The sequence below is a fragment of the Roseateles terrae genome (genome assembly GCF_014192155.1).
Taxonomy (GTDB): domain Bacteria; phylum Pseudomonadota; class Gammaproteobacteria; order Burkholderiales; family Burkholderiaceae_C; genus Roseateles; species Roseateles terrae.
Genome location: NZ_JACHXO010000004.1, coordinates 230,687 through 344,376, shown reverse-complemented (window position 1 = coordinate 344,376; position 113,690 = coordinate 230,687). Strand labels below are relative to the sequence as shown.

Annotated in this window: 98 protein-coding genes and 1 tRNA gene (2 of these 99 running past the window's edge); 57 read left to right on the top strand and 42 right to left on the bottom strand. The window is 66.2% G+C overall.

Translation table 11 applies throughout. The features are described 5' to 3' along the window. Positions 1–480, bottom strand: the 5' portion of a protein-coding gene (locus tag FHS28_RS13425) for an adenosylcobinamide-GDP ribazoletransferase (RefSeq protein ID WP_088451221.1). The gene continues 306 nt to the left of window position 1, outside the view; the window shows 480 of its 786 coding nt (coding positions 1–480); its start codon is at positions 478–480; its stop codon lies beyond the left edge, outside the window. A gap of 68 nt (positions 481–548) precedes the next feature. Further along, positions 549–1,538, bottom strand: coding sequence for a DUF3369 domain-containing protein (locus FHS28_RS13420; protein WP_088451219.1), 990 nt, complete (start codon positions 1,536–1,538; stop codon positions 549–551). 231 nt (positions 1,539–1,769) lie between these two features. Between FHS28_RS13420 and FHS28_RS13415 the strand changes: the two genes are divergently transcribed. Beyond that, entirely contained in the window at positions 1,770–3,113 is a 1,344-nt protein-coding gene (locus FHS28_RS13415; protein ID WP_088451217.1) for an MFS transporter, read from the top strand. Between the two features lie 33 nt (positions 3,114–3,146). Next, positions 3,147–4,715 carry a galactarate dehydratase gene (gene garD, locus FHS28_RS13410; RefSeq protein WP_088451215.1) on the top strand — a complete coding sequence of 523 codons (1,569 nt, stop codon included), beginning with the start codon at positions 3,147–3,149 and terminating at the stop codon, positions 4,713–4,715. 39 nt (positions 4,716–4,754) lie between these two features. On the opposite strand, the gene FHS28_RS13405 is transcribed toward garD, so the two are convergent. From FHS28_RS13405 to FHS28_RS13395, 3 genes are all read right to left on the bottom strand, one after another. Beyond that, positions 4,755–5,384, bottom strand: a complete 630-nt coding sequence (locus tag FHS28_RS13405; RefSeq protein WP_088451213.1) for a DNA-3-methyladenine glycosylase — start codon at positions 5,382–5,384, stop codon at positions 4,755–4,757. Then, a complete protein-coding gene (locus tag FHS28_RS13400) occupies positions 5,324–6,097 on the bottom strand; it encodes an alpha/beta fold hydrolase (protein ID WP_184294760.1) in 774 nt (257 codons plus the stop codon). The genes FHS28_RS13405 and FHS28_RS13400 overlap by 61 nt, the downstream gene beginning before the upstream one ends. A 73-nt stretch (positions 6,098–6,170) precedes the next feature. Then, positions 6,171–7,178, bottom strand: a complete 1,008-nt coding sequence (locus FHS28_RS13395; protein ID WP_246410039.1) for an NADP-dependent oxidoreductase — start codon at positions 7,176–7,178, stop codon at positions 6,171–6,173. 119 nt (positions 7,179–7,297) lie between these two features. On the opposite strand from FHS28_RS13395, the gene FHS28_RS13390 reads away from it, so the two are divergent. Next, positions 7,298–8,215 carry a LysR family transcriptional regulator gene (locus tag FHS28_RS13390; RefSeq protein ID WP_184294757.1) on the top strand — a complete coding sequence of 306 codons (918 nt, stop codon included), beginning with the start codon at positions 7,298–7,300 and terminating at the stop codon, positions 8,213–8,215. Between the two features lie 553 nt (positions 8,216–8,768). Here the strand turns inward: FHS28_RS13390 and FHS28_RS13385 are convergent. Next, positions 8,769–8,845 (bottom strand) — tRNA-Met (locus FHS28_RS13385). A 484-nt stretch (positions 8,846–9,329) separates the two neighbouring features. Here FHS28_RS13385 and ftsY point away from each other — a divergent pair. Beyond that, positions 9,330–10,475 carry a signal recognition particle-docking protein FtsY gene (ftsY, locus tag FHS28_RS13380; RefSeq protein WP_246410037.1) on the top strand — a complete coding sequence of 382 codons (1,146 nt, stop codon included), beginning with the start codon at positions 9,330–9,332 and terminating at the stop codon, positions 10,473–10,475. A 282-nt stretch (positions 10,476–10,757) separates the two neighbouring features. Here the strand turns inward: ftsY and ffh are convergent, their stop codons facing one another. Further along, positions 10,758–12,158 carry a signal recognition particle protein gene (gene ffh, locus FHS28_RS13375; protein WP_088451205.1) on the bottom strand — a complete coding sequence of 467 codons (1,401 nt, stop codon included), beginning with the start codon at positions 12,156–12,158 and terminating at the stop codon, positions 10,758–10,760. Positions 12,159–12,253: 95 nt separating this feature from the next. On the opposite strand from ffh, the gene FHS28_RS13370 reads away from it, so the two are divergent. From FHS28_RS13370 to FHS28_RS13335, 7 genes are all read left to right on the top strand, one after another. Then, positions 12,254–13,042: a cytochrome C assembly family protein gene (locus FHS28_RS13370; RefSeq protein WP_310736782.1), complete on the top strand. Its 789-nt coding sequence runs from the start codon at positions 12,254–12,256 to the stop codon at positions 13,040–13,042. Positions 13,043–13,190: 148 nt separating this feature from the next. Then, positions 13,191–13,457: a PP0621 family protein gene (locus FHS28_RS13365; protein WP_088451201.1), complete on the top strand. Its 267-nt coding sequence runs from the start codon at positions 13,191–13,193 to the stop codon at positions 13,455–13,457. Between the two features lie 18 nt (positions 13,458–13,475). Next, a complete protein-coding gene (locus FHS28_RS13360) occupies positions 13,476–15,173 on the top strand; it encodes an ATP-binding protein (RefSeq protein ID WP_088451199.1) in 1,698 nt (565 codons plus the stop codon). Then, entirely contained in the window at positions 15,163–16,995 is a 1,833-nt protein-coding gene (locus FHS28_RS24175) for a sigma-54-dependent transcriptional regulator (RefSeq protein WP_246410032.1), read from the top strand. The genes FHS28_RS13360 and FHS28_RS24175 overlap by 11 nt, the downstream gene beginning before the upstream one ends. A 623-nt stretch (positions 16,996–17,618) precedes the next feature. Next, positions 17,619–20,555 (top strand): ribonucleoside-diphosphate reductase subunit alpha, encoded by a 2,937-nt coding sequence (locus FHS28_RS13345; protein ID WP_088451197.1) that lies wholly within the window; start codon positions 17,619–17,621, stop codon positions 20,553–20,555. 337 nt (positions 20,556–20,892) lie between these two features. After that, positions 20,893–22,107 carry a ribonucleotide-diphosphate reductase subunit beta gene (locus tag FHS28_RS13340; RefSeq protein WP_088451195.1) on the top strand — a complete coding sequence of 405 codons (1,215 nt, stop codon included), beginning with the start codon at positions 20,893–20,895 and terminating at the stop codon, positions 22,105–22,107. A 230-nt stretch (positions 22,108–22,337) separates the two neighbouring features. Next, positions 22,338–23,009, top strand: a complete 672-nt coding sequence (locus FHS28_RS13335) for a histone (protein ID WP_088451193.1) — start codon at positions 22,338–22,340, stop codon at positions 23,007–23,009. Positions 23,010–23,413: 404 nt separating this feature from the next. On the opposite strand, the gene FHS28_RS13330 is transcribed toward FHS28_RS13335, so the two are convergent. The 11 genes from FHS28_RS13330 to FHS28_RS13280 all read right to left on the bottom strand — a co-directional run bounded on the left by FHS28_RS13330 (position 23,414) and on the right by FHS28_RS13280 (position 34,470). Further along, complete coding sequence (locus tag FHS28_RS13330; protein WP_088451191.1) at positions 23,414–25,153, bottom strand: zinc-ribbon and DUF3426 domain-containing protein; 1,740 nt, start codon at positions 25,151–25,153, stop codon at positions 23,414–23,416. 93 nt (positions 25,154–25,246) lie between these two features. Then, on the bottom strand, positions 25,247–26,140 hold the full coding sequence (prmA, locus tag FHS28_RS13325) for a 50S ribosomal protein L11 methyltransferase (protein WP_088451530.1): 894 nt from the start codon (positions 26,138–26,140) through the stop codon (positions 25,247–25,249). A gap of 144 nt (positions 26,141–26,284) precedes the next feature. Beyond that, complete coding sequence (accC, locus tag FHS28_RS13320) at positions 26,285–27,634, bottom strand: acetyl-CoA carboxylase biotin carboxylase subunit (protein ID WP_088451189.1); 1,350 nt, start codon at positions 27,632–27,634, stop codon at positions 26,285–26,287. Positions 27,635–27,643: 9 nt separating this feature from the next. Next, positions 27,644–28,117, bottom strand: a complete 474-nt coding sequence (accB, locus tag FHS28_RS13315) for an acetyl-CoA carboxylase biotin carboxyl carrier protein (RefSeq protein ID WP_088451187.1) — start codon at positions 28,115–28,117, stop codon at positions 27,644–27,646. A gap of 62 nt (positions 28,118–28,179) precedes the next feature. Beyond that, positions 28,180–28,617 (bottom strand): type II 3-dehydroquinate dehydratase, encoded by a 438-nt coding sequence (gene aroQ, locus FHS28_RS13310; protein WP_088451185.1) that lies wholly within the window; start codon positions 28,615–28,617, stop codon positions 28,180–28,182. A gap of 178 nt (positions 28,618–28,795) precedes the next feature. Then, positions 28,796–29,365, bottom strand: a complete 570-nt coding sequence (locus FHS28_RS13305; RefSeq protein WP_246410030.1) for a TlpA family protein disulfide reductase — start codon at positions 29,363–29,365, stop codon at positions 28,796–28,798. Then, positions 29,365–29,955: a hypothetical protein gene (locus FHS28_RS13300; protein ID WP_088451181.1), complete on the bottom strand. Its 591-nt coding sequence runs from the start codon at positions 29,953–29,955 to the stop codon at positions 29,365–29,367. The genes FHS28_RS13305 and FHS28_RS13300 overlap by 1 nt, the downstream gene beginning before the upstream one ends. After that, complete coding sequence (gene mtgA, locus FHS28_RS13295) at positions 29,952–30,701, bottom strand: monofunctional biosynthetic peptidoglycan transglycosylase (protein WP_375140745.1); 750 nt, start codon at positions 30,699–30,701, stop codon at positions 29,952–29,954. Before mtgA ends, FHS28_RS13300 begins: the two co-directional genes overlap by 4 nt. Further along, on the bottom strand, positions 30,695–31,561 hold the full coding sequence (gene aroE / locus FHS28_RS13290; protein ID WP_184294754.1) for a shikimate dehydrogenase: 867 nt from the start codon (positions 31,559–31,561) through the stop codon (positions 30,695–30,697). Before aroE ends, mtgA begins: the two co-directional genes overlap by 7 nt. Further along, the gene (locus tag FHS28_RS13285; RefSeq protein ID WP_088451179.1) at positions 31,558–32,418 is read right to left on the bottom strand and encodes an energy transducer TonB; all 861 of its coding nucleotides are present in this window, start codon (positions 32,416–32,418) and stop codon (positions 31,558–31,560) included. Before FHS28_RS13285 ends, aroE begins: the two co-directional genes overlap by 4 nt. A 9-nt stretch (positions 32,419–32,427) precedes the next feature. Next, positions 32,428–34,470, bottom strand: coding sequence for a ribonuclease catalytic domain-containing protein (locus FHS28_RS13280; RefSeq protein WP_088451177.1), 2,043 nt, complete (start codon positions 34,468–34,470; stop codon positions 32,428–32,430). A 459-nt stretch (positions 34,471–34,929) separates the two neighbouring features. On the opposite strand from FHS28_RS13280, the gene lplT reads away from it, so the two are divergent. Continuing rightward, positions 34,930–36,219: a lysophospholipid transporter LplT gene (gene lplT / locus FHS28_RS13275; protein ID WP_088451524.1), complete on the top strand. Its 1,290-nt coding sequence runs from the start codon at positions 34,930–34,932 to the stop codon at positions 36,217–36,219. 131 nt (positions 36,220–36,350) lie between these two features. Here lplT and FHS28_RS13270 read toward each other — a convergent pair whose 3' ends face one another. Next, positions 36,351–37,589 (bottom strand): glycosyltransferase family 4 protein, encoded by a 1,239-nt coding sequence (locus FHS28_RS13270; protein ID WP_088451522.1) that lies wholly within the window; start codon positions 37,587–37,589, stop codon positions 36,351–36,353. Between the two features lie 224 nt (positions 37,590–37,813). On the opposite strand from FHS28_RS13270, the gene FHS28_RS13265 reads away from it, so the two are divergent. After that, a complete protein-coding gene (locus FHS28_RS13265) occupies positions 37,814–38,455 on the top strand; it encodes a hypothetical protein (protein ID WP_088451174.1) in 642 nt (213 codons plus the stop codon). 63 nt (positions 38,456–38,518) lie between these two features. Further along, positions 38,519–39,742 (top strand): alpha/beta fold hydrolase, encoded by a 1,224-nt coding sequence (locus FHS28_RS13260; protein WP_088451172.1) that lies wholly within the window; start codon positions 38,519–38,521, stop codon positions 39,740–39,742. Here the strand turns inward: FHS28_RS13260 and FHS28_RS13255 are convergent. After that, positions 39,699–41,357 (bottom strand): aminotransferase class III-fold pyridoxal phosphate-dependent enzyme, encoded by a 1,659-nt coding sequence (locus FHS28_RS13255; protein WP_088451170.1) that lies wholly within the window; start codon positions 41,355–41,357, stop codon positions 39,699–39,701. The two genes, FHS28_RS13260 and FHS28_RS13255, sit on opposite strands and share 44 nt — an antisense overlap. Before the next feature lie 72 nt (positions 41,358–41,429). Between FHS28_RS13255 and asd the strand changes: the two genes are divergently transcribed. Next, positions 41,430–42,317, top strand: a complete 888-nt coding sequence (asd, locus tag FHS28_RS13250) for an archaetidylserine decarboxylase (protein WP_184294748.1) — start codon at positions 41,430–41,432, stop codon at positions 42,315–42,317. Further along, positions 42,310–43,428 (top strand): transporter, encoded by a 1,119-nt coding sequence (locus FHS28_RS13245; protein ID WP_088451166.1) that lies wholly within the window; start codon positions 42,310–42,312, stop codon positions 43,426–43,428. Before asd ends, FHS28_RS13245 begins: the two co-directional genes overlap by 8 nt. 9 nt (positions 43,429–43,437) lie before the next feature. Here FHS28_RS13245 and FHS28_RS13240 read toward each other — a convergent pair whose 3' ends face one another. Continuing rightward, positions 43,438–44,037, bottom strand: coding sequence for a YqiA/YcfP family alpha/beta fold hydrolase (locus FHS28_RS13240; RefSeq protein WP_088451164.1), 600 nt, complete (start codon positions 44,035–44,037; stop codon positions 43,438–43,440). A 197-nt stretch (positions 44,038–44,234) separates the two neighbouring features. Here FHS28_RS13240 and FHS28_RS13235 point away from each other — a divergent pair, with 197 nt between their 5' ends. Continuing rightward, the gene (locus FHS28_RS13235; RefSeq protein ID WP_088451162.1) at positions 44,235–46,967 is read left to right on the top strand and encodes a zinc-dependent metalloprotease; all 2,733 of its coding nucleotides are present in this window, start codon (positions 44,235–44,237) and stop codon (positions 46,965–46,967) included. A gap of 146 nt (positions 46,968–47,113) precedes the next feature. Here FHS28_RS13235 and FHS28_RS13230 read toward each other — a convergent pair whose 3' ends face one another. From FHS28_RS13230 to thiD, 5 genes are all read right to left on the bottom strand, one after another. Beyond that, entirely contained in the window at positions 47,114–47,599 is a 486-nt protein-coding gene (locus tag FHS28_RS13230) for a type II toxin-antitoxin system PemK/MazF family toxin (RefSeq protein WP_088451160.1), read from the bottom strand. A 127-nt stretch (positions 47,600–47,726) separates the two neighbouring features. Then, the gene (locus FHS28_RS13225; protein WP_088451158.1) at positions 47,727–48,806 is read right to left on the bottom strand and encodes an AI-2E family transporter; all 1,080 of its coding nucleotides are present in this window, start codon (positions 48,804–48,806) and stop codon (positions 47,727–47,729) included. A 103-nt stretch (positions 48,807–48,909) separates the two neighbouring features. Next, positions 48,910–50,280 (bottom strand): UDP-N-acetylmuramate:L-alanyl-gamma-D-glutamyl-meso-diaminopimelate ligase, encoded by a 1,371-nt coding sequence (mpl, locus tag FHS28_RS13220; protein ID WP_088451156.1) that lies wholly within the window; start codon positions 50,278–50,280, stop codon positions 48,910–48,912. A 105-nt stretch (positions 50,281–50,385) separates the two neighbouring features. Then, positions 50,386–51,672: a glutamate-1-semialdehyde 2,1-aminomutase gene (gene hemL / locus FHS28_RS13215; RefSeq protein WP_088451154.1), complete on the bottom strand. Its 1,287-nt coding sequence runs from the start codon at positions 51,670–51,672 to the stop codon at positions 50,386–50,388. A gap of 11 nt (positions 51,673–51,683) precedes the next feature. Next, entirely contained in the window at positions 51,684–52,655 is a 972-nt protein-coding gene (thiD, locus tag FHS28_RS13210) for a bifunctional hydroxymethylpyrimidine kinase/phosphomethylpyrimidine kinase (protein WP_246410029.1), read from the bottom strand. Between the two features lie 133 nt (positions 52,656–52,788). On the opposite strand from thiD, the gene FHS28_RS13205 reads away from it, so the two are divergent. The 10 genes from FHS28_RS13205 to FHS28_RS13160 all read left to right on the top strand — a co-directional run bounded on the left by FHS28_RS13205 (position 52,789) and on the right by FHS28_RS13160 (position 68,188). Next, positions 52,789–52,980: a rubredoxin gene (locus FHS28_RS13205; protein WP_221193946.1), complete on the top strand. Its 192-nt coding sequence runs from the start codon at positions 52,789–52,791 to the stop codon at positions 52,978–52,980. Between the two features lie 157 nt (positions 52,981–53,137). Next, the gene (locus FHS28_RS13200) at positions 53,138–53,518 is read left to right on the top strand and encodes a response regulator (RefSeq protein ID WP_088451150.1); all 381 of its coding nucleotides are present in this window, start codon (positions 53,138–53,140) and stop codon (positions 53,516–53,518) included. Positions 53,519–53,643: 125 nt separating this feature from the next. Further along, entirely contained in the window at positions 53,644–54,009 is a 366-nt protein-coding gene (locus FHS28_RS13195; protein WP_058936517.1) for a response regulator, read from the top strand. Positions 54,010–54,013: 4 nt separating this feature from the next. Continuing rightward, entirely contained in the window at positions 54,014–54,532 is a 519-nt protein-coding gene (locus tag FHS28_RS13190) for a chemotaxis protein CheW (RefSeq protein WP_058936516.1), read from the top strand. Positions 54,533–54,590: 58 nt separating this feature from the next. Then, positions 54,591–56,861: a methyl-accepting chemotaxis protein gene (locus tag FHS28_RS13185; RefSeq protein WP_088451518.1), complete on the top strand. Its 2,271-nt coding sequence runs from the start codon at positions 54,591–54,593 to the stop codon at positions 56,859–56,861. Positions 56,862–56,985: 124 nt separating this feature from the next. Further along, positions 56,986–63,633 carry a hybrid sensor histidine kinase/response regulator gene (locus FHS28_RS13180; protein ID WP_088451147.1) on the top strand — a complete coding sequence of 2,216 codons (6,648 nt, stop codon included), beginning with the start codon at positions 56,986–56,988 and terminating at the stop codon, positions 63,631–63,633. Between the two features lie 34 nt (positions 63,634–63,667). Continuing rightward, a complete protein-coding gene (locus tag FHS28_RS13175) occupies positions 63,668–64,702 on the top strand; it encodes a GGDEF domain-containing protein (RefSeq protein ID WP_088451145.1) in 1,035 nt (344 codons plus the stop codon). A 306-nt stretch (positions 64,703–65,008) separates the two neighbouring features. Continuing rightward, a complete protein-coding gene (locus FHS28_RS13170; protein WP_184294745.1) occupies positions 65,009–66,466 on the top strand; it encodes a CHASE3 domain-containing protein in 1,458 nt (485 codons plus the stop codon). Beyond that, entirely contained in the window at positions 66,447–67,085 is a 639-nt protein-coding gene (locus tag FHS28_RS13165) for a response regulator (RefSeq protein ID WP_088451141.1), read from the top strand. The genes FHS28_RS13170 and FHS28_RS13165 overlap by 20 nt, the downstream gene beginning before the upstream one ends. Positions 67,086–67,303: 218 nt before the next feature. Continuing rightward, entirely contained in the window at positions 67,304–68,188 is an 885-nt protein-coding gene (locus FHS28_RS13160) for a diguanylate cyclase domain-containing protein (RefSeq protein ID WP_088451139.1), read from the top strand. Between the two features lie 108 nt (positions 68,189–68,296). Here the strand turns inward: FHS28_RS13160 and FHS28_RS13155 are convergent, their stop codons facing one another. Next, positions 68,297–69,874 carry a cryptochrome/photolyase family protein gene (locus FHS28_RS13155; RefSeq protein ID WP_088451516.1) on the bottom strand — a complete coding sequence of 526 codons (1,578 nt, stop codon included), beginning with the start codon at positions 69,872–69,874 and terminating at the stop codon, positions 68,297–68,299. A gap of 36 nt (positions 69,875–69,910) precedes the next feature. Between FHS28_RS13155 and FHS28_RS13150 the strand changes: the two genes are divergently transcribed. From FHS28_RS13150 to FHS28_RS13120, 7 genes are all read left to right on the top strand, one after another. Then, positions 69,911–70,489, top strand: a complete 579-nt coding sequence (locus FHS28_RS13150; protein WP_088451137.1) for a YqgE/AlgH family protein — start codon at positions 69,911–69,913, stop codon at positions 70,487–70,489. Positions 70,490–70,666: 177 nt separating this feature from the next. Then, a complete protein-coding gene (gene ruvX, locus FHS28_RS13145) occupies positions 70,667–71,071 on the top strand; it encodes a Holliday junction resolvase RuvX (protein ID WP_088451135.1) in 405 nt (134 codons plus the stop codon). Further along, a complete protein-coding gene (pyrR, locus tag FHS28_RS13140) occupies positions 71,068–71,562 on the top strand; it encodes a bifunctional pyr operon transcriptional regulator/uracil phosphoribosyltransferase PyrR (RefSeq protein ID WP_088451133.1) in 495 nt (164 codons plus the stop codon). Before ruvX ends, pyrR begins: the two co-directional genes overlap by 4 nt. 2 nt (positions 71,563–71,564) lie before the next feature. Beyond that, positions 71,565–72,527, top strand: a complete 963-nt coding sequence (locus FHS28_RS13135) for an aspartate carbamoyltransferase catalytic subunit (protein ID WP_088451514.1) — start codon at positions 71,565–71,567, stop codon at positions 72,525–72,527. A 19-nt stretch (positions 72,528–72,546) separates the two neighbouring features. Beyond that, on the top strand, positions 72,547–73,866 hold the full coding sequence (locus FHS28_RS13130) for a dihydroorotase (protein ID WP_088451131.1): 1,320 nt from the start codon (positions 72,547–72,549) through the stop codon (positions 73,864–73,866). Continuing rightward, the gene (locus FHS28_RS13125; RefSeq protein WP_088451129.1) at positions 73,866–74,630 is read left to right on the top strand and encodes a lysophospholipid acyltransferase family protein; all 765 of its coding nucleotides are present in this window, start codon (positions 73,866–73,868) and stop codon (positions 74,628–74,630) included. Before FHS28_RS13130 ends, FHS28_RS13125 begins: the two co-directional genes overlap by 1 nt. A 63-nt stretch (positions 74,631–74,693) precedes the next feature. Next, entirely contained in the window at positions 74,694–75,566 is an 873-nt protein-coding gene (locus FHS28_RS13120; RefSeq protein ID WP_088451127.1) for a ribose-phosphate diphosphokinase, read from the top strand. Between the two features lie 183 nt (positions 75,567–75,749). Here the strand turns inward: FHS28_RS13120 and gpmA are convergent, their stop codons facing one another. Further along, positions 75,750–76,493: a 2,3-diphosphoglycerate-dependent phosphoglycerate mutase gene (gene gpmA, locus FHS28_RS13115; RefSeq protein WP_088451125.1), complete on the bottom strand. Its 744-nt coding sequence runs from the start codon at positions 76,491–76,493 to the stop codon at positions 75,750–75,752. A 208-nt stretch (positions 76,494–76,701) separates the two neighbouring features. Between gpmA and FHS28_RS13110 the strand changes: the two genes are divergently transcribed. The 7 genes from FHS28_RS13110 to FHS28_RS13080 all read left to right on the top strand — a co-directional run bounded on the left by FHS28_RS13110 (position 76,702) and on the right by FHS28_RS13080 (position 82,621). Continuing rightward, positions 76,702–77,907 (top strand): porin, encoded by a 1,206-nt coding sequence (locus FHS28_RS13110; RefSeq protein ID WP_088451123.1) that lies wholly within the window; start codon positions 76,702–76,704, stop codon positions 77,905–77,907. A 14-nt stretch (positions 77,908–77,921) separates the two neighbouring features. Then, positions 77,922–78,350, top strand: coding sequence for a type 2 periplasmic-binding domain-containing protein (locus FHS28_RS13105; protein ID WP_246410028.1), 429 nt, complete (start codon positions 77,922–77,924; stop codon positions 78,348–78,350). 89 nt (positions 78,351–78,439) lie between these two features. Continuing rightward, positions 78,440–79,951 (top strand): methyl-accepting chemotaxis protein, encoded by a 1,512-nt coding sequence (locus FHS28_RS24620; RefSeq protein ID WP_088451121.1) that lies wholly within the window; start codon positions 78,440–78,442, stop codon positions 79,949–79,951. A gap of 169 nt (positions 79,952–80,120) precedes the next feature. Continuing rightward, positions 80,121–80,537, top strand: coding sequence for a rhodanese-like domain-containing protein (locus tag FHS28_RS13095; protein WP_088451510.1), 417 nt, complete (start codon positions 80,121–80,123; stop codon positions 80,535–80,537). A 72-nt stretch (positions 80,538–80,609) separates the two neighbouring features. Further along, the gene (grxC, locus tag FHS28_RS13090) at positions 80,610–80,867 is read left to right on the top strand and encodes a glutaredoxin 3 (RefSeq protein WP_088451119.1); all 258 of its coding nucleotides are present in this window, start codon (positions 80,610–80,612) and stop codon (positions 80,865–80,867) included. 133 nt (positions 80,868–81,000) lie between these two features. After that, positions 81,001–81,462, top strand: coding sequence for a protein-export chaperone SecB (gene secB, locus FHS28_RS13085; RefSeq protein ID WP_088451117.1), 462 nt, complete (start codon positions 81,001–81,003; stop codon positions 81,460–81,462). A 148-nt stretch (positions 81,463–81,610) separates the two neighbouring features. Further along, complete coding sequence (locus tag FHS28_RS13080; RefSeq protein ID WP_088451115.1) at positions 81,611–82,621, top strand: NAD(P)H-dependent glycerol-3-phosphate dehydrogenase; 1,011 nt, start codon at positions 81,611–81,613, stop codon at positions 82,619–82,621. An 18-nt stretch (positions 82,622–82,639) separates the two neighbouring features. On the opposite strand, the gene FHS28_RS13075 is transcribed toward FHS28_RS13080, so the two are convergent. Both FHS28_RS13075 and FHS28_RS13070 read right to left on the bottom strand, forming a co-directional pair. Continuing rightward, the gene (locus FHS28_RS13075) at positions 82,640–83,110 is read right to left on the bottom strand and encodes a tRNA (cytidine(34)-2'-O)-methyltransferase (RefSeq protein ID WP_088451113.1); all 471 of its coding nucleotides are present in this window, start codon (positions 83,108–83,110) and stop codon (positions 82,640–82,642) included. Between the two features lie 124 nt (positions 83,111–83,234). Then, positions 83,235–83,792: a ComF family protein gene (locus tag FHS28_RS13070; protein ID WP_184294742.1), complete on the bottom strand. Its 558-nt coding sequence runs from the start codon at positions 83,790–83,792 to the stop codon at positions 83,235–83,237. Between the two features lie 366 nt (positions 83,793–84,158). On the opposite strand from FHS28_RS13070, the gene FHS28_RS13065 reads away from it, so the two are divergent. The 7 genes from FHS28_RS13065 (at position 84,159) to FHS28_RS13040 (ending at position 90,232) form a co-directional block, all read left to right on the top strand. Further along, complete coding sequence (locus tag FHS28_RS13065; RefSeq protein WP_246410027.1) at positions 84,159–85,076, top strand: biotin synthase; 918 nt, start codon at positions 84,159–84,161, stop codon at positions 85,074–85,076. A gap of 305 nt (positions 85,077–85,381) precedes the next feature. After that, a complete protein-coding gene (gene coxB, locus FHS28_RS13060) occupies positions 85,382–86,569 on the top strand; it encodes a cytochrome c oxidase subunit II (protein ID WP_088451109.1) in 1,188 nt (395 codons plus the stop codon). Between the two features lie 29 nt (positions 86,570–86,598). Continuing rightward, on the top strand, positions 86,599–88,224 hold the full coding sequence (gene ctaD, locus FHS28_RS13055; RefSeq protein WP_088451107.1) for a cytochrome c oxidase subunit I: 1,626 nt from the start codon (positions 86,599–86,601) through the stop codon (positions 88,222–88,224). 7 nt (positions 88,225–88,231) lie between these two features. After that, positions 88,232–88,348, top strand: coding sequence for a cytochrome oxidase small assembly protein (locus FHS28_RS23880; protein WP_221193945.1), 117 nt, complete (start codon positions 88,232–88,234; stop codon positions 88,346–88,348). 11 nt (positions 88,349–88,359) lie between these two features. Next, positions 88,360–89,013: a cytochrome c oxidase assembly protein gene (locus FHS28_RS13050; RefSeq protein WP_088451105.1), complete on the top strand. Its 654-nt coding sequence runs from the start codon at positions 88,360–88,362 to the stop codon at positions 89,011–89,013. Then, a complete protein-coding gene (locus FHS28_RS13045) occupies positions 89,010–89,258 on the top strand; it encodes a DUF2970 domain-containing protein (protein WP_088451103.1) in 249 nt (82 codons plus the stop codon). Before FHS28_RS13050 ends, FHS28_RS13045 begins: the two co-directional genes overlap by 4 nt. A gap of 92 nt (positions 89,259–89,350) precedes the next feature. Further along, the gene (locus FHS28_RS13040) at positions 89,351–90,232 is read left to right on the top strand and encodes a cytochrome c oxidase subunit 3 (protein ID WP_088451101.1); all 882 of its coding nucleotides are present in this window, start codon (positions 89,351–89,353) and stop codon (positions 90,230–90,232) included. 232 nt (positions 90,233–90,464) lie between these two features. Here FHS28_RS13040 and FHS28_RS13035 read toward each other — a convergent pair whose 3' ends face one another. Further along, positions 90,465–90,674 carry a DUF2909 domain-containing protein gene (locus tag FHS28_RS13035; protein WP_088451099.1) on the bottom strand — a complete coding sequence of 70 codons (210 nt, stop codon included), beginning with the start codon at positions 90,672–90,674 and terminating at the stop codon, positions 90,465–90,467. A gap of 120 nt (positions 90,675–90,794) precedes the next feature. Between FHS28_RS13035 and FHS28_RS13030 the strand changes: the two genes are divergently transcribed. Genes FHS28_RS13030 through FHS28_RS13005 form a run of 6 tightly spaced genes read left to right on the top strand, consistent with a single transcriptional unit; the run spans position 90,795 to position 95,409 of the window. Next, positions 90,795–91,571 carry an SURF1 family protein gene (locus FHS28_RS13030; protein ID WP_310736781.1) on the top strand — a complete coding sequence of 259 codons (777 nt, stop codon included), beginning with the start codon at positions 90,795–90,797 and terminating at the stop codon, positions 91,569–91,571. Further along, positions 91,561–92,226, top strand: a complete 666-nt coding sequence (locus FHS28_RS13025) for an SCO family protein (RefSeq protein ID WP_088451097.1) — start codon at positions 91,561–91,563, stop codon at positions 92,224–92,226. The genes FHS28_RS13030 and FHS28_RS13025 overlap by 11 nt, the downstream gene beginning before the upstream one ends. Positions 92,227–92,283: 57 nt before the next feature. Then, a complete protein-coding gene (locus FHS28_RS13020; protein ID WP_088451095.1) occupies positions 92,284–93,417 on the top strand; it encodes a COX15/CtaA family protein in 1,134 nt (377 codons plus the stop codon). Further along, complete coding sequence (cyoE, locus tag FHS28_RS13015) at positions 93,414–94,322, top strand: heme o synthase (protein WP_088451093.1); 909 nt, start codon at positions 93,414–93,416, stop codon at positions 94,320–94,322. Before FHS28_RS13020 ends, cyoE begins: the two co-directional genes overlap by 4 nt. Before the next feature lie 40 nt (positions 94,323–94,362). Then, complete coding sequence (locus tag FHS28_RS13010; RefSeq protein ID WP_088451091.1) at positions 94,363–94,986, top strand: SCO family protein; 624 nt, start codon at positions 94,363–94,365, stop codon at positions 94,984–94,986. Positions 94,987–95,013: 27 nt separating this feature from the next. Then, a complete protein-coding gene (locus tag FHS28_RS13005) occupies positions 95,014–95,409 on the top strand; it encodes a GFA family protein (RefSeq protein WP_088451089.1) in 396 nt (131 codons plus the stop codon). A gap of 51 nt (positions 95,410–95,460) precedes the next feature. On the opposite strand, the gene FHS28_RS13000 is transcribed toward FHS28_RS13005, so the two are convergent. Then, positions 95,461–96,396: a M14 family metallopeptidase gene (locus FHS28_RS13000; protein ID WP_088451087.1), complete on the bottom strand. Its 936-nt coding sequence runs from the start codon at positions 96,394–96,396 to the stop codon at positions 95,461–95,463. A gap of 51 nt (positions 96,397–96,447) precedes the next feature. Beyond that, the gene (locus tag FHS28_RS12995) at positions 96,448–99,621 is read right to left on the bottom strand and encodes a sensor histidine kinase (RefSeq protein ID WP_184294739.1); all 3,174 of its coding nucleotides are present in this window, start codon (positions 99,619–99,621) and stop codon (positions 96,448–96,450) included. A gap of 183 nt (positions 99,622–99,804) precedes the next feature. On the opposite strand from FHS28_RS12995, the gene FHS28_RS12990 reads away from it, so the two are divergent. After that, a complete protein-coding gene (locus tag FHS28_RS12990) occupies positions 99,805–100,146 on the top strand; it encodes a YciI family protein (protein ID WP_088451083.1) in 342 nt (113 codons plus the stop codon). A 146-nt stretch (positions 100,147–100,292) separates the two neighbouring features. Here the strand turns inward: FHS28_RS12990 and FHS28_RS12985 are convergent, their stop codons facing one another. The 5 genes from FHS28_RS12985 to FHS28_RS12965 form a co-directional block, all read right to left on the bottom strand. Then, entirely contained in the window at positions 100,293–100,682 is a 390-nt protein-coding gene (locus FHS28_RS12985; RefSeq protein ID WP_088451081.1) for a tautomerase family protein, read from the bottom strand. 111 nt (positions 100,683–100,793) lie between these two features. Continuing rightward, entirely contained in the window at positions 100,794–101,765 is a 972-nt protein-coding gene (gene rpoH, locus FHS28_RS12980) for an RNA polymerase sigma factor RpoH (protein ID WP_088451079.1), read from the bottom strand. Between the two features lie 286 nt (positions 101,766–102,051). Continuing rightward, entirely contained in the window at positions 102,052–104,862 is a 2,811-nt protein-coding gene (locus tag FHS28_RS12975) for an ATP-binding protein (protein ID WP_088451077.1), read from the bottom strand. 133 nt (positions 104,863–104,995) lie between these two features. After that, complete coding sequence (locus tag FHS28_RS12970; RefSeq protein WP_088451075.1) at positions 104,996–106,651, bottom strand: mechanosensitive ion channel family protein; 1,656 nt, start codon at positions 106,649–106,651, stop codon at positions 104,996–104,998. A 35-nt stretch (positions 106,652–106,686) separates the two neighbouring features. Next, entirely contained in the window at positions 106,687–107,643 is a 957-nt protein-coding gene (locus FHS28_RS12965; protein WP_088451073.1) for a LysR family transcriptional regulator, read from the bottom strand. A gap of 90 nt (positions 107,644–107,733) precedes the next feature. Here FHS28_RS12965 and FHS28_RS12960 point away from each other — a divergent pair, with 90 nt between their 5' ends. Next, positions 107,734–109,056, top strand: a complete 1,323-nt coding sequence (locus tag FHS28_RS12960; RefSeq protein WP_088451071.1) for an MFS transporter — start codon at positions 107,734–107,736, stop codon at positions 109,054–109,056. A gap of 95 nt (positions 109,057–109,151) precedes the next feature. Here FHS28_RS12960 and FHS28_RS12955 read toward each other — a convergent pair whose 3' ends face one another. The 4 genes from FHS28_RS12955 to ychF all read right to left on the bottom strand — a co-directional run bounded on the left by FHS28_RS12955 (position 109,152) and on the right by ychF (position 113,179). Next, complete coding sequence (locus tag FHS28_RS12955) at positions 109,152–109,970, bottom strand: substrate-binding domain-containing protein (RefSeq protein ID WP_246410026.1); 819 nt, start codon at positions 109,968–109,970, stop codon at positions 109,152–109,154. A 241-nt stretch (positions 109,971–110,211) separates the two neighbouring features. Then, complete coding sequence (locus FHS28_RS12950) at positions 110,212–111,204, bottom strand: Abi family protein (RefSeq protein ID WP_088451067.1); 993 nt, start codon at positions 111,202–111,204, stop codon at positions 110,212–110,214. 359 nt (positions 111,205–111,563) lie between these two features. Then, positions 111,564–111,875, bottom strand: coding sequence for a hypothetical protein (locus FHS28_RS12945; protein WP_184294736.1), 312 nt, complete (start codon positions 111,873–111,875; stop codon positions 111,564–111,566). A 209-nt stretch (positions 111,876–112,084) separates the two neighbouring features. After that, positions 112,085–113,179, bottom strand: a complete 1,095-nt coding sequence (ychF, locus tag FHS28_RS12940; protein WP_088451065.1) for a redox-regulated ATPase YchF — start codon at positions 113,177–113,179, stop codon at positions 112,085–112,087. Positions 113,180–113,338: 159 nt separating this feature from the next. Between ychF and FHS28_RS12935 the strand changes: the two genes are divergently transcribed. After that, positions 113,339–113,690 carry the 5' portion of an FAD-dependent monooxygenase gene (locus FHS28_RS12935; RefSeq protein ID WP_088451063.1) on the top strand. The gene runs 827 nt beyond the window's last position, so 352 of the gene's 1,179 nt are visible here — the first part of the coding sequence; the start codon lies at positions 113,339–113,341; the stop codon falls past the right edge of the window.

Sequence of the window (113,690 nt, the reverse complement as noted above, 5' to 3'; positions counted from 1 at the left end):
CGCATGCATCAGCCAGACCGGCGCGGCGCGCGACGCCAGATGGGCCCAGAGCAGGGCAGTGACCGCGAGGGTCGGGTCCGCATCGGCCAGGCCGACCAGCGTGGCGGCCTTCAGGCCCAGCATCAGAAAGAGGCCCAGCGCGCCGTAGCTGCCCAGGCGCGAGTCCTTCATGATCTCCAGGGCGCGCTCGCGGCTGACCGCGCCGCCCAGGCCGTCGCAGGTATCGGCCAGACCGTCTTCATGGAAGCCGCCTGTCAGCCAGATGCTGGCCGCCATGGCGAGCACCACCGACACGCTGTTCGGAAACACCAGCATGGCCAGCCACAGCACCGCCGCCGACCACAGCCCCACAACCGCACCGACCAGCGGGAAGTAGCGGGCGGACTGATGCAGCCATTCCGGCTGAAACCCGGTCCACCGGGGAATGGGAATGCGGGTGAAGAACTGCAGGGCGATGAAGAACAGGCGGACTTGATGCATGGTGCCGGCCGCAGGCGCGGCCGAGGTCAGACGGGACGGCCGGGATGATACGGCGGGCGAGTCCGGCGTCAGGCTCCGGTCCCGGCCGAATCGGCGGAGGAACGCATCTGCCCCATCAGCAGTCGTTCATAGGCAATCGCCACATTGGCACAGAAGATCTGCAGCAGCTCCTGCCCGTCGGCATCCACCGGCTCCGAGAAGCGCATGTAGAGCAGGCTCTCATTGCCGGTGTGCGTCCGGTAGTAGCCGATGAAGCAGTCGCCGTCCGCATGGCTCTGCTGGGTCTGCAGTGCCTGTTCCAGCGCGCCCTTCACATCGGCGGGCAGGTCGCGCACGGCGGACTCATCCAGCAGGCCCTGGAACTCCGCCGTGGCCGCCAGCACGCGCAGTGCGCCTTCTCCCTGGGAGGCCGCATAGGCGGCCATGCGGCTGGCACACAGGCCCTGCACCTCGTGCCCCAGCAGATGCGCCAACTGGTCCAGCAGCGCCGAGGCCAGATGCCGCAGGCTGCCCGCATCGTGGATCTGGGTGATGGCTTCGATGGACCGGCGCAGCGCTTGGCGCGCATGGTCCAGGGTGACGATGTCCCGGTAGGAGCGCAGCGACGAATAAAAGACGGTGATCAGCTTGCGCTTGGTCAGCTCGGTCTTTTCCTTGTAGTCGTTGATGTCATAGGCCTTGATCACCTCTTCTTCCGGCGCCTGACCGGGCTGGCCGGTCCGCAGGACGATGCGCACATGACGGTTGCCAAGCTCCTCGCGGATGTAGCGCGCCACGTCGAGGCCGGCATGGTCCGATTCCATCACCACGTCCAGCAGCACCAGCGCCACATCCTGCCGGCTCTGCAGCAGATCGCGAGCTTCGCTGCCGGTGTAGGCATTGAGAAACTGCAGCTTGCGACCGGCGAATTCGAAGTCGTCCATGACCAGCTGCGTCACCTGATGCACCGCCGGATCGTCGTCCACGATCATCACCACCCAGGGCGGCAGCAGGCGTGTGCGGTGACCGTCGCTCACCTCTTCAGGCAGTTCGTCTGCAAAGACGAAATCGCTGTTCATGGGGCCTCCCTGCGGACGTCTTTCGGGGGTGTGGTCGCTTGTGTGTGTCCGCCTTGTCGCGACTTTGATTATGCGGAGGGAGGCGTCGTTTCAAAAGCGAACTTCCTCAAATTTGCGCGACTCATGGTTTACCCGTGAGCGCGTTGACGCACGAGTTGGTACCGGTATCATCAATTCATGGTAACGGTACCAACCGACAACAGATCGGACGACCGGACCCCAGGAGACAACATGCAGATTTCACTTTCGGCGGCCTCGGGCGCCACCAGCAGCCGCGCGCGGTTCGGCATCCTTGCGATGCTGTTCGTGGTGACCGTGCTCAACTATGCGGACCGTGCCACCGTCGGCGTGGCCGGGCCGGTGCTGTCCAAGGAACTGGGCATCAGCTCGGTCCAGATGGGCTACATCTTCTCGGCGTTCAGCTGGGCCTATGTGGCGGGGCAGTTGCCCGGCGGCTGGCTGCTGGACCGGTTCGGTGCCAAGAAGGTCTATGCCTGGAGCATCCTGCTCTGGTCGGTCTTCACGATGCTGCAGGGCGCCGTTCACTTCTTCGACGCGGCCACCGCCATCGTGGTGCTGTTTGCGCTGCGCTTCATGGTGGGCCTGGCGGAGTCACCGTCCTTCCCGGCTAACGGACGCATGGTGGCCGCGTGGTTCCCGGTCGCGGAGCGCGGCACGGCCTCCGCCATCTTCAATTCAGCGCAGTACTTCGCCACCGTGCTGTTCGCGCCGATCATGGCGTGGATCGTGTCCTCGCTGGGCTGGCAGGACGTTTTCTATTTCATGGGCGCGCTGGGTGTGGTGCTGTCGCTGGTCTGGCTCAAGACAATGCACAACAGCCCGCTGGAGCATCCCGGCGTGAGTGCGGCGGAACGGCAGCACATCGAGGCGGGCGGCGCGCTGCTGTCGGCCCAGGAGGCGAAGGCAGGCGGTGCCCGCGCACCGGCCGGCCCGAAGCTTGCCTACCTCAAGCAGTTGCTGGGCAACCGGATGCTGCTGGGCGTCTACATCGCGCAGTACTGCGTGAACACGCTGACCTACTTCTTCCTCACCTGGTTCCCGGTCTATCTGGTGAAGGAGCGCGGCATGACGGTGCTGAATGCCGGCATCGTCGCCGCGGTGCCGGCCATCTGCGGTTTCGCGGGTGGAGTGCTGGGCGGGGTGGTGTCGGACTGGCTGCTGCGTCGCGGCCATTCGCTGACCGTCGCCCGCAAGGTACCGATCGTGATCGGCATGTTGCTGTCCACCTCGATGATTGCCTGCAACTATGTGGAGCTGCATTGGCTGGTGGTCGCCATCATGGCGCTGGCGTTCTTCGGCAAGGGCCTGGGTGCGCTGGGCTGGGCGGTGGTGTCAGATACGTCGCCGAAGGAAATCGCCGGCCTGAGCGGCGCGATGTTCAACACCTTCGGCAACATTGCCGGCATCACGACGCCCATCGTCATCGGCTACATCGTGCAGGAGACCCACTCGTTCAATGGCGCGCTGGTCTTTGTCGGTGCGCATGCGGTGATTGCGGTGGTCAGCTATCTGCTGGTCGTGGGCGAGATCAAGCGGGTGCAGCTCAAGGCCTGAGGCTCTGAGGTCACTGCTGAGAGGAACGAGATCATGAATACTGTCGTTGCCAACGCGCCGCTCATCATCCAGATTCACGAAGCCGACAACGTGGCCATCGTGGCCAATGACGGCGGTCTGCCCGCCGGCACGGTGCTACCCAATGGGCTGACGCTCAAGGACAAGGTGCCGCAGGGCCACAAGGTGGCGCTGGTGGACTTGCCGGCCGGCGCGCCGGTGCTGCGCTACAACGTGCCCATCGGCTATGCGGTCGAGACCATCGAGGCGGGTCGCTGGGTGCATGAGCGCCTGCTGCAGATGCCCGAGGCGCGGGAGCTGGAGGGACTGCCCAAGGCGACCGTCGCCGCGCCGGCACTGCCGCCGCTGGAGGGCTACACCTTCGAGGGCTACCGGAATGCGGACGGCACGGTCGGCACTCGCAACATTCTGGCCATCACCACCACCGTGCAGTGTGTGGCCGGGGTGGTGGACTTCGCAGTTCAGCGCATCAAGTCGGAACTGCTGCCGCTGTATCCGCATGTGGATGATGTCGTGGGGCTGGAGCACACCTATGGCTGCGGCGTGGCGATTGACGCGCCGGACGCGATCATTCCCATCCGCACGCTGCGTCACATCAGCATGAATCCGAACTTCGGCGGTGAGGTGATGGTGGTGAGCCTGGGCTGCGAAAAGCTGCAGCCGGAGCGCCTGCTGCCGCCGGGCGTCATCCCGATCAGCGATGAGCGAGACCCCAACGCGGGCCTGGACGTGGTGTGCCTCCAGGACAACGAGCATGTGGGTTTCATGTCCATGGTCGATTCGATCATGAAGACGGCTCGCAAGCATCTGGAGCGTTTGAATGCGCGGCGGCGCGAGACCGTGCCGGCATCCGAGCTGGTGGTGGGGGTGCAGTGCGGCGGCAGCGATGCGTTTTCCGGCGTGACGGCCAATCCGGCAGTGGGCTTCTGCGCCGACCTGCTGGTGCGGGCAGGCGCCACGGTGATGTTCAGCGAGAACACCGAAGTGCGTGACGGCATTGCGCAGCTCACGGCCCGCGCTTCAACGCCCGAAGTGGCCGACGCGATGATCCGTGAAATGGCCTGGTACGACGCGTATCTGAAGCGGGGCAGTGTGGACCGCAGTGCCAATACGACGCCGGGCAACAAAAAGGGCGGGCTGTCCAACATCGTTGAGAAGGCGATGGGATCGATTGTCAAAAGCGGTAGCGCACCCATCAGTGGGGTGCTGTCACCGGGGGAACGACTCAATGGGCAGCGCGGGCTGATCTATGCCGCGACCCCCGCCAGTGATTTCATCTGCGGCACGCTGCAATTGGCGGCGGGTATGAACGTGCATGTGTTCACCACCGGCCGCGGCACGCCGTATGGATTGGCGGAATGTCCCGTCATCAAGGTCGCGACGCGCAGTGATCTGGCGCGGCGCTGGCATGACCTGATGGATGTGAATGCCGGCCTGATTGCCGATGGCGAAAAGACAATTGCAGAGATGGGCTGGGAGATGTTCCAGCTGATGCTCGATGTGGCCAGCGGACGCCGGACCTGGGCGGAGCGGCATCAATTGCACAACGCGCTGGTGCTGTTCAATCCGGCGCCGATCACCTGAGCGTTGCTGGCAGTTGCCTCCCGTACGCCCGTATCGGCGTCATCGGGAACGACGACGCCCCCGGGACGCCGGTGGGGATGCAGGAACGGCCGACACTGCGTGGACTGGCGGGAAAGGCCGGCTGACGAAGCGTGAACCCGTCAGGCCGAACCGCCAAGGTACCTCGACCGCTTTCGAAATGCCGATGCGAACGCCGGCGACGACGTCGTGCTCCGCATCCGGCGGTTGAAGCTCAAAGGGCGGTTGATCGATGCGCAGGCCGTCGTGCTCGCGCGTGATGCCGAGCGCCTGAGCCACGCGCCCTGGGCCTGAACACAGCAGGCGCTCGTCCTGCAGGCCGCGGCGGGCCCGCATCACGTCGAGACCCTGTGTCGGCTCAATGGCGCGGATCAGCACGCCGGCGCCATGACCTTCCTCCCGGCAGACGAGATTCAGACACCAGTGGATGCCGTAAGAGCGGTAGACGTAAGCATGCGCGGGCGGGCCGAACATGGAGCGATTGCGCGGGCGCGGTCCGCCGTGACTGTGAGAGGCCGGGTCGTCCATGTCGTAGGCCTCCGTCTCGACGATGCGTCCGCCCACGCCGTCCACGAGCAGCAACGCCCCGATCAGCTCACGGGCGAGTTGGGGGGCGTCGGCGTTGAAGTGGAGGGTGGGGCGGCGGGGCATGGTGGCGGTGGTGAAGCGGCAAATGGGGCGCCTGCCTCCATGAAGGCGCAGATCACCGCAGCCGCTTCTTCGGGCACTGTTTGCAGCAGCAGATGGGGGGCGTCGAATTCAGCGAGCTGAAGGTCGGGCTGAATCGATTGCAGATGGTCGAAGGCCGCGGCCGGGACCAGCCGGTCGTGACGGGCCCGTAGATACATCATGGGGCTATGCACCGCCATCAGTGGCGCCGAGACGTCTACGGCGGCGACTTCCCTCAGACGTTGCAGCAGAACCTTTGGGGAAATGCTGGCGACAGCGGAGGCCAGCAGTGCCAGGGTGTGCGCATCCGCACGTGCTCCGTGACAGAGCAGGCGGCGCAAGAGGGCGAGCGGCGGTGGCATGGGAGGGATCAGGTGAACAGCTGGCGCGAGCCGGCTGAGCCATCGGCTGGGGGACCTGGCAAACGTGGCGCACAGGATGACGCCCCGCAGGCCTGGAGGATGCATCGAGGCTAGTCGGATCGCAACAGGCCCGGAGACGGATTCGCCGAGCAGGACGTAAGGCGCATCCTTCGGCAATGCCTGGACGGCGTAGGCCGTGAGGGCGTCGTAACTGGCCGCTTCCCCGGGATATCTCACCACGGTCGTGGGCATGGAAGGCGGGAGAGCGGCCAGCAATGGATTGAACAGACGGCCGGTTCCATCCATTCCAGGCAACAGCACGAGACGCAACATGGTGGGCAGTATCTGCGCTTCTGCCACCGATCTTCGCGCCGCACACCGGCTTTGATGCGCTTGATGGATCGTCTTACTCCCGAACGGTGAGCACCAGCTTGCCGGCGATGTGCCCCTTCGCGGCGCGCTCATGGGCAGCCCGTGCGTCCGACAGCGGATATCGGCTGTCGATCGCGATTCGGACGGTCCCGTCATTGAGCAGGCCGCTGAGCGTGGCCAGCTGCTGACCGTTCGAACGGACCTGGGTGGCCGAAACCGTTACCCCGCGCCTGGCCGCCTCCTCAGCGCCGTCGAAGCCCAGTGGAAAGATCGGGAACAGAGCGCCGCCGCGCTTGAGCGTCTGCAGGAAGCGTCCGGAAGTGGGCCCGCCGACGCAGTCGACCACTAGATCAACGCCGGTCACTACTGCTTCCGGGGCCACCCGTGTGTAGTCGATGAAATCATCCGCGCCCAGGCCTCGAACGAACGCCTCTTGGCGACCGGAAGCCACGGCAATCACCTGAGCCCCCTTCCACTTGGCAAGTTGCACGACCAGGTGCCCCACCCCTCCCGCAGCCCCATTCACCAGCACCGTACGTCCCTCCAGCGGAACGGGCTGGTGAGGATGCGGCTGAAGGGGATTCGGCAGGTCATGGCCCTGGTCGATCAAAAACTGCCACGCCGTCAGCAAGGACATGGGCGCCGCTGCAGCATGGGCGTGATCGACGCGGGCCGGCTTCAGCGCGATTTCACTGGCGGGCGCTGTCACGTATTCGGCATACGCGCGACTCTGACCTGCGAGACCGGTGGGAAAGCGAACCATCGCATAGACCGCATCCCCGGGTTTGAATCCGGTGACGTCCTCGGCGACGTCCTCGATCACGCCCGAGACATCCGTACCCAGGATGACAGGGAATTCCACCCGGGGTTGCCATTCTGGCGGCAGCATCCGATAGCCATCGCGCAGGTACCAGTCCGGCGGATTCACCCCGACCGCATGCACCCGGATGAGCACCTCCCCAGGACCCGCCTGGGGCTTGGGGGCGTCTTCGTATCGCAGTACGTCGGGTCCGCCAAATTCATGTTGCCGGATTGCCTTCATTGTTCTGACGTCCATCTCTATGCCTTTGGGTGTGATGCGGCCGGAGCCGCGATAAAGGCAGTGTGATGGTGTTCCTTTCGTTTGATAATCCTTCTGTGAATTGATTGAAAAGTGCCAGGATGGAACAAATCAACTTTGAACGCCTCACCGGCATCATTGCGTTCTCGCGGGCCGCCTCTCTCGGCAGTTTCACGGCCGCCGCGCGGTCGCTCTCGGTATCGCCTTCGGCGATCAGCAAATCGATTCAGCGTCTGGAGGCGCTTCTGGGCGTCAAGCTTTTCACCCGGTCCACGCGGGCGCTTTCTCTGACGCCAGAGGGGCACGAGCTCCAGGAAAAAGCGCTGGCGCTGCTGCAGGCCGCTGAAAATGTGGTTCAGTCCGCCACCGCCGCGCAGGCCGAGCCCAGTGGGACACTGAAAATCGCGGCGCCATTGCCCATCGGAACACGCATCCTCGCGCCGGCATTGCCTGAGTTCCGAAGGCGCTTTCCGAAGGTCAAGCTGGACATCCGTCTCAGCGACCATTACGTCAATCTCGTCCAGGAGCGGGTGGATGTCGCAGTGCGCATCGGGCATCTGCCGGATTCAGGATTGCTCTCCCGAACCCTGGCACCGGTCCAGCTCGGTGCGTATGCATCGCCCGGCTATCTGGCGGCCAGAGGAACGCCCCAGCGGCCGGACGACCTGGCGGGACATGACTGCGTGAACTTCAGATTCCAGAATTCAGGGCAGTTGCTGAGCTGGCCGTTCAGCGTCGGGGATCGTAAGGTGGAGCTCCGTCCGCCGGCTGCCATCGTGGTTGATGTGAGTGACGCCGTGGTTGAGTTGCTCGCCGCCGGCGCGGGCATCGGCATGGCGGCGTCATGGATTGCCGCTCCCTACGTGGAGCGCGGGCTGCTCATGCCGATTCTGAAACCGCACTGGGTGAACAGTTCCAACATCCATGCGGTGTGGCCGGAGAGCAGGAGAAACAATCCTGCGGTGAGGGCGCTCGTGGCGTACCTGGCAGAGATCATTCAGGCGCCCAGCCTGGAATGACGCCATAGCGTCGGCCTCGGGCATGGTTGCCGCCACAGCCAGGGCCAGGGACTCAGCCGGCGCGCCGGTCGATCCCTCGAAAACATCGAGGCGAATCCTGGCTACGGCAAGGTGAAGTCGGTGAGCGACCTGGTCATGCTGTTCAATGCTCAGCCGAAGGCAGGTGCTTGGGTTTCACACTGTGAGCCATCAACTGATTGATGGACCCAGGACGCGATGGATTTGCCGAGGATTGAATATGCGAGAGCGCTGCGGGATGGCGGCATCGATGTCATGGCGGCGCTAGATGATCCACTCGCCAATGCCAATGCCAATGCCTGCCTGTGACGGCGCACCGCGACTTGAAGCAGGCGGTGGGGCGGGCCGTGTCCACCGTCATGGCCGAAGTGATCCGGCCGTGAGCGCATTTCCGGAACTCGAGCCCAGCGAAGAGGCTTGGCGTACGGCGGTCAGGGAGCGGGCGAGAAGGTCTTGCCAAACGCCTAGGAGCTCGGGAGATTGCGCTCCAAAGCAAAAACCCGCAGAAGCGATGCTTCTGCGGGTTTGCTGTATTTGGTGGCGCTTCAGGGATTCGAACCCCGGACCTGCGGATTATGATTCCGTCGCTCTAACCGGCTGAGCTAAAGCGCCTTGCGAAGAACGCGACTATAGCAAGCTTTTCTACGACAATGCAAGCCCCGCCGAAAAAAGGCGAAAGAAACGGCGAGCAGTCCCCTTCATGTTCAGCTTCATCAAGAAAAAACTCGGCTTCGGTTCCGACCCCACCCCGGCGGCGGAACCGGCGCCCGCGCCTGTACCCAGCCCCGTTGCAGCGCCCCAGCCGGCGCCTGTCGCGACCCCAGCGCCGGCCCCTGCGCCCGCGCCTACGGTGGTACCGACGCCCGCTACCCCGGCGCCTGCCGTCAGTCCGTCTGCGGCGCCTGCGCCTCCGGCGGCTGGTCCTGTCGCAGATGCCCAACAGCCGCCTGCTGTGCCGTCGGCCGCACCGGCAACGCCTGCCCCTGCCGCTACCCCCGCTCCCGCTCCTGCTCCTGCTCCTGCTCCTGTGCCGGCGCAGGCACCCACTTCGGCGCCGGCCTCGCCATCGGTGGCTTCAGTGGCCGCGCAGCGCACGATGCCCGCGTCTGGGCAAGGGCCCTCTGCCGCGCCGACCGTGCCTCCCGTCGCGTCCCCTGCGTCCCAGCGCTTCGCTCCGGCCCCGGTCGCTCCACCCGCGCCGGTACAGGCAGCCCCGGCCCCTGTCGCCCCCGCGCGCGTACCGGTCCCGACTCCCGCCCCAGCCGCAGCCGCAGCCGCAGCCGCAGCCGCAGCACCGGCCCTCGCGCCCACCCCAGAGCCCACCCCCGCCGTCGAACCCGCCCCTCGCAAAAGCTGGATGGACAAGCTCCGCCAGGGCCTGCGAAAGACTGGTTCCAGCATCGCGCAGGTCTTCACCGGCACCCAGATCAGCGACGAGCTCTACGAAGAGCTGGAAGCCGCCCTGCTGATGGCTGACGCGGGCGTCAAGGCCACCGAGTTCCTGCTGCAGGACCTCAAGCGCCGGGTCAAGGAATCCAAAGCCACCGACCCCGCCGCCGTGCGCCTGCTGCTGGTGGAAGCCCTCACCGAGCTGCTCAAGCCGCTGGAGCGCCAACTCGTCATTGGTGAGCACTCGCCCACCGTGATGATGGTCGTTGGCGTCAACGGCGCCGGCAAGACCACCAGCATCGGCAAGCTCACCCGCCATCTGGCGGATGCCGAAGCCAACGTGCTGCTGGCCGCTGCGGACACCTTCCGGGCCGCTGCTCGCGAGCAGCTGTCGGTGTGGGCAGACCGCAACCGCGTGCAGATCGTCAGCCAGGAGGGCGGGGACCCCTCCGCCGTCACCTTTGACGCCGTTGTGGCCGGTCGTTCACGCGGTGCGGATGTGGTCATCGCCGACACCGCCGGCCGTCTGCCCACTCAGCTTCACCTGATGGAAGAGCTGAAGAAGATCCGTCGCGTGATCGGCAAGGCGCAGGAAGGCGCACCGCATGAAGTGCTGCTGGTGGTGGACGGCAACACCGGCCAGAACGCGCTGACCCAGGTCAAAGCCTTCGACGAGGCGCTCGGTCTGACCGCCCTGATCGTCACCAAGCTGGACGGCACCGCCAAGGGCGGCGTGCTGGCGGCCATCGCCCGCGAGCGGCCGGTGCCGGTGTACTTCATCGGCGTCGGTGAGAAGCTCGAAGACCTCCAGACCTTCAATGCGCGGGAGTTTGCGCAGGCCTTGCTGGAGTGACGCGTCTCGGATGATCCGTCTCGGGTAAGCCGCTCAGCACCTACCGTTACTGCGGCAGGCGGCGGCAGGCGGTGGCCGAAGCCGGAGTCACCCGACCTCACCGGTGGCTGCGCCGGTCGCAGCGACCCGCAACAAAAAAGGGCTCCTTGATGGAGCCCTTTCTTCTGAAGAAAAGCGTACGCGCGGTTAGCGAGGGGGCAGTGAGGGGTCAGCGAGGAGTGAGCGAGAAGCGGACGAGCTCGCAACCCCTCCGCCCAGCCGCTCCGCCCCTGCGCGACCGACTCAGAACGGCATCCCGCCGCCGCCGCCCATCATGCCTTTCAGGCCCTTGGCGCCGCCGAGCTTCTTCATCATCTTCATCAGCCCGCCGCCCTTCATCTTCTTCATCATCCCCTGCATCTGGTCAAACTGATTGAGCAGGCGGTTGACTTCCTGGATCTGCACGCCGGCGCCCGCAGCAATGCGGCGCTTGCGGCTGGCCTTGGACTTGCCGTCCATCAGCAGCGACGGCTGACGGCGCTCCTTGGCGGTCATCGCATTCAGGATGCCTTCCATGCGTTTCATGTCGCGCTCGGCTTTGTCCATGTCGGCGGCACCGGCCTTGGCGGTCATCTGCGTCGGCAGCTTGTCCATCAGTCCGGACAGCCCGCCCATCTTCTTCATCTGCGAGATCTGCGCCAGGAAGTCGTTCAGATCGAAGCCGTCCCCGGACTTGAGCTTCTCGGCCAGCTTCTGCGCCGCCTCGACGTCCACACCCTTCTGGACTTCTTCCACCAGCGCCACGATGTCGCCCATGCCCAACACGCGGCCGGCATGGCGGTCGGCATCAAACACCTCCAGGCCGTCGATCTTCTCGGACACGCCCGCGAACTTGATCGGCGCGCCGGTGATCTGACGCACCGACAGCGCCGCACCGCCGCGCGAATCGCCGTCCAGCTTGGTCAGTACGATGCCGGTCAGCGGCAGCGCCTCGCGGAAGGCCTTGGCGGTGTTCACCGCATCCTGACCCTGCATCGCGTCCACCACAAACAGCGTTTCCACCGGCTTGAGCGTGGCGTGCAGGTCCTTGATTTCCGCCATCAGGGCTTCATCAATCGCCAGACGACCGGCCGTGTCCACCAGCAGCACATCAAAGAAGTGTCGGCGGGCGTGGTCCAGCGCGGCCAGCGCGATGTCGTGCGGCTTCTGGTCCGGCGCGGACGGGAACCATTCGGCCCCAGCCTGACCAGTCACCGTCTTGAGCTGCTCGATGGCGGCCGGGCGGTACACGTCCGCCGACACCGTCAGCACCTTCTTCTTGCGCTTGTCGATCAGGTGCTTGGCCAGCTTGGCGGTCGTGGTCGTCTTGCCGGCGCCCTGCAGACCGGCCATCAGGATGATGGCTGGCGGCTGGGCGGCCAGGTTGATGTCCGCAATGCCTTCGCCCATCGTGGCGGCGAGTTCCTTGTGGACGATGCCCACCAGCGCCTGACCGGGGGAGAGCGAACCCACCACCTCCGCGCCGAGCGCTTTTTCCTTGACGCGGGCGATGAAGTCGCGAACGACAGGCAGGGCCACGTCCGCCTCCAGGAGGGCCATCCGCACCTCCCGCAACATGTCCTGCACGTTGTCTTCGGTGATGCGGGCCTGTCCGCGCATCGTCTTGACGAGGCGACTCAGGCGGTCGGTGAGAGTGGATGCCATTGTTTAAACGCCGGTTGAACTGCGGCGGGTCTCATTACACTTTGCGGATGATTTTATCGTTCGGATCAGAACAGCCCGCCGGCCTCCTGCTGACAGTGCTCAGCATCACCGGTGTTTTGGCTTATGCGCTGGCCGCCGTCTGGGCCACCCGTCGCCCCAAGATCTGGCGCGCCGTGCTCGCGCTGGCCTGGTGCCTGCACCTGGCCGCGCTGGTGGCCGACATCGCCGGCATCGGCGCGCCGACGCCCGACGGGGCCCTGGTGTATGCCGCGCGTTTCGGCTTCGCGCCGTCGCTGTCCATGACGCTGTGGCTGGTGCTGGGGGTGTATCTGGTGGAAAGCCGCTTCCTGCCGCTGCCCTCCGCCCAACGCTGGCTGAGTGTGCTGGGGTTGGCGGTGATGCTGCTGGCCTGGCTCTTTCCCGGCGAATATCGCCCACAGGCGGGCTCCGCGCTGGCGCCGCTGCACTGGGCGATGGGGCTGGCGTCCTACGGCCTGTGCGGCGTGGCGGTGATGCACGCGGTGATGCTGAACCGTGCCGAGCGGCAGATGCGCGCCCAGAAAGGGCAGGGCGGTCCGATGCTCGCCACGCCGCTCTTGCGACTGGAACGGCTGACCTTCCAGTTCGTGGCTGCCGGTGTGGTGGTGCTGTCCCTGGCGCTGCTGCTGGGCTGGGCCTTCAGCCCGACCTGGCGCTGGGACCACAAAACCTTGTTCGCCGTGATGGGCTGGGTGGTGCTGACCGGCCTGCTGACCGGCCGCCAGGTGTTTGGATGGCGGGGGCGCCGGGCCACGCGATGGTTGTACTTTGGCGCGGGACTGCTGCTGCTGTCGTACGCCGGTTCCCGCTTCGTGCTGGAAGTGGTGCTGCAGCGCGGCTGGTGAGGCGGCTGGTTGTGCAGGTGGTCGGGCGAATGGGCGCTCAAATGATCTTGCGAATGGTCTTGCCAAGGGTCTTGCGAATGGTCTTGCGAATGGTCATGCCGGTGTTCTTGCCGGCGGTCATGCGTGCGGATGTGGACGGAATGAGGCGATGAAACTGCTGTTCTGGGTGCTGGTGCTGGCCCTGTTTTTCTTTGTGCTGGGCTTCAAGCGCGGCCGGCCGGACCGCGACACCGCGGCGCCCGCCGCCAGGCCCCAGGCGCCGACTGTCCCCGTGGCCGCCGAGCCACCGCCGGAAGAGATGGTGCGCTGCGCCGAGTGCGGCACCCATCTGCCGGTGAGTGAATCCCTGCCCGGCCGGGGCGGGCATTTCTGCTGCGCCGACCATCGCAGCCGTTTCGAGGCCCGGTCGTCCTGATGCGCGGCGCCTGACCCCATGCCGTTTTCGGACACCACCTCCCGCGCCGCCGGCATCAGCACCACGCAGCGTCTGTACCGCGCCTTCATGGGCGCACGGGCCACGCTCAGCCTGGCGCTGCTGGCCACCCAGTCACTCGCCAGCCTCATGGGTGCCCGGCCCAGCAGCTGGGCGGCGTGGCTCTCGCTTCTCTACGGCGTGCAGGCGGTGCTCGCCTGGATCCTCCCCCGCTGGTTCGGTGGCGGCGCCTGGCCCCCCACGCCGGATCGCCAGACGCTGAGCTGGCGGCAGATCGCCCTGAGCATCGGCGTCGACCTGGCCTTGTTCAGCCTGCTGCAGTGGCTGGATCCCGCCGGCCTCAGCTATGGCGCCCTGCTGTTCATGCCGGTGCTGATGGCCGGTGCCCTCCTGCCGCGCCTGCCGGCGCTGGCCTGTGCGGCGCTGTCCAGCCTGCAGTTGCTGGCGGTGGGCGTGTGGGCGGTGATGATGGGTCTGGAGGGCGGCCTGCGGATCAGCCAGGCGGGTCTGCTCGGCGTGGGCCTCTTCGTGGTCACGTTGCTGGCCAACGAACTGGCCAGCCGGCTGGCCCGGGAAGAGCGGGCCGCGCGCGGCAGCCTCGAATACGCCCGGCAGCAGGCCGACCTCAACCGTCTGGTGATCGAAGAGATGGATGAGGGTGTGCTGGTGGCGGACCGCCGCGGTCTGGTGCGCGCCGCCAATCCGGCCGCCCGCGCGCTGCTGGCCGAGGGCGCGACGCTGCGACCCGGTCCCTTCCGCCTGGATGCCACACCCACCTGGGCCCCGCTGCTGCGGGCACTGACCCAGGCCTACAGCGAACGCAGCTGGCCGGAAGCCGGGCGGGATGTGCTGCTGGACTTCGGCGGCGGCCTGCAACGCTCCCTCCATGTGCGGATGCGCTTCACCATGCGCTCGCTCGATGGCGACGACCTCTGCGTGCTGTTTGTGGAAGACAACCGCCATCTCGAAGCCCGCAACCGGCAGGAGAAGCTGGCCGCGATGGGGCGGGTGTCCGCCGGCATCGCCCATGAAATTCGCAATCCCCTGACCGCCATTGCACAAGCCAATGCGCTGCTGGAAGAAGACTGCGCCGGTCAGCCCCGGCTGGAGCAACTCACCCGCATGGTGGCCAGCAATGTCGAGCGTCTCAAGCGCATCGTGGACGATGTGATGGAGGTGGCGCCCGGCATTGCCTCCATTCCCCAGACGGTGCAGCTCGAGCCGCTGGTGCGTGAATACTGCACGGATTGGGCCGCCACGCAGCGACTGCCGCAGGACGACAGCAGTCCGCTGCGTCTGGCCTTCCACCTCGATGCCGCCACCCTGGTGAGCTTCGATCCCCATCATCTGCGTCGCATCCTGATCAACCTGCTGGACAACGGACTGCGCCATGCCCGCCCGATGCCAGCTGCCGTTCGGGTCGAAGTGATGCAGGAAGGCACGGAATGGATCCGTCTGTCGGTCCTGAGCGACGCCGATCCGATTCCGGCCGAGGTAGAACGACACTTGTTCGAACCCTTCTTTTCAACTCGAAGCCGGGGCACGGGGCTGGGCCTGTACATTTGCCGGGAACTCTGCGAGCGATACGGTGCGCGCATCGACTACCACCGCCTCGAGTCCCAGCATGTGAACGAATTCCGCGTGCTGCTGCCCCGCCTCGCGACCTCCCCTGTCCAAGACACTATCCATGAGCGCTGATTCCCGACTGCTGGTGGTCGATGACGAACCCGACCTGCGCACTCTCTATGAGATGACGCTGCTGCGGGAAGGCTTTGCGCTGGACAGCGCCGGCACGGTGGAAGATGCACTGGCCCTGCTGGAGAGCCGGCGGTATGACGCGGTGATTACCGACATGCGTCTGCCCGACGGCACCGGCCTGGATGTGCTGCGCTGGCTGGACCAGCGGGGGCGGAGTGAACGCATCGTGGTCATTACCGCGTATGGCTCGCCGGAAAATGCGGTTGAAGCCTTGAAGGCCGGCGCCTACGACTATCTGACCAAACCGGTGGACCTGCGACAGTTCCGCATGGTGGTGGCCTCGGCGTTGGGTCGGGTGCCCCGGCCAGAATCGTCGGCGTCGGGTCTTGCGGCCCGCGCGGCGCCGTCGCCTTCCTCGACCTCCGCGACATCGGCATCGCCATCGCCGTTCACCACGTCCCCGGCGGCATCGTCATCGCCGTCGCCTTTCTCGGCGGCGCCATCGTCGCCCTCATCGGCGCCGTTCTCGTCGTCCCCACGACCCGGTGGCTCCGCGTCCGCATCTTCCGTCGCATCGCCGGTGCCGGCCTATGCCGAAGCATCCACGTCCGCGTCGGGCTTCGGGGGGCCGTCCGGCTCGGCGAGCGCCACCACGGTGGCGGGCCAGCGTCCGGGGCCCTCGCCACAGGATCTCGATGCGCCGACCGTGACCCCCATGGGCGCCGCGATGGTGGAAGCTTCCCGCAAGGCGGCGCAACCGCGCGGCCGCGTGGCGGCGGCGGGGCCGGTGTCCGCGCTGGAGCGGCTGGTCGGTGACTCCGCCGCCATGCGCCAGGTGCGGGAGCTGATCGAGAAGGTGGCGCGCAGCATGGCGCCGGTGCTGCTCAATGGCGAATCCGGCACGGGGAAGGAACTGGTGGCGCGAGCCATTCACGACGTCAGCGCCCGCCGTCCCCAGCCCTTCATCGCGGTCAACTGCGGCGCCATTCCCGAGCAACTGCTGGAAGCGGAATTCTTCGGCTACCGCAAGGGCGCCTTCACCGGCGCGACCGAAGATCGCGAAGGCTTTTTCCAGGCGGCCCAGGGCGGCACGCTGTTCCTCGACGAAATCGGCGACCTGCCCCTGGCCATGCAGTCCAAGCTGCTGCGTGCCTTGCAGGAACGCTCCGTCCGTCCGGTCGGCGCGGTCGCGGAAATGCCGGTCAACGTGCGGCTGCTCAGCGCGACCCACAAGGACCTGGCGGCCGAAGTGCTGGCGGGCCGGTTCCGGCAGGACTTGTATTACCGTCTGAACGTGATCCAGATCCGGGTGCCGCCGCTGCGCGAGCGCATGGAAGATCTAGCGCCGATCAGCGCCCGCGTGCTGCAGCGCATCGCCACCGACGCCGGGGTGGAGCCGGTGCCGCAACTCACCGCGCAGGCGCTTGCGGCGCTGGGTCGGTACAGCTTCCCCGGTAACGTGCGGGAGCTGGAAAACCTGTTGCACCGCGCGCTGGCACTGTCCGGCGGTGACGGCATCGACGTGGTGGACCTCGGTCTGCCCGAGGCGATGCTGGAGGCGGAAGAGGTACCCGAGGCCGCGGTCGACACCGCCGATCTCGCCCAGGGCGTGCCGCTCCCGGCCGAAGCCATTGGCCAGGCCCCGCTGCCGTCCGATCTCGCCACCTACCTCGACGAAGTGGAAAAGCGCCTGCTGCTGCGGGCGCTTGAGCAGTACCGCAATAACCGCACCGCAGCCGGCGCGAGCCTCGGACTGTCTCTGCGGCAGATGCGCTATCGCATGGCCCGGCTGAACATTTCCCTGGGCGGCGACGACGCCTGATCGTCCGCTTGTTTGGCCGCTTGTTCGGCGGCTTGTGCGGCAGCCGATCCCGGAGGCCGCGCTCGCCTCCGCTGACCCTCACAGGTGGCCGCATAGCGCCCCGCTGTTGTCTCTCCGGGAAGGCCCTAGATGGGGCTTGTCCTGATCAGCTGTGACATCTGGACAGGGGGTGTTCGTGGCCCCCTCGGATCCCCCCTGGCGGGACCCCTTTGATGATGCGTGTTTGCAGGCATTTCCGGCCCGCAAGCCGCGCCAATGCTGGGCCTTCAAAAGGACATGCCGAATCCATCGGCGCTGTGCGGGGGCAGGGCTTGCGAGGGCTGACATGCCCAGGTCGGTTTCGTCGCCGCAACGCTATTGGTAGTTGCTTGAAGGTGTGAGAGACCCTAGATATAGTGTCTCGCATGCTATCCTGCTGACTTCGCAAACCAGCGATGAACGCCATCCCCGCTGTTCCATCGAGGCCCCCGCGCTGTCTGCGCGCCGGTCTGCTGACGGTGTCGGGATTCACGGCGGAAAAACGCACTTTTCACCACCCTGATCATTGAGACGTTGGCCCGGTCGGGTTGTCCGGGCACGGCGTTGCTTTTTGTTTTTTTCGAACCAGAACAGACGAGGATCCCATGCAGACAGTCGCCGTCACACCGACCGCTGAAGCGGGCCTGGCGCAGACTCCCCGCGAGTCCGCACCGCTGGCCGCCAGCAGCTACCAGGCCTACCAGATCATCCGCCGCAATGGCGCGGTGGTGCATTTCGAGCCGAGCAAGGTGGCGGTGGCCATGATGAAGGCCTTCCTGGCCGTGCATGGCACCAGCGGCGCTGCATCCGCCAGCGTGCGCGAGACCGTGGATGCGCTGACCGAAGCCGTCGTGCGCGCACTGCTGCGCTCGCGTCCGGGCGGCGGCACCTTCCATATTGAAGATGTGCAGGATCACGTCGAGCTGGCGCTGATGCGCGGCGGTCACCATGAAGTGGCCCGCGCCTACGTGCTGTATCGCGAGCGTCGTGCGATGGAGCGCAAGGTCCAGGGCGAAGCCCAGCAGGCCGCGGTGCTGGAATCCGGCATCAATGTGATCGAAAACGGCGCCCGCGTGCCGCTCGACCTGAACCAGCTGTCTGGGCTGATCATCTCCAGCTGCGAAGGCCTGGGCGCCGACGTCAAGCCGGACCCGATCCTGGCCGAGACCAAGCGCAATCTGTATGACGGCGTGCCGATCGATGAGGTCTACAAGGCCGCCATCCTGGCCGCCCGCACCCTGATCGAAAAGGATCCGGGCTACACCCGCGCCACCGCCCGTCTGCTGCTGCACACGATCCGCCGCGAAATCCTGGGCGAGGAAGTGACGCAGGCCGAAATGGCCAGCCGTTACGCCGACTACTTCCCGACCTTCATCAAGAAGGGCGTGCAGGCCGAGCTGCTGGACGAGCGTCTGCAGCAGTACGACCTGGCCCGGCTGGGCGCCGCCCTGAAGGCCGAACGCGACTTCCAGTTCGACTACCTCGGCCTGCAGACCCTGTTCGACCGCTACTTCCTGCATGTGGACGGCACCCGCATCGAAATGCCGCAGGCCTTCTTCATGCGTGTGGCCATGGGCCTGGCGCTGAACGAAATCGACCGCGAAGCGCGCGCCATCGAGTTCTATGAAGTGCTGTCGAGCTTCGACTTCATGTCCAGCACCCCGACGCTGTTCAACTCCGGCACCCGTCGCTCGCAGCTGTCGAGCTGCTACCTGACGACCGTGGCCGACGACCTGGACGGCATCTACGAAGCCCTGAAGGAAAACGCGCTGCTGTCGAAGTTCGCCGGCGGTCTGGGCAACGACTGGACGCCGGTGCGCGCCCTCGGCTCCCACATCAAGGGCACCAACGGCAAGTCGCAGGGCGTGGTGCCCTTCCTGAAGGTGGTGAACGACACGGCCGTGGCGGTGAACCAGGGCGGCAAGCGCAAGGGCGCCGTCTGCGCCTACCTGGAAACGTGGCACCTGGACATCGAAGAATTCCTGGAGCTGCGCAAGAACACCGGTGACGACCGTCGCCGTACCCACGACATGAACACGGCGAACTGGATTCCCGACCTGTTCATGAAGCGCGTCATCGAAGGCGGCGACTGGACCCTGTTCAGCCCGTCCACCTGCCCCGACCTGCACGACCTGTTCGGTCAGGCCTTCGAAACGGCCTACGTCGCCTACGAGGCGAAGGCCGACCGTGGCGAGATCAAGCTCTACAAGCGCATGCAGGCCCGTGACCTGTGGCGCAAGATGCTGACGATGCTGTTCGAGACCGGCCATCCCTGGATCACCTTCAAGGACGCCTGCAACGTGCGCTCGCCGCAGCAGCATGTGGGCGTGGTGCACTCGTCCAACCTGTGCACCGAGATCACGCTGAACACCAACGACAACGAAATCGCGGTGTGCAACCTGGGCTCGGTCAACCTGGCGCAGCATCTGAAGGATGGCGAGATCGACCAGGCCAAGCTGAAGAAGACGGTGTCCACCGCCATGCGGATGCTGGACAACGTCATCGACATCAACTATTACGCCGTCAAGAAGGCACGTGACTCCAACCTGCGTCACCGTCCGGTGGGTCTGGGCATCATGGGCTTCCAGGACGCGCTGTACGAGCTGCGCGTGCCCTACGCCTCGCAGGCCGCGGTGGAATTCGCCGACCGTTCGATGGAAGCGGTCTGCTACCACGCCTACTGGGCTTCGACCGAACTGGCCGCCGAGCGTGGTCGCTACAGCAGCTATCGCGGCTCGCTGTGGGACCGCGGCATCCTGCCGATCGACTCTCTGAACCTGCTGGCCGAAGCTCGCGGCGGTTATGTGGACGTGGACCGTTCCGCCACCCTGGACTGGGACGCCCTGCGCGCCAAGATCGCCCGTGACGGCATGCGCAACAGCAACTGCGTGGCCATTGCGCCGACCGCCACCATCTCCAACATCATTGGGGTGGATGCGTCGATCGAGCCCTGCTTCGGCAACCTGTCGGTGAAGTCCAACCTGTCCGGCGAATTCACCGTGGTGAATGAGTGCCTGGTCCGCGACCTGAAGAAGCTGGGCCTGTGGGACGACGTGATGGTCATGGACCTGAAGCACTTCGACGGTTCGCTGCGCCGCATTGACCGCGTGCCGGAAGAGCTGAAGCAGCTCTACGCGACCGCTTTCGAAGTCGACACCGTGTGGCTGGTGGAAGCCGCTGCACGCCGCCAGAAGTGGATCGACCAGGCGCAGAGCCTGAACATCTACATGGCCGGTGCGTCGGGCAAGCGTCTGGACGAAACCTACAAGCTGGCGTGGCAGCGGGGTCTGAAGACCACCTACTACCTCCGCACGATGGGTGCGACGCACGCCGAGAAGAGCACGGTGCAAAACGCCGGCCAGCTCAATGCAGTGAGCAGTTCGGCCGGTGGCATGCACACCGCGCCGGTCGCCGCAGCCGTGGCACCGATGGCGGCAGTGGCGGTGGAGACCTCGGTCTCGCCCGTGATCGACGCTGCAACGCCGGCCACCGACGTCAAGTTCTGCGCCATTGACGACCCGGGTTGCGAAGCCTGCCAGTAAGCAGTTGTTGATGCGCCGATGAATGCCGCGAGGCTGCTGCAAAGGAGTGAATCCTCTGCAGCAAGCCTTGCGGAAAAGTCGGGCTGACGCTCGCGATGCGAGTGTTCATCGATGTTTCCGGGCGTCGGGTGTTTTTGCAGGACGCCGCGAAAGCATCGATGAACACTTGTCGGCAGACCGCTGGTCTGCCGCTTCAACGCTTCACATCCCCACACCGCGCGCCTCATCGGAAGCGAAATGCGATGCGGACCAGCAACAGGGAAGTGGCGCTGAAGTCAAGAAGTCCTTTGTGTTTGAACACAACACTCCGATAATCCGCGACGATAGGAAGACCACCATGTTGGTTTGGGAAGAAGACCGTAAACCTTCGAGCAGCGCGCCGGCCTCCGGTGCATCGATTCACGCAGCGACCATGAATCCCATGGACGCCGCGCGTCAATCCGTCGCTTCGACTGCCACCGCTGCGGTGTCATCCGGTGCCGGCGTCGGCGCATCGATGAATGCTGCCCAAGACAGTGCCCAAGCCGCCAGTGCCCGCCGCGTCAACGTCGCGGACAAACGCATCATCAATGGTCAGACCGACGTCAACCAGCTGGTGCCGTTCAAGTACAAGTGGGCCTGGGAAAAGTACCTCGCCACCTGCGCCAATCACTGGATGCCGCAGGAAGTGAACATGTCCCGCGACATCGCGCTCTGGAAAGACCCGAATGGTCTGACCGAGGACGAGCGCCGCATCATCAAGCGCAACCTCGGTTTCTTCGTGACCGCGGATTCGCTGGCGGCCAACAACATCGTTCTGGGCACCTATCGCCACATCACCGCGCCTGAAGCCCGCCAGTTCCTGCTGCGCCAGGCCTTCGAGGAAGCGATCCACACCCACGCGTATCAATACATCGTTGAATCGCTGGGTCTGGACGAAAGCGAGATCTTCAACGCCTATCACGAGGTGAAGTCGATCCGCGACAAGGATGAGTTCCTCATCCCCTTCATCGACGCGATCATGGATCCCAACTTCGTCACCGGCACGCCGGAGACGGACCAGACGCTGCTGAAGTCGCTGATCGTGTTTGCCTGCCTGATGGAAGGCCTGTTCTTCTACGTCGGCTTCACGCAGATCCTGGCGCTGGGTCGCCAGAACAAGATGACCGGTGCTGCCGAGCAGTATCAGTACATCCTCCGTGACGAATCCATGCATTGCAACTTCGGCATTGATCTGATCAATCAGATCAAGCTGGAGAATCCCCATCTGTGGACGCCCGAGTTCCGCGCCGAGATCAAGCAGCTGTTTGAGCAGGCCGTCGAACTGGAATACCGCTATGCCGAAGACACCATGCCCCGTGGCGTGCTGGGTCTGAATGCTGCGATGTTCAAGGGCTATCTGCGCTATATCGCCAACCGTCGCGCCACCCAGATCGGCCTGGAGGCTCTCTTCCCGAATGAAGAGAACCCCTTCCCGTGGATGAGCGAGATGATTGACTTGAAGAAGGAACGCAACTTCTTCGAGACCCGCGTGATCGAATACCAATCGGGCGGCGCCCTGTCCTGGGACTGATGAAGTCCCTGGCCGGAGCAACCCCTGATCGGTTGACTGTTTGACTGTAGAAAAGAGATCAAGATTGGCGATGCAATTCACCGACCGACATAGAAGCGGCGGCCTTGCATCGCACCCTGATTCATTGCACCGTGGCGAACTCCCTCGACTCATGGGCAATGGATACCTGCACTGGCAACAACCGGTTGTTGACGGGCAGGGCTATTTCCACTTGATCAAGGAGAACTGAAATGGCAACTGCGAAGAAGGCCGCTCCGGCCAAGAAGGCCGCCCCGGCGAAGAAGGCTGCTGCAGCGAAGAAGGCTGCTCCGGCAAAGAAGGCCGCTCCGGCGAAGAAGGCCGCTCCGGCCAAGAAGGCAGCTCCGGCCGCCAAGAAGGCCGCTCCGGCGAAGAAGGCTGCTGCAGCGAAGAAGGCTGCTCCGGCGAAGAAGGCCGCTCCGGCCAAGAAGGCGGCTGCTGCCAAGAAGGCTGCACCGGCTGCGAAGAAGGTTGCTGCCAAGAAGGCTGCTCCGGCCAAGAAGGCCGCTGCTCCCAAGAAGGCTGCACCGGCGAAGAAGGCCGCTGCTCCTGCGAAGAAGGCCTCCGCTGCCAAGAAGCCCCCGGTCAAGGCTGTTGCCAAGGCTGCCAAGCCGGCGACCAAGGCTGCTTCGAAGTCGGCTGCCAAGCCTGCTGCGAAGGCTGCTGCCAAGAAGGCCACCGCTGCCAAGCCCGCTGCCAAGGCTTCCAAGCCTGCTGCGAAGCCGGCCGCGAAGAAGGCTTCTGCCAAGAAGGCTGCTGCCAAGCCTGCCGCTGCCCCTGCGCCTGCTGCCGCTGCGAAGCCCGCTGCTGCTCCCGCGCCTGCTGCCAAGACCGCGCTGAGCCCGCAAGCGGCCTGGCCGTTCCCGACCGGCAACAAGCCCTGAGCTTGAGCCTGGGCCTCCTGCAGGCCCAGCTGAATCAAAACCCGGCTTCGGCCGGGTTTTTTTTGGCCCCCGGTTTGGCTGGCCTAGGGCCAGCCAAACACTGCCCCCCGAGGGGGCTGCGGGCCCCCTTGGGGCGGCCCGGCGGGGACCCTCTTCAGCGAACCCCCACCGCCGGTTGGACGACGCTTCGCTCGTCCCGCCCGACTAGGTGCCACCAGACGCGGTGAACCTGCACCGCCGGTGGCACGACGCTTCGCTCGTCCCGCCCGACTAGGTGCCACCAGACGCGGTGAACCTGCACCGCCGGTGGCACGACGCTTCGCTCGTGCTGCACGACGATGTGCAACGAGGGGCGGTGAACCTGCACTGCAGATTGGACGACGCTGCGCGCGTGGTGCGCGCGGTCAGGGGTAAAACAGCTCGACGGTGTAGCCGCTGATCTTGGTGTTGCCGCTGTCGAAAACCACCTGCAACTGCTGGTCCGCGCCCGCCGTAAATGCGGGCTGCGTGGCATGCAGCTCCTGCGGCGACAGCATCTTCCTCACCACCAACTGACCCGATGGGTCCGTCAGGCTCAGGTCCACCCAGGGCTGGGCCACATCCCAGTTGCTGCGGTTGCGCAGACTCAAAGTCAGACGGTAATGGTTGCCTTCGCCCGCCGGATTGAGACTGCTGCTCTCCACACTCAAAGCCTCAATGTGCTGCCAAGGCTTCAGCTCCTGGCCCATCGCCGTCGTCATCTTCGACAGCATCGGGCGCGCAAAGGGGTACTGCGCCGCAATGGCCTCGCGACCCGTCCAGGCAATCTGACCCGCCACCCCCACCAGCAATCCCAAGGCCGCCGTGCCCAACGTGGCACGCACCCAGGGACGATGCCAGCGCTGTGCAGACTCGGCCTTGCGCACAAAACTGGGCACCGAAGCCGCAGCATCCGAGGCCTCCCGGCTCTTGATCCGCGCCTCCGCCTGCGCCGCCTTCTCCGCCGCCTTGCGCGTCTCGATGGCCAGCTTCTCCGCTTCCTTCGCCGCACGCGCCGCCTGCTTCTCAGCTTCCTTCTCGGCTTCACGCGCTTCCTTGGCCGCACGCTCCGCTTCCTTCGCCTCCAGCTTCGCCAGCCGCGCCGCCTCCGCCGCCTCACGCGCCGCCGCCTTCTCCGCAGCCTTGCGCTCCGCACGCGTCAACGGCACCTCCGGACGCTCACCCGGCATCAGCGACGGTTCACCCGGATCGACCGGCGCACGCACCGGCACCCGCGGATCGAGCATCGGCTCCTGCTGCTGCAACCTCGCCGCCGACGCCCCACTCAAATTCAACAGGACATCCGGACGTTCATCATCCGCCACCGGCGGCGGCAGTTCGTCTTCCTCAAACCGCATGCCCTTGGGCTCAGGCAGATGCGATCGCGGATCCTCCACCGGCGCCGGCCCAGGCGCCGCCGACAGGAACGGCTCGACACGATCCTCGTCATAAGCCGACTCATACGCCGGCTCCTGCCTCGCCTCCGGCGCCGCCGGCCCACGCCCACGCCCCGAACCGCCCGTCGGGCGCGTCCGCGGCCGGCTGTAGTGCGGCGTCGAAGGCAGCAAGGAATCACCGTCATCATCGAAGTCGCCCGGCAACGGCCGCGACGGCGAGAACGGATTCAGCTCGTTGTCATCATTTGGAATCCAGCCACTGTCCCGCGGCGCTTCCATCGGCACCGGCGCCGTGCGGCGCGGCACATCATCAAACGCCGCCGCCATCGACTGGCTCGGGAAGGTCGTCGGCCCCTGGTCCGGCTGGTAACGCGGCGCCGCCAGCTCGCGCGGCGTGGGGGCAGGCATCACCGGAGCCATCGCCGGTGCCATGGGGGAGGGCAGGGCCCCCGCAGACGGGCTCATCGCCCGGCTCATGTCGGGCGCCGGCTGAGGCGTCATCGGGGCGGGCGCCGGCGGCAAGGCCGGCTGCCGCGGCGCAGCAGCACCGCTGGCAGCCACCGGCGGCCACGGCGGGGGACTGTCGCGCTCCAGATCAAACAGCTGCTCGCGCGCATCAAACACCTCGGCACATCGGCCGCAGCGCACCCAGCCCTCAGAGACGCGAAGCTGGTCCTGCACCACCCGAAAGATGGTGCCGCAGGTGGTGCAGCGAGTCGCAAGATTCATGGCGTGAATGATGCCAGAAACAGGGTCAGTCCTTGACGCTCGTCCCCTTGACAAGGCGCTCCGCGCCAGCGGTCAGAGACGATTGGATTCAATTCATGCGCGCCGCGCGGTCATCAGAATCCAGCCGTCTTCCTGGTCCGTCACTTCCAGCGAGACAAAGGGTGCATACGCCGCCTTCAATTCCTCGGCCTGACGCTCCAGAATGCCCGCCAGCACCAGGTGGCCGCCCGGCGCCAGATGCTGGCACAGCAGCGGCGCCAGCAGCTTCAACGGCGTGGCCAGAATGTTGGCCAGCACCACCGGATACTCGCCCTTGGCCGCATCCGGCAGCGCCGCATGAATGCTCACCTGATTCTCCTGCGCGTTCTGCAGTGACGACTGCACCGCGGCCGGATCGATGTCCACCGCATCAATGCCCCGCGCGCCAAAGAGGCCAGTGGCAATCGCCAGAATGCCGGAGCCGCAGCCATAGTCCAACACCCGGTCCCAGCCCGCCGCTTCGTCCCCATGCGCCGCAATCCAGCGCAGGCACATGCGGGTGGTCGGATGGGAACCTGTCCCGAATGCGAGGCCCGGGTCCAGACGCATCTTCTGCTTCGCCCCCGCCGGCGCTTCATGCCAGGACGGCACGATCCAGAAGGTCGGGGTGATCTCCACCGGCGCAAACTGCGATTGGGTCAGTCGCACCCAGTCCTGCTCTTCCACCGCCTGGATGGTTTGCACGTGTACATCGCTGGCCCAGTCCTGTGCCAGCAGCAGCGTGGCGGCCTCGGTGGCCTGGGCTTCAGTCTCGAACAGCGCCTTCACCACGGAGCGGTCCCAGCCCGCCTTCGGCGCCGGCATCCCCGGCTCGCCGAAGAGCGCGTTCTCGATGGGCGTGTCAGCGTCAGCATCCTCCACCGAGACGGCCAGGGACTCGATCTCCATCAAGGCGTCGCTGACGGTCTCAACGTCCTCTTCGCGGCAGATCAGGATCAATTCGTGCAACTTGGCGTCGCTCGTGCTCATGGTGGCTCCAGAAAGCGTGAAGCCCCCAAGGTGACCCGCGGGTCCGCGCTTGAGGGCAGGACGCCCGAAGGCGTCAGTCAACAGTGATGTTCAGCGGTCAGTCGCAGCCAGCCGCCAATCCGATTAGCGCTTGTGCTGGCTCATCCACGATTCTAGATAGTGAATGTCGGTGCCGCCTTCGATGAACTTGGCGTCCGCCATCAGCTCGCGGTGCAGCGGGATGTTGGTCTGGATGCCTTCCACCACCGTCTCCGACAGCGCAATCCGCATGCGGGCCAGTGCCTGCTCGCGGGTGTCGCCGTGCACAATGATCTTGCCGATCATCGAGTCATAGTTCGGCGGCACGAAGTAGTTGGTGTAGGCATGCGAGTCCACCCGCACCCCGGGGCCACCCGGCGGATGCCACATCGTGATGCGGCCCGGCGACGGGATGAACTTCACCGGATCTTCCGCATTGATGCGGCATTCGATCGAGTGGCCGCGCATCGTGATGTTGCGCTGGGTGAAGGGCAGCTTCTCCCCGGTCGCAATGCGGATCTGCATCTGCACGATGTCGATGCCGGTCACCAGCTCCGTCACCGGATGCTCCACCTGCACGCGGGTGTTCATCTCGATGAAGTAGAACTCGCCGTTCTCATACAGGAACTCGAAGGTGCCTGCACCGCGGTAGCCCATCTTCTTGCAGGCGGCCGCGCAGCGATCACCCACCCTTTCGATCAGGCGACGCGGAATGCCGGGCGCCGGCGCTTCCTCGATGATCTTCTGGTGGCGGCGCTGCATCGAGCAGTCGCGCTCGCCCAGCCACACCGCATTCTTGTGGCCGTCGGCCAGCACCTGGATTTCCACATGACGCGGATGCTCCAGGAACTTCTCCATGTAGACCTGCGGATTGCCGAAGGCAGCACCCGCTTCGGCCTTGGTCATCTGCACCGCATTGACCAGTGCCGCTTCGGTGTGCACGACCCGCATGCCGCGACCACCGCCGCCGCCGGCGGCCTTGATGATCACCGGATAGCCCACCGTGCGGGCAATGCGCACGATCTCTTTGGGATCGTCCGGCAACGCGCCGTCGGAACCGGGCACGCAGGGCACACCGGCCTTGATCATGGCCTGCTTGGCAGCGACCTTGTCGCCCATCGTCCGAATGTTTTCCGGGGTCGGGCCGATGAAGGTGAAGCCGCTGCGCTCGACCCGCTCGGCGAAGTCCGCGTTTTCGCTCAGGAACCCATAACCCGGGTGGATGGCTTCCGCATCGGTGACCTCGGCCGTGGCGATGATGGCCGGCATGCTGAGGTAGCTTTGCGCAGAGGCCGCCGGGCCGATGCACACCGCTTCATCCGCCAGCTTGACGTATTTGGCGTCGCGGTCGGCCTCGGAGTAGACCACCACCGACTTCACGCCCAGCTCGCGGCAGGCGCGCTGGATGCGAAGGGCGATTTCCCCCCGGTTGGCGATCAGGATCTTCTTGAACATGCCGCCGCCTTATTCGATGACGATCAGCGGCTGGCCGAATTCCACCGGCTGACCGTTCTCGGCCAGGACCTTGACGATGGTGCCGGACTTGTCGGCCTCGATCTCGTTCATGATCTTCATCGCCTCGATGATGCAGATGGGATCGCCTTCCTTGACCTGCTGCCCGACTTCCACGAACGGCTTGGCGTTCGGGCCGGACGCGCGGTAGAAGGTGCCGACCATCGGCGACTTCACCACATGGCCGGTCTCGACAGGCGCAGCGGCCGGCGCCGGCGCCGCAGCGGGCGCAGCGCCACCAGCCGGAACGGCGGCCTGGGCAGGCGCCATGGGCTGAGCGGCCTGCATCACCGGCATGGCGGCCACCAGGGGCGTGCCATCGGACTTGACGATGCGCACCTTGCCATCGGCTTCGGTGATTTCAAGTTCAGAGATGTTCGACTCGGATACGAGGTCGATCAGGGTCTTGAGCTTGCGCAAATCCATAGGGTTTCTCCAACGGGGAAGGTTGTTGTCGTCTGTGCCCGACTGCGGGCCCGGCCGGTGGGCTAGGCGCCGCGATGACTCAGCGCGTACTGCAGGGCCAGAAAATAGCCCATCGGGCCCAGGCCGCAGATCACGCCCACCGCGAGCTCCGACATATAACTGTGATGCCGGAAGGACTCCCTGCGGTGGATATTGGACAGGTGAACTTCAACAAAGGGCAGCGCCACCGCCGCCAGCGCATCGCGAATCGCCACGCTGGTGTGGGTGTAAGCCGCCGGGTTGATGATGATGTAGCGCGTTCCGTCGCGCCCGGCCGCCTGAATGCGGTCTACCAGGGCTCCCTCGTGGTTGCTCTGGAAAGTCTCGAGCTGCACGCCGGCTTCCTGCGCCTTTTGACGCAGATCATCGTCGATCTGCTTCAAAGTCTGCGCGCCATAGACCTCGGGCTCCCGGGTGCCGAGAAGGTTGAGGTTGGGGCCGTGAACAACAAGAATCTGCATCTGCGACCGGTCCTGACTCATTAGAGCGAAGACACTAGAAGCGTAAAAGGCTGGACTTTACGCCTTTTGCCCCCAGATCCAGGCAGCTTCACAAAAATAAATGGCTTGACCCTCGGGATTCACTTGGCTAAGGCATGCCGTATGCCAGTGCCTCTCCCACTTGGGCCTTGACCCCGGCTCAAACTTTGATGGTCGCCACCATTTGCCGTAGTTCTTCGAGGTGGGTGGCCCCCAATTTGCGCCAGATCGGTTCACCTTGCGCGCTGAAGGCCACTGTAAAGGGAAGGCCCCCTTTGGTGTTGCCCAATTGACGGGACAGGTCCGTCCCGGTGAGCCCGGCCAGGGCCACCGGGAACTTCAGAGGCAGCTTGGCCAGAAAACCGCGTACCGGCGTTGGCGCGTCGACCGCCAGACCCAGCACCTGCCAGCCCTTGCCGGCGAACTCGTCGTGGAACTGATTGATCTCCGGCAGCTCCTTGACGCATGGGGCGCACCAGGTGGCCCAGAAATTCAGCAGCAGTGGCTTGCCGCGCAATTGCCGCGCAGGCAGGTAGGGCTGCTGATCCAGGGTGTCGAAGCTGGCATTCCAGAAGGCGGCGGCGGGAGCGGACAGGGCGGACGACGGCGCCGCCACCGCATCGCCGGTGCCCAGCACGCCGGTACTTTCATGACGCAGGGCCAGCATCGCCCCGCCGGCTGCTGCCGCGCCGCCTACAGCGGCCCAGCCCAGAAGCTGTCGTCTTTGCATCAGGTGTCCTTCATCAATTGGCGCAGGGCGGCGAGGTCGCCACGCTCGGTGCGTCCCCGGGCGTCCGGCTTGAGGGCGCCGCGCTGGTCGTTGTAATCCAGAATGGTCAGCGCCAGTGTCACCCGTTCATTCAGGGCGCGGCACGGCACATCCAGAATCAGCTGATCCACCGCATCGCCGCGGCTGTTGCGGGCCTGGCCCACGTCGTAATCGACGCCCTGATTGAGCAGGGCGATTTCGGCCGACTTGCTGTCGTCGCAATACAGCTGGAGGTGAATGTTGGACAGCCGGGTGGCGGTGCCACGCCAGACCGCGCCGGTGAGGTGAGGGCGGAATTCGGCGAGCCGTTCCATCCAGACCGCCGCCACCTCCCGCAGCGCGGCCAGTTCGGCCGGCTGGGTGTCAGCGCAGAAGATCGACAGGTATTCCCGAACCTGATCTTCCAGCTCATCGTTGTCCGGCAGGGCGGTGCGGGGCGGCAGGCCGAGGGCGCGCAGCGCACGGGACTTGGCCGGACCGTACTCCATCCCTTCTTCCACCACCAACCGGGCCGCCGCAGCGGCAATCTCGGTGCTCAGTTCGGAACTCATGGCAACTCCACGGACCCCATACGAGCCTCAATAGTGCCTGCACGGCTGAGCAAGTAGGGGGAACGTGGGCGCTTTTCGAATCGCTTGGGTGCCGGCAGCATCACCGCCAGGTTGGCGGCCTGCTGCGGGCTGAGGCGGGCTGCATCGACCTGAAAGTAGCGGCGCGCGGCCGCCTGCGCCCCGAAGACCCCTTCGCCCCATTCGACATGGTTCAGGTAGAGCTCCAGGATGCGCTGCTTGCTCAGCGTCGCTTCCAGCATATAGGTGAGGATGAACTCCTGCCCTTTGCGGACGAATGTCCGCTCGGAACTGAGAAACAGGTTCTTGGCCAGCTGCTGGGTGATGGTCGAGCCGCCGACGATCTTGGCCACCGGCGGCGGCTTGCTCGGCGCGGTCACCGCCAGACGAGCGGCCCGCTTGTCGGCGCGCTCCTGCTCCTTCTGGTTGCGCTCCCACGCCTTTTCCATCGCTTCCCAGTCGACCCCGCCGTGCTCATTGAAGCCGGCATCCTCGCTGGCGATGACCGCGCGCTTGAGATTGACGCTGATCTGGTCACCGTCCATCCAGCGCTGGGCCCAGACCACCGAGCCTTTTTCGCGCAGCAGCCGCAGGATCTCGGTGCGCTGGAAGCTGGTCGATTCGGGCGGCAGCACCGCCATCAGCGCGATGCGGGCGGCAAAGAAGAGTTGCAGGCAGACAATGCTGACGATCAGCATCAGCACCAGCCGCATCCATTGCTTCAGCATGCAGCCTCCACCTGACGACGCAGTTGCGCCAGGACCGGCGCGCTGTCCGGGCGCACGCCGCGCCAGATCATGAACGATTCCACCGCCTGCTCCACCAGCATGCCCAGGCCGTCCCGCAGGCAGGCGGTGGGTCCGCCCTGCGCCGCTGCCCAGTTCAGGAAGCCCGCTGCCGCCGGGCCGTACATCATGTCCACCGCCACACCACCGGTCGCCAGCACCAGGCGGTCCGGATCCGGCAGCGGCACTCCGGCGCCACTGAGGGAACTGCTCGTGCCGTTGATGACCACGTCATAACGGCCATCGGTCTGGTCCAGTCCGCCGGAGCGCAGCCGCACGCCGTGTTCGTCGGCATGGACCTGATGGCTACCGACCAGCGCCAGCGCCTTGTCGGCGCTGCGATTGAGGATGTGGATCTCCGCCGGCCGGGCGGCGATCAGGCTGCCCAGCACGCCGGACGACGCACCGCCGGCCCCGATCAGCAGCACGCGCAGGCCGGCCAGCGGTCGGTGGGCGTTGTGCTGGAGGTCGGCCACGAGGCCGGCGCCGTCGGTGTTGTCGCCGAACCAGCCGTCGGCATCGAAGCGCAGCACATTGACCGCACCGGCGCGTTGCGCCCGCGGGGTCCGCTGGCGGGCCAGCCGGAACGCTTCAAATTTGAACGGGACGGTGACGTTGCATCCCCGACCACCGGCGGCGGCGAAGTCCCGCACCGTCGCCTCAAAGGCGTCCAGCGGACACAGCAGCCGCTCATAACTCAGCACCTCACCGGTCTGCTGCGCAAAGGCGGCATGGATGGCCGGCGAGCGGCTGTGGGCCACCGGATTTCCCGCCACGGCATAACGGTCCACCGGCGTGCTCATGACGGATTACCGGTCATCGTCGCTTCCAGTCCCTCCTCGCGGGTGAAACGGAAGCGGGAGGTGATCACCAGCACCTCGGCGCCCTTTTTCATCGCCGGCGTGAAGCTGCCAAAAGGCCCGCTGGCCTCGACGATGGCCACGGCGCGGCGGTCCAGCACCCGGTTGCCCGAGCTCTGCACGATGTCTGTTTCCACCACTCGGCCGCGCCAGTCCACATGAATGTTCATGATGAGCTGGCCGTACAGCTTTTTGCCCTGGTAGGTGGGGAAGTCGCGGGTGCCGCGGGCTTCAATGCGGCGACGCAGCGTGTCGTAATACTGGGCGTAGACCACCTCCTGGGTGGCGGGGCTCAGGTAACGCTTTTTCGGCCGCGAGTTCTCGTCATTCACCCGCTTCTCGATCTCGGCCAGCAACTGCACCAGCTGCCGACGTCGCTCTTCCTGCTGCTGCGCCTGCTGACTGCCCTTGTCGCGCTGGGTCTCCGGCGCAGGCAGCAGGGCGAGTTCACGGCGGATCTGGGTGAGCAACTGCTCCTGCGTCTGCTGCAGCTCCTGGATCTGGCTGTGCTGCACCTCGATGCTGTCGCCAGTCTCGATCTTTGGCGAAGGCGGCAGCGGGGAGGTGGCGCGTACCTTGGCATCGGTGTCGCCGCCCCCGGCCAGGTTGGCCTGCGCCAGCGCCTGGGCCTTGGTCGGCGCTTCATGCCCGCGGGCATTTACCAGGATGACTTCCAGCGGCGTGTCCTGGAACAACCGGTCCAGCTGTTCAGGCGGGATGGTCTTGACCGCAAACAACAGGGCCGCATGAAAGCCGATGGAGGCAATCAGCGCCGTCTGCAGGTAGCTGAGCTTGGGCATGGGAGGAACTCAGGGAGCGCCCGGGGGCGCCGGTTCAGAAGGAGCGCCGGCGGCGTCCTCCGCGTTCACGTCGATGGCCAGCGTCAGCACGCCGCTGGGTTCTTCGTCTTCTTCCGCGTCGGTCGCTTCATCGGTCTGCTCAACCGTATCCAGGCGCTCCACCAGGCTGGCGTGCACATCCAGGGTCAACTCATCCAGGCCGGTGATGCGAACCTTCACATGGCTGTGACGGGGCAGGCTGTCGCAGCCCAGCGCCCGGAAGACCAGCGGCAGGTCGTCGGCGCGGACCAGACCTTCCTTCATCACCGTGGCCGTCAGCTCGGTGATGCCCTGCTGCTGCAGGTAACGGAGGGTCCAGTAGCGCTCGATGCCGGACTGGAAGCCGTTGTAGGCGCTGTAGGCCGCATCGAAGCCGGAGATGATGGAGAAGAGCTGCGCGTCCTTGGGCTTGAACGGGGCCACCAGCGCCGCCGTGCGGCCGTGACGGGCGCAGGCAATGATCTGCCACTGGTTGACCAGGTCCACATAGCGGCGCAGCGGCGAGGTCGCCCAGGTGTACTGCGCCACGCCCATGCCGGCATGCGGCGCAGGCTTGGTGCCCATGCGCACCTTGATGCCAGGGGCGAGGCTCGCCTGACTGCGGTAGATGCCGGGCACGCCGCAGTCGGCCAGGTAGGCGCCCCAGCTGCTGTTGGCCAGGATCATGGCCTCGGCCACGATCAGGTCCAGCGCCGCGCCGCGCTGGCGCACGCCGATGCTGACCTGCTCGCTGCCGTCCGGCTCGTGATCGCCATTGCCTTCCAGCCGGAAGTTGTAGTCCGGCCGGTTGAAGGTTTCGGGCTTGCCGCGCACCACCTCGCGCTTGGCTTTCAGGTCCCTGGCCAGGCGGTAGGCGAAGGCCAGTTCGGGGGCGAAGTCGTAGGTCGCAGGCTCGGCACCGGTCAGGGTGGCGTCGGTGATGATCTTGTCCAGCTTGTCGTGGCGCAGGTTGGCCGCGATGGACACGCGCTCCAGCTTCGTCTCGCGGGCGGTGATCTCCAGCGTGGCCTCGTCCATCGTCAGATAGATGCTGACGGCGGGGCAGTCACGGCCTTCGATCAGCGTGTAGGCCTGCACGACTTCATCCGGCAGCATCGTCAGCTTCCAGCCCGGCATGTAGACGGTGCTGAAGCGGTCCCGCGCCACCTTGTCGACCGGCGAGTCCGGTTGGATGGCCAGGCCCGGGGCGGCGATGTGCACACCGAACACGACCGTGCCGGTGCCCAGACCCTGCACCGACAGCGCATCGTCGATTTCGGTGGTGGCGGAGTCGTCGATGGAGAACGCCCGCACCGGGGCGAGCGGGAGCTCGTCCTTGATGGCCGGCGCGGACAGGGCCGGGAAGCCGGTGCCCTTGGGGAAGTGCTCAAACAGGAAGCGCTTCCAGTGGAATTGGTAGGGGCTGGTGATGGCACCGGCTTCCTTGAGCAGGTCCAGCGGCGCCTTCTGGCTGCGGCGGGCGGCCTCCACCAGGGCCTTGTATTCCGGGCCGTTCTTGTCCGGGCGGAAGAGGATGCGGTAGATCTGCTCGGCGATCGGGGCCGGGCAGCGGCCAGCGGCCAGCTCGGTGGCCCAGTCTTCAATCTGGGCGGCGATCTGTTTCTTGCGCTCGATGCCCAGCAGGGCGGCCTTGACGATGTCCGCGGGCGCCTTCTTGAACTGGCCCTTGCCCATGCGCCGGAAGTAGTGCGGCGCCTCGAACAGGCGGAACAGCGCGCCGGCCTGGTGGCCGATGGAGGCCTTGGCGTCGAAATAATCGCGCGCCAGATCGGCGAAACCGAACTCGCCCTCCGGAGCGAACTCCCAGGCCAGGTCGAGGTCGATCTCCTGGGCAAGCCGCTGCCCGTCCGCCATCAGTTCGGCCGGGGAGGGCTTGTCGAACTTGAGCAGCACGTTGGCGGATTTCACTTTGACGCGCTTGCCGGAATCCAGCTCGATCTGCATCGAGGATTCGGCTTCGGACATCACGCGGCCGGCGAGAAATTTTCCGGCGTCTTCGAAGAGGGCAAACATAGCGGCGGCATTGTCGCTGATCGGCGCGGGACCCGAGCGGCCGGGCGGCGGGCTGAGGTGTCAATTCGTTCCGGGGCGGCGTCCCACGGGGCGCCTGGCCTCGCGCGCGCAGGTCAGTTGGACCCCACAAGTCCGCCATTCGAAGTACTCAGACGCACGAAAAAAGGACCGTCAAAGGGTCTGGTAAGCGGAAATTGCAACGCTTTGGGCGGGTTTCGGCCCAATTGCGGGCATCGCTGCTGCCTGGGCATGCCGGAGGTGCTCACCAACGGCTCTCAAATAGGTGGCAAGGACCAGTCAACCTTCAATGGCCCAGCGATGACGCAGCGGTGAAGCAGCGGCCAGGCAGCGGCCAAGCAGCGGCCAGGCGGCGGTCTGGCCGCCGGCAAACGACGGTCAAACCACCGTCATCCTCAAGCCACACACTCCGTTTTTTCTGCGGCTTTGCCCGCCGCGACCATGCCGCCACGTTTCTACACCCTGATTGCCGCCCAGTTCTTCTCGGCGCTGGCGGACAACGCCTTGCTGATCGTCGGCATTGCGCTCCTGCGGGAGATGGGCCAGCCGATCTGGTGGGCGCCGCTGCTCAAGCTGTGTTTCAACATGGCCTATGTGGCCCTGGCCCCCGGCGTGGGGCTGCTGGCCGATGCCGTTCCCAAGGTGGCCCTCATGACCTGGATGAATGGACTCAAGGCGGTCGGTGTGGGTGCGATGGTGCTGGGGCTGGATCCGCTGGCCGCCTTTGCGGTGGTGGGGGTGGCCGCCGCCTGTTATGCGCCGGCCAAATACGGGCTGATCACCGAAATCGTCCCCGCCTCGAGACTGGTGGCGGCCAACGGCTGGATCGAAGTGTCGGTGGTGTGTTCCGTGCTGCTGGGCACGCTGGTGGGCGGCTTGCTGGTCAGCCCCTGGTGGATGGCCGCGGTGGCCGGTGCGCCGCTGCGCAGTCCGCTGATGACATCGCTGCTGGCCTTGCTGCTGCTGTATGCGCTGGCGGCAGGCCTGCAGCTGCGGGTACCGGAGAGCGGAGCGGTGTATGCCCGCACGTCCCGCCGGCCCGCGGCCGTGATGAGGGAGTTCATGGCGGCCAATGCCACGCTCTGGCGGGACCGGCTCGGCGGCCGGCTGTCCCTCTCCATGACCACCCTGTTCTGGGGGGCGGGCGCGACCTTGCAGCTCGCGGTGCTGCAATGGGCCCAGGACGTGCTGGGGCTGCGGCTCAATCAGGGTGCCTATCTGCAGGCCACGGTCGCGGTGGGCGTGGTGGTCGGGGCGGGACTGGCCGGCCGGTGGATCGCGCTGCACCACGCCCTTCGCGTGCTGCCGCTGGGATTGATGCTTGGACTGCTGATGCTGGCGACGCCCTGGGTGAGCACCCTCGACTGGGCCCTGCCGGCGATGGTGCTGGTGGGCGCGGTCGGCGGCGCGATGGTGGTGCCGATGAATGCGCTGCTGCAGCATCGCGGCGTGCAGTTGCTCAGCGCCGGACGTTCCATTGCGGTGCAGGGTTTCAATGAAAACCTGAGCATCCTGCTGATGCTGGGCGCTTATGCGGCCTTGCAGGCAGCGGGTGTGCCGCTGGTGTGGCTGATGAGCGGGCTGGGGGTTTTTGTCAGCCTGTGTGTGCTGGTGCTGATGCTGCGGCGGCTGGGACGACGCGCTGTCACGCCGCCGGCAGATCCCAACAATGAACCGATGGCTGGCGCTCTTGCGACGCGAGGGCAGCCGATATCCGATGGAAGCGACTGAAGCGCACGGCGAACGCAACGACCGTATCGACCTCAGCGAATCAAACCCAAGCGCCTGATGTGATGGGCGCAGCCGTGAGGCCTCCTGCCCAAGATCCCCGAGCGCGCGTCGCGCTCAGTCCTTGCGTGGCCTCAAGCGCGGACCGCTGGCGCCAGCAACCCGGCACTGGCGCGCAGCGCCACGCTGGTGCCGTCGATGGCGGAGGCATACACCTGCTCGATGCCCTGCACGATGCCCTCCCAGCCCATGGATTCGGCGCCTTCACGCGCCGCCACACGCATCGCAGCGAGCCGTGGCCGATCCGACAGCAGATCCAGCGCCCGTTCCGCGAACGTCGCAGCCGGCGTGCCCAGCGGCACCGTGGCGCCGTTCACACCGCTGCGCACCAGCAGGGCTGCTGCGGCGTAGTGGTAGGCCAGCACTGGCAAACCGCTGGCGAGGGCTTCCGGTGTGACGTTTCCGTAGGTCTCGGTCACGCTCGGGAATACAAAGAGATCACCGCTTGCGTAGTGGGCTGCCAGGTCTTCTCCATGCCGCATGCCCGCGAAGATCGCGCCGGGCAGTTGCTGCTCCAGCTCCGCACGCGCCGGCCCGTCCCCCACCAGCACCAGGCGGGCTCGCGGATGGTGGCGCCGCACCGCGGGCCACAGCGCCACCAGCAACTGGAGATTCTTCTCGGCAGCCAGCCGCCCCACGTGCAGCAGCACCGGATCCTGCGGCGCTGCGCCCCATTGCTCGCGCAGCGCTTCACTGCGGCGCGACGGGTCAAAGAGTTGCGTGTCCACCCCGCGTGCAATCACGTTCACATGCCGGAAGCCCTGCGCCAACAGCTCACCGGCCAGCGTGGCATTGGGCACCATGGTGCTGTGACAGCGGTTGTGGAATTTGCGCAGATATGCCAGCAGCGGCCGCCGCAGCCAGCCGATGCCGTAGTGCTGCGCATACGCATGAAAATTGGTGCGGAACTCCGACACCACCGGCAGCTTGAGCTGACGCGCCGCCTGCAGCGCAGACCAGCCCATCGGCCCTTCGGTGGCAATGTGCACCACATCCGGACGCCGGGGTGCCCACAGCTGCATCAGCGTCCGCTTGGACACCACGCCCATGCGCAGATGCGGATAGCGCGGCACCGGCAGTCCACGCATCAGCACTTCATTGCCTTGCGGCCCATCGGCATCGCTGGCGGCCTGCCGCGGGCGCAGCAGCTGCACCGCATGATCACGGGCCTGCAGTCCCTTCACCACACAGGCGATGCTGCGGGCCACGCCATTGACTTCCGGCGGATAGGTTTCCGTCACCACCGCCACACGGAAGTGCCGCTGACGGGTCGGCAGCTCGTCCACCTCGAGTTCGATCGGCGCGCTTGTCATGGCCGGGATGATGGGCGCGCTTCGCAACAGTTGTGTGACGGTCGGCGTCGTCATCCGCCTGAAACAGCGGCGCGACACAGTGGCCACGCTGCCGTCGCACAGGTGCCATGAAACTGCCATGGGCCTGTCCCGATCGGGGGACGCGCCGCCCGAGGCCGCCCCGCGGGCGTCGACATCCGCGTCCGCGGCGGCGATCCTGCTCATCATCCTGGACGAGGGCCTGCATGAAAGACTTTCTGGACCTGCTGAGAGAACAGCGTTGGGACGACCACCGCTACTACCATCACTGCCGCATCAATCAGTCGCTGCACCTGCTGAGCGCCTGCTGCTTCGTGGTGGCCTACGGCCTGTTGCTGGTGGACCCGGCCTGGGCTGCGCTGCTGGCCTGGGGCGTGTCGATGACCAGCCGCCAGGCCGGGCATTTCTTCTTCGAACCCAAAGGCTTCGACGAGATCAACCAGGCCACGCACGACCACAAGGAAGCCATCAAGATTGGCTACAACCTGCGTCGCAAGGTGGTGCTGATGGCGCTGTGGGCCGCTTCACCCGTGGCCCTGTGGCTGCAGCCGGGACTGTTCGGCCTGTATGCCCCGGCCACCAGCTTTGTGGAGTATCTGCACCAGCTGGGCCTGATCTGGTTCTGGCTCGGTGTGGGCGGTCTGGTTTTCCGGGTGCTGCAGCTGGCGGTGACCCGCGACCTGCGCACGGGCCTGGCCTGGGCCACCAAGATCATCACCGACCCGTTCCACGACATCGCCCTGTATCACCGCGCCCCGTTGCATCTGTTGCGCGGTGAGCGCATGGATCCGATGCATCACGTGCTGATGGAACGGCACAATGCCGGGCACGGCGAGCAGGCCGCCTGACCGAGGCCATTCCCCGGCCTCCGGACGGCTCGCCGCCTGTCCGATCCCTCCGGAGGTTCCTGCATGATGTTGTTGCGCCGGCGCCGCTCCTGGGCGCCCGTCCTGTCCCCGACCTTATCGGGACGGACGTTGCTGTCTTCGCTGTTGTCGAGGCTTGCAGCCTGTCTGCCTGCCCGCGGACCGTCCTGGGGCGCCTTGGCGCTGTCCTGCGCTGCCGCGCTGCTGGCCGGCTGCGGCGCCATGCCCAACACCGGCACCCAGCGGCTGCTCGGGGGCCCGGTGGTCTACACCTATGTCGGTGGTGGCAAGCCGGTGGTGGTGCTGCAATCGAGCATCGGCGACGGGCGGGATCCGTGGGTACCGGTGATGAGCGAACTGCGCGACCGCTATTCGGTCTTTGCGTATGACCGGCCTGGCTACGGCGACAGCACCGCCACCCCGCCGACACCCCGCAACCCCTGCGGCATTGCCACCGAACTGCATGACCTGCTGCATGCGTCGGGCATCAAACCCCCGTATCTGCTGGTCGGGCATTCGATGGGCGGCCTCTATCAATATGCGTTCTCGCGCCTGTATCCCGATGAAGTGGCGGGCCTGGTGCTGGTGGATGCGGTGCATCCCATGCACACCCGGCGCATGCAGGTGGAAGTGCCGCTGATGGCCAACATGCTGGAGAGCATGAGCCGCCGGGTCTTCCGCGGCATGATGCAGGCCGAATACATCCAGCAGACTGACTGCGTCGACCCGCTGCTGGCCAAACGTCGTCCGGACGTACCCGTGCGGGTGCTGACGCGCACGGTCTACACACCGGAAGAGACCATCAGCGGCTTTGAGGCGATGGTGCACGGGCTGGAGCCGAACTGGCTGCCGCTGGTCGGCGGCAAAGGCATCCAGCCGGTGGAAGGGGCGGGGCACTACATCCAGCGGGATCAGCCGGACGCGGTGGTGCATGCGGTGGATGAGGTGGCCAATGAGATCCGCGAACGCGCCGAGGCTGCGGCATCCGCGCCATCTGCCGCATCTGCCGCATCTGCCGCGTCTGCCGCGTCTGCCGCGTCTGCCGCGTCTGCGGTGGCAGTGACGGCCGCAGCCTCCTCGGCTTCCGCTTCAGCCTCTGCCTCTGCCTCTGCCTCTGCCTCTGCCTCTGCCCCTGCCCCTGCCCCTGCCCCTGCCCCTGCATCGGCATCGGCATCCGCCGCATCAGCGCCGTCCGGGCCGTCAGCCTCGGCCCGGACCCGTCCCCTCAACGGGCCCAACCGAGCGTCTCGAGCAGCAAGCGGCGTTTGATCGACTGATTCGTCAGCTCGGCCGGCCCGGCCCACCACCCCCCGTCGCGCATCGCCTGCGCGGCGGCCAGCAGCCGGCGCTGCACCTCATCGAAATCGGCATCGCTGAAGTCGGTGCTGAAAATCATGCGGCCAGTGCCGACCCAGCTCAACGCCAGGCCCTGTGCCCGCATGAAATACTGCAGCATCCAGTTATAGCGGGACGGCTGCAGGTAATACAGCGTCCAGACCGACGACATGTTGGCCACCCGCACCGGCAGCCCCGCCGCCTCCAGCGCCGCATTGAGCTGCGCCCGGCGCCGGTCCTGAATGGTGTCCTGCTCGGTCAGCGTCTGCTGCCAGGCTGGCTCCTCCAGCGCATCCAGGAAGACCGACATCGCGCCCATCACATACGGATGGGTATTGAACGTGCCACGCGCAAAGCAGATGTCGGCGGGCCGTTCCTCACGATAGCGCTTCATCCACGCCGCCTTTCCGCACACCACGCCCACCGGCAGGCCGCCGCCCAGTGTCTTGCCGTAGGTGACCAGATCGGCCTGCACGCCGAAGTAGGCCTGGGCCCCACCGATGCCCAGCCGGAAGCCCATGAAGACTTCGTCGAAGATCAGCGCAATGCCGCGCTCGGTGCAGACCTGCCGCAGTTCGCGCAGCCAGGCGGCATAGGCCTCGCGGTCATAGGACGCACGGCGAGAACTGTCGACCAGTGACCCATCCCCCGGCGCCGGCCGGTTCGGATGCAGCGCCTGCAGCGGATTCACCAGCACGCAGGCGATGTCCCGCCGGGTGCGCAGCACCTGCAGGCTGCGGGCGTGCATGTCACGCAGGGTGTAGGTGCGCTCGGCCGGCAGCGGATTGCCGGGCCCGGGCTGCGCCTCGTCCCACCAGCCGTGATACGCACCGCAAAAGCGCACCAGATGGGTCCGGCCGGTGTGATACCGCGCCAGCCGCACTGCCTGCATCACCGCTTCGGTGCCGGACATGTGGAAGGACAGCTGGTCCATGCCGGAGAGGGCCAGCAGCCGCTGGACGTTCTGCTCGACCAGCGGGTGATACACCCCGAGCACCGGCCCCAATTCGGCCACCCGGGCACTGCCTTCCGCGATGCAGCGCTGATAGAAGGCATAACCGAACAGGTTGACCCCGTAGCTCCCGGCCAGGTCGATGAAACGCTGGCCGTCCAGGTCGGTCAGCCAGTGGCCGTCGCTGCGGCTCATCACCGCGCCCAGGGGCAAGGCTTTCTGCACCAGCGGACTGAAGGGTGGCGGCACCCGGTAGCCGCTGGTGAACTGCAGGTCCGGCAACCCGGGCTTGAGCGCCTGCGTGGCGGCGATGCTGCGGGCATGGCGCTGCTGCAGCGCCTGGGACAGACCCTCGAAACTGGCCCGTCGCCGCTGCACCACCTCGGCGCAGGCGTCATCGGCGTTGAAAAAGCGGTCGTCGTCGAAGCGCTGCGTCGGCATCAGCCGGGCCAGCCGCACCGCCATCCGCGAATGGCCGGCCAGCGACGGATGTTTGGCCCGGGACAGCTGCAGCCGTCGCCAGCCCTTGGGCGCCAGCGCGAGGGCGGCGGTCAGCAGGCCGGCAGCAGCCAGCGCGGAGAGCAGTTCTGGGTTCATGGCAATGGCCTCAAAGTACTGTCCTGTCACACACGGTAGGCACAGTGGCGAGGTGTACCGGATGCGATTGACATGTCTATGAAACTGGCTAGCTGGCGTGACCGTCTGACCCAGCAGGAGCAGCTGAACTTTCTGCTGACCAACCGGGTGCCGCGGCTGGCGCTCACCCGGTTCATGGGCTGGTACAGCCGCATCGAGAGCCCGTGGCTGACGCGGCTGTCGGTGGCGGTCTGGCGGCTTTTCACCGATCTGGACCTGAGCGAAGCGGAGCCCCGTGACTACCGCAGCCTGCGGGAGGTCTTCACCCGGCGACTGCGGCCCGGCATGCGGCCGGTGGACAGCGACCCGTCCCTGCTGGTGAGCCCGTGTGACGCCATCGTCGGCGCCCACGGCCGGGTGCAGCGCGGCCTGGCGCTGCAGGCCAAGGGCATGGCCTATGGCATCCAGGACCTGTTTGGCGATGCGCAGCGGGCGGCGCCCTACCTGAATGGCAGCTACCTCACCCTGCGGCTCACCTCGTCGATGTACCACCGCTTCCACGCGCCGGCCGACCTGACGGTGGAGCGGGTGACCCATCTGGCGGGCGACACCTGGAACGTGAATCCGATTGCGCTCAAGCGGGTGGAGCGGCTCTTCTGCCGCAATGTGCGGGCGGCCATCGAGGCTCGGTTGCCGGACGGCACGCCCATCGCGATGGTGCCGGTCGCCGCCATCCTGGTGGCCAGCCTGCGTCTGCATGCGCTGGACCTGACTCTGCGACCGGACCATCCCGGTCCACACCGCTTCGACTGTCGCCATTCGCATACACGCGGCGAGGAGATGGGCTGGTTCGAGCAAGGTTCGACGATCATCGTGTTCCTGCCGCCCGGCGTGGCGCTGCTGGAGGCTGTGGTCACCGGCCAGCGGCTGCGCATGGGGCAGGCGATCGCCCGACTCCCTGGATCCTCCGCTGATGGCTGAACCCTTGCCCGACACACCGGCGCCGCTCCGGTCGCCTTTGTCCTCCGCCGACGGCGCGCCACCGCCGCCGCCGGCATCCGCAGGCGCATCGCAGATCAGCGCCCAGATCTCTTCCTACGGCGGGGACCAGAACGGTCTCATCTGCGGGTTCTGGATCCATCCCGACCGCCCCACCGAGTCGCTCCCCACGCTGGCCGATGCACAGGCGCGGCTGGAGCGGCCGGACGGCGGTTATGTCTGGCTGCATCTGAATCTCAGCCATGCGGGGGCGATGCCCTGGCTGGCGAAGCACGCGGTGCTGGCCGACAGCTTCATGGAAGCTCAGCAGGCCGGCTCGCGCTCCTCCCGCATCGAGCGCGACCGGGATCAGCTGTTTGCCGTGCTCAACGACGTCACCTTCGACTTCGCTTTCGACGTGGAGGACGTGTCCACCCTGTGGATGCAGGTCAGCGAGCATCTGGTCCTCAGCGCCCGCCGCTCGCCGCTGCGGTCGGTGGACCGGCTGCGCATGGCGGTCAAGCGCGGCGACCGGCCGCAATCGACGCTGGGGCTGCTTGACCATCTGCTGCGCGATCAGGCGGATGAGCTGCAGCGCATCGTCCGTCAGGCGACGGAGCGGGTGGACGACATCGAAGACGCGCTGCTGGCCGGACGCCGGCCGGGCACCGACAACGACGTGGCCCAGTTGCGACGGCTGATGGTGCGGCTGCAGCGCCTGCTGGCGCCGGAACCGAGCGCGCTGCTGCGCATGCTGTCGCATCCGCCGGCCTGGGTGACGCCTTCGGACCAGCAGCAACTGCAGCAGGCCAGCGAAGAGTTTGCCCTGGTGCTGCGGGACATTCAGGCGCTGCAGGAACGCATCCGGGCGGTGCAGGATGAGACCGCCGCGCTGGTGGCACAGGAAAACAACCGCACGCTCTATCTGCTGACGATGGTGACGGTGCTGGCCCTACCGATCAACCTGGTGTCCGGCCTGTTCGGGATGAATGTCGGCGGGCTGCCCTTCCTCGACCATCCCCACGGCTTCGTCGTGGTGGTCATGCTGATCGTGGTGCTGACGGTGCTGGTGACGGCGCTGCTGGTCTGGGCGATCCGGCGGCCGTCCCGTTGAACGGAAGCATCAAAGCCCGAGGAAGGTCGTGATCGCCGGCAGATGGTCGTCGAAGTCAGACAGCGCATGGTCCCCGCCGTCCAGCAGGCGGATGTGGCTGCCGGGGTAACGCGCCACCATTTCTTCCCAGCTGAGCAGCTCATCGCCTTTGGCGATCACCGCCATCAGCCGTTCCGGATGCGTGAGCGGCCCCACGGTCAGCGCCTGCAGTTCCCCGACGAACTCCGGACGGAAATAAAAGCGCTCCTGCGGGTTCTGCCACACCGTCTGTTCGCCGATGTAGGCGGCCAGATCCCGCGCCGGGTCCACCGCTGGATTGATCAGCGCGGTGCGGGCGCCGGTCTGCTGTGCCAGATAGGTGGCATAGAAGCCGCCCAGGGAACTGCCCATCACCGCCATCGTGTCGCGCGGCCAGTCCGCCACCAGGGCGGTGGCCAGCGCCATGGCCGCCTTCGGCGAGGGCGGCAACTGGGGACACACCAGCGTCAGGTCGGGCCGATGCTCGGCCACCCAGCGGGTCATGCGCAGGGCTTTGGCCGATTGCGGAGACGACCGAAATCCATGCAAATACAGCAGGTGAGTGCGGGGGGCGGGAACGGCGGTAGTCATGCGCTGCAGTGTAGGGGTGAGCCCTGAATCACTTCCGGCACAGGGCTGCTGAATCGGTTAATGTCCCGGCCTCCGTGCGCCACGCGCGCCCCCGAAATTCCAGGTCCCGTTCCGATGCCTGCGGTTGATCGTTGCCGGTAGCCGTCGCCACCCGCCGCACCGACACTGCAGCTGTTCACTCTTCACCGATCTGCCTCATGATCACTACGGATTCCCTCAAGCTGTCCGCCATTGCCCTGGCGTCCCTGATGCTGTGCGCCTGCGCCACCGTGCCGGCCGGCGGCAATGGCGCCGCCGCCGCGCCTGCGGCCGCCGCATCGGCCCCGGCCACCGCCGCGTCCGGTGCCCCGGGCGCTCCCGGCGCCCCTTCGCCGATGACGGCCCGACCGCCGGCGGACCCCACCGCGCCGAAGCCCTTCGCCGAGGTGTCGCGCGACACCAAGCGCCAGGACGGCCTGTTCCCCATCCTTCGGAAAGACGAGAAGGTCTGGCTGGAAATTCCGCGGGCCATGCTGAACAAGCCCTTCCTGTTCACCATCAACATCTCCAGCTCCATCGGTGAGCGCGGTTTCTACGCCAGCCAGATGGGTCCGGACGTGATGGCCGAATGGCGCCGCGTGGGCAACATGATCCAGCTGGTGGCCCTGAACACCCGCTTCCGCGCCGAAGGCGGCGGCAAGCGTGCGGTGGAAGAGGCGTTCTCGCCCAGCCTGCTGGCCGCGGGTCCGGTGGCCAGTGCCGATCATCCGGAGCGCAAGTCCTTCCTGGTGGATGCCGGCCTGCTGCTGACCGACATCCCGGGCATGAGCACCCGCATGGAAATGGCGTTCCGCCTGCCGTATTCGGTCGACCGCAGCAACTCCTACTTCGAGACCACCCGCGCCGACGGCACGCTCAGCACCCTGAGCGCCAAGGTGCACTACTTCACCCCCCGCATTCCTGCGCCGCCGCTGGTGGCGCCGCCGGTGCCGGTGCCGCCGCCCCCGATGGCGACGCCGGATCCGCGCTCGATGTTCATGGGCTTTGTCTACAACTTCCGCGCGCTGCCGGAAGCCGCCATGCCCACCCGTCGCGCGGATGGCCGCCTGGGCCACTTCACCGAGTCGTTCAACGACCTGAGTGACGACAGCAAGGCCAATACGCGGGTGCACTACATCAACCGATGGCGCCTGGAGAAAAAGGATCCGTCAGCGGCGCTGTCCGAGCCGGTGCAGCCGATCGTTTACTGGATGGACAAGAACATTCCCGCCAAGTACCGCCCGGCGGTGGAGGCCGGCATCCTGGAATGGAACAAGGCCTTCGAGAAGATCGGCTTCAAGAACGCGGTGGTCGCCAAGCAGCAGCCGGATGATGCCGACTGGGACAACATGGATGCGCAGCATGCGTCCATCCGCTGGTTCGTGGGGGCGGACGTGGGCTTTGCCATCGGCCCGTCGCATGTGGACCCGCGCACCGGCGAGATCCTGGACGCCGACATCGGCATGAGCGATGTGTTCTCTCGTGGCGGGCGCGCCTTCATCAGCGAGGATGTGCCCCGCCTCACCAGCCTGAGTGATGAAGAAAAGGCGCTGGCCCAGATGAACCAGGGCTGGCGCGAAGGCCGCAACGCCAGCTACTGCACCTATGCAATGGATGCTGCCTCGGAGATGAACTTCGCGCTGGACATTCTGGAAGCCCGGGGCGACATCGACCCCAACAGCCCGGAGGCCGAAGCCTTTGTGCAGGCGCGGATCAAGGACGTGATCATGCATGAGGTGGGTCACACCCTCGGCCTCAAGCACAACTTCAAGGCGTCCACCACGGTCTCGCAGGCGCAGCTCAAGGACAAGGCCTACACCGATGCCCACGGCATTTCCGGCTCGGTGATGGACTACAACGCCTACAACATCCCGCTCGAAGGCGAGGCGCCGACCAGCTACAACAACACGACGCTCGGTGCCTATGACTACTGGGCGATTGAGTACGCCTACAAGACGGTCGGCAAGGAGCAGGAAGAGGCGGAGCTGACCCGCATCGCGTCCCGCAATACCGAGCCGGGCCATGCGTACGCGGACGACACCGATGCCGGCGGCTTCGGCCCCTACGACGGCATGGATCCGATGATCAACCGCTTCGACCTGGGCGACGATCCGCTGGCCTACTACCAGAAGCGTCTGAAGCTCTCGCAGGAGCTGTGGAACCGGGTGCAGAACCGCAAGCCGGTGGCGGGGGAAGATCCGCTGCGTCAGCGCCGCTCGCTGATCAACGGCTTCATGCAATTGGGCCGGGCGTCGGAGCTGGTGGGCAAGTATGTGGGCGGCATGTACACGGTGCGGGATGTGCCGGGGGCGTCGCGTCCGGCGCTGACGCCGGTGGATCCGGCCAAGCAGCGGGAGGCGCTGCGCTTCCTGGCCACGGGCCTGTTCAGTGCGGACAGCTTCCGCTTCAAGCCGGAATTCCTGAGCTCGCTGACCACCGACTATGTGGAGTTCGCGCGTCCGCAGTGGGTGAGCATTCCGGCGGCGGTGTCGACGGTGCAGCTGGCGGCGCTGAACCGGCTGCTGAGCGTGAGCACGGCGGTCCGTCTGATGGAACTGCCCAACTATGTGCCGGCGTCGCAGCGCAAGGGCATCATCTCGCTCAATGAGGTGTATGGCACGCTGCAGTCGTCCATCTGGAGCGAGCTGAAGACCGGCGGCGAGATCGACCGTCTGCGTCGCAACCTGCAACGCGAGTATCTGCGCCGTCTGCAGGCCAACCTGACGCATGGCAATGCCACCGGCCAGTTTGCTGATGCTTATGCGCTGATGCGCTTCCAGGCGACGCAGCTGCAGTCCGAGTTGCGTGCGGCGCAGTCCAGGGGCGGCCAGTCGGTGGAGACGCGTGCGCACATTGCGGAGAGTCTCGACCTGCTGAGCACCACGCTCAAGGCGACGATGACACGCACCTGAAGGTGAGGGCGCCAAGGCGCCCCGATCACAAGGAGCAAGGGCCGGTGGAGACCGGCCCTTTTTTATGCGCCATGGCGGGCGCCACAAAAGACAAGGGCGCCTGGCCGATGAAGCGCAGCGCCCGTGAGAGCGGGGAAGCCGACTTGTCATCGTCCTGCGACCCCGGCTGGTTCAACGCTTTCACCCGAGGGTGTCGGCGGATCCAGACTCAGATTCCTTGAAGGAATGGAAGGAGTGTACGAGAGGCCTAGTGAGGCCGCAACACAGCGGCGCAGTTGATCGAGATCTTCGTCAGAAACTTTGACCAATGCGTGCTGGCGACCCCCGCGACGTGTGCGTGTGTAGTGAAGATCCATACGCGCAGTACTCAGCGTGTAGATCATGTCGCACTTGGCCCAGACGGTCTTCTCTGGATCGTCATTGGGCCGAGGATTGGCCGCAAGGCGATGGTGGTACGCCTCTTCACGTCGTGGCGCCGTGGTGGACAGTGGAATCACGGTCACCAGGCGCTGTTGATGGCGACTTCGGCCCACGACCACGACTTCACGTCGTTTCACCATCTCAGGCTCGACGAAGCCACCGAAATCGCAGACCAGCACGGATCCTATTCGAGGAGGAAATGACAAGCTCATGGGGCACGGTCTCCCGCCGCAAAGCTGTCAGTCTGAAGGCCCTCTGATGCGCTCAGAATTGCATGGACGGCAGGCGCTTGAATTTCGTCAAGGCACTGACACTTCCGGCCGTCTGGCGGCCGCCGACTCAACCCGTCCGATCCTCCGGATACCGACGCTCCGCCGCCACGATGTCCCACACCGCGATGAACATCGCTGCAATCAGCGGGCCGATCACGAAGCCGTTGATGCCGAACACCGCCATGCCGCCGATGGTCGTCATCAGCACCACATAGTCCGGCATCTTGGTGTCCTTGCCTACCAGCAGCGGACGCAGCAGGTTATCCACCAGGCCGATCACCATCGTCCCGTAGAGCATCAGACCGACGCCGGCACCCACCGACCCGGTCGCCAGCAGATAGATCGCCACCGGCCCCCACACCATGGCCGCACCCACCGCCGGCAGCAGCGACAGGAAGGCCATCAGCACGGCCCACAGCACCGGCGCATGGATGTCCAGCACCCAGAAGGCCAGACCGCCCAGCGCGCCTTGCAGCACCGCCACCACGATGTTGCCCTTGACCGTCGCCCGGATCACCGTGCGGAACTTGTCGCCCAGCTGGCGCTTGTAGGCATCCTGCAGCGGCAGGGCGTCACGGATGCGCTTGGACAGCTGCTCGCCATCCCGCATCAGGAAGAACAGCAGATACAGCATCACAAAGAAGCTGACCACAAAGTCGAAAGTGTCCTGACCAAAACCCAGCGCCTTGGTCGCCACGAACTGGCTGGCCTGATTCAGCGCCGAGCCCAGCCGGTCCTGCAGATTGGTCAGGTCCTGCAGCCCCAGCCGCTCGAGCAGGTCCATCACCCAGCGCGGCGTGGCGGCGTAGATCTGCTGCACATAGGTGTGGAAGTCGAACTTGCCCGACTTGAACATCTCATAGAGCACTGTCGCTTCCCGCACCAGCGCCGCGGTGACGTAGGCCATCGGCACCACCACCAGCACCACGATCAGCAGGATGGTGAGAATCCCCGCCACATTCGGCCGGTTGAGCTTGCGCAGCAGCCTCAGGTAGATGGGCCGGAAGACGATGGCCAGCGCCACGCCCCAGAGAATCGCGCCGAGCATCGGCCAGAGGATCCATCCGAAGCCGACCGTCACCAGAGTGAGCAGGCAGAGAAAGGAACGGTTTTGCAGGGCAGGGACCTGCTTGCCGGGAACGCTCATCGTGTCGGTGCTCCGGGAGAATGAAGGAACGGTCGGGACTGTGGTGGCACGGCAGGGCAGCCAGCATGCCTGGCAGACGCGTGGTTGCGCCTGGGGGCGGAGCTTACGTCTTCGCCAGCGCCGCCAGCAGTTTCTCGTGAATGCCGCCGAAACCCCCGTTGCTCATGCACAGCAGATGGTCGCCGGGCTTGGCCGCGGCCACCACCAGGCGGACCAGATCGTCCACATTGGCGCCGACCACCGCCTGCTCGCCCAGCGGCGCCAGGGTCTCGCGGGCATCCCAGGTCAGGCCGTCCTGGTTGCAGAAGCTGATGTCCGCTTCTTCCAGCGCCCAGGGCAGCTGCGCCTTCATCGTGCCCAGCTTCATCGTGTTGGAGCGCGGCTCGAAGATGGCCAGGATGCGCTCGGCCGGTGCGATGCGACGGCGCAGGCCTTCCACCGTCGTGTGGATGGCGGTGGGATGGTGGGCGAAGTCGTCATAGACCTTGATGCCCCTCACCTCACCGCGCAGCTCCAGGCGACGGCGGACGCTCTTGAAGCTGCACAGGGCGGTGGCGGCCGCTTCCGGATCCACCCCCACATGCTCCGCTGCGGCGATCGCCGCCAGCGCGTTGAGCTGGTTGTGCTCGCCCATCAGCTCCCAGTTCACGTGGCCGACCTTCAGGCTGCCGCGCAGCACGTCGAAGGAGCTCGGCTCGCCGCGGGCCCGCAGGGCGCCCGGTTCTTCCTTGCGGGCGCCGAAGCGCTGCACCTCGCTCCAGCAGCCGCGGCTCAGCACTCGCTGCAGGGCGTCCTCTCGGGCATTGACGACGAGCCGCCCTGACGGCGGCACGGTGCGGACCAGATGATGGAACTGGGTCTCGATGGCCGCCAGGTCCGGGAAGATGTCCGCGTGGTCGTGCTCCAGGTTGTTGAGCACCGCGGTACGCGGACGGTAGTGCACGAACTTGCTGCGCTTGTCGAAGAACGCGGTGTCGTATTCGTCCGCCTCGATGACGAAGTGGCGCCCGTCTCCCAACCGTGCCGACACGCCGAAGTTCTGCGGCACGCCCCCGATCAGGAAGCCGGGGTTCAACCCCGCGCTCTCCAGGATCCAGGCCAGCATCGAGGTGGTGGTTGTCTTGCCGTGGGTCCCCGCCACCGCCAGCACATGACGGCCCTGCAGCACATGCTCCGCCAGCCATTGCGGGCCGCTGGTGTAGGGCAGCCCCGCGTCGAGGATCGCTTCCATCAGCGGAAAACGGCCTTCCGAAGACCGCGTCACCACATTGCCCACCACAAACAGGTCCGGGCGCAGAGCCAGTTGGTCCTCGCCAAAGCCCTCGATCAGCTCGATGCCCAGCGCCTCGAGCTGCGTGGACATCGGCGGATACACATTGGCATCGCAGCCGGTGACCCGATGACCTGCCTCGCGGGCGAGGGCGGCCAGACCGCCCATGAAAGTGCCGCAGATGCCCAGAATGTGGATATGCATGGTTCGTGCTTCAGCTGCTGTACCAAAGGGTAAGCAAGAGTAATACCTGTCTCAGGGTGGGCGGATCGCGACAGTCCCGGCTCGGCGTTTGCCTGCCGCGGCCCCTCAGCGCAGCGCCGTGCGGGCGGCTGCCAGGGTGGCGTCGATGTCGGCGTCGGTATGGGCCGCCGAGACAAAGCCTGCTTCGTACAAGGCCGGCGCCAGGTAGACCCCGGCGTCCAGCATCGCATGGAAGAAGCGGTTGAACCGCTCCTTGTCGGTGCGCATCACCTCGGTGTAGTTCTGCGGCAGTTCCGGCAGCAGGAAGAAGCCGAACATGCCGCCCTGGCTGTCGGCGCTGAAGGGCACGCCCTGCTCGCGCGCCACGGCGCTGAGGCCCTCCACCAGGCGGCGGGTGCGGGCCGACAGGGCCTCGAAGAAGCCCGGTTTGCGGATCTCGCGCAGCGTGGCCAGACCGCAGGCGGTCGCCACCGGATTGCCCGACAGCGTGCCGGCCTGATAGACCCCGCCCAGCGGCGCCAGGTGCTTCATGATGTCCCGGCTCGCGCCGAAGGCGGCCAGCGGCATGCCGCCGCCGATGACCTTGCCGAAGACACTGATGTCCGGCTTGAAGCCGGGAATCAGGTCGGCATAGTGGCCCTGGGCGCTGCGCAGGCCCACGCGGAAGCCGGTCATGACTTCGTCCAGCACCAGCAGGGCGCCGGATGCGGTGCACAGCTCCCGCAGGCGGGTCATGAACGGCACGCTGGCACGTACGAAGTTCATGTTGCCGGCGATCGGTTCCACGATCACGCAGGCCAGTTCCGGGCCATACAGCGCGAAGGCCTCTTCCAGCGCTTCGACGTTGTTGTATTCCAGAACCAGCGTGTGCTGCGCGGTGGCTTCCGGCACGCCCGCGCTGGTCGGATGGCCGAAGGTGGCCAGGCCCGAGCCGGCCTTGACCAGCAGGGCATCGGTGTGGCCGTGGTAGCAGCCTTCAAACTTGATGAAGGTGTTCCGGCCGGTGGCGCCGCGGGCCAGGCGGATGGCGCTCATCGTGGCTTCGGTGCCGGAGCTGACCAGCCGCACCTGCTCGCAGCTGGGCACCAGTTGCAGAATTTCTTCCGCCAGTTCGATCTCACGCTCGGTCGGCGCGCCGAAGGACAGGCCCTCGGTCACCGCCCGCTGCACCGCCTCGATCACCGCCGGATGGCCATGCCCCAGGATCATCGGGCCCCAGGAGCCGATGTAGTCGATGTAGCGTTTGCCATCGGCGTCCACCATGTAGGCGCCTTCACCGCGGGCGATGAAGCGCGGCGTGCCGCCGACCGCGCGGAAGGCCCGCACCGGCGAATTGACGCCGCCGGGGATGACCCGCTGGGCGCGCTCGAAGAGGGAGTCGTTCTGGCTCATGATCACAAAGTTCAGTGGATACGGCGCGGGCCGCGGGTGGGCGGCTCGTCGATGAGGGGCTCGTCCGGGGTGACCGGCTGGCCATCGGGACCGGCTTCGGCGCCTTCTTCCCCGGGCGGTAGCGCCCAGAAGAAGCGGTCCGGAATGACATTGCCCATGCCGGGACGGAAGCCCGATTCCAGGGCCTGATCCAGGAAGGCCAGGGCTTCGCCGACCGCATCATGCGGCTCGGACCCCACCGACAGCAGGGCGGCCAGGGCCGCCGACAGCGTGTCGCCGGCGCCGACGAAGCTGGCTTCGAAACGTTCGAACTTCTCGCCGGTGATCGGGCCCTGCGGCCCGGCCAGCACATTGTCCAGATACTGGTTGGGCAGGCTGATGCCGGTCACCAGCACATGGGCGGCGCCGTGCTGATGGGCGGCCACGGCCAGCTCGCGGGGCGAGGCGGGGCGGTCGGCATCCCAGTCGGGCAGCAGGCAGTCGCTCAGGGTCTTGTGGTTGCCCACCAGCACCAGGGTCTGCGGCAGCACCAGTTCCCGGAAGGCGTCCAGGTAGCTCTGCTGCTGCTCCTCGTCCAGCCAGGCGATGCTGGGCAGGTAGGCCACCAGCGGCACGTCCGGATAGTCGGACAGCACCTCCGCCACCGACGAAATACCCTCGGCGCTGCCGAGGAATCCGACCTTCCAGGCGGCCACCGGCACGTCTTCCAGGATGGAGCGGGCCTGCTCGACGATGCAGTCGCCGTCCAGCGTCTGATGGTCGAAGACCTCGGCGGTATCCCGCATGACGATGGCGGTCACCACCGGCAGCGCATGGGCGCCCATGGCGGCGATGGTGGCCACGTCACCGGCACTGCCGCCGGCGCCGCTGGGGTCGCTGGCATTGAAGCTCATGACGCAGGCGGGTGGGGGCGACTCCTGCTCCTCGCCCGGTTGGGCGCCGGTCGGGTCGGGGGTGGGAGAGGTTGGATCTTGACGGCTCATGGATGGGCGGCGGGAAGCCGTGAACTGATGCGCGAAATGTGACGAAGGACCGGTTTTAACTGTTGTTTCATCGGTACTTCTGCCCTCCGGGATACCCAGGGGGCGTGGCTACAATCTTTCGATCATTGTAGTGATGCAAAGTCAACCCATCGTGAGCGAAGCAAGGACCTGGATGTGCCTGATCTGTGGCTGGATTTATGACGAAGCCGCCGGAGACCCTGAGCACGGTATCGCTCCCAACACGCGTTGGGAAGATGTGAACATGAATTGGACCTGCCCGGAGTGCGGCGCCCGCAAGGAAGACTTCGAAATGGTCCAGATCTGACCGATCGGATGGCCCGGGCGGTGCTGACCGCCCGAACCGGACCCACGAACTGGCAACTAGCGCGAAACGGATCACGGAAGCCCCTCGCTTCCTGTGTCGCGCCGGCCCGAATCGCAACAACACTGACGACCCTGGTCTGACACTTACGGAGAACAGCTTGGAATCCAAGGCCACAAAGGTGCTGGTCATCGACGACAGCAACACCATCCGCCGCAGCGCAGAAATCTTTCTGAAGCAGGGTGGGCATCAGGTGGTGCTGGCGGAGGATGGCTTCGACGCCCTCGCCAAGCTGAGCGACTACCAGCCGGACCTCGTGTTCTGCGACATCCTGATGCCGCGGCTGGACGGTTATCAGACCTGCGCCATCATCAAGCGGAATCCGCAGTTTTCCCAAGTCCCGGTCATCATGCTGTCTTCCAAGGACGGTCTGTTCGACAAGGCGCGGGGACGGATGGTGGGTTCGCAGGACTATCTGACCAAACCGTTCACCAAGGATCAGTTGCTGCAGGCAGTCCAGCAGCACAGGCGAGAGCCCTGAACGTCAACAACCTCACACCGCCGCGTTATCGCGGCGTTTGAACTTCCGAGTTTCCTGTCAATCTCATCATCCCTGACAAAAAGGCCATCGCGGCCGAAGTCTGGCCGCGCTACCTGGGAGCATCCATGTCCATCCAAAAAATCCTGGTCGTCGACGATTCGAAGACCGAGCTGCACCACCTGAGCGACCTTCTGACCAAGCGCGGCTACACCGTGCGCACCGCTGAAAACGGTGAAGAAGCGATGAAGCGTCTCGAGGAAGAAAAGCCTGACCTGATCCTGATGGACGTGGTCATGCCCGGCCAGAACGGTTTCCAGCTGACCCGTGCCATCACCCGCGACGAGCGTTACGCCGACGTGCCGGTGGTGATCTGCACCAGCAAGAACCAGGAGACCGACAAGGTCTGGGGCATGCGCCAGGGCGCCCGCGACTACGTCGTCAAGCCGGTCAAGGCGGACGAGCTGATCGCCAAGATCAAGGCACTGGGCTGAGACCATGGCCAACAAGCAAGCCCTGCGAGACCTCCAGCAACGCCTGGCGCAACGGATGCAGGCGGCGCGCGAGACGCCGCAAGCCGCCAACTGGCTGGCCGTGGAGTGTGCCGGCCTGGGCTTGCTGCTGCCGCTGAAACAGTCCGGCGAAATCTTTACCCCTGTGCCGCTGCAGCAGGTGCCCTATACCCAGCCGTGGATGCTGGGCGTGGCCAACCTGCGCGGCGGCTTGCATACGGTGGTGGACCTGTCGGCCTTCCTGGGCCTGCGGGGCGCGACCTCCCTGACGCCTTCCCACCGGTTGGTGTCGATCAACCCGGAGCTGGGTATCAACTGCGCGCTGCTGGTGGACCAGCTCCTCGGCCTGCGCGGCGACGAACAGCTTCAGGCCGAGCCGGACACGGCCGGCCATCCCGACTTCGCCCCGATGCGCATGCGCGACGGGCAGGGCCGGCGCTGGCAGGTGCTGGATCTGGATGCACTGATCCTGCATCCCCAATTCCTGCGCATTGTTTTGAACTGATGCCTGAATGCGGCCTGTGACGGCCAGCTTCGACGAAACGAGACCAAACGAGGGTGTGATGAGCTTCCTGGACAAAATCAAGAACAAGGGCAAAAACGAGGGCAAGGCGGACGTCGACATCGACGACACCGGCCCCTCGACCGAGAACGCGGCCGCGGCCGATGAATCGCAGGACTTCCAGCCCTCGATCATCACCACCGCCCAGCCCACCGCAGAGTTCCAGGAAACCGGTGCCGGCTTCCAGCCGACCACCGCGGCCGTGGAATCCGCGTCGTCCATGCCCAAGAAGCTGCCGCCGCAGCCGCCGCGTCGCACCGGCCTGCTGACAGCCCTGGTGGCTGCCGGTCTGGTGGGCACCGTGCTGACCGTGACCCTCAGCCTCGTGGGTTCGAACCGCGCCGCCGACCAGGTGGCCGGTGCCGGTCAGGCGATGACGGAATCGCAGCGTCTGGCCAAGGCGGTCTCGACCGCGCTGCTGGGCAACAAGAACGCCTTCCCTGAAATGAAGGAAAGCTCGCAGGTGCTGACCAGCGTGATCGCCGGCCTGCGGGACGGTTCGGACACCCTGGCCGAAGCCCCGGGCTCCGTCAAGCCGCTGCTCGAGAAGATCGCCCCGATGGTCGAGCGCGCCGACAAGAACACCAAGGTGATGCTGGCTCAGGAAAAGGTGCTGACGCAGGTGGGCGCCGCTCTGCGCGCCATTAACCGCCAGTCGTCGGACCTGCTGGAAAGCGCTGAAGCCGTGGCTTCGCTGTCGATCCAGGGCAATGCCTCCACCGGTGAAGTGGCCGCGGTCGGTCAGCTGGTGATGCTGACGCAGCGGATCGGCAAGTCCGCCAACGAATTCCTGACCCAGGACGGCGTGAGCCCCGAGGCCGTGTTCCTGCTGGGCAAGGACTTGAACGCCTTCCGTGAAATCGCTCAGGCCCTGCTGGACGGCAACCCGGAACTGCGCCTGAATGGCGCCAAGGATCCGCAGGTGCGTGAGCGCCTGAAGGTGCTGCTGAGCCAGTACGACCAGACCCGCACCCAGGCCACCGCCATTCTGTCCAACCTGCAGGGCCTGGTGTCCTCGCGGGAAGCGCAGACCTCCATCCTGAACGACAGCGAAGTGCTGCGTAAGGACCTGGGCCAGCTCTCGACCGACCTGGCTGCGGCCGGCGGTCTGAGCTTCGTCCTGGTGGCTGGCATGGTGCTGTCGCTGCTGGCCCTGGTGGGCGGCGCGGTCGGCTTCCTGCAGCTGTATGTGCGTGACCAGGCCCGCCGTGCCCAGCTCGCTGACGAACAGCGTCGTGAAGCTGAAGCGCAGGAACAGGAAGCCAAGCGCGTCAACGACGCGAACCAGGCCGCCATTCTGCGTCTGATGAACGAACTGCAGACGGTGGCTGAAGGTGACTTGACCCACCAGGCCACGGTGACGGAAGACATCACCGGCGCGATCGCCGACTCGGTGAACTACACGGTGGAAGAGCTGCGCAGCCTGGTGCACCAGGTGCAGACGACGGCCGTGCGGGTGACGGACACGACCGCGCAGGTCGACCAGACCTCGACCGAACTGCTGGCCGCCTCGACCGAACAGCTGCACGAGATTCGCGCCACCGGTGAAGCGGTGCTGCAGATGGCCCACCGAATCAACGATGTGTCCACGCAGGCGCAGACAACGGCCGAAGTGGCCCGCCAGTCGCGTATGGCTGCTGAACAGGGTCTGCAGGCGATGCAAAACAACATCGGCGGTATGAACCAGATCCGGGACCAGATCCAGGAAACGTCGAAGCGGATCAAGCGTCTGGGCGAGTCGTCGCAGGAAATTGGCGAGATCACCGAGCTGATTTCGGACATTACCGAACAGACCAACGTGCTGGCGCTGAACGCGGCCATCCAGGCCGCATCCGCCGGTGAAGCCGGTCGCGGCTTCTCGGTGGTGGCGGAAGAAGTGCAGCGTCTGGCGGAACGTTCCGCCGATGCAACGCGCCGAATCGCGGCCCTGGTGAAGACCATTCAGACCGACACGCACGACGCGGTGGCCGCTATGGAACGCTCCACCCTGGGTGTGGTGGAAGGTACCAAGCTGTCTGACGCGGCCGGTCGCGCCCTGGAAGACATCGACGCGGTGTCGCGTCGCCTGGACGAACTGATCGGTCAGATCACGACCGTTGCGCAGAACGAAGCCCGTGCGGCCAACGAGGTGGGTGCAAATATTCAGCACATCTTCGCGGTGACCGAGCAGACTTCCGAAGGTACGCGTTCCACCGCCCAGATGGTGCATGAGCTGTCCCGGTCGGCGGAAGCGCTGAAGCAGTCGGTGGCCCGATTCAAGGTGACCAGCTGATCCCTGCCGGGCAACGGCACAGGGGCAGCACCTCGACCGGCACACAGGGCGGCACACAGCACAGCACACAGGGATCACGGCCACCACGGCGCTGACCATTACATAGCGACAATAAAGAGCGAGCATGGACCTTTCGCGCGAATCCGAGTTCCCGGCAGACCTGAGCCCCTTGGCCTGGGTTCAGGAGGAACTGCGTCGCACGCTGGAATCGGTGCACAAGGCCCTGCGCCGAGTGCTCCGCGATACCGACGCGCGCGTTTCCACCCTGGGCGGCGAAGGCCAGCCCAGCCCGGCGCTGCAGGGAGCGGCCCAACAGATGCACCAGGCAGCCGGCGTGCTGGCGGTGGTGAGCCTGCCGGCGGCTGCGCACCTGTTGCGCGCTGCCGAGGCCACGCTGTTCCGCCTGGCGGAAAACCCGGCGCTGGTGTCGGTCGCGGAAGTGGAGGCGGTCGAGCGGGCCGACTTCGCCGTGCTGGCCTTCATCGCCAAGACCCTGGCCGGCGGCCAGCCCAGTTCGCTGGCGCTGTTCCCGGCCTATCAAACCTTGCAGGAACTCAACGGGGCAGGCCGTATCCATCCGGCCGACCTGTGGACCCAGGAGTTCCGCTGGCGTGACCTGCCGACCGATGCGGCCGTGCGGGCCCTCACGCCCGAGCAGATGCGTGCGCCCTTCGAGGCGCTGCTGCTCAAGCAGATGCGCGCCCCCGCGCCGGGACAAGGCCAGCTGCTGAGCGACCTGTGCGCCGGCCTGGCACTGACCCAGACCCAGCCCCACGGCCGTACGCTGTGGATGCTGGCGGCGGCCCAATTCGAAGCGCAGTCCCGCGGCCTGCTGCCGGTGGACACCCTGGTCAAGCGCCTGGGGTCTCGCCTGCTGGCCCAGCTGCGCGCCGGCCGTGACGCCGCCCCGTCGGAGCGTCTGGCCAAGGACCTGCTGTTCTTCGCCGCAGCTGCCAAGCATCCGGCGCCGGGCTCCGCGCCCCGCCTGGAAGCGGTGCAGCTGGCTTATGGACTGATCGAAGCGCCCGCGGTCGACTATCGCGACGACACCCTCGGCAAGATCGACCCGACCTGGGTGCAGGCGGCCAAGCGCCGTGTGGCCACGGCCAAGGAATCGTGGGGCTCCGCCGCCGAAGGCGAAACCCATCGCCTGGGCGGTCTGGACGAACAGTTTGCCGGCGTTGCCGAATCGCTGCAGAAGCTCTTCCCCAGTGGCGAAGTGCTGGGCGACACGCTGCGCCGCGCCGTCGTGGCCACGCTGCGTTCGGGCCGTCCGCCCGAGCCGACGCTGGCCATGGAAATCGCCACGGCGATGCTCTACCTGGAAGCGGCCCTCGAAGACGAGGCCTTCGACCAGCCGGAGCAGGCCGACCGCGTCGTCACCCTGTCCCGTCGCATCGAGGCGGTGGCCAAGGGCCAGACGCCCGAGCCGCTGGAAGCCTGGATGGAAGAGCTGTACCGCCGCGTGGCGGACCGCCAGACCCTGGGTTCGGTGGTGCATGAACTGCGCAACAGCCTCTCCGAGGTCGAGCGTCAGTGCGACGAATATTTCCGCGACCCGACCAAGCGTGACCAGCTGATCCCGGTGCCGAGCCAGCTGCAGACCATGCGCGGTGTGTTCAGCGTGCTGGGTCTGTCCCAGGCCGCGCAAGCCACGCTGCGCATGCGCGACCAGGTGGACGAGCTGGCCCAGACCGAAGTCGATCCGTCGCTGCCCGGTCCGCGTGCCCAGTTCGACCGACTGGCCAACAACCTCGGTGCACTCGGTTTCCTGATCGACATGCTCAGCGTCCAGCCTCAGCTGGCCAAGCGCATGTTCCGCTTCGACGATGCCAGCGGTCTGCTGCAGTCGCTGGTTGGTCGCGAAAGCGAGCACCATCCGGCGGCGGAAGTCGCGGATGCCCAGCCCGAAGAGGCGCCGGCACCGCAACTGCTGGACCAGCTCCAGGCCACCGCCGCTGCCGTCGCCCAGGGCGACCGCCCGGCGGAAGACCTGGCGCGCGACCTGGAACGTATCTCTCAGGAAGCCCGCGCTGCGGACGACCTCCACCTCGCCCAGGCCGCCCAGCAAGCCCAGCAGCAACTGCTGAGCGAAGGCCAGGAAAACACCGCCGCTGCCGAGTCGCTGCAGCAGTTCATCGAGGCATCCGCCCCGGTGGCGCCGCCGGCCGTGCCCGAGTCCGCTCCCATTCCTCAGGAAGAAGCGGACGTCGACCAGGAGATGCTCGAAATCTTCCTGGAAGAAGTCGGCGAAGTGGTCACCACCGCCCGCGACGCGCTGGCCGTGCTGGCCCGCGACAGCAGCAACCGCGAAGAGCTGACCACCGTCCGCCGCGCTTTCCACACGCTCAAGGGCAGCTCCCGCATGGTGGGGCTCAATGAGTTTGGCGAAGCGGGCTGGGCGTTTGAGCAGCTGTTCAATCACCGCCTCTCCGAGCATCCGCAAGCCGACGCCGACCTGCTGCGCGCCAGCCAGGAAGCGCTCGACGCCTTCCAGGCCTGGGCGACCGCCATCGGTGAGAAGCGTCCGCACGGCTACAGCAGCGCACCGTTCCGCGCCGCTGCCGATGCCCTGCGTCTGAACAACCGCTACGAGCCGCTGAAGGTTTCCGCAGCGCCGGTGGTGGTTGCCGCCGCACCTGCTGCAGCTGCCGCATCCGCGCCCGCCGTCGCTCCGATGGACGTGCCGGAACTGGTGGAAGTGCCCGAGATCATCGAGGTCGCCGAAGTGCCCGAAGTGGTGGAAGTGGCCGAGCTGCCCACCGCCGTCGAAACGCTGGACGATCTGCCGCTGGCGCCGCTGGAGGCCACCTCGCCGGTGGCCGCCGATGGCCTGCCCGCCCTCGACCTGCCGGGCCTGGACGTGCCGCCGCTGAGCCTGGACACGCCTGTGGCGCCGGCGGGCCTGGACGAGCCCACGCTGGACCTGTCGCTGGACTTCCCGACGGAAGCGACCCAACAGGCGGTGCCGTCGCGCGACATGCCGCCGCTGGATGTGCCGCAGCTCGACGCCGCGCTGGACCTGTCCTCGCTGTCTGCCGACGCATCCCTGCACCTCGACCCCGCGATTCCGGAACTGGTGGAAGTGCCGGACCTGCCGGAGATGCCCGTTCCCGCCGCCGAAGCCGCACCGCTGCTGGACATGCCCGAAGGCTGGCCGACGGATCTGGCACCGGAACAGGTCACCGCCACCGAACCGATGCCGCTGCCGATCGAGCTGCCGGATGAGCTTCACGCCGAGGCGGCCGACGCCATCGAGGCGACCGAGCCCAGCGAGCACCTCGACCTGGACCTGCTGGATCTCTCCAGCCTGGATCAGCCGACCGTCACCGAAACGACCGCGGACACCCCGGTGACCGCGAACGTCCAGACGCCGGCCGAGACCGTCGATCTGCATCTGGACCTGCACAGCGAACTGCTGAGCAGCCCGTCGGTGGAAGCGCCGGTGCAGACCGAAGAGCCGATCATCGAGCAGGCCTTTGCGCCGGTGCCGGCGGTCGCGCCGGTGCTGAGCCTGGTGGGCGGCACGTCGGTCGAAACGGACGAGACGGAAGACCTGACGTCGCAGGAAGACAGCGACGAAGGCGTGAAGGTCATTGGCCATCTGCGCATCAGCATCGCCCTGTTCAACATCTTCCTGAACGAAGCGGATGAGCGCTCGCGCCGTCTGCAGGTGGAGCTGACCGAATGGTCGCTGCTGCCGCAGTCGCCGCTGCCGCAGGACGCGGAGCCGCTGGCCCATGCTCTGGCGGGCAGTGCCGCGACCGTGGGTTTCGACGACCTGTCCACGCTGGCCCGTGCGCTGGAACATGCGCTGGGCCGTGCCCAGGGCCATGTGGTGGCCGACCCGACGCTGTTCCAGCGCGGTTCGGACGAAATCCGCCGCCTGCTGCATCAGTTCGCTGCCGGTTTCCTGAAGGAAGTCGACGCCGTGCTGCTGGCCGAGCTGCAACTGTTCCAGCCGGGTGAACCCCTGCCGGACGGCGCGCTGGACAGCGACGAAGGTCTGCTGGCCATGACGCTGGACGAAGTGTCGACCGCGTCCCAGGCCGCAGAGCCCCAGGTGCCGCCGGCCTATCTGGCTGCGGTCGCCGAGCCCGTGCCTTCGGTGGCACACGACGAATTCGCCGACGACGATTTCGACTTCAGCCTGCCCGACCAGATCGAGCCGGAACTGATGCCGATCTTCGAGGAAGAAGCCGAAGACCTGCTGCGCCAGTTGCATGCCGGTCTGCGGGAGTGGGCCTCGCAGCCGCAGGATGCTTCGCGCGCCTCGGCCTGCATGCGGGTGCTGCACACCTTCAAGGGCGGTGCCCGTCTCGCCGGCGCCATGCGCCTGGGCGAACAGGCCCACAACCTCGAGTCCCAGATCGAACGCCTGATGGGCGACGGCCAGGCCGACCACGGCCAGGTGCTGGAGCTGCAGGACGCCGCTGACGCGCTCGAATACAGCTTCCAGAACCTGCAACGCGACTGGCGCAATCCTGCGCCGGTGGTGCCGGCGCCGATGGTCGCTCCGGTGGCCGCGCCGATCCCTGCACCGGTGCCCGCACCGGCGCCGGTGGAAGCACCGGCGCCTGAGACGGCCGAAGTGGTGGAAGTGGCGGAAGTGGCCGAGAACGCCGAGGCCACCGAAGTGGTGGAACCGGTCGAGCTAATGGACGTGGTGGAGGCCGATGAGGTCCCCGCCGCCGAACTGCCGGTCGAAGGCTCTGACGCTGTGGCGGCGGAGCCTGCGGCCGTGGTTGAAGCTGCTGCCGAGCCGGTGGCTGCACCCGCGGTGGCCGAAGCCCCTGTGGCGCCGGTCCCGGCCGTGATCTCGCAGCCCGTGGTGCCGGCCGACATCGACATCGACTGGGCCCACTTCAGCGAAGTGGCCGACCTCGGTCAGCCGATGGAAAGCGCCCCGGTGGCGCCCGCAGCCCAGGTCCGGGTGCGCGGTGTGCTGCTGGAACGCATGGCGGCCCTCTCCGGCGAAGTCGCGATCCGTCGCGCCCGTCTCGAATCCGAGCTGGGCCAGATGCGCGTGCTGCTGGGCGACCTGGACGACAACCTGGAGCGTCTGCGTACGCAGCTGCGTGAGCTGGAACTGCAGGCGGAAGCCCGCATTGCCGCTCGCCAGGAAGCCGCACAGGCCACCGGCAAGGACTTCGATCCGCTGGAATTCGACCGCTACACCCGCTTCCAGGAACTGACCCGGATGCTGGCCGAATCGGTCAACGACGTGGCCACGGTGCAGCGCGGTCTGCAACGCAACGTGGCGGCCGGTGAAGACGAACTGGCCGGTCAGTCCCGCCTGACGCGTGAACTGCAGGACGACCTGCTGCGCACGCGGATGGTGGAATTCGACAACAGCCTGGGTGAGCGTCTGCACCGCGTGGTCCGTCAGGCCGCCCGCGAAAGCGGCAAGCAGGCCCAGCTGGAGGTGCGTGGCGGTGGCGTGGAACTGGACCGCTCCGTGCTGGAGCGTCTGACTGGCGCTTTCGAACATTTGCTGCGCAACAGCGTGGTGCACGGCATCGAAGCGCCCGCCGTCCGCGAAGCGGCAGGCAAGGCGCCGCTGGGCCGCATCGTGCTGAGCCTGCATCAGGAAGGCAACGAAATCCAGGTGCGCTTCAGCGATGACGGCGCCGGCCTGAACCTCGAGCGCATCCGCGCCCGCGGTGAAAGCCAGGGCCTGATCCAGGCCGGCCAGTCGCTGACCAACAAGCAGCTCATGGAACTGATCTATGAGCCGGGCTTCTCCACCGCCGAATCGCTGACCGAAATGGCGGGCCGCGGTGTGGGCATGGACGTCGTCCGCTCGGAGGTCAACACGCTGGGTGGTTATGTCCTGACCGACTCCACCCCGGGGCAGGGCGCCAGCTTCGAGCTGCGCGTGCCGCTGACGACCGCACTGACCCAGGTGGTGGTGCTGCGTTATGGCGAGCGCAAGGTGGCGGTGCCCGCCAGCCTGATGCTGTCGGTGCAGCGCCTGACCGCCGACCAGGTGGACAAGGCCTATCAGGACGGCTTCATGCAGGTGGCTGGCGAGCAATTGCCCTTCTACTGGCTGGGCGGCCTGATGAACGCCACCGAGCGCGGCGTGGCCCAGGGCCGCACCCTCCCGGTCGTGCTGGTGCACAGCGCGCAGCAGCGACTGGCCCTGCACGTGGACGAAGTCCTGGGCAACCAGGAAGTCGTGGTGAAGAACCTCGGACCGCAGCTGATGCAGGTGCCGGGCCTGGCGGGCATCAGCCTGCTGGCCTCGGGTGACGTGGCGCTGATCTACAACCCGGTGGCCCTGGCCAACCGCTACGGCCATGCGGCTCAGCAGCGGGTGCACGAGCGCTCCGCTGCCGCCCAGGTGGTGGTGGAGAAGCCGATCGTGCCGCTGGCCCCGCTGGTCATGGTGGTGGACGACTCGCTCACCGTGCGCCGCGTCACGCAGCGCATGCTGGAGCGTGAAGGCTATCGCGTGCTGCTGGCCAAGGACGGCCTGGATGCGATGGAGCGTCTGTCCGGCGATGAACTGCCGGCCGTGGTGCTCTCCGACATCGAGATGCCGCGCATGGACGGCTTCGACCTGGTCCGCAACCTGCGTGCAGATGCCCGCTTGCGCGCCCTGCCGGTGATCATGATCACCTCGCGGATCGCTCAAAAGCATCGCGACTATGCGCAGCAATTGGGGGTTGATGACTATTTGGGCAAGCCCTACGACGAAGAGCACCTTTTGGGACTCATCGGTCGATACACTGCTCAAAACGTCGCCGCACAGGCGGTCGTGTCGTAACGCCCGACGGATGGGCGTGGATTAAAACAGCGCCATGCCTCAGGTCGTTGATCACCTTGCAGAACTCACCGGGTTTCGTGACCGTGACGTCATGGACGTCACGCTGGTCACGGCCCTGCGTGATCTTCTGGAAACTCCGGCGTCGGTCGCCATCTATCGCTGTGTCGGTGAACCCGGCCAGCAACGGTGGCTGACCCGCGCCCGCCTTCGGGCGGAAGACACGGTGGCAACGGCGGACTCCGTCTGGGTCGACCCCGACAGGCTGCCGCGGCTCGAAGACGTTCCTCGTCGGCACCAGTGCCTCAAGGAGCGGGCCATCCTTCAGGACCGCGACCAGAAGCAGTGGGTCACCTATTTTCCGCTCGCCACCGAACGTGAAGTGATCGGTGTGCTGGAACTGCAATCGTCCAGCCGTCCGCGTCCGGATGCGCAGCGGCTGGTCACCAGCGTCCTGCGGATCTATCACAACTTCCAGGGTTTGCTGGACTACAGCGAGCGTGACACCCTCACCGGGCTGCTCAATCGCAAGACCTTCGACGAAAGCTTCCTCAAGGCCGTGTCCGAACTGCCGCTGCGTGCAGCCGGCGCGCAGGAAGAACGTCGCCAGGCGGAGAAGCATCCGCGCTACTGGCTCGGTGTGCTGGACATCGATCACTTCAAGTCGATCAATGACCGATTCGGCCATCTGATTGGCGACGAAGTGCTGCTGCTGCTGTCGCGCCTGATGCGCAACACCTTCCGCTTCAATGACCTGCTCTACCGATTCGGTGGCGAAGAATTCGTGGTGCTGATGCGCTGCGAAAACGAAGAGGACGCGGCGCTGGCCTTCGAGCGTTTCCGTCACAACACCGAGCACTACGCCTTCCCGCAGGTGGGCCGCATTACGGTGAGCATTGGCTTCACCCAGATCCGCGCAGGCGACTCGCCGGCGGGCGCTTTCGAGCGTGCCGACAAGGCCGTCTATCACGCCAAGGGCAATGGACGGAATCAGGTGCAGAGCCATGCGGTGCTGATTGCTGGCGGGCAGATGTCTGAATCGAGTCATACGAGTGACGTCGAGCTCTTCTGAGCGACCTTTCCGGCCCTTCCGAGCGGGCCGTTTGTAGCGCCTTCCGCCTCGCCTCTCAGACGCTCTCCCAGCACCTCTTAGTGCGTCCGCGTGCCGGACACTGTCCGACGACGCGGGCCGCCCCGTTCCCGTCTCATTCAAGCTGATTGCGGTCGACGCCGGGGTTGCATTTCTTTACGCCCGCCTCTAGGGTGGGGCCTGCGCGTCTGACGCGAAGGGGTGGTCATTCAGCCGATGTCATCGCGAGCAATCGCGCAAGGCAATGACCACGGGACAGACCAAGCCGGCCTACAGGCCTTCACCTGCATGCGCATTTTGAGTTTCCCTGTGGCCGCCGGCCTGTTGCTGGCCGGTTGCGTGGCATTCGTGGTCACCGCCTATGGCGAATACCGAAGCCTGGGCGAATTGACGCGTCTGGAGAACGTCCGCGCGCATGCATTCACGACGCAGGTCCTGATCAGTCGTTTCAATCATTTGCTGGTGGACCTGGAAACCGGTCAGCGCGGTTTCCTCATGACGGGGGATGCCAGTTTTCTGCAGCCCTATGACCATGGCTTGCGGGAACTCGATCCGCGTTATGGCGAATTGAAGTTGGCGCTGCAACGCTCCGGCGATCCACAGGACGCGGCCATTGCGCGTCTGGACCGTCTCATTGCCGACCGCCGGGTGCAACTGGCCCAGAACGTGGACAGCCGCTGGAAGTTGGGGGAGGCGGCCATTCGCAATGTGCAGGCCTGGGTGGCCGGCAAACAGCTGATGGACGAGATTCGTGGCGAGTTGGACCGTCTCGATGCCCTGCAGCAGCAGCGCATCAACGACATCGAAACGGAAGTGCGGGATCAGCAGGAGCAGACCACCCGTCTGGCCCAGATCTTCCCGCTGGTGGGGGGCGCGCTGGTCGCCGCAGCGTTGGTGGCTTTGTGGGCTGAGCGCAAGCGCCGCGATGACGCGGAGGTCGCCCTGCGCGACAGCCATGCGCAGCTGGAGACGGTGGTGGACCAGCGCACCCAGGCGCTGCGCGAAGCGCTCGACCGTATTCAGAGCTTTGCTGCAGAACTCGACCGCAGCGTGGAAGGCGAGCGCCGCCGCTTGGCCCGGGAAGTCCACGACCAGCTCGGGCAACTGGGCACCGCCAGCAAGATGCTGGTCATGTCGCTGACCCGCAAGCTGGCGCCTCAGCGCGAGCCGATGCTGGAGGAACTGCTGGGCATTGCCGACGACGTGATCGGCGCGGCCCGCCGCATCGCCTCGACCTTGCGTCCGCCGCTGCTGGACGACTTCGGCTTCTCTGCCGCGGTGCAGCATTACGCCCAGGGGCTGGAGCGACAGTCGGGGCTGGTCGTGTCCCTGGACCTCGCTTCGGACGAAGGCCTGGATGCCGAGCAGCACAACCAGCTCTTCCGTCTGATGCAGGAAGCGGCCACCAATGTGCTGCGTCATGCGCAGGCGCAGCACCTGGCCATCGAGTCACGCCTGGAAGGGGGCGACTATTGCCTGAGAATCCAGGATGATGGTGTTGGTCCCGGACATGTCCGGGCCGATGCGTCAGGATTGAGAAACATGCGAGAGCGTGCCGTGCTGGCGGGGGGCGAGATGCGTTTCGGGCCCGCCCCCGGGCAGGGGACGAGGGTGGAAGTCCGTGTGCCGATGAAAGTGGCCGTGCCGAGCTCGACCTCGGCGGGAGCCGCATCGAGGAGCGGCGCGGATTCCAGTTCGGGTGCCATCGAAAGCGAGGAGGGTTGGGATGAGGTTTCTGATCGTTGATGACCATCCGATCATGCGGCTGGGGGTCAAGCAGCTGATCCATTCCCATTGGCCGGATGCGCAGATCGATGAGGCCTCCACCATTGCGGAAGCACTGCGACTTGGCCAGGCCGAGCTGCCCTCGGCCATCGTGCTGGATCTCTCCCTGCCTGATGCCAGCGGCACCGAAGGCGCCAGCCGCATCCTGCGTGCCATCAAGAACGTGCCGGTGCTGGTGCTCAGCCTGAATGCCGAGTCCGCCTATGCGGCCCGTCTGCTGCAGATGGGCGTCTCCGGCTACCTGCCCAAGGACAAGGCCACCGATGAGCTGGTCCAGGCCCTGCAGCGGCTGCTCGCCGGCGGCCGGTATGTGACCGCCGCCATGGCCGATCATCTGCTGGGCCTGCTCAGCGGCCATGCACCCAATCAGCTGCCGCATGAGCAGCTCTCGGCGCAGGAGCATCGGGTGATGCTGCTGATCGCCGCCGGCAAGACCCCGGCCGAGATCGCCGACACCATGCACCTGTCGGCCAAGACGGTGGGCACCTATCGCGCCCGCATCCTGGAAAAGACGGGCTGGCGTAACAACACCGAGCTGACCAAATACTGCCTCCAGCACGGTCTGACGGACGCCCTGTGACCGCGCACTGACGGCCGGGATGTCGTCCGCACAGGGCCCTGGCGACAGCTTTGTCACACGGATACCGCTGTCCAGAACGTGTAGGTAATTTCAGTACAAGTCCTCAGGCAGCCACCGGACAGCGGCTTGCGCGGCACGCTTCTCACCGCGGTCACGCGGCGGGCCCAAGATACGGCCCAAGCCGCCCAACGAGGGACGGCATCTCAAGAAAGCGTCCCATGGATATCTTCCTCGTCGAGGACTCCGCAGCCATTCGTCGCCTGTTGGCTGCCCGTCTGGACACCCTGCCTGGCGCACGGGTCATCGGGGAAGCCGAGGGCGCCCCGCAGGCGATCGCCCTGATCGACTGGCTGCAGCCGGCCACCGTGCTGCTCGACATGAATCTGGCCATCGGTACCGGGCTGGATGTGCTGCGGGAGCTGCGCCGCCGTGGCTACAAGGGTCGCATCCTGATGCTGAGCCAGCAGTCGGCCGAGCTGTACCGCGACCTGTGCATCAAGGCCGGCGCCGATGGGTTCTACGACAAGGGCTCGGGCATGGAGACGCTGTTCAGTGATTTGGACGAGCTGATGCAGAGTGAACGGGCCGCGGGACGTCAGACACGGATGTCGCCGCTGCTGCGCGATACGGTCACCGGGCTGCTGGGGCAGGTCGCCCTGCTGGAGCGGCTCGACCAGGTGCTGCGCGTGCTGCGGGTGGACGCCCAGCCGGTGGTCGTCGTGGTGGTGGTGCTGCGGGGGCTGCAGTCCCTGCTGCTGTCGCATGGGCCGGCGGCAACGGCGCCGATGCTGGTGGAACTGGGGCAGCGCTTGAAAGCCTGCACCGGCGAATCGGACCTGCTGGCCCGCCATGCGGATGAGCAGTTTGCGCTGGTGGTGTCGCGCGTGGCCAGCGCCTCCGAGGCAGATGCGCTGGCCCGCCGGCTGACCGAGTCGCTCAGCCAGCCTTTCCAGCTGGCCGGGCGGCCGTTGATGCTGCACTGCTCGGTCGGCGTGGCGGTCTATCCGCGTGACGCCATCAGCGCGCGAGGCCTGCTGAATCTCGCTGAGTCACGCGCGCATGGGGAATCGCTGCCGGCGGATGGCAGCGCGGTGGTGCACTGACGCGCGGGGGCGCCTCCTGCGCCGCGCCGAGCATCAGCGCGCCGCGCTGAGCATCGACCGGCAGCGCCGAGCAGCACCGCTTGGTAGCACTGAGCAGCGCCAGGCGTGTCAGGCCTGCGCCGCGCCGGCCGGCAGCTTCCTGTCCTTGACCACCGAATACCGGTCCAGCGTGGCCATGCGAGCCACCTCGTGCCGGATGATCGGCGCCGGATAGTTCTCCCCCAGCGTCACGCCGCAAGCCTGCAGTTCCACCGGTCGCGCCGTCCACGGCGCATGGATCAGCTTCGGCGGCAGCTTCTCGAGCGCCGGCAGATAGCGCTTGATGAACTTGCCGTCGGCATCGAACTTCTCGCTCTGGCTCACCGGATTGAAGATGCGGAAGTAGGGCTGCGCATCGCAGCCGCTTGAGGCCGCCCATTGCCAGCCCCCGTTGTTGGCGGCCAGGTCGTAGTCCAGCAGCTGCTGCGCAAAATAGCGCTCGCCCCGGCGCCAGTCGATGCCCAGGTCCTTGATCAGGAAGCTGGCAGTGACCATGCGCAGGCGGTTGTGCATGTAGCCGGTCTCGTTGAGCTGGGTCATGGCGGCATCCACGATGGGGTAGCCGGTCCGGCCTTCACACCAGGCCTGGAACATCTCGTCGGCGTCCGGGCCGCTGGCCCACTGGATGCGGTCGTACTCGGGACGGTAGGCACTCGTCACCACATGCGGATGGTGGTGCATCACCTGATGATAGAAATCGCGCCAGACCAGCTCCGACAGCCAGGTCTGCGCGCCCGCGTTGCCCTGCATGGCGCGGGCATGCGCCTCCCGGGCGAGCTGCCGGATGGACAGGGTGCCAAAGCGCAGATGCACGCTCAGGTAGCTGGGACCCTTGACCGCAGGGAAGTCGCGGGTCTCGTCGTAGCGGTCGATGCGGGTCAGGAATTCCTTGAAGAGGCGCTGGGCGCCGTCGCTGCCGTCCATCAGCATCGGATTGACCTTGACCGGCTCGAAGCCGATGTCGGCCAGCGTCGGGATGCGGTGAGCGCGGCCCTGGGTGGCGGCGTTGGCGGACATCCGGGGTGGCGTCTGGTCGGGAATCTGGACGGGGATTCGGGCGGCATCCGTTGCGAGATGACCGGCATAACGATGCACCGGATAGGCGCTCAGGTAGAACGCATTGACCGTCTTGAGCCAGTTGTTCTTGTAAGGCGTGAAGACCCCGTAAGGCTGCTGGCTGCCGGTGAGGATCTCCGAGCGCTCGAAGATCACATGGTCCTTGAAGCTCTGCACCGCCACGCCGCGCGCCAGCAGGGCGTCGCCGACGGCGGCATCCCGCTCCAGCGCCTGCGGCTCGTCATCATGATTGAAATAGAGCGCACCGGCGCCAAGCGCCGCCACCAGCGCAGGAATTTCCTGCAACGCCTGGCCGTGGCGCACCAGCAGACCGGCGCCGTCGGACAGACGGGCCAGATCGGCATCCAGCACCCGCAGCGCGTCCAGGATGAAGGCGACACGGCGGTCCGCCCGGGGCAGCGCCTCCAGGATGTCGGTGTCCAGCACAAAGGCGCAGTACACCCGGCGGTGACGTTTGAGGGCGTGATAGAGGGCCGCATGGTCGTCCGCGCGCAGGTCGCGGCGGAACCAGACCAGGGCGGTGTCCGGATCAGGGACGGCGGAGGTGCCGCCGGTCGGGGAGGCGTTCATCATGGACGGGGAGTGTCGGTGAAATAGAATGCCCGCATGTCCAAGGACCGCATCGATCTGACCAACCAGTTCCTGATCGCCATGCCGGGCATGGTGGACGAGACCTTTGCCGGGTCAGTGGTCTACCTGTGCGAGCATAACGAGAAGGGTGCCCTGGGATTGGTCATCAACAAACCCATTTCCCTGACCCTGGGCAACCTGTTCGAGAAGGTCGAACTGGAACTGCCGGATGAAGACCTGGCGGCCCGGCCGGTGTTCTATGGCGGGCCTGTGCAGACGGAGCGTGGCTTCGTGCTGCATGAGCCGCTGGACGAGAAGGGCAACCACTACAACGCCACGTTGGCCGTGCCCGGCGGGCTGGAGATGACGACCAGCCGGGATGTGCTGGAAGCGCTCTCCCATGGCGCCGGACCGAAGCGGGTGCTGATCACGCTGGGCTACAGCGGATGGGCCGCCGGACAGCTGGAAGAAGAGCTGGGGCGCAATGGGTGGATCACGGTGAATGCGACGCCGGAGATCATTTTCGAGACGCCGATCGAGGAACGCTACGAGAAGGCGCTTGCGCTGCTCGGCATCGATCCCCGAATGCTCTCTCCCGAAGCTGGGCATGGATGAGCCCCCCAGTCGCTTTGCTCCTGCCCCCAAGGGGCGCTGGATTGGGCCCCCCAGTCGCTTTGCTCCTGCCCCCAAGGGGCGCCGCCCAGCGGCCTGGCAAAGCCAGTTCCGCGGGCGTGGCTGGGTTGGGCCCCGGGCGCGAAGCGCCGGGGCTCTTTGTTGGGAGGGGTGGGTGTGATGGGTGAGAGCAGGGTGTCGGCACCAGTGCAGGTTCTAGGATTTGACTTTGGGACGAAGCGCGTTGGAGTGGCCAGTGGCAATCGGATGCTGGGTAGTGCGCGGGGACTGCGGACGATCACGGAGCTGGGCGACGCGCGGTTCGCGACCATCGGCAAGCTGATCGAGGAATGGCAGCCGGAAGCACTGGTCGTCGGCGTGCCACGGCATCCCGATGGGCAGCCCCATGAGATGACGCAGCGGGCCCTCAAATTTGTGGGACAGCTGCGCGGACGCTTCAAGTTGCCGGTGCTGGAAGTGGATGAGCGCTACACCAGCGCCGAAGCACAGTCCCAAGGCGCCCGCGACCTGGATGCGGCCAGCGCCGCCTTGATCCTCGAACAATACTTCCGGGAAACTTCATGAGCACCCTCCATCTCGACGCAGAAGCCCTCTACGCAGACCTGCGCCGCGGCGTGCAGCGCCTGCTGCACCCCCAGACCGCCCTCGTCGGCATCTGGTCCGGCGGCGCCTGGCTCGCCGAACGCCTGCAACAAGACCTGCACCTCGACGGCCAGCACGGCGTGATCTCCAGCGCCCTGCATCGCGATGACTTCGGCTCCAAAGGCATGAGCGCGACCACCGACCACACACGCCTGCCCTTCGATATCAACGACCGCCACGTGCTGCTGATCGACGACGTGCTCTACACCGGCCGCACCACCCGCGCCGTGATCAACGAACTGTTCGACTTCGGCCGCCCAGCCAGCGTCACCCTGGCCGTGCTGGTGGACCGCGGCGGCCGCCAGCTGCCGATCGAACCCGCGTTCTCCGCCGCCCGCGTCGCCCTCGCCCCCGAGCAGCGCCTGCGCCTGGCCAAGGACGCCGACGGCCGGTTCAGCTTTGACGTGAAATGACCATGCTGAGTAAACGAAACCCCCAACTGAACAAGCACGGCGAGCTGGTCCACCTGCTCTCCACCGAGGGGCTGCCCCGCGCGGTCATCCATCAGATCCTCGATACCGCTGGCACCTTCCTCTCGGTCAACGACCGTGAAGTGAAAAAGGTCCCGCTGCTGCGCGGCAAGTCGGTGTTCAACCTGTTCTTCGAGAACAGCACCCGTACCCGCACCACCTTCGAGATCGCCGCCAAGCGCCTGTCCGCCGACGTGATCAACCTGGACATCGCCCGCTCCAGCACCGCCAAGGGCGAAACCCTGCTGGACACGGTGGCCAACCTCTCCGCCATGCATGCCGACATGTTCGTGGTGCGCCACAGCGAGTCCGGCGCCCCCTACCTGATCGCCCAGCATTGCGCCCCCCACGTGCACGTGGTCAACGCCGGTGACGGCCGCCATGCCCACCCCACCCAGGGGCTGCTGGACATGTACACCATCCGCCACTACAAGAAGGACTTCACCCAGCTGACCGTGGCCATCGTCGGCGACATCGTCCACTCGCGAGTCGCCCGCTCCGACATCCATGCGCTCAACATCCTGGGTGTGCCCGAGATCCGCGCCGTCGGCCCCAAGACGCTGGTGCCCGGCGATCTGAAGGACATGGGCGTGCGCGTCTGCCACGACATGGCCGAAGGCGTGCGCGATGCCGACGTCATCATCATGCTACGCCTGCAGAACGAGCGCATGAGCGGCGCCATGCTGCCCAGCGCCGGGGAATACTTCAAGAGTTTCGGCCTGACCCCCGACAAGCTGGCACTGGCCAAGCCGGATGCCATCGTGATGCACCCGGGCCCCATCAACCGCGGCGTCGAAATCTCCTCGAGCGTGGCCGATGGCCAGCACAGCGTCATCCTGCCGCAGGTCACCTTCGGCATCGCCGTGCGGATGGCCGTGATGTCGATCCTGGCCGGCAACGAGGCCTGAACAAAGGCTGGAGCACTGTATGAAGATCCTGATTCAGAACGGACGCCTGCTGGACCCCGCCTCGGGCCTGGACCAGACCGGGGACCTCGCCATCGCCTCCGGCCGCATCGTCGGCGCGGGGCAGGTGGGTGATTTCACCGCCGAACGCACCATCGACGCGACCGGCCTGGTCGTGGCCCCCGGCCTGGTGGACCTGGCCGCCCGCCTGCGCGAACCCGGCCATGAACATGAAGGTCTGCTGGAAAGCGAACTGGCCGCCGCCGCCGCCGGTGGTGTGACCAGCCTCGTCTGCCCGCCCGACACCGACCCGGCACTGGACGAGCCCGGCCTGGTGGAGATGCTCAAGTTCCGCGCCCGCAAGCTCAGCCGCTGCCGCCTGTTCCCGCTCGGTGCCATCACCCGCGGCCTGGCCGGCGAGACGCTGACCGAGATGGCCGAGCTGACCGAAGCCGGCTGTGTCGGCTTCTCGCAGGCCAACGAGCCGATCCGCAATACGCTGACGATGCAGCGCGCCATGCAGTACGCAGCCAGCTTCGGTTATGCCCTCTGGCTGCATCCGCGCGACCCGTGGCTGAGTGGCGGTGTGGCTGCCAGCGGCGCCGTCGCGACCCGGCTGGGCCTGTCCGGCGAGCCGGTCGCGGCCGAGACCGTCGCACTGCACACCATCCTGGAACTGGTGCGGGCCACCGGCGCGCGGGTGCATCTGTGCCGCATCAGCAGCGCTGCGGGTGTGGATCTGGTCCGTCGCGCCAAACAGGAAGGCCTGCCGGTGACGGCCGATGTGTCGATCAATTCGCTGCATCTGACCGATGTGGACATCGGCTACTTCAACCCGGCCTTCCGCCTGCAGCCCCCGCTGCGCCAGCAGCGCGACCGCGATGCCCTGCGCCAGGGTCTGGCCGACGGCACCCTGGACGCCCTGGTGAGCGACCACAACCCGGTCTCCACCGACGAGAAGCATCTGCCTTTCGCCGAAGCCACCCCCGGCGCCACCGGCCTGGAGCTGCTGCTGAGCCTGGCGCTGCGCTGGGCCCAGGACGACGGCCTGCCGATGTCGCGCGCGCTGGACGTGATCACCGCGCGTCCGGTCAAGGTCCTGGGCGGTGCGCTGGGATCGCTCTCGGCCAGCGCCGGTCGGCTGGTGGAAGGCGGCGTCGCCGACGTCTGCGTCTTCGATCCGGAAGCCTCCGGCGCGGTGACCGCCGAGCGTCTGGTCAGCCAGGGCAAGCACACCCCGTTTGCCTTCGACATCACCGGCTTCGAACTGCCCGGGCTGGTCCGCTTCACTTTGGTAGCGGGCACCGTGGCGTATGAGTCGCTGGTGACGGAAGCCGCCTGATGCGCCCGCTGGTGGCCGCCGGACGCGTGGTCCGGATGCTGACGCATTTGATGCACGGTCTGTGGATTGTGAACGTCCGGTGGCAGCGGCTCACCCCGGATCAACGCCACGCCACGGTGGGCTGGTGGTCGGCCAAGATGTTGCGCGCCCTGGGGGTGAAGATCGAGGCCCTGGGACCGGCGCCCACCACCGCGCGGCTGATCACTGCCAATCACGTGTCCTGGCTGGACATCGCCGCGATGCATGCGGTGATGCCGGAGGCACGGTTCGTGTCCAAGTCGGACATCCAGCACTGGCCGGTGGTCGGTGGCCTGGCCACCGCCGTGGGCACGCTCTACATCGAGCGGGCCAGCAAACGCGACGCGCTGCGAGTGGTTCACCGCACCGCCGAAGCACTTCAGGATGGCGATACGGTGGCGGTGTTTCCTGAGGGCACCACCGGGCCCGGTTATCCGCTGCTGCCCATCCACGCCAATCTGCTGCAGGCCGCCATCAGCGTGGGGGCGCCGGTGCAGCCGGTGGTGCTGCGCTGGCATCAGCCGGGCAAGACCTACAGTGAAGATGCGCAGTTCATCGGGCAGATGACCTTGATGGCCAGCCTCTGGCGCATCCTGACCGCCCGCGACCTGTCGGTGCGGGTCGAGCGCTTGCCCTTGATCGAGACCCAGGGCCAGGAACGCCGGGCCCTGGCCGAGCTGTTGAGCGAGCGGCTGTCGGCGGCGCTGCCGCCACCGCTGCCGCCACGGGATGGGTCCGCGGCCTGAGATGGCCGCATCGGCCACCGACTGCTGTTGCGTCGGCGCCGCGTCGCTTTTGAAAGGTCTCCCATGCTCCTGGCATTTGAAGACGAGGCCCTGCTGGCCGGACGACTGGCTGCAGAACTGGGCTGCCCGCTGAACCTGATCCAGCGGCATCGCTTCCCCGACGGCGAACTCCGCCTGGTGCTGCCCAAGCCGCTGCCCGCCGAGGTGGTGGTGCTGCGCGGGCTCCAGCATCAGCCCAATGACCGGCTGGTGGAGCTTTTGATCGCGGCGCCGGCCGCCCGCAGCTGGGGCGCGCGCCGGCTGACCCTGGTGGCGCCGTACCTCGCCTACATGCGGCAGGACATGGAATTCACCCCCGGTGAAGCCGTCAGCCAGCGGCATATCGCCGCCTTGCTGGCGACGCAGTTCGACCGGGTGGTGACGGTGGATCCGCATCTGCATCGCATCAGCAGCCTGGACGAGGTGATGCCCGCCGGCGTGGGCGTGTCCCTGTCAGCCGCCGGGCTGCTGGGAGGCTGGATCGCCGCAGAAGTGCCTGGAGCGGTGCTGGTGGGGCCGGATGAAGAATCGGGCCAATGGGTGGCCGATGCGGCAGCGGCGGGCGCGCTGGACCATGCCATCGGCCGCAAGGTGCGCCATGGGGATACCCAGGTGCAACTGGCGTTCCCCGAGGTGGACGTGGCGGGTCGCCCCGTGGTGCTGCTGGACGACATGGCTTCCACCGGCCGCACCCTGATGGGGGCGGCGCGCGAAGCGCTGGCACGGGGCGCCATCAGTGTGGATGTGGCCGTGACCCATGCGCTGTTCAACGGCGATGCGCTGCCGGCCCTGCAGGCGGCTGGCGTCCGTCACGTATGGAGCAGCAACGCCGTGCCGCATGCCAGCAATTCGGTGTGCATTGCCAAACTGGTAGCGCATTCATTGCAAAGGGCGTGAATGAATACCGGCGGCGATTATTCACACCGCGTTCGAATGCCAATAATTAACGAGTCAGCTTTCTAAAGTCATACGAATTCCTTCCAATAAAAAACCCCGCTATGGCGGGGTTTCGTATTTGGAGGGCTGACTCTTTATATTTCAGCGATTCCTGTCACCAAGGTGACGGACGTTCTGTCCGTCTCAAGCCTTGCCCTGGCTCGCGACCGCCGCAGCGGCCTTGGCAGCGGCTTCCGCGTCGCCCAGGTAATAACTCTTGATCGGCTTCAAATTCGCGTCCAGCTCGTAGACGAGAGGAATGCCGTTGGGAATATTCACGCCAACGATCTTATCGTCGGCAATGTTGTCCAAATATTTCACGAGGGCCCGGATACTGTTGCCGTGGGCTGTGATTAACACTCGCTTACCAGACAAAATCGCGGGAGCGACTTGTTCATTCCAGTAGGGAAGCACCCGCGCCACCGTGTCTTTGAGGCATTCGGTCAGCGGAATCTGAGAAGGCTCCAGTCCGGCATACCGGACATCGCTGCGCTCACTGCGCGGATCGGAGGCTTCGAGGGCCGGCGGCGGGGTGTCGTAGCTCCGGCGCCAGACCAGCACCTGCTCGTCACCGTATTGCTTGGCCATGTCGGCCTTGTTCAGGCCCTGCAGGGCGCCGTAGTGGCGCTCATTCAGGCGCCAGCTGTGACGCACCGGCAGCCACTGGCGGTCCATCTGATCCAGGCAGTGCCACAGGGTCCAGATGGCGCGCTTGAGGACCGAGGTGTGGGCGACGTCGAAGTCCAGACCGGCTTCCTTGAGCAGCCGGCCGGCCTGCTGGGCCTGCGCCACGCCGGTGGGGGTCAGATCCACGTCGGTCCAGCCGGTGAATCGGTTTTCGAGGTTCCAGGTGGATTCGCCGTGGCGAATGAGTACGAGCTTGTACATGTGGATCTGTGATGTTTTGCCGGTCTCCGGCGGGCTGCGCGGATTCTAGAGGCAGCCCCCAGGGCTGCGGGATCAAGACGGTTTGTGAAGTGACCGACAACAGTTCGCGTCGGACGAATGCCCGCCACGGGCCCCGCCAGGGGTCGCGGCGACGGGCCCGGGGCGAATCGGTCGGTGTAGTTGTTAACGAAGAATGAGGAGTTCCTCCATGATGGTTGTGAAGATGGCGCGTCTGACGCCGATGGCGCTGGGTGCAGCACTGGCTGTAGTAGCCCTGGGGGCCCAGGCGCAGGCGCAACAGGACTCGATGTTCTCGCTGTCCGGTTTCGGGACGGTCGGCGTGGTGGGCACCTCCAAGGACGGCGCCCAGTACGTCATCCCTGGTCAGACGCATGGCGCCGACAAGTCCTTCAGCGCCGACGTCGACACCAAGCTCGGCGTGCAAGGCGCCGCCAAATTCAATTCGCAGTTCTCCGCCACGGTGCAGGTGCTGACCAAGCAGAGCGGCAAGGGCAACTGGACGCCGCAGGTCGAATGGGCCTTCGGCAAGTACCAGGCCACGCCGGGCCTGGCCTTCCGTCTGGGCCGCATGGGCGCGCCGTTCTTTGCCGTGTCTGATTTCCGTGATGTGGGTTATGCCAACACCTGGCTGCGTCCGCCGATCGATGTGTACGGCCAGGTGCCGATCAGCCACTTCGACGGTGCCGATGTGAACTGGACGACGCAAGTCGCCGGCCATTCGGTGACGGTCGGCGGTTTCGCCGGTCAGAGCTCGTCGTATGTGCGCCGCGTGAAGCTGGACCTGAAGGACATGGTCGGCCTGAACGCCTCGGCGGAGCTGACGGACGGCCTGACGCTGCGCCTCGGCCATGTGATCGGCAAGGTGACGGTCCACAACGCCAGCCTGAACGCCTTCGTGGCCCAGCTGCGCGCAACGCCTTACGCCAGCATCGGCGACCAGCTCGACCCCAACGGCAAGGATGCGTCCTTCACCAGCGTCGGCCTGACCTATGACGTGGGCAACTGGGTGGCGGCTGCGGAGTACACCAAGCGCAACAACAACACCTTCATTCCGGACACGACCGCCTGGTACACGACGCTGGGCTATCGCATCGGCAAGTTCACCCCGTATGCGACGCTGTCGCAGCAGAAGACCGACAGCCTGAACGTGAACAACACGGTGCCGGCGCCTTCGGTGCTTCATTCGACGGTGGACGCCGTGGCCGCTTCGCAAAGCACGCCGCAGAAGACCATCGCCCTGGGCATGCGCTGGGACGCCATGCGCAACATCGCCGTGAAGGCCCAGTACGACAGCATCAAGACGACCGGTGCGGGCCAGTTCTACAACCCGCAGCCTGGTTTCGCCAACCAGCGCGTGGGTGTGTACAGCCTGGCAGTTGATTTCGTGTTCTAAGCGGCGAGGTTCAGATGCAATTCAAGATGAACAAGATGGTGGTGGGCGCCGCCCTGCTGGTGGCCGCTGTGGCGGCTCAGGCGCAGGTGGCCGTGGTGGTGAATCCCAAGAGCGCCGTGTCCAGCATGACCGCGGACCAGGTGGCATCGATCTTCCTGGGCAAGAGCAATGCGCTGCCCAACGGCAACGCCGCCGTGGCGGTGGACCTGCCGGAAAGCGCCGGCGCCCGTGACACCTTCTACACCAAGGCCACCGGCAAGTCGTCGGCCCAGGTGAAGGCGGCCTGGTCGCGTCTGGTGTTCTCCGGCAAGGGCACGCCGCCCAAGGAAATGGGCAGCTCGGCCGACGTGAAGAAGTTCGTGGCCGGCAATCCCGACGCCATCGGCTATATCGAGAAGTCCGCCGTGGACAGCTCGGTGAAAGTGGTTCTGAGCGTTGACTGAGGCGCCTGGCGCCAAGTAGACATATCCGTGAACCCCCGCAGGCACCGCCCGTTTCTGGCCGGTGCCTGCCGGTGTGTTGGAGACAGAAGATGAAGCTCAAGACACGTATTGCGATGTTGCCGGTGGTGGCCGCACTGATCTTTGCGGTCGGCATTGCCGTGGTGCTGTTCTATTCGACCCGCACGTCCGGCGCCATTCAGGCGTTGGGGCAGGCGGACTATCCCTATCTGGTGGCCACGACGCAGCTGTCGTCGCAACTGGAGAACCTGAGCGGCACCATCCAGAGCGCGGTGGCCGAGGGCGAGAAGAAGCGGCTGGATGAAGCGGCCGAGCGTGCCACGAGCATGCGCAAGGTGATCACCGGCATCAAAGCCATTCCGGGCCGCGGCGATGAAGGCGGTCAGCTGGAGAAGGCGTTCGAAGCGTATTACGCTGCGTCGGTGGATACGGCGCAGCTGTTCCTCGGCATCAAGCAGGGCGATCAGGCGGGCGCGATTCCCAAGATGCAGGCAGCGCAGAAGGCGCTGTCGGATCTGCTGGCATCGTCCGGCAAGGATGCGCAAGGCAGTTTCGATGCATCCCTGGCCCGGGCCGAGGGGGGTGTCTCCGCCAGCGTGCTGGTCACGGTGGTGAGCGGCGTGGTGGTGGTGCTGTGCCTGGGGCTGGGCTCCTGGCTGCTGATCAACAGCGTCTGGCGTCAGCTGGGTGGCGAACCCGAATATGCGCGGGAGGTGATGCAGCAGATGGCCGAGGGCGATCTGGCGCAGCAGATCCAGGTGGCGCCGGGCGCGGAGCACAGCCTGCTGGCTGCGGTGCGCGATACCGCGCAAGGCCTGAAGGCGATTGTGAGTGAGGTGCGCAACGGCACGGATTCGATGACGGTGGCCTCGCGCGAGATCGCGGCGGGCAATCAGGACCTGTCGACCCGCACCGAAAAGCAGGCCGGCTCGCTGGAGCAGACGGCCTCCAACATGCAGCAGCTGACCGAGACCGTGCGGCAGAGCGCGGACGCGGCCAGTCAGGCGAATCAGCTGGCCGGCTCGGCCGCGACGGTGGCCCGTCGCGGGGGCGAGGTGGTGGGGCAGGTGGTCTCGACCATGGACGAGATCACCGCCAGCTCGCGCAAGATCGGCGACATCATCGGCGTGATCGATGGCATCGCTTTCCAGACCAACATCCTGGCGCTGAATGCCGCCGTGGAAGCCGCCCGGGCCGGTGAGCAGGGCCGTGGCTTTGCGGTGGTGGCCGGTGAAGTGCGGTCGCTGGCGCAGCGCAGCGCCGAGGCGGCGCGGGAAATCAAGACACTGATCGGCGCCAGCGTCGAGCGGGTGGAGTCCGGTTCCCGTCTGGTGCAGGATGCGGGCGCGACGATGGACGAGATCGTGGCGAGCGTGCAGCGGGTGTCGGACATCATCAGCGAGATCACCGCGGCCTCGGCCGAGCAGAGTCAGGGCATCGGGCAGGTGAATCAGTCGGTGCTGCAGCTGGACCAGATGACGCAGCAGAACGCGGCGCTCGTGGAAGAAGCCGCTGCGGCGGCGAACAGCCTGGAGCAGCAGGCCCGCACCTTGCAGACGGCGGTGTCGACCTTCCGGCTTTGAGGTCGCGCGGGTGATTCACGCCTGGTGACGGTGGGCCCGTTCAGGTCGCACCGGATCGGACGATCGCGTGGACTTCCCTTTGCAACGGGCTCCCGGCCACCGGTCGGCGAGCCCGTTGTTCCATGGGCCGATCCCTATAATCTTCGCTTTTCATTGGTTGGGCCTGGCTTTGAAATTCCTGATCGACAACTGGTATCTGGTGCTGACGGCGGTGATTTCCGGCAGCTTGCTGCTGTGGACGACCTTCCGCGGCAAGTCCGCAGGCGTTTCGACGGCGGAGGCCGTGCGGCTGATCAACCGTGAAAAGGGCGTGCTGCTGGATGTGAGCGAGCCGGAAGAATTCGCACAGGGCCACGCCGTAGGCGCCCGCAATGTGCCGCTGAAACTGCTCACCACCGGGGAGCCGATCAAGCAACTGCCCACGAACAAGGCCCTCCCGCTGGTGCTGATGTGCAAGACCGGCGCACGCGCGCAGCGCGCTGCTGGCATCCTTCGTCAACAGGGCTTCACGCAGGTGGTGCCCGTGGCCGGCGGCCTGACCGCCTGGCGGGAAGCCAGCTTGCCGGTAGAGAAGTCCGCGAGCTGACCGGTTTCCTGTGTCGGGTTGGCTGCTGTGGAGCCTCTTCGGAGGCTCGGTTGCTTTTTTGGAGGACTGGCGATGCGCGCCGTGAAGATGTACACCACCCAGGTCTGCCCCTACTGTGTGCGGGCCAAGTCTCTGCTGAAGCAGCGGGGCGTGGATCAGATCGAGGAAATTCGCGTGGATCTGGATCCGGCGCAGCGGGACGCAATGATCGAGCTGACCGGACGGCGGACGGTGCCTCAGATCTTCATCGGCGAGACCCATGTGGGTGGGTGTGATGACCTGATCGCGTTGGATCAAAAGGGTGGGTTGCAGCCGCTGCTGGCGGGCTGACCGGAGCCCTACGCCATGGGGCGCTCGCGCCTCGTTTCAAGTTGGGAACTGCCCCGTCCATTTGGGGTCGGTGGCAGTGCCATAATGCTTTTCATGGCCCGCGCCTGCGGGCCTTCCCATTTTTGGAAGAAGCATGGCCGACGATAACAGCACCCCCGTGTTCCAGATTCAGCGCATGTACCTGAAGGACCTGTCGCTGGAGCAACCCAACGCTCCTCAGATCCTTCTGGAGCAGGCGCAGCCGCAAGTCGACATCAAGCTGGCCCTGTCCGCTGAACCGGTCGCTGAAGGCCTGTTTGAAGTGAGCGTGACCGCCACCGTGACCACGACGGTGCAGGACAAGACCCTGTTCCTGATCGAGGCCAAGCAAGCCGGCATCTTCGAGATCCGCAATGTGCCGCAGGATCAGCTCGAGGGCATCCTGGCCATCGTCTGCCCGCAGATGATCTATCCGTATCTGCGCGCCATCGTGTCCGATGTCTGCACCCGCGCCGGCTTCCCGCCGGTGATGCTGACGGAAGTGAACTTCCAGGCCATGTTCGAAGCCCAGCAGGCACAAGCCATGGGCGCCAGCGGAGAATCCGCTCCCAACTGAGCCGCTCCTGCCCGACCAGCGCCGGCCTCGCGGAACCTCCGCCCGGTCGGCGTTGTCACATTCAGGGTGGGTTTCACGGTTTTGTTTCCGGGTTTTGTCACCGGGTTTTGTCATTCCCTCGACATCGATGTCCGATCCAGTCCCGCACATGAAGATCAGCGTGCTTGGTGCCGGCGCCTGGGGCACCGCCCTCGCCATTGCCGCCTGCGCCCGCCACGAGGTGGTGCTGTGGGCCCGGGATGCCGCCAGTGTGGCCACCATGCAGGCCGAGCGGCGCAATGCCCGTTATCTGCCCGACGCCCCCATGCCCGAATCGCTGCGTCTGAGCAGCGACCTGTCCGCGGCGCTCGCCCACGGGCAGGGCGGCTTGATCGTGATCGCCACGCCAATGGCTGCGCTGCGCAGCATGCTGGCGGTGCTGCCCGCCGGGGCGCGCTGCCTGTGGCTGTGCAAGGGCTTTGAGGCCGGGACCGGGCAACTCGGGCATGAGATTGCGCGGGAGGTGGTGCCGCATCTGGCCACCGGCGTGCTGTCCGGACCCAGCTTTGCCCAGGAAGTGGCCGCCGGTCAGCCGACGGCGCTGGTGTCAGCCTCGGAGCATGCCGAGCTGGCCCAGCTGGGCGTGGCCGCCTTCCACAGCGAACGTCTGCGGGTGTATTCGTCCGCCGATCCGGTGGGGGTGGAAGTCGGCGGTGCGGTGAAGAATGTGATGGCGATTGCCGTCGGCATCGCCGATGGCCTGCGGCTGGCTGCGGACCTGCAGGGCCGCAAGGGGCCGGGGCTGAATGCGCGGGCCGCATTGATCACTCGCGGTCTGGCAGAAATGCAGCGGCTGGCGCTGGCGCTCGGCGCCTCGCCGGAAACCCTGCTCGGGCTGGCCGGACTGGGGGACCTGGTGCTGACCGCCACTGGCGATCTGTCGCGCAATCGGCGCGTGGGTCTGCTGCTGGCGGAGGGCCTGGACCTGCCCGCCATCCTGCAGCGGTTGGGGCATGTGGCCGAAGGTGTCTACAGCGCGCCGACCGTGCTGGCGCGGGCGCAGTCGCTCGGGGTGGAGATGCCCATCACCGCCGCCGTGGTGGACGTGCTGGAAGGCCGACTGGACACCCACGGCGCCATGGAAGCGCTGATGGGACGGCAGGCCAAATCGGAGTGGTGAGGGCATCAGCCCCCGACCCTACACCCCATCGACATAACCGTTCTGGCGCCACCCTTCGAACACGGCAACCGCCACGGCATTGCTCAGGTTGAGGCTGCGCTGACCCGCACGCATCGGCAGCCGTACCCGCTGCGCCAGCGGGAAGCGCTCCCGCAGCTCGGGCGGCAATCCGGCGGTTTCGCATCCAAAGACCAGATAGTCCCCGGCGCGCAGCGCCACCTCGGGCAGCAGCCGGCTGCCGCGGGTGGTGAAGGCGAACATCCGCGTCTCGTCCGGTGCCTCCGCGCGGAGGAAAGCCTGCCAGTCCGCATGGCGCATGACCGGCGCGTACTCGTGATAGTCCAGGCCGGCGCGCTGCAGCAGCCGGTCTTCCATGGAGAAGCCCAGCGGCTCGATCAGATGCAGCCGGCAACCGGTGTTGGCCGCCAGCCGGATGACATTGCCCGTGTTCGGCGGAATCTCCGGATTCACCAGCACGATGTTGAACATGAATTCCTTCTTCTGCTTCGTTGTCTGACCGCGTCGCGTGCAGCCCGTGACCGTCCCGACCCTGGGCGTCTGGGGGGGGCGGTTGCGTCTGCGGTCGCCCCCACGGTCGCCGTCCGCTGGACAGTCAGGGGGTTCTCGCCACCACCCAGGCCTGCACCGAGGCAGCGCCTGCCCGCTGGAGGGTGGCCGCCACCTCGAACACCGTGGCTCCGCTGGTCATCACGTCATCCACGATCGCCACATGCTGACCGACCACCGGTTGCATCACCTGAAAAGCCTGACGCAGATTGGCCAGACGCTCCCCGAGCGGCAGGTCGGACTGCCGGCGTGTCTCCCGGATGCGGACCAACGTGCGGGTGCACAGCCGGTATTGTCGCTGCCCGGGCAGCTGCCGCGCGATCTCCAGGCTCTGGTTGAAACCCCGCTCCCGCATGCGCCGCGCCGACAGCGGCACCGGCAGCACCAGGGTGGCCGTCGGCGGCGGGTGGGGCTGTGAGTGAGCCCGGGCTAACGCTGCGCCGAGTGAGTGCGCCAGCCACGGCGCCACCGCCAGCCGTCCCCGGAACTTCAGGCTCTGTAGCCATTGGTCCCACGGGAAGGCGTAGTCCAGCGCCACCACGCAGCGGACCAGAGCCGGGCACTGCTGGACGCACTGGCCGCACTGCAGGTGAGGGCTTGCCAACGGTGGGTGGGTGGACGTTGGCAGCGAGAGAGCGGCGGACGCTGGCAGCGAGAGCGCCGGTGACAGCGGCAATGACAGCGGCAATGACAGCGGCAGTCCACAGGTGAAGCACCTCGGGCGATCATCGCCCTCCAGCCGGCGCCGGCAGTCGTCGCAGCAGCTGCCCCGGCACCACAGTCGGCACAGCAGGCACTGTCCCGGCCAGGATCCGCCGCGGATCCACCCCAGCCACCGCTCCAAAAACCTGGCTGGCGAGCCACCCGGAGCATTCGCCGCCGCGCCGTGCCGGACACCCTCCGTTGCCGGGTGCGGCGGCAAACTCCCCCGAGGCATGAGGTCTCCCATGGCCGCCTACAATCCCGCCCCATGAGTGGGAACGAGGCTTTGCCGCCAGGCACACAGCAGATCGATGCGGCGGCGGCAGGACGGCAGCGCCGTCGCCTGGCCCTGGCCGAGCAGCCGCCCTGGCTGCATCAGGAAGTGGCCCGGCGCATGCTGGAACGCCTGCCCGTCATCAAGCTTCAACCGACCCAGGTCCTGCAACGACGCCCCTCGCTGGGCGGTGGCGATGCAGGCCTGCGTCAGCAATATCCGCAGGCGGTGCAGCAGTGGTGGGAACCGGATGACGCCATCCGCCAGCACTGGCAGCAGCGGCTGCGCCGCGGCTTTATGCAGTCGATGCTGGAACGCCTGCGCGGTGGTGCAGCGCCGGCACTGGTGGCTCAGGCGGCCACCGGATCGGCGCAGTTGCTGTGGTCCAACATGGAGCTGCATGGGGAATCGGACAAGCCAGGGGTGATCCGTGAGTGGCACGACGCCCTGGCCGTGGACGGCTTTTTGATGTTCTCCTGCTTTGGGCCGGACAGCTTCATCGAACTGCGCCCGATCTATGCCCAGCACGGGTGGGGCCAGCCCACCCCGGAGTGGGTGGACATGCACGATCTGGGCGACATGCTGGTGCACGCCGGTTTTGCCGACCCGGTGATGGACCAGGAACACCTGCGGCTGACCTGGGAAACCCCCCAGGCCTTGCTCGCCGACCTGCGCGCGTTGGGCGGCAATGCCTCGGTGCTGCGCTGGCCGGCTCTACGCAGCCGCGCTTGGCACGCCCGGCTGTTGACCGCGCTCGAATCCCTGCGCGGCCCGGACGGCCGCCTGGGCCTGAGCGTGGAACTGGTTTACGGCCATGCCTTCAAGCCGCTGCCACGGGTCAAAGTGGCGGCACAGACCGAGGTGTCGCTGGAGCAGATGCGGGCCATGATCCGTGGACCAGGCAAGCACTGACCCTCCCTCCGGGGTCACCGGCCTCGCCGGTGTGCGAATTGACGTGAATCAAGCGTTGCGGACAGCGTCCTGAACGGGCGCTCTGAGGGTATTCCAGGGCGGTTGACGCCCTCGGCGGCAGTCATAGTCCAAGCTTGGTGCACGGTTCTCCGTGGGTGACAGCGTGGACAGGGTCAAAAAGGGCCTGGGCTAAAATTCGCCTGCTGGCTGTACGTCTACCGGCCCCGAGGATTTCGCCATTCGACACCACCTGGTGGAGACCCGGGTGACGAACGATGAGAAAAGACTGGATGAAGAGACGAACCATGACGATGATGAACAGTGATGTGCATCCGCTGGGGCGACGGTGCAGCCAGCTGGCGCTGACCGCAGCGGTCGCGTTGGCCAGCCAGTCGGCCCTGGCCGTGAATGACCTGCCCGGAGGCCCGGCGGTCAACCAGCTGAACCTGCATCCCGCGGTCACCAAGATCGCGCATGAACAGGCGTGGCTGCACAACATGATGCTGGTCATTTGCCTGGTCATCTTCGTCGCCGTCTTCGGCGTGATGTTCTATTCCATCTTCAAGCACCGGAAGTCCAAGGGCGCCGTCTCGGCCAACTTCCATGAAAGCGTGAAGGTGGAAATCGCCTGGACCATCGTCCCCTTCATCATCGTGATCCTGATGGCGCTGCCCGCCACCAAGGTGGTGGTCGCGATGAAGGACACCACCAATGCCGACCTCACCATCAAGGCGACCGGCTACCAGTGGAAGTGGGGCTATGAATACCTCAAGGGTGAAGGCGACGGCATCCGCTTCGTCTCCACCCTGGACGCTTCGCAGCGTGCCTTGTCAGATTCCGGCCACCCCGGCCAGGTCGATGACTACCTGCTGAAGGTGGACAACCCCCTGGTGGTGCCGGTCAACAAGAAGGTGCGCATCATCACCACCGCGCAGGACGTGATCCATGCGTGGATGGTGCCGGCCTTCGGCGTGAAGCAGGATGCGATTCCCGGCTTCGTGCGGGACACCTGGTTCAAGGCGGAACAGGAAGGCGACTTCTACGGCCAATGCGCCGAGCTGTGCGGCAAGGAACACGCCTACATGCCGATCCACGTGAAGGTGCTGAGCCAGCAGGCCTACACCGCCTGGGTGGCTGAGGAACAGAAGAAGGCGGCTGCCAAGGCGGACGATCCCTCCAAGGTCTGGACCCTGGACGACCTGATGGCCCGTGGCGAGAAGGTCTACACCGCCAACTGCGCCGTCTGCCACCGTCCGGATGGCAAGGGCGCGGGCCAGTTCCCGGCGCTGGATGGCTCCAAGGTCGTGCTGTCGGAAACCCATGCCGACCAGATCCATGTGCTGCTCAATGGTCGCAACCAGATGCCGGCCTGGAAAGCCATCCTCAACGACAGCGAAATCGCCGCTGTCGCGACCTATACGAAGAACAGCTGGTCCAACAAGACCGGCCAGATCGTTCAGCCCGCGGAAGTCGTGGCCGAGCGCGCGAAGTAATCGGTGTCAGACGGACGAGGACTTATTCCATGAGTGCAGTGCTTGATCACCCGACCGGTCACGTTCACGACCACCATGACGATCACCATGCGCCGACCGGATGGCGCCGCTGGGTGTTCGCCACCAACCACAAAGACATCGGCACGCTGTACCTGCTGTTCAGCTTCACCATGCTGATGATCGGCGGCATCCTGGCGCTGTGCATCCGCGCCGAACTGTTCCAGCCGGGTCTGCAATTCTTCAACCCGGAACAGTTCAACCAGTTCACCACCATGCATGGCCTCATCATGGTGTTCGGCGCCATCATGCCGGCCTTCGTGGGCTTCGCGAACTGGATGATTCCGCTGCAGATCGGCGCCTCGGACATGGCCTTCGCGCGGATGAACAACTTCAGCTTCTGGCTGATGATTCCCGCCGCGCTGATGCTGGTCGGTTCGTTCTTCATGCCCGGAGGCGCCCCCGCCGCCGGCTGGACGCTCTATGCGCCGCTGACCCTGCAGATGGGCCCCTCGATGGATGCCGGCATCTTTGCGATGCACATCCTGGGCGCCTCGTCGATCATGGGCTCGATCAACATCATCGTCACCATCCTGAACATGCGGGCGCCCGGCATGACCTTGATGAAGATGCCGATGTTCGCCTGGACCTGGCTGATCACCGCCTACCTGCTGATCGCGGTGATGCCGGTGCTGGCCGGCGCGATCACGATGACGCTGACCGACCGGCATTTCGGCACCAGCTTCTTCACGCCCGCGGGCGGCGGTGACCCGGTGATGTACCAGCACATCTTCTGGTTCTTCGGCCACCCCGAGGTCTACATCATGATCTTGCCGGCCTTCGGCATCATCAGCCAGATCGTGCCGGCCTTTGCCCGCAAGCGCCTGTTCGGCTATGCGTCGATGGTGTACGCCACGGCCTCCATCGCCATCCTGTCCTTCATTGTGTGGGCCCACCACATGTTTGCCACCGGCATGCCGGTGACCGGTCAGCTGTTCTTCATGTACGCGACCATGCTGATCGCGGTGCCGACCGGCGTGAAGATCTTCAACTGGCTGGCCACGATGTGGCGCGGTTCGATGACCTTCGAAACCCCGATGCTGTGGGCGGTGGGCTTCATCTTCGTGTTCACCATGGGCGGCTTCACCGGCTTGATCTGCGCGGTGGCCCCGATCGACATCCAGATCCAGGACACCTACTACGTGGTGGCCCACTTCCACTATGTGCTGGTGGCTGGCTCCCTGTATGCGCTGTTTGCCGGCGTTTACTACTGGGGTCCGAAGTGGACCGGTGTGATGTATTCGGAGACTCGCGGCAAGATCCACTTCTGGGGCTCGCTGATCTTCTTCAACGTCACCTTCTTCCCGATGCACTTCCTGGGTCTGGCCGGCATGCCCCGTCGGTATGCCGACTACCCGATGCAGTTCGCCGACTTCAACATGCTGGCTTCCATCGGCGCGTTCGGTTTTGGTCTGATGCAGGTCTACTTCTTTGTGTTCGTGGTCATTCCGATGATGCGCGGCAAGGGTGCCAAAGCCCCGCAGAAGCCCTGGGAAGCCGCGGAAGGCCTGGAGTGGGAAGTGCCGTCGCCGGCCCCGTTCCATACCTTCGAGAACCCGCCCAAACTGGACGTGACAGCCACCCGTGTTGTGGGCTGATGCAGGCATGAGCCCCCGGGACGACCAGAAAAAAAGCAACCTGCGCCTGGCGCTGGTGCTGTTCAGCGTCGCGCTGGTGTTTGGTCTGGGCTTCGTGGCCAAGATCATCTGGCTGGGCCGCTGAGGACGGACATCATGGAGCGTCGACCGCTCGCCGCCTGGCTCCGCAGGGACAACCTGCGGATGACCGGCAAGCTGCTGGTGGTGGTGGTCATGATGGCCGGCTTTGGTTATGCGCTGGTGCCGATCTACCGGGCGGTCTGCACGGCCCTGGGCATCAATGTGCTGGCCCTGGGCGAGCGGCAGCATGCGGTGAAGAAGGAAGACCTGCGCAACACGCAGGTCGACTACAGCCGCCGCATCAGCATCGAGTTCGACACCAATGCCCGAGGACCCTGGGACTTCAAGCCGGCGGTGCGCCACATGGACGTGCATCCCGGCGAGCTGACCACGGTGATGTACACCTTCCAGAACGTGCAGGACCGGGTGATGGCCGCGCAGGCGATTCCGAGCTATGCGCCCAAGCAGGCCACGCCCTACTTCAACAAGCTGGAGTGTTTCTGCTTCAACGAATACACGCTGCAGCCCGGTGAGCAGAAGGTCTGGCCGGTGGTGTTCGTGATCGATCCAAAGATCCCGAAGGATGTGAAGACCATCACCCTGAGCTACACCTTCTTCGAGATCCCGGGCAAGGGCGGCGCGGCGGTGAAGGCGCAGGCCCCAGCCCCGGCGCTCGCTCCGACACCGGTACAGGTTCGCGCCCCTGTACCTGCGGAGCCGCGCTCATGACGGCGCATCGCCCCGGCGAGGACCTGAAGCAGGCCCTGCGACGGTCCGGCTCCTTTGCCGGCACGCTGCGGGCGGTGCTGTGGTCCTTCTTTGGGGTGCGCAAGGGCGCGGACTACGACAAGGATGTGTCGCAGCTCAATCCGCTGCATGTGATCGTGGCCGGTGTGCTGGTCGCGGTGCTGTTCGTGGTGGGATTGCTGCTGCTGGTGAACTGGGTGGTGGGGAGCGGGGTGGCCGGCACGTAGGTGCCCGCATCACATCGCCCGTCCCCACGGCAAGAGATTGAGAACGCAGTACCGAAATCGACGAGATCGCAAGCATTCGAGGAGAACAAGGTATGTCGGCAACGACTCACGGCAAGACCCCTTATTACTTTGTGCCAGGCCCCTCCCGCCATCCGGCCATGGCGGCCTTTGGCCTGTTCTGGGTGATCCTGGGGGCGGGTCAGTGGATCAACGGCCACGACTGGGGCGCCTGGTCCCTGCTGTTCGGCCTGCTGTGGTGGGCCTTCGTCCTGAAGCAATGGTTCGGCGACGCCATCCATGAAAGCGAAGGCGGGCTCTACAGCGACCGCATCGACGCGAGCTATCGCTGGAGCATGGGCTGGTTCATCTTCTCGGAGGTGATGTTCTTCGCCGCCTTCTTCGGTGCGCTGTTCTGGTCGCGGGGCTATACGGTGCCGACGCTGGGCAGTCTGGACAACTCGCTGCTGTGGCCCAACTTCCAGGGCGTGTGGCCCAGTGCATCGCCGGGCGCGACCGGCTCACCCGCCGGCACGGTCGAGCCGTTCTCGGTGATGGGCCCGTGGCCGATTCCGACGATCAATACCGCGCTGCTGCTGACCTCCGGCGTGACGCTGACCATTGCTCACCATGCGCTGATCGCCAGCCACCGTGCACGGGCCATCGCCTTCATGTGGCTGACGGTGCTGCTCGGCGTAACCTTCCTCGGCTTCCAGGCTTATGAGTATGTGCATGCCTACCATGAGCTGAATCTGAAGCTGACGTCGGGTGTGTATGGCTCGACCTTCTTCATGCTGACGGGTTTCCACGGCTTCCACGTGTTTGTCGGCATGCTGATGCTGCTGTTCATCACGCTGCGGCTGATGAAGGGGCACTTCACGCCGGATCGGCACTTCGGGTTTGAGGGCGCCGCCTGGTATTGGCACTTCGTGGACGTGGTCTGGCTGGGCCTCTACATCATCATCTATTGGTTCTGACGTCCCCCTGGATGTGACCCCCCCCTACCGCCTGCGGCGGCCCCCCCAGGGGGGCGAGCCCAGCGGCCTGGCAGAGCCAGTTCCGCGGGCTCCGCTGGAGGGGAGGCGGCGCTCCGCGCGCCTGAGCACACCTGCGGTGTGCATTTGGAGCGGCTGTTGAAGGGCGGGGTGGGATCGCGGTGGGGGGCGGCTGGCACGCCTGCACGCCCGTGGCGTGCTGAGGGTCAGCGGATCAGCGGGTCATCGTGATGCCGGTGGGGTGGATCCATCCCATCCAGGCACTGAAGAGGATGAAGAGAAACAGCGCGACGCTGATGCCTACCCGCACCGCCAATGCGTTCGCCATGCTCGCCTTGCCCTTGTTTCGCCGCAGCATCAGGATGCCGGCACTGAAGAGGGCGCCCAAAATGCCGATGAAGGCCAGCGTGACAATGATCTTCATGATGACCCATTATTCCACCCGGCTCCCCCGGACACCCCTCGGGAAAGACCACCCCCGCCCGATGGATCTCTGCGGGTGCATCGCCTTCGATGGTCCCTCTGGCCTGCGCTGGGATCCCGTGTGACCACTCGGCGCTGGGTTGTCACCGTCGCCACCCTCCTGGCCCTGGTCGCTGCGGTCGCCCTCGGCCGCTGGCAGCTCGATCGCGCCGCACAAAAGATCGCCCTGCAACAGGCGCTGGACTCGCGTGGACAGCAGCCACCGCTTTCCAATCAGGAACTGCCCCGGGCCGATGAGGACGCGCCCGAAGCGCTGATCTATCGGCGTGCTTCACTCGTCGGCCAGTGGGATCAGACGCCGGGGCATACCGTGTTTCTCGACAACCGTCCCATGGATGGGCGGGCCGGGTTCTTTGTGCTGACGCCGTTTCAGCTGCAGGGGCAGCAGGACGCCATCCTCGTCCAGCGTGGCTGGGTGCCGCGGGACGCCGCGCAGCGCGAGCGCCTGCCCACACTGCCGCTGCCGCAGGGCGATGTGCGGATCGAGGGTCAGGTCGTCCGGGCGCCCTCCCGTGCATTCGAACTGGGGACGCCGGTGAGGTCTGGGCCGATCCGGCAGAATGTGGAGCTGCCCGCCTTTCAGGACGAGACCGGTGTGCGGCTGCTGCCCGTCGTGCTGCTTCAATCCGCCAGCCCCGATGCCACCAGCCCCACCGGCGACGGCCTGCTGCGCCATTGGCCAGCCCCGGCGGTGGACGTGAACAAGCATTACGGGTACGCGTTTCAATGGTTCGCGCTTGGCGCGCTCATTCTGGGTCTTTATGTCTGGTTCCAAGTTCTCGCCCCTCTCCGGAGAGACCGCCGTCGACGCGATTCCCCAGACACCGATGCCGCCTGACGGCCCGGTGACGCTGGCCGTCCACAGCCTGCCCGTGACCTCGGCCGAAGGCAGCCGCCGTCGCCATTGGCAGATGTGGCTGGTGCTGCTGGTCTGCGCCGCCCCGGTGATCGCCTCCTACCTCAGCTTTTATGTGCTGGACCTGCGCGGCGCCGCCTACAGCGACCTCATCACCCCCACGCGCGACCTGCCGCACGACCTGCCCCTGCGCACCCTCGACGGCCAGCCGGTGAGCCCGCAGTCCCTGCAAGGCCAGTGGCTGCTGACCTATGTGCCCGATGCGAAGTCGCCCTGCGCCGACGCCTGCGAACGCATGCTGTTCATGCAGCGCCAGCTGCGCGAAATGCTGGGCAAGGACCGCGACCGGCTCGACAAGCTGGTGCTGCTGCCCGACGACCTCACCCTGACCCCCGCCCAGCTTGATGCGCTGATCGGCCATGAACCCAAAGTGACCCTGCTGCGCGCGCCTGCGGCCGCTCTGCAGGCCTGGCTGATGCCGGCGCACGGCCATCGCATGGGCGAGCACCTGTTCCTGATCGACCCGATGGGTCGCTGGATGCTTCGCTCACCCGCCCAGCCCGATCCCGGCAAGCTCAAGAAAGACCTGGAGCGCCTGATGCGGGCCAATGCCGGCTGGGACCGCCCGGGGCGCTGAGCACGGGCCCCATCAACGCATTGCATTGAGCACATTGAGTCAACCGAAACCCTGGGCATGACCGGATTAGATTTCGCCCCCCTGCTGGAACTGCTGCTGATGGCCGCGCTGCTTGGCGGCGGGCCGCTGCTGTGGTGGTTCCTGCGTCAGCGCAGCGCCACTCCCGGTCAGCGCCTGCGTGCGTTGACGGTCATGACGGTGTTCCTCACCTTCGACCTGATCCTCTTCGGCGCCTTCACCCGACTGACCGACTCGGGCCTCGGCTGCCCCGACTGGCCCGGCTGCTACGGCACCGCCACGCCCCTGGGCGCCAAGGACGAGATCCATGCCGCCCAGACGGCCATGCCCACCGGCCCGGTCACCCATGGCAAGGCCTGGGTGGAAATGCTGCACCGCTATCTCGCCAGCGCCGTCGGCTTCCTGATCCTGGTGCTGGCGGTGCTGAGCTGGCGTCAGCATCGTCGAACCTCCACCCGCATCGCCGAGCCGGCGCTGTCGCCCTGGTGGGCCACCGCGTCGCTGGTGTGGGTGCTGGTGCAGGGTCTGTTCGGCGCCTTGACGGTGACGATGAAGCTGTTCCCCGCCATCGTCACCACCCACCTGATGCTGGCCCTGGGCCTCCTGATGCTGCTGGCGTGGCAATCGGAAGCCTACGCGCCCAAGCCCCTGAAGGCCAGCCGCGCCCTGCGGGTCGGCATGGTGCTGTTCACCCTGCTGGTGCTGATGCAGGTGGCGCTCGGCGGCTGGGTCAGTACCAACTATGCGGTGCTGGCCTGCCAGGAATTCCCCACCTGTCAGGGACAATGGTGGCCGCCCACTGATTTCGAGCATGGCTTCACGATCTGGCGCGAGCTGGGGCGTGGGGCCCATGGAGACTGGTTACCCTTTGAGGCCCTGACCGCCATTCACATGACCCATCGCGTCGGCGCGCTGGTCGTGGTGGCGGCCTTGCTGGTGCTGGCCGCCGTCCTGTGGCGACAGGGCGCGGAGCACCGCCGCTGGGCCGTGCGCCTGCTCGCGGTGGGTGCCTGGCAGGTGGCCTCCGGCCTGTCCAACGTCGTGCTGGGGTGGCCGCTGGTGGCCGCGCTGGCCCATACCGGCGGCGCTGCGGCGCTGCTGCTGATCTGCTCCCTGGTGCTGGCCCGTCTGAAGGCCGGGCATCAGGCCGTCTTTCTGGATCCTGTGAGATGACTTCCCTGACTCAGGCCGCCATGCCTTCCCGATGGTGGCAGTTCTACCAACTGACCAAGCCGCGCGTGGTGCAGCTGATCGTGTTCTGCGCGTTCATCGGCATGGCGCTGGCCATTCCGGGTCTGCCGCAGGGCCAGGAGTGGGTGCGGCTGGTGGCGGGCGTCGCCGGCATCTGGCTGGTGGCCGGCGCCGCGGCCGCCTTCAACTGTCTCATCGAGCAGCAGATTGACGCCAAGATGAAGCGCACCGCGTGGCGCCCCACGGCGCGCGGGGAGCTGAGCCGTCGTCAGACGCTGCTGTTCTCGGCGGTGCTGTGCGGCATCGGCTCGGCCATTCTCTACATCTGGGTGAACGCTCTGACGATGTGGCTGACCTTCGCCACCTTTGTCGGATATGCCGTCATCTACACGGTGCTGCTCAAGCCGACCACGCCGCAGAACATCGTCATCGGGGGCGCCTCCGGTGCCATGCCACCGGTGCTGGGCTGGGCGGCAATGCGCGGCGAGCTGGGCCCGGAGGCCTGGCTGATGTGCCTGATCATCTTCCTGTGGACGCCGCCGCACTTCTGGGCGCTGGCGCTGTACCGCAGCGAGGACTACCGCAAGGCCGGCCTGCCGATGCTGCCGGTGACGCATGGCAATGAATTCACGCGGCTGCAGATCCTGCTCTACACCTGGGTGCTGTTGGCCGCCACGCTGCTGCCGTTCCTGACCGGCATGAGCGGCTGGCTCTATCTGGTGGCGGCCACCATCCTCGGGCTGATGTTCTGCCACTATGCCTGGCGGCTGTGGCGCGAGTATTCAGAGGCGCTGGCGCGTCGCACCTTCCTCTTCTCGCTGTTCCACCTGTCCCTGCTGTTCGGCGCGCTGCTGCTCGATCACTATCTCAGCCCGTGGCTGGGCTGATGCGGCCCGTCATCGAAGATTCTGTTTCAGAGGTCCACACATGATCGTCCGACGTTCCCTGGGTCTGGCCGCGCTGGGCGCCGCCCTGAGTGCCACGCTGCTGCTGACCGGCTGCGACAAGCTGGGCTTCGGCTCGGCGCCCAAACCTGCCTTCCAGGGGGTGGACCTGACGGGCGCCAATTACGCGCGCAGCTTCATCCTGCCGGATATCGACGGCCGCATGCGCACCCTGCAGGACTTCAAAGGCAAGGTGGTGGTGGTGTTCTTCGGCTACACCCAGTGTCCGGACGTCTGCCCGACGACCATGCAGGAGCTGGCGGAAGTGAAGAAGGCGCTGGGTCCGGATGGGGAGCGGGTGCAGGGCATCTTCATCACGGTCGATCCGCAGCGCGACCGGCCGGAACTGCTCAAGGTCTATCTGAGCAGCTTCGATCCCAGCTTCGTGGCGCTGCGTGGCAGCGAGGAGCAGATCCGCGAGACCGCCAAGGAATTCAAGGTCTACTACACCCAAAAGCCTGGCAGCACGCCGGACACCTACACCGTGGACCACACCGCCGCCAGCTTCCTGTTTGATCCGGAAGGCCGGGTCCGGGTCTATGCCCGTTATGGCGGCGGCACGCAGCCGCTGATGAGCGACATCAAGCTGCTGCTGGCGGGGCAATAAAGGCCTCACGCGGGCCAGGAGGGGTTCATGTCTGAACGACTGGCGGCCTGCACCTGCGGCCAACTCAGCGCCCGGGTCACCGGGGACCCTTTGCGGGTGTCCATTTGCCACTGCCTGGCCTGCCAGCGGCGCTCGGGCAGCGTCTTCGCCGCTCAGGCCCGCTTTGCACGCTCCGGCGTGACGATGAAAGGCACCTCGTCAAGCTTCGTCCGCGTCGGCGATGAAGGCGGTCGTGCGACTTTTCATTTCTGTCCGCAGTGTGGCGACACCGTCTGGTACGACATGGCCTCGATGCCCGAGGTGGTGGCGGTGCCGGTCGGCGCGTTTGCGGATCCCGGTTTTCCTGCGCCGACGGTGTCGGTCTACGAAGACCGGATGCACGCCTGGGTCGTGCCACCGCCGGAGGCGGAGCACTATCGCTGACGATGGGGGACGGTGTTGGCGGCGGTTGGACGCCGCCCGCCACCCCGTGCCTCAGGTGCGATGGGCCAGAGAGAAGTCCAGCGCGGCGCGCACCGCAGCCACCTGCGCCGCTTCGCATTCCGCAGCGTTGGTGCGGGGGCTGTCCGGATAGACCTCGGTCGTGGTCGTGAAGCGGGCCCCGGTCACGCTGGCGCACAGGCCGGCGGTCTTCACCGGAAATTCAATGACGCCTGGCGCGCTGAGCGGGAAGCCGATGATGTGCCCCTGTGCATCCGGCGGCGCGATGTGCGTCACTTGCGCCACCGCTTCGATGATGGCGATCTGGAAGTCCAGCCGCGTCGTCTCGCTGTCGCCCACGAGGTAGAAGCCATCCGGGACGGTCTCCGGCTCCAGTGCCTTGCCGTCCCGCGAGGCCAGCGCCGGGCGGAATTCGGTGATGTCGGTGTCAGTGGTTTCGTGCAGGTCGATATGCACGAGGAAGCGGCCCAGATGCGGCGTCACCAGCGCGATCAGTGCGGACGATTCTTCCGCTTCGCGGCGCGCGCCGAAGTTGCGGTTGGGGTCGATCGCGTGATAGTTCCAGCGGCTGATTCGCTCATACGCCCAGGGGCTGATGCAAGGCGCCACCAGGACATTCATCTGGCCGGCGTAGGCGCTGGCGTGTTGCTCCGCGAAGCGCAGGGCACCCATGACGCCGCTGGTTTCATAGCCGTGCACACCGCCAGTGACCAGCGCCACCGGCAGGTCCGGCTGCCAGTCGCGGGTGCGGGCGGCCAGCAGGGGGAACTGCTGGTCGCCGTAGGTGATCAGGCCATAACGCACCACGTCCAGCCGGTCGCCCGAACGCTCACCCAGACGCTCGATGCGGGCGACGACATCGTCCTGATAGCTGCGGCTGCGCACCTGACGATCGCGCCAGGCCTGCCGCTCCGCATCCCCCCAGGGGACGCCGGGCGTGCCGACGGGATAGAAGTGCGCTGTGCTCATGGGAACTCCGCAGAACTGAAGATCGAAGGGGAAGGGAGCGGCGATTCTCGCTCACCCACTATCGCGCGCATAGGCAATGCGCGCCGGAATGCGCAGCGACACCTGGGTGCCCGGACGCGCCTCGCCGTTGATCTCCAGGCGGGCACTCACCCGCGCGGCGCGTTCCTTCATGCCGAGCAGGCCGAAGTGGTCGTGCATCGCGTCGAATGCGGCGGTCTTCTCGCGCATGCCGACGCCGTTGTCGTGCACCTGCACCGTCAGGCAGTGCGGGCCGTAGTCGATATGCACCGCGACCTCGGTGGCCTGTGAGTGGCGGGCGGCGTTGAACAGCGCCTCGCCGGTGATGCACAGCACTTCGTCGAAGACATGGGGACGCAGGCGGCGGCGTTGGCCGGCGCTGCCGACTTCCACCCGCGTGGTGGCCGGGAATGGATGTTCGGCGATCAGCTGGCGGATCTCCTGCTCCAGGTCACTGCCGCTGGCCCGGCGCAAGCCCTGCAAACGGTCCCGGCCTTCCACCACCACGGCCTCCGCCCGGTCCAGCGCCTGGGTCAGGGACTGCTTCAGCGCAGGTTCCTGCTGCATCCGCCCCAGGGCCGCATGGAAGCGCAGGATCAGGCCCTGCACGCTCTGCAGAAGGGTGTCATGGATGTCGCGGGCGATTCGCTCCCGTTCGCGACTGCGATCCTCGCTGCGCTCGCGCAGCCGGGACAAGATCTGCCGGATGCGCAGCAGATAGAGCCAGTACAGCAGCGCCGCGGCGGTGGCTGTCACCACCAGCTTGAAGGCGAGCGACTGGGTGAAAGTGGCGGGAACCTCCAGCGCGACGGTGGCCGGCGCCGGACTCCACACGCCGTCGTTGTTGCAGGCCAGGACCTCGAAGCGGTAGTGGCCGGGCCGCAGGTCCTGCAACACCACGCTGCGGTCGGTGCGGGGCTCGCTCCAGCGTGCAGGGTCATGACCCGGCCCCAGCAGCCGATGGCGGAACATGACGCGGCTGGGCACCGGAAAACTCAGCGCCGTGTAGTCGATCCGGACGGTGGTGGTGCCCGCGGGCAAGGTCAGCGCAGCCAACGTCGGCGCGGGCGCCGCGGCCCAGGATGTTTCCCCCACCTGGACCGAGCGCACCAGGACCGGCGGTGGCAGCCGGTTCGGCGCGAGGGTGGCCGGGTCGATGCGCATCACGTGGCGACGGGTGAGGAACCAGACGCGGCCATCTCCGCCCGTCACCACCTGCGCACCGGGCGCTTTCTGCACAAAGCTGTCCAGGCCGTCCTTGAAGTCGAAGACGCGGACGGGCAGGGGCGCGCCTGGGCGTTTCAGCGCGGCTTGCAAGTCGGCGGTGTGCACACGGACGATGCCGGCGTCGCCGATGATCCAGGTGTCCCCTGCCGGGGTTTGGGTGAGACCGTTGATCGAGGCGGCCCAGGGATGGACTGTGCCGGGCAGCGCCAGATCGGTGTCTTGCGGCGCCGGGATGGCGCTGGCGCTGGCGTTGGCGGATGCGCCGGTGCCGCTCATGCCCGCGGCGGCAGCGGCGGCCTCGTTGGCATCGGTGGCTAACCCCAGTCCGAGGCTGCCGCTGACGAGCAGCTGAGTCGTCGTCGGCAACAGACCTTCGATGCCACCCACGGCGGAGCCGTTCACCGTCAAGGCAGTGAAAGGCGTGGCACCGGCGGGCGGCGGTCCGCGAAAGACCACGGCCACGCGACCGTCCGGACCCCGCGCCGCATTGGCGGGTAGCGAGGGCGACGGCACCGCTTCCGGCCAGCGCTGCCACTGGCCGCGCTGCCATGCATGGAGCCCCTGGTCCAGACCCGGCATCCACAGCCGACCCTGCGCATCCTCCGCGCAGCCGTAAGCGGCGCCGTGGACCGGTTTCGGCAGACGTGTCACGCCGGAAGGCTCCACTTTGAGCACCCGGTCGGCCAGAAACAGCCACACGCCCTGCTCGCCGGCATCGCACAGCGCTTCGGCAGGACTGTCCAGTGGCATCACGCGTCGGGGCCGGGCACCGGGAGCGATGGCATACAGGCCATGAGCATTCGCCACATGGACCACGCCATCGCGGGTCACAGCCAGTCGATAGCTGGTCGGGGAATTGGCGGGCAGGTCGGGGTCGGCCACGACACTCGCGGGACGCAGCAGGTCCAGGCCCAGTTCCGTCCCGATCCACAGGTTGCCTTCGCGGTCCTGGAACAGGGCGCGGGTCTGATCGGAGGTCAGCCCGGCGCTGGACTGCCACGAGGCCAGGCGGCGCCCATCGTTCCGCTCCGGCGACAGCACCTGACCGGGGGCCTGGATGCGCAGCACGCCGCTGTTGAAGGTTGTCGTCCAGAGATGGCCCTCCCGGTCGAACAACACGCGAGATCCGCCGACCGCATTGGGATACCGGAAGGTGGTGTCGGGGCTGGCGCCGGCGTTCAAAGCGCGCAGGCCGGTGGCGTCGGAGAGCCAGAGTCGGCCCTGCCCGTCTTCGGACAGACCTGCACGCGGCGAGAGGCCCGGTTCCAGCAGTTGAAACTGCGTCTGCCCCGGGGCCTGGAATGCCAGCGTGCCGGACATCACCACCCAGAAGCCGCCGTCCTTCGCGAAGTGCAGCTGCCAGACCGGTTGGGCGGGCAGCCCGGCGTCGGCTTCGGGTTCTTCCCATCGGCCGTTGTGGAAGCGTGCCAGCATCTGCGTGCTGCGACCGCCGCGCGCCACCCAGATGCTGCCGTCGGGCGCTTCCTTGAGATCGTTGACCTCGCGGGACGGATGCGGCATGTGGGTGTCCACCAGCCGGCCCTTGTGCAGGCGCGCCACCCCGCGGCTGCGGCCCAGGCCCACCCACAGGTCACCGGAGCGGGTGGCGAGCAGGCTGGAAACCACGAGGCGCTGCCCCTGGTCGCCTTCCAGCCGCACGGGTTCGAACTGCACGCCGTCGAAGCGGAACAGCCCTTCGACACTGCCGATCCACAAATAGCCGTCGCCGGTCTGGGTGATGGCGTTGATGCGGCTGGGGGCGCCGCGCTCGATCGACCAGGCGTCGTGTTTGAACGCCAGCAGCGCGGCGGGGGAGACAGGGGCCGTCGGCAGCAGAACGGTGGTGGCGGTCGGGGAGGGGGGCGCTGCGTATGCGGCGGACAGGGCGGGACTGACGGCCAGCCCCATGGCGAGTCTCACGAGGAGCGCCCGCAGGCGCGGCACCAGGCGCCCCGCCGGGCGCCGCATCAAGGCCCACATCAGGCGCTGAACAAAATGCTCGGTGACCGACGCCCCTCCCTGCCGGTCATCGGCGCCCGTGGTGGAGCATGCGAGGGGAAAGGTGGGGGGCATCGGCGCGAGGGGCTCGCTCAAAATCGGGCGGGCGGATGATACTCGGGCGAGTGTGGGCGCCAGGTCCGCGCAAATCCGGGAGAGCGTGCCATGAGCAAATATCTGATTTCATTCCCCAGTTGGGCGATGGTCGCGACGGGGGGAGAACTGGAAGCTGCGGGGCGAGAGTCACGGGCTGTCATCGAAGAGGCCAAACGCGCCGGCGTGTACGTGTTTGCAGGCGGCCTGGATGAAAGCGTGGCGCCGGTGTCCGTGTCAGCCAACGGAGAGGTCACCGACGGTGGTTATCCGGACGGACCCGTACTGGATGGCGGATTCGCGGTGTTTGAGCTGCCGTCTCGCGAGCAGGCAGTGATGTGGGCCAGCCGATTGGCGAAGGCGTGCCGATGCCGGCAGGAACTGCGGGTGTTCATGTTTGATCCGGCGTCGTGAGACGGTGAGGTCGCGGGGCTGACGCAGTCGCTGAGTGCGGCGCTCGCCTGTGCCGGCGACCCCGGCCGCGCGTTGAGGGGCAGGGCTCGAGCAATGGCAGTGGCAGTGCCGAGAGCGAAAGCGCAGGGGAGAGGGTGAAGAGGCGTTCAGACGTCGAGTTTGAACCCGAGATCCAGATCACACGCCGCCTGACCGCTGCGCAGACCGAAGTCTTCCAGCGGGGCCACCTGCAGCAGGATGTTGACTTCGCCGGCGGGTGTTCCCGCCTCCGCGAACCGCTGCACGATGGCTTGGTAGAGCGCGCGCTTGGCCGCGATCGATCGTCCGGGGAACAGATGGACGATGACCAGGAGGTAGTCGTCGCTTTTGCCGCCTGGAACGCGGCAATGCGCTGCCCGATGCTCGACGTACCGGATGTCGTGGTCGTCGTCGGGCACCCCCAGGGCCGCCTGCATGGCCTGATGAAGCGCCGACATCAGCGACTGCACCTCGGTATCCGACCGTGGGCGATGGGCATGGATGAAGCAGATCGGCATTCGGTTTCCGGTTTGAGCTGGGGAGACTGTAAACAACAAGGGCTCCCGCTGGGAGCCCTTGTCATTGCAGGTCGAAGGCCGTAGTCGTCAGCGACGCTTCAACCGCAAGCCTCACGCGACTTCAGCGACTTCCGCCTTGGCCGACTTCTTGGCCACCGGCTTGGCCGCCGGTGCGGCCTCGCCAGCCATCGCCTTGCGCATCTTCTTCATGGCCGCCACCTCGATCTGGCGGATACGCTCGGCCGACACGTTGTATTCCGCCGCCAGCTCATGCAGCGTCATGCCGCCAGAGCTGTCGTCGTTCACCTTCAGCCAGCGCTCTTCCACGATGCGACGGCTGCGAGGGTCCAGCACGTCCAGCGCCTTTTGCAGACCGTCACTGGCCAGCGTGTCCCGCGACCGGGCTTCCAGCACGCGCGTCGGCTCCTGCGATTCATCGGCCAGATAGGCGATCGGTGCGAAGCTTTCGCCGTCGTCATCCCCTTGCGGTTCCAGTGCGATGTCGCCGCCGGAGAGACGGGTTTCCATCTCCAGCACTTCCTCGCGCTTGACGTTCAGCTCCTTGGCCACCAGGTCGATCTCACGCTCGGTGAGGGACGAACGCTGCTGGTCCTCCGCGCCTTCCTTCAGGCTGTGCTTCATCGAGCGCAGATTGAAGAACAGCTTGCGCTGGGCCTTGGTCGTGGCCACCTTCACCAGGCGCCAGTTCTTGAGGATGTACTCGTGAATCTCGGCCTTGATCCAGTGCATGGCGTAGCTGACCAGACGAACCCCCTGGTCCGGATCAAAACGCTTCACGGCTTTCATCAGGCCGACGTTGCCTTCCTGAATCAGGTCGCCTTGTGGCAACCCATACCCCAGGTACTGGCGCGAAATCGACACCACCAGACGCAGGTGAGACAGCACCAGACGGCCAGCGGCTTCCACATCGCCCTTAGACTTCAGGCGGTGGGCGTAATCCTGTTCTTCCTCTGCGGTCAGCATCGGGAGACGGTTGACCGCGGAGATATAAGCATCCAGGTTGCCCAGCGACGGCACCAGGGACCAAGGATTGCTGGTCTTCAATGCAAGGCTGTTGGACATGTCTTGGAATCTCCTGAACCAGTTCAATCACTGGTGTTGCGTTGAATATTAGCACTCATGCGAATCGAGTGCTAAGTACCCCAGAGAAGGCCTTTGTGAACTTGTGTAGGGCAGTTCTGAAGGAAAAACAAGCGGCGAATTGATCATTTCCATCAAATGAATCAATTTAAGCACCGACGATGGTGCTTCAGAGCGACGACAGCCCACTGTTCGGCCTTCCGGGGTCGATCCATCCATCATCGTGCAGAAACCTCGCCCGATTGTTGCGTTAGCTTGCACACAGTGTTCAAGCTTGATGCGCCCCCGGGGCAGGTTCGCTTCTGGCCGGGCCCTTGGCCGACGTCACCACGTCCGGGGCAGGCCGCAGTTCGAACCGGAAACTGGACCCTTGCCCAGGCGCGCTGACCACTTCGAGCTGGCCTTCCAGCCGCTCCACCAGCCGCTTCGTGATGACCAGACCCAAACCGGTCCCTTCAATCCCGCCGGATTCCCGGCCCAGGCGGTTGAACGGCTGGAACAGCTGGGCCCGCTGGGCCTCGGTCAATCCAGGGCCGGTATCGGTCACGCTCAGCGCGACGTTGCCCAGCGGCGTGCGCTGCGCCCGCAGCCACACCTGGCCCCCTTCGCGGTTGTATTTGATGGCGTTGCTCACCAGATTGGTCACGATCTGGCGCAGCCGGGTCGCATCCGTCATGACGTCCGGCAGACCCTCCTCCATCTCCAGATGCACCTCCACCTTCCGGCGCTGCCGCTGCGTCTCCACCATGGCCAGACTGTCCGAGAGAATCGGCGCCAGGGCCTGCGGGGACAGGTCCACCCGGATGTCGTCGGCTTCCAGGCGCGACATGTCCAGCGCGTCGTTGATCATCTCCAGGAGGTGCCAGCCGGACTGCTGGATGTGCTGCACCCAGCCCCGCTGACGCGCGCTGATCGCCGGCTCACGGTCCGCCTCCAGCAACTGCGAAAAGCCCAGCATGGCATTGAGCGGCGTGCGCAGCTCGTGACTCATCCGGGATAGAAACTCGTTCTTGGCCCGATGGGCCGCCTCGGCGGTTTCATGCAGGCGCTCCAGCTCTTCCAGCCGCAACTGCTCACCGATGTCCTCCACCACGCCCACCAGCCGGAATGGGTCGCCCTCGGCATCCCGCAGCATCGAGACCCAGACCCGCACCGTGATCAGCCGCCCCTGCTTGCTGATGTAGCGCTTGATGCGGCTGTAGCGTTCCAGTTCGCCGCGGATGAGGGCAGAGCCCAGGCGGCTGTCTTCGGCTCGGTCGTCGGGATGGGTCAGCTTGAGGATCGAGCGGTGGCGCAGCTCCTCCTCGCTGTAGCCCACCAGCTGCGAGAAATAGGGATTCACCGTCTGCGGCTTCGCATTGAGATCGGTGAAGACCACCCCGATCGGCGCATGCTCCACGATGTTGCGGAAGCGCTCCTCGCTCTCGCGCAGCCGCTGTGTCCGCTCCTCCACCAGTTCCGCCACCCGGGCGGCCCGGCCGGTCACCACCAGCAGCAGCACACCCAGCAGGCTGGTGCAGACCAGACCCGCCAGCGCGAAGGCCAGCGCCGCATGGCCGGTCTGCATCGGCAGCCCCTTGGGCGCGTAAACCACCAGTTGCCATTGACGGCCGGCAAAGCTCACCGCCTGCTGGCGGGCAGGCACATCGGTGGGCAGGGTGAGGCACCGGTCATCACCGGCCAGCAGCACCTGACGGGTCTGCGGGGTGCGGTCGAGCAGGCAGAAGTCCAGATGAGTGGATTGAGGCGGCATCGACTCATACAGCAGAGCTTCCGGTCGCAGGGTGGCGAAGGCCAGTCCGCGCAGCCTCGGTTTCGCGTCGTCGGACGGGGTGCCCCGAGCAGCCTCGGGAGGCGCCCCATCCTCGTAGACGGCCCGATAGATCACCACGCCGACCGCCCGGGCACCGACGTCCTGGGACAGCGGAAAACCTTCGGCGGCATAGGGCAGCCCCGTCGCAATGGCCAGGTCCTGCGCCGCACGGCCCTGCGGAATGGCCCGCACGTTGACGCCCAGAGCGTTCTGATTGCGGTTGAACGGCACGATCAGCCGGATGGCCAGCACGTCGTCCTTCGGATCGACCTGCAGGTCGCCCGGGCGCTGACGTTCATGCAGGTGGTAGCTCGGATACCCGTCCAGCCGCGCTGCACGCTCGAAGGCATCGCGCTTTGCGGCGGGCACCCGCACCGACCAGCCCAGCGCATAGACACTTTCACTGCCGAGCAGGCGCTCGGCGTGGGCCCGCTCGAAGGCGGCGCGGCTGATCATGGGGGCCACCGTGAGCAGGCTGTGGTTGGCCTCCAACGCGGTGAGCGGACGCTGCAGCGCATTGCTCAGTACATCCAGGTCGGCCTCCGCTTCCAGATCAAAGGCATGGCGGCGGCGCGCCTCCTCGTTGAGAGCGACGTAGTAGCTGGCGGCGATCAGCAGCCCGCAGGCCAGCATCATCGGCAGCGCCACGCTGAGCCGGCGCGGAGCCCAGTGGCTGCGCGGCAGTCCGAAGAGACTCAATGCCAGAGGCGTCACCAGCATGACCGCGATGGCGTCCCCCAGCCACCAGGACAGCCAGTGCGACATCTCCGCGCCCGCCGGCACCGAGCCGGAGACCGACAGCACGGTGACGCCGACCGTCGGCCCCACGAGACAGGCCAGGCCCGCCACCGCGCCGTAAAAGCGCAGCACCTCGCGGGGTTCGGTCAGCCGTGGCACCGGTCCCACCCAGCGACGGGCGAGCCACACGCCGACCCAGGCCTGCAGGCCGGCCGCCAGCGCGATGAGGACAAAACCGGGCAGGGTGCTGGTGCTGCGCATTTCCGGCAGCAGATTGACGGCCAGCGACCCAATCACGATGCCGGGCAAGACCCGCGCGCCCCACCGCAGGACGGCGGCAGCGGCGAGGCCGGCGGCTGGATAGACCGGCGCGGCGGCATCTGGCGGCACGATGGACATCATGGCGCCGATGCCCAGTGCGGCATACACCGCGGCGATGACGGCATTCAGTCCAAGCGACATCAGCCAGCGCCGCATCGGCGAGGCAGAAGGCGTGATCGAGGCCGCTTGGACGGAGGCATCCCGCATGTGCCCAGCCTACCCCCAGATGGGACCCCCGCACACGCTTCATGTCAGGGGGATGCCAAAGGAGTTTCCCTAGTGCCACTGAAACCGGCTTCATTGTTGAGGCGCAGGCGCGCCCGTGGCGTTTGTCTGCGACTCAGGCGTCCGTTTGAAGCGGCGGCTGAAGCGGGGGTTGAAGCGGTGGTTGAGGATGGCGCGCCGCCCACGGGTCGGTGGCGTCGACGGTCTGCCGATGGGCCGGATCGTTCAGGTAATGCGGGGACATGATCTGCACGCCGTTCTCGTTGAAGACGTCCAGCACGTTGGCATGCAACGCGCTCATCGCTTCCACCCGCCGCTGGGCCGCGGCCAGGGTGCTCTGCGCGCAGAGCCGGTATTCGACATAGAAGTCGGAGAGGGCGGACTGCACCACATACGGCGCGGGCACCTCGGCCACGCCCGGGGTGCGCCGCGCTGCTTCCATCAACAGCGCATGCACTTGTCGCCAGGGGGTGCTGTAGCCGATGGTCACGGCGGTGTGCAGCACGAAGCGTCCGCCCAGCGCCAGGCGGGAGAAGTTGCGCACCGGCTGGCTGAAGATCACGGTGTTGGGCAGGCTGACTTCTTCGCCGAGGCCGGTGTGGATGCGGGTGGCAAAGAGCCCCAGCTCCACCACCGTGCCTTCGGTCTCGCCGATCTTGACGTACTCCCCCACCCGCAGCGACCGGGAATAGATCAGCGAAAAGCCCGACATCGCCTGTCCCACGACGCCGGAGGCGCCGAGGGACAGCATCAGGCCCGCCAGCACACTGACGCCCTTGAAGGCATCGCTCTGCGACCCCGGCAGGTAGGGATAGGCCATGGCCAGGGCAAACAGCCAGATCACCACGTTGAACAGCCGGCGGGTCGGCCCCGCGGTGTCGGCATCCAGCCAGCCCAGTTGCGCTTCGCCATGCGCGACCCGGTCCAGGAAGACGGTCGATGCGCGGGTGGCGACGCGGGCCAGCGCGAAGATGAGCACCGCGATGGTGAGACCGGGCACCGCCTGGGCGAGGGCGCCGAGGAAGCGGTCCGCCACTTCCAGCAGCCAGGTGCTGGAACGTTCTCCCCAGGGACGGGTGTAGGCAAACTGGCGCAGCACGAATGTCAGCCAGACTTCGGCCAGCAGCAGGCCCAGGCCCCAGGTCAGAAAGGTCAGCGTCCATCGCAGGGCCGTGCGGGTGGGAGTGAGGCAGGCCTCCAGCAGGCGTTGGTGCTGCGGGCGGCTCTGCAAGGCGGTGAGCAGCAGGCGACGCAAGCTGCGTCGGCCGCGCAGCAGCAGCCACAGCAGCGCCCAGCCCACGGCCGTGGCGGCCAGTGAGGTGATACCGGCGAGGGCGATGCGGCGTGGGTCCCGCATTTCGCGATGCTCCGCGATGGCGAGCTCCAGCCGGCGTTGCACGCGGTAGGCTGCTGCTGACAGGGTGCCCGAGCCGGGCAAGGCAGCGACATCGCCTGCCGTCAGAAAGAACACCGGGTGGCCATCGATGTCGAACCGCACGGCATCCTGCGTCTCTTCGCGCGTCACTTCACCCGGGGCGCCGCCGGCCAGTGCCTCGGCGATCGCCAGCTGGGCCAGCGAGGCGCGGTCGGCGGCGGTGCCGCCCAGCGCATCCGCGCGGAAGGCGACGACCGGTCGCTGATTGAGAAACGCCTGCACCGCGGGCGTGGGGGCGTGGTCACTGCTGGCTGGAGCCGTGGGTGGCTGCGCCCACGCCGGCAGAGCGATCGCCAGCGCGACCAGGAACGAGCGACGGAGACGGATCAGGCGCACGGAGCGGACTCCTGTTGGACGACCTGCGCACAAGCTTACCGAAGGTCCGCCGCAGGACGCGAGTCTGTCACCTTCGATTTGGTCAAGATGCTGGCGGAACTACGCAGGCTTTGGATGAGCAGCTTGGCCAGTTCTGCGGGTTGCGCGGCCAGTTGGTGTCCTTTGCGGGAGATCAGTCCCAGGGTGCGGCTGACCGAAGGACGCACCAGCGGCACCCCCACGATATCGGCCGGGCTGCTGCCGCTCAGCGCCAGTCCGGGAACGGCGCTGACGCCCAGACCGGCCCGCACCAGGGCCATCGCGCCCTCCACATGATTCGCTTCCACATGGGCCACCGGCCGCGCCTTGGCCTGGGCCATGGCGTTGTCCAGCAGCATGCGGTTGCCGCTGCCGGAAGCGAGCGAGACGAAGCGCTCATCGACCAGCGCTTCCCATCCAACTGCCCGCTGGCCCGCCAGTCGGTGTCCGGCCGGTACGGCCAGCAGGTAGCGCTCCTTCACCACGGCGGAGAAATCGATCGTCGGATCCTGGGCGCCGAGGAAGTTGATGCCGAAATCCGCGGTGCCGTCGGAGACGGCTTGCAACACCAGCGGCGCGCTCTGGTCCAGCATGCGGATGCGGGTGTGAGGGTGCAGGGCCGCGAAAGTGGTGAGCACCTTCGGCAGCAGGTGGTTGGCCACCGAAGGGATGCAGGCAATGGTGACCACCCCGGTGCGACGCACCGCCCGTTCGCTGACGTCAGAGATGGCGTTTTCCAGCGAGGCGAGTGCGTCGCTGGCATGGGCCAGGAAATGCCGGCCGTCTTCGGTGAGGGCCACCCGGCGCGTGGTGCGCTCGAACAGTCGCAGCCCCAGCGCGTCTTCCAGCCGGTCAATGCGGCGGCTCAGGGCGGACGGTGAGATGAACAGGGCCTCGGACGCCGCCCGGAAGTTCAGCCGCTCGGCCACCGCGACAAAGGCGGCCAGTTCGGACACATCGAAATTGATTCTCATGGTGCACCAATCGTTCCCTTCTTTGCACTTCCGTCAATGTTGCGTCAAAAGGATGATGGGTGCAAAGGACTAGATGCCGGAGACTTTCCCATGACTGTTTACAGCGCCGCGCCGGGTGGCGCGTCACCTTCAGCAACTGCCGAAGCGCCCCTGCCGCGAAAGGCGGCGCTGGGCGCGGTGATCCGCGTCACCAGCGGCAACTTCCTGGAGATGTTCGACTTCTTCCTCTACGGGTTCTACGCGCTCCATATCTCGCAGGCGTTTTTCCCGACGGACAGCGAATACCTCTCGCTGATGCTCACCTTCGTGACCTTCGGCGCCGGTTTCCTGATGCGCCCGCTGGGGGCGGTCCTGCTGGGGGCCTACATCGACAAGATCGGGCGGCGCAAAGGGCTCATCCTCACGCTGGCCATCATGGCCTGCGGCACGGTGCTGATCGCCTTCACCCCGTCCTATGCCTCGATCGGTCTGGTGGCACCGGTGCTGGTGCTGATCGGTCGATTGCTGCAGGGCTTCTCGGCCGGTGTCGAGCTGGGCGGCGTATCGGTCTATTTGGCGGAAATGGCCACCCCGGGCCGCAAAGGCTTCTATGTGAGCTGGCAGTCGGCCAGCCAGCAGGCCGCGATCATGGTCGCGGCGGCGCTGGGGTACGGCATCAGCCAATCGCTATCCGCCGCGCAGATCAGCGAATGGGGCTGGCGCATTCCGTTCCTGATCGGCTCGCTGATCCTGCCGTTCGTGTTTCATATCCGTCGCTCGCTGGCGGAGACCGACGCCTTCCTGGCGCGCAAGCATCATCCGACGCTGCGGGAGATCGTCGCGTCGATGCTGCGCAACTGGGCGCTGGTGGGCGCCGGCATGATGCTGGTGGTGATGACGACGGTGTCGTTCTATCTCATCACCGTCTACACGCCGACCTTCGGCAAGTCGGTGCTGCACCTGTCGGCGACCAGTGCGCTGATCGTCACCTTCTGCGTGGGGCTGTCCAACTTCCTCTGGTTGCCGGTGATGGGGGCGGTGTCGGACCGCATCGGCCGCTGGCCGCTGCTGCTGACCTTCAGCTTGCTGACGGTGTTGACGGCGTATCCGGCCATGTCGTGGCTCACCAGCGCGCCGACCTTCGAGCGCATGCTGGTGGTGGAGCTGTGGTTGTCCTTCCTTTACGCCAGCTACAACGCGGCGACCATCGTGGCCCTGACCGAGGTGATGCCGGTGGAGGTGCGCACGACCGGGTTCTCGCTCGCCTACAGCCTGGCGACGGCGATCTTCGGCGGCTTCACGCCGCTGGTGTCCACCTGGCTGATCCAGACGACCGGCGACAAGGCGGCGCCCGGAATGTGGATGAGCGGGGCGGGCGCGATCGGACTGATCGCGACCTTCCTTCTGTATCGGGGGATCGTGAAGGCGCGGTAGAGGAGGGCACCCGGCCGGCGGCCGGGGCACTGTATGCCTGAAGGGATGTTGAGGGGGCGGGCCGCACCACCGATGCGGCTCCCCGCCCCGATGGTTCAGGGTTGATGCGGGTGCAGCCCGCTGCGTGCCACGGCCTTTGCACTGTCGCGTGAGGCGAGGAACTGGATGAAGGCGCGTGCCTGCTCGGGATGCGCGCTGCCCTTCACGACGGCAGCGGCGTAGGGCGTGATTTTCTGAAGGGCCTCGGGCAGTTCGCCGGCGATGTCGATGCCCTTCACCGGCTGCAACTCGCTGCGCTGCTGGCAGCCGAAAGCCGCTTGCCGCTGCGCCACGATCTCTCCCACCGGCGTGGCCGGAATCTGCCGGCCTTTCGCCTTGACCTGCGCTTCGATGCCCAGCCTGGCGAGCAGCTCATGCTGGATGTATTCGCCACTGGCGCTGTCGGACCAGGCGACGCTGGGCGCATTCAGAAACGCGGTGCGCACCGCCTCCGGTGTGCTGAGGTCGGGCTGGGGGTCTCCGGCGGGAACGGCGCAGGCAATGTACGAATCGGCGAGGACCACCTTGGTGCTGCTATCGACGACGCCGTCGGCAATCAGCTGGTCGAGCGCGGAGCCGACCATGATGACGACGTCGATGGATTCCCCGCGTGCCAGCCGTGCAGGAATGGCTTGCGAGGTGTTGCCCATCGAAGGGCCGAACTGGGTGGCCACCGGGAGGGCGGACGGGCGGGCAGCGTAGTCGTGCGCGAGGGTCTTGAAGGCCTCAGCGAACCCTCCGGAGGAAACGGCGACCAGCGCGTCGGCCGCCCAGGTGGGCGTTGTTGCCGCGATCGCGCTGAGTGCGGCTGCCGCGATCAGGGCGCGCGGGATCATCGGTCTCGCGAGACGGGCGCAGAAAAAGGGCAGGAACATGTTTGGGCCTCGGAAATGTGGAGGCCGTTATCTTGCGGAGCCGGAACCGATGCGTCTATTGCAATGTTCTTGACGTTTATTGCACCTGGGGCATCAAGCGGGCGAAGCGTTCTCGGACTTCACGGCGTTGACCGCTCATGCGCAGCGCACTAGAATTCGACCAACACGGCCCCTCTCAGTGACTTCGCGTTGGCGAAGAAGCTGCTGAGGGGTTTTTTGTTGCTGCCTCATTTTTTCCCTCTCACCAGTGGAGGTCCCACCCGTCGGGCGCCCCCATTCCTGCAACGTTCAGGCCCAGGTGTGAAAGATTGGGGAAGGCAAGCAGATGCGCTTTCATCCGGTCCGCCCATGTGGATCGTGGATGGACCGCATTGAGCAGATGCCGGGTGATCTTCAAGAGCAGAAAGCAGCGTGCGCGCGCATGCGCATTGACTTCCAACGACGCGACCCAGCCCTGTTCCGCAGCGGACGGCAACTTGGGCTGATCAACGATATTCCGGTTCCAAAGTCGGCTGTGATGGGCGCAGACATTGCGCAGGTAGTTGAGGCTGCGTAGCCAAGTGGCAAAGATCCGGCCACTGCTCAGCCCGTACTGCCTTGCAATGGCATCTTGCTCAGTCTCCCGCATCCCCTGAAAAAGTGTGGACAGTGTCCCGAAGTCCCAGACTTCGCAGGCCACCCAGATCGCCAGCGGCAGCCCATAGTGCGAACGGTTGTGACGAACGAACTCCTCGCGGGATCGACCAATCAGTTGCGCGTGCTTGGTGAGCCACTCGTGGTGTCGCGTGACACCGGTGTCTTTGTCCAGTTTGATGCTGAACTCGTCGTGCAAGAGGTCGGGTTTCAGATACGCGAAGGGATCGAGCGAACCCAGGGTGTGCGAGACATCCACCCGCAGCGCAATTTCAATGCGCTCCAGCGCGTCCATCACCAGTCGTCGAAGCTGCTTGTCGAACACGTAGAGATCGACAGCGTTCTGGAACGTGGCGCCTTCCCGGAACCGATCCAGCGCGATCCGCTCCTCGCGAACCTTCGTCGGTTTGCGACCCTGCGCGTCCAGGCGACAGACAGGCGCACTGCGTTCCCGAAAGGCAAACCAGTAGCCGCTGAGGCGGTAGTAACCGATGCGCTTTAAGTGATCCAGCGCCCGAGTACGGTCTGTCACGATCATGCCCCGAGCCATCAACTGGTCCAGCTGGGCGTCGTAGCTCTTCCAGGGTTTTGGGTAACTCACGCGGGCGGCCTTCTTTCGGCAGGACGGTTGGAGCCCGAAATGGCCAAGACGAGGGCGGTGGCGAACCAAGCTCTTGAGCCATCCATCCGTAGCATTGGCGTCTGATCGGGCTGATCTTGCCTGAGTGAGCGGTCCCAAGTTCTTGTGCACGCTGACTGAAGCGATCGCTGGCCCGACGAAACTGCGTTCGAAAAAAGGCGAAAAATGCCGCGATGGATCGCGGGCTTTGCGGGTCAGTCGGTGAGAGACGCGGCTGGGATCACCAGCAGCAATTCCGAGTCATCGATCATGCGATAGACCGGCCGCTGACCGGACAGTTGCTCGCTTTGAGCCACAGCTTGGATGAAGGCGTTGGGCAACTATCGGCGCGGGTCGGTGCTGGCCATCAAGACACCTGCAATGGTGGGACGCAAGGTGCCCACCGTGTCAGGCCGAGCCATCGCCAGTTTGTCCAGCAGCAGCTCCCGACTCTCCTGGACACGCCTGCTGGCAAAGCGGCGCCACAAGCCGTCCGGCAGGTCGTCGAGCGAAGCATCCGGAACGGCCTGCTCATCGAAGCGGATGATGCGCGCCTGGCTGCGCTGCTGAAACAGCCGGGCCAGGTAGTCCGGCGCCGTCTCGCGCTTCGCGCTTCCACGCGGTGAAAGTAGCCCCCGGGTTCCGATGCACAAACAGGCTGCTCGGGACATCGATCTTGAGGGCCGGCACGGCTGCGCCGTCCGGACCTAACAGTGTCAGTCGTTCAATCGCGGGTCCAAGCGGCGGCGTGACGCTATCCAGACAGATGTGCCGAACGAAATCCTCGAGCGCGTCCAGGTGTTCCAGTGGAACGCCCAGGACGTGTCGAGCATCGTTCGACGCCGAGCGGCGCCGACCCCTATCAGACGTTGAACAAGAAGTTCAACACATCCCCATCCTTGACCACGTACTCCTTGCCTTCCGCCCGCATCTTGCCGGCGTCCTTCGCGCCCTGTTCACCCTTGAACTGGATGAAGTCGTCAAACGCGATGGTCTGGGCGCGGATGAAGCCGCGTTCGAAGTCGGTGTGGATCACACCGGCCGCCTGCGGGGCGGTGTCGCCGATGCGGATGGTCCAGGCGCGCACTTCCTTCACACCCGCGGTGAAGTAGGTCTGCAGTCCCAGCAGCTTGAAACCCGCGCGGATCAGCCGGTTCAGGCCCGGCTCGTCCTGGCCCATTTCGGCCAGGAACAGCGCCCGGTCTTCATCTTCCATCTCGGAGAGTTCCGCCTCGGTCTTGGCGCAGATCGCCACCACCGGTGCGTTCTGAGACGTGGCGTATTCCTTCAAACGGTCCAGGTAGGGGTTGTTCTCGAAACCGTCTTCCGCCACGTTGCCCACGAACATCGCCGGCTTGGCGGTGATCAGGCACAGCGGCTTCAGGATGACCAGCTCTTCCTTGCTGAAGTCGATGCCGCGCACCGGCTTGGCTTCGTTCAGTGCCGCCTGGCACTTCTCCAGCACCTTCACCAGCGCTGCCGCTTCCTTGTCATTGCCCGAACGCGCCGCCTTGTTGTAGCGGTGCAGGCTCTTTTCGACGGTGCCCAGGTCCGCCAGGCACAGCTCGGTCTGGATGACCTCGATGTCGGAGATCGGGTCCACCTTGCCGTTCACGTGGATGACGTTGGGGTCTTCAAAGCACCGCACCACGTTCACGATGGCATCCGTCTCGCGGATGTGGCTCAGGAACTGGTTGCCCAGGCCTTCGCCCTTGGACGCACCGGCCACCAGGCCGGCGATGTCCACGAATTCCACGATCGCCGGCACGATGCGCTCGGGCTTGACGATCTCGGACAGCTTCTGCAGGCGCGGATCCGGCAGTTCCACCACGCCCACATTGGGTTCGATGGTGCAGAAAGGATAGTTCTCGGCGGCGATGCCGGCCTTGGTCAGCGCATTGAACAGAGTGGACTTGCCCACATTGGGCAGGCCCACGATGCCGCATTTGAGGCTCATGGGGGGCTTTCGGAATTGCTGGGAGGCCAGCGGCCGCGGACAGCGGGCACAGGCAACAGGGCTCCCCCGGGTGAATGCATCGGCCCGTGGTTACCTTCAGATCAACATTTTAAGCGGCCCGCGGCAGCACCCCTCAAGCCCCTGCCTACAATCTCCGACATGGAAAAGTTCGACGTCCTGGTACGCGGCAGTGGCTGCGTTGGCCGCAGTCTGGCCCTGGCGCTGGGCGCCCGAGGCTTTCGGGTCGCCCTGCTGGGCAAAACCGCCGCGCCCGCCGCCGCCACGGAACCCGGTCTGGCCAGCGGCCCGGCGGCCGCCGCCACGGCCGGACGCCCGGTCCAGCCCGGCAGCGATGTGCGCGCCTATGCGCTGAACGCCCAGTCGGTGCGCCTGCTCAACCGCCTGCGCGTCTGGGACACCCTGCCCGAAGATGCCCGTACCGCCGTGCACGATATGCGGGTGATGGGCGATCGCGCCGGTGCCTCGCTCCATTTCAGCGCCTGGGACCAGG

Excerpts from the sequence above, each read along its gene's own strand:
- FHS28_RS13180 (WP_088451147.1), top strand. The coding sequence starts at position 56,986 with ATGGACCTTTCGCGCGAATCCGAGTTCCCGGCAGACCTGAGCCCCTTG.
- FHS28_RS13365 (WP_088451201.1), top strand. The coding sequence starts at position 13,191 with ATGAAACTGCTGTTCTGGGTGCTGGTGCTGGCCCTGTTTTTCTTTGTG.
- FHS28_RS13265 (WP_088451174.1), top strand. The coding sequence starts at position 37,814 with ATGAAAGACTTTCTGGACCTGCTGAGAGAACAGCGTTGGGACGACCAC.
- accC (WP_088451189.1), bottom strand. The coding sequence starts at position 27,634 with ATGTTCAAGAAGATCCTGATCGCCAACCGGGGGGAAATCGCCCTTCGC.
- FHS28_RS13075 (WP_088451113.1), bottom strand. The coding sequence starts at position 83,110 with ATGTTCAACATCGTGCTGGTGAATCCGGAGATTCCGCCGAACACGGGC.
- FHS28_RS13280 (WP_088451177.1), bottom strand. The coding sequence starts at position 34,470 with ATGTTTGCCCTCTTCGAAGACGCCGGAAAATTTCTCGCCGGCCGCGTG.
- FHS28_RS13285 (WP_088451179.1), bottom strand. The coding sequence starts at position 32,418 with ATGCCCAAGCTCAGCTACCTGCAGACGGCGCTGATTGCCTCCATCGGC.
- FHS28_RS13020 (WP_088451095.1), top strand. The coding sequence starts at position 92,284 with ATGACCGGATTAGATTTCGCCCCCCTGCTGGAACTGCTGCTGATGGCC.
- FHS28_RS13255 (WP_088451170.1), bottom strand. The coding sequence starts at position 41,357 with ATGAACCCAGAACTGCTCTCCGCGCTGGCTGCTGCCGGCCTGCTGACC.
- FHS28_RS13400 (WP_184294760.1), bottom strand. The coding sequence starts at position 6,097 with ATGTTGCGTCTCGTGCTGTTGCCTGGAATGGATGGAACCGGCCGTCTG.
- FHS28_RS13330 (WP_088451191.1), bottom strand. The coding sequence starts at position 25,153 with ATGAATCTTGCGACTCGCTGCACCACCTGCGGCACCATCTTTCGGGTG.
- FHS28_RS13225 (WP_088451158.1), bottom strand. The coding sequence starts at position 48,806 with ATGAGCGTTCCCGGCAAGCAGGTCCCTGCCCTGCAAAACCGTTCCTTT.
- coxB (WP_088451109.1), top strand. The coding sequence starts at position 85,382 with ATGACGATGATGAACAGTGATGTGCATCCGCTGGGGCGACGGTGCAGC.
- mtgA (WP_375140745.1), bottom strand. The coding sequence starts at position 30,701 with ATGCTGAAGCAATGGATGCGGCTGGTGCTGATGCTGATCGTCAGCATT.
- FHS28_RS13130 (WP_088451131.1), top strand. The coding sequence starts at position 72,547 with ATGAAGATCCTGATTCAGAACGGACGCCTGCTGGACCCCGCCTCGGGC.
- FHS28_RS13065 (WP_246410027.1), top strand. The coding sequence starts at position 84,159 with ATGAGTGGGAACGAGGCTTTGCCGCCAGGCACACAGCAGATCGATGCG.
- FHS28_RS13190 (WP_058936516.1), top strand. The coding sequence starts at position 54,014 with ATGGCCAACAAGCAAGCCCTGCGAGACCTCCAGCAACGCCTGGCGCAA.
- FHS28_RS13150 (WP_088451137.1), top strand. The coding sequence starts at position 69,911 with ATGTCCAAGGACCGCATCGATCTGACCAACCAGTTCCTGATCGCCATG.
- FHS28_RS13420 (WP_088451219.1), bottom strand. The coding sequence starts at position 1,538 with ATGAACAGCGATTTCGTCTTTGCAGACGAACTGCCTGAAGAGGTGAGC.
- FHS28_RS13025 (WP_088451097.1), top strand. The coding sequence starts at position 91,561 with ATGCCGCCTGACGGCCCGGTGACGCTGGCCGTCCACAGCCTGCCCGTG.
- grxC (WP_088451119.1), top strand. The coding sequence starts at position 80,610 with ATGCGCGCCGTGAAGATGTACACCACCCAGGTCTGCCCCTACTGTGTG.
- FHS28_RS13240 (WP_088451164.1), bottom strand. The coding sequence starts at position 44,037 with ATGACTACCGCCGTTCCCGCCCCCCGCACTCACCTGCTGTATTTGCAT.
- FHS28_RS13080 (WP_088451115.1), top strand. The coding sequence starts at position 81,611 with ATGAAGATCAGCGTGCTTGGTGCCGGCGCCTGGGGCACCGCCCTCGCC.
- FHS28_RS13230 (WP_088451160.1), bottom strand. The coding sequence starts at position 47,599 with ATGAGCTTGTCATTTCCTCCTCGAATAGGATCCGTGCTGGTCTGCGAT.
- garD (WP_088451215.1), top strand. The coding sequence starts at position 3,147 with ATGAATACTGTCGTTGCCAACGCGCCGCTCATCATCCAGATTCACGAA.
- asd (WP_184294748.1), top strand. The coding sequence starts at position 41,430 with ATGTCTATGAAACTGGCTAGCTGGCGTGACCGTCTGACCCAGCAGGAG.
- mpl (WP_088451156.1), bottom strand. The coding sequence starts at position 50,280 with ATGCATATCCACATTCTGGGCATCTGCGGCACTTTCATGGGCGGTCTG.
- FHS28_RS13120 (WP_088451127.1), top strand. The coding sequence starts at position 74,694 with ATGCTCCTGGCATTTGAAGACGAGGCCCTGCTGGCCGGACGACTGGCT.
- FHS28_RS24175 (WP_246410032.1), top strand. The coding sequence starts at position 15,163 with ATGAGCGCTGATTCCCGACTGCTGGTGGTCGATGACGAACCCGACCTG.
- FHS28_RS13390 (WP_184294757.1), top strand. The coding sequence starts at position 7,298 with ATGGAACAAATCAACTTTGAACGCCTCACCGGCATCATTGCGTTCTCG.
- FHS28_RS24620 (WP_088451121.1), top strand. The coding sequence starts at position 78,440 with ATGAAGCTCAAGACACGTATTGCGATGTTGCCGGTGGTGGCCGCACTG.
- ychF (WP_088451065.1), bottom strand. The coding sequence starts at position 113,179 with ATGAGCCTCAAATGCGGCATCGTGGGCCTGCCCAATGTGGGCAAGTCC.
- FHS28_RS23880 (WP_221193945.1), top strand. The coding sequence starts at position 88,232 with ATGAGCCCCCGGGACGACCAGAAAAAAAGCAACCTGCGCCTGGCGCTG.
- FHS28_RS13175 (WP_088451145.1), top strand. The coding sequence starts at position 63,668 with ATGCCTCAGGTCGTTGATCACCTTGCAGAACTCACCGGGTTTCGTGAC.
- aroQ (WP_088451185.1), bottom strand. The coding sequence starts at position 28,617 with ATGCAGATTCTTGTTGTTCACGGCCCCAACCTCAACCTTCTCGGCACC.
- FHS28_RS13040 (WP_088451101.1), top strand. The coding sequence starts at position 89,351 with ATGTCGGCAACGACTCACGGCAAGACCCCTTATTACTTTGTGCCAGGC.
- hemL (WP_088451154.1), bottom strand. The coding sequence starts at position 51,672 with ATGAGCCAGAACGACTCCCTCTTCGAGCGCGCCCAGCGGGTCATCCCC.
- FHS28_RS13245 (WP_088451166.1), top strand. The coding sequence starts at position 42,310 with ATGGCTGAACCCTTGCCCGACACACCGGCGCCGCTCCGGTCGCCTTTG.
- FHS28_RS13305 (WP_246410030.1), bottom strand. The coding sequence starts at position 29,365 with ATGCAAAGACGACAGCTTCTGGGCTGGGCCGCTGTAGGCGGCGCGGCA.
- rpoH (WP_088451079.1), bottom strand. The coding sequence starts at position 101,765 with ATGTCCAACAGCCTTGCATTGAAGACCAGCAATCCTTGGTCCCTGGTG.
- ctaD (WP_088451107.1), top strand. The coding sequence starts at position 86,599 with ATGAGTGCAGTGCTTGATCACCCGACCGGTCACGTTCACGACCACCAT.
- FHS28_RS13165 (WP_088451141.1), top strand. The coding sequence starts at position 66,447 with ATGAGGTTTCTGATCGTTGATGACCATCCGATCATGCGGCTGGGGGTC.
- thiD (WP_246410029.1), bottom strand. The coding sequence starts at position 52,655 with ATGAGCCGTCAAGATCCAACCTCTCCCACCCCCGACCCGACCGGCGCC.
- FHS28_RS13050 (WP_088451105.1), top strand. The coding sequence starts at position 88,360 with ATGGAGCGTCGACCGCTCGCCGCCTGGCTCCGCAGGGACAACCTGCGG.
- FHS28_RS13155 (WP_088451516.1), bottom strand. The coding sequence starts at position 69,874 with ATGAACGCCTCCCCGACCGGCGGCACCTCCGCCGTCCCTGATCCGGAC.
- FHS28_RS13170 (WP_184294745.1), top strand. The coding sequence starts at position 65,009 with ATGCGCATTTTGAGTTTCCCTGTGGCCGCCGGCCTGTTGCTGGCCGGT.
- FHS28_RS12955 (WP_246410026.1), bottom strand. The coding sequence starts at position 109,970 with ATGTTCCTGCCCTTTTTCTGCGCCCGTCTCGCGAGACCGATGATCCCG.
- FHS28_RS13300 (WP_088451181.1), bottom strand. The coding sequence starts at position 29,955 with ATGAGTTCCGAACTGAGCACCGAGATTGCCGCTGCGGCGGCCCGGTTG.
- aroE (WP_184294754.1), bottom strand. The coding sequence starts at position 31,561 with ATGAGCACGCCGGTGGACCGTTATGCCGTGGCGGGAAATCCGGTGGCC.
- FHS28_RS12985 (WP_088451081.1), bottom strand. The coding sequence starts at position 100,682 with ATGCCGATCTGCTTCATCCATGCCCATCGCCCACGGTCGGATACCGAG.
- FHS28_RS12960 (WP_088451071.1), top strand. The coding sequence starts at position 107,734 with ATGACTGTTTACAGCGCCGCGCCGGGTGGCGCGTCACCTTCAGCAACT.
- lplT (WP_088451524.1), top strand. The coding sequence starts at position 34,930 with ATGCCGCCACGTTTCTACACCCTGATTGCCGCCCAGTTCTTCTCGGCG.
- FHS28_RS13270 (WP_088451522.1), bottom strand. The coding sequence starts at position 37,589 with ATGACAAGCGCGCCGATCGAACTCGAGGTGGACGAGCTGCCGACCCGT.
- FHS28_RS13105 (WP_246410028.1), top strand. The coding sequence starts at position 77,922 with ATGCAATTCAAGATGAACAAGATGGTGGTGGGCGCCGCCCTGCTGGTG.
- secB (WP_088451117.1), top strand. The coding sequence starts at position 81,001 with ATGGCCGACGATAACAGCACCCCCGTGTTCCAGATTCAGCGCATGTAC.
- FHS28_RS13335 (WP_088451193.1), top strand. The coding sequence starts at position 22,338 with ATGGCAACTGCGAAGAAGGCCGCTCCGGCCAAGAAGGCCGCCCCGGCG.
- FHS28_RS13005 (WP_088451089.1), top strand. The coding sequence starts at position 95,014 with ATGTCTGAACGACTGGCGGCCTGCACCTGCGGCCAACTCAGCGCCCGG.
- FHS28_RS13235 (WP_088451162.1), top strand. The coding sequence starts at position 44,235 with ATGATCACTACGGATTCCCTCAAGCTGTCCGCCATTGCCCTGGCGTCC.
- FHS28_RS12995 (WP_184294739.1), bottom strand. The coding sequence starts at position 99,621 with ATGTGGGCCTTGATGCGGCGCCCGGCGGGGCGCCTGGTGCCGCGCCTG.
- cyoE (WP_088451093.1), top strand. The coding sequence starts at position 93,414 with ATGACTTCCCTGACTCAGGCCGCCATGCCTTCCCGATGGTGGCAGTTC.
- gpmA (WP_088451125.1), bottom strand. The coding sequence starts at position 76,493 with ATGTACAAGCTCGTACTCATTCGCCACGGCGAATCCACCTGGAACCTC.
- FHS28_RS13000 (WP_088451087.1), bottom strand. The coding sequence starts at position 96,396 with ATGAGCACAGCGCACTTCTATCCCGTCGGCACGCCCGGCGTCCCCTGG.
- FHS28_RS13360 (WP_088451199.1), top strand. The coding sequence starts at position 13,476 with ATGCCGTTTTCGGACACCACCTCCCGCGCCGCCGGCATCAGCACCACG.
- FHS28_RS13395 (WP_246410039.1), bottom strand. The coding sequence starts at position 7,178 with ATGAAGGCAATCCGGCAACATGAATTTGGCGGACCCGACGTACTGCGA.
- FHS28_RS12975 (WP_088451077.1), bottom strand. The coding sequence starts at position 104,862 with ATGCGGGATGCCTCCGTCCAAGCGGCCTCGATCACGCCTTCTGCCTCG.
- FHS28_RS13110 (WP_088451123.1), top strand. The coding sequence starts at position 76,702 with ATGATGGTTGTGAAGATGGCGCGTCTGACGCCGATGGCGCTGGGTGCA.
- FHS28_RS13260 (WP_088451172.1), top strand. The coding sequence starts at position 38,519 with ATGATGTTGTTGCGCCGGCGCCGCTCCTGGGCGCCCGTCCTGTCCCCG.
- FHS28_RS13185 (WP_088451518.1), top strand. The coding sequence starts at position 54,591 with ATGAGCTTCCTGGACAAAATCAAGAACAAGGGCAAAAACGAGGGCAAG.
- FHS28_RS13035 (WP_088451099.1), bottom strand. The coding sequence starts at position 90,674 with ATGAAGATCATTGTCACGCTGGCCTTCATCGGCATTTTGGGCGCCCTC.
- accB (WP_088451187.1), bottom strand. The coding sequence starts at position 28,117 with ATGGATTTGCGCAAGCTCAAGACCCTGATCGACCTCGTATCCGAGTCG.
- FHS28_RS13045 (WP_088451103.1), top strand. The coding sequence starts at position 89,010 with ATGACGGCGCATCGCCCCGGCGAGGACCTGAAGCAGGCCCTGCGACGG.
- pyrR (WP_088451133.1), top strand. The coding sequence starts at position 71,068 with ATGAGCACCCTCCATCTCGACGCAGAAGCCCTCTACGCAGACCTGCGC.
- FHS28_RS13415 (WP_088451217.1), top strand. The coding sequence starts at position 1,770 with ATGCAGATTTCACTTTCGGCGGCCTCGGGCGCCACCAGCAGCCGCGCG.
- FHS28_RS13195 (WP_058936517.1), top strand. The coding sequence starts at position 53,644 with ATGTCCATCCAAAAAATCCTGGTCGTCGACGATTCGAAGACCGAGCTG.
- FHS28_RS12990 (WP_088451083.1), top strand. The coding sequence starts at position 99,805 with ATGAGCAAATATCTGATTTCATTCCCCAGTTGGGCGATGGTCGCGACG.
- FHS28_RS13205 (WP_221193946.1), top strand. The coding sequence starts at position 52,789 with ATGCAAAGTCAACCCATCGTGAGCGAAGCAAGGACCTGGATGTGCCTG.
- FHS28_RS13160 (WP_088451139.1), top strand. The coding sequence starts at position 67,304 with ATGGATATCTTCCTCGTCGAGGACTCCGCAGCCATTCGTCGCCTGTTG.
- ruvX (WP_088451135.1), top strand. The coding sequence starts at position 70,667 with ATGGGTGAGAGCAGGGTGTCGGCACCAGTGCAGGTTCTAGGATTTGAC.
- FHS28_RS13135 (WP_088451514.1), top strand. The coding sequence starts at position 71,565 with ATGCTGAGTAAACGAAACCCCCAACTGAACAAGCACGGCGAGCTGGTC.
- FHS28_RS12965 (WP_088451073.1), bottom strand. The coding sequence starts at position 107,643 with ATGAGAATCAATTTCGATGTGTCCGAACTGGCCGCCTTTGTCGCGGTG.
- FHS28_RS13405 (WP_088451213.1), bottom strand. The coding sequence starts at position 5,384 with ATGCCCCGCCGCCCCACCCTCCACTTCAACGCCGACGCCCCCCAACTC.
- FHS28_RS13010 (WP_088451091.1), top strand. The coding sequence starts at position 94,363 with ATGATCGTCCGACGTTCCCTGGGTCTGGCCGCGCTGGGCGCCGCCCTG.
- ffh (WP_088451205.1), bottom strand. The coding sequence starts at position 12,158 with ATGGCATCCACTCTCACCGACCGCCTGAGTCGCCTCGTCAAGACGATG.
- FHS28_RS13345 (WP_088451197.1), top strand. The coding sequence starts at position 17,619 with ATGCAGACAGTCGCCGTCACACCGACCGCTGAAGCGGGCCTGGCGCAG.
- ftsY (WP_246410037.1), top strand. The coding sequence starts at position 9,330 with ATGCCCGCGTCTGGGCAAGGGCCCTCTGCCGCGCCGACCGTGCCTCCC.
- FHS28_RS13125 (WP_088451129.1), top strand. The coding sequence starts at position 73,866 with ATGCGCCCGCTGGTGGCCGCCGGACGCGTGGTCCGGATGCTGACGCAT.
- FHS28_RS13340 (WP_088451195.1), top strand. The coding sequence starts at position 20,893 with ATGTTGGTTTGGGAAGAAGACCGTAAACCTTCGAGCAGCGCGCCGGCC.